Genomic DNA, 113,535 nt, shown 5'->3' on the forward strand with positions numbered 1-113,535 from the left:
TCGGAGAAGTACCAGCTCAGGCCCCGCGACTGGGACACCGCCGAACGCGAGGGCCGCACCATCACCCCCCTGCTCACCCGGCTCAACACCATCCGGCGGGAGAACCCGGCCCTGCAGCAGCTGCGCGACCTCCACTTCCACCACGCGGACAAGGAAGCGGTGATCGTGTATTCGAAGAGGAAGGGTTCGAACACGGTTCTGGTGGTCGCCAACCTCGACCCCCACCACACCCAGGAGGCCACGGTCTCGTTGGACATGCCGCAACTCGGCCTGGACTGGCACGAGTCGGTGCCGGTGCGCGACGAGCTCACCGGCGAGACCTACCACTGGGGCAGGGCCAACTATGTGCGCCTCGAACCGGGCCACCGTCCCGCGCACGTCTTCTCGGTTCTGCGACCGTCCCACCCGCAGATCGGAGGGTCACCCACAACATGATCGTCAACGAACCCGTGCAGGACACCTTCGAGGACACACCCGCCAGGGACCGCGACCCGGAGTGGTTCAAGCGCGCCGTCTTCTACGAGGTGCTCGTCCGCTCCTTCCAGGACAGCAACGGCGACGGCGTCGGTGACCTGAAGGGCCTGACCGCCAAGCTCGACTACCTGCAGTGGCTCGGCGTCGACTGCCTGTGGCTGCCGCCCTTCTTCAAATCGCCCCTGCGCGACGGCGGCTACGACGTCTCCGACTACACGGCCGTGCTGCCGGAGTTCGGCGACCTCGCGGACTTCGTGGAGTTCGTCGACGCCGCCCACCAGCGCGGCATGCGCGTGATCATCGACTTCGTCATGAACCACACCAGCGACCAGCACCCCTGGTTCCAGGAGTCGCGCAAGGACCCCGACGGCCCCTACGGCGACTACTACGTGTGGGCCGACGACGACAAGCAGTTCCCGGACGCGCGCATCATCTTCGTCGACACCGAGGCCTCCAACTGGACGTTCGACCCGGTCCGCAAGCAGTACTACTGGCATCGTTTCTTCTCCCACCAGCCGGACCTCAACTACGAGAACCCGGCCGTGCAGGAGGAGATGATCTCCGCCCTGAAGTTCTGGCTGGACCTGGGCATCGACGGGTTCCGGCTGGACGCGGTGCCGTACCTGTACCAGGAGGAGGGCACCAACTGCGAGAACCTCCCGGCCACGCACGACTTCCTCAAGCGGGTGCGCAAGGAGATCGACGCGCAGTACCCGGACACGGTGCTGCTGGCGGAGGCGAACCAGTGGCCCGAGGACGTCGTCGACTACTTCGGCGACTATCCGAGCGGCGGCGACGAGTGCCACATGGCGTTCCACTTCCCGGTCATGCCGCGCATCTTCATGGCCGTGCGGCGGGAATCGCGCTACCCGGTCTCCGAGATCCTGGCCAAGACCCCGGCCATCCCCTCGGGCTGCCAGTGGGGCATCTTCCTGCGCAACCACGACGAGCTCACGCTCGAGATGGTCACCGACGAAGAGCGCGACTACATGTGGGCCGAGTACGCCAAGGACCCGCGGATGCGCGCCAACATCGGCATCCGGCGCAGGCTCGCCCCGCTGCTGGACAACGACCGCAACCAGATCGAGCTGTTCACGGCCCTGCTGCTGTCCCTGCCGGGCTCGCCGATCCTGTACTACGGCGACGAGATCGGCATGGGCGACAACATCTGGCTCGGCGACCGCGACGCGGTGCGCACGCCCATGCAGTGGACGCCCGACCGCAACGCGGGCTTCTCCTCGTCCGATCCGGGGCGGCTGTTCCTGCCCACGATCATGGACCCGGTCTACGGCTACCAGGTGACCAACGTCGAGGCGTCCATGGCCTCGCCGTCGTCGCTGCTGCACTGGACCCGCCGCATGATCGAGATCCGCAAGCAGAACCCGGCCTTCGGACTCGGCTCCTACACCGAGCTGCCGTCGACGAACCCGGCGGTGCTGGCGTTCCTGCGGGAGTACGAGGACGACCTGGTGCTGTGCGTGAACAACTTCTCGCGTTTCGCACAGCCCACGGAGCTGGATCTGAGCGCGTTCGAGGGCCGGCACCCGGTGGAGCTGTTCGGCGGGGTGCGCTTCCCGGCGATCGGCGAGCTGCCGTACCTGCTGACGCTGGCGGGTCACGGCTTCTACTGGTTCCGGCTCCGCAAGGACGCCGTATGAGGCCGGTTGCGGCCTGATCAGGCCTGTTGCGCGGGGCAGGCCGCAAACCCCCGCGGCGGGGCGTTTCCTCCGCCCCGCCCGGGGCACGCATCAGTAACACCCCGCCACCCGCGTGAGCCGGAAGGGGCGCCGTCCGGGGCCGGCCGCAGGCGCCCGGAGGCGCACCAGAAATGGGTGAAAGGACGCGACGCCATGTCGGAAGCCGTCACACGCACCGTCACCACCCCGCCCGGCCTTCTTGCCTCCCTCGATCCACTGCTGCGGGAATGGCTGCCGCGGCAGCGCTGGTTCGCGGGCAAGGGGCGGCCGGTCACCGGGTTCACGCTCGTCGAGGCCACCGAGCTGCTGCCGCCCACGGCCAAGCTCGGCCTGTACCACCTGCTCGTCCGCGCCCACCAGCCGCTCCTGCGGTCCCACGGGGCGCCCGGCCACCCCGGTGACTGCTACCAGCTGCTCATAGGCGTGCGCGAGGCGCTGCCACCTCGGCTGGCGCCCGCGCTCATCGGTCATGTGCCGGAGGGTCCGCTGGCCGGCCGGACGGTCTACGACGCCCTGCACGACACCCGGCCCGCCGAGCTGCTCCTGGAGGCGCTGCACACCCGCGCCCGCATCGGCGCGCTCCGCTTCGAGCGGGACCTCGGTCAGGACATCCGGTCCGGGCTGGTGCCGCGCGTGGTGACCGCGGAGCAGTCCAACTCGTCGATCGTGTACGGAGATACGTTCATCCTGAAGCTGCTGCGGCGGATCGTGCCCGGGGTCAACCCGGACCTGGAGCTGCCGCTGGCCCTGGCCCGTGAGAGCTGCCCCCGGGTGCCCGCGCCGACGGCCTGGATGGTGGCGGACGTGGACCCCGGGGCGGACCCGGTCGTCTCGACGGGCCCGGTGGACCCGGCCGGCCAGCCGTATGTGCTGGGGGTGCTCCAGCCCTTCGTGCAGGGCGCCTCCGACGGCTGGGAGCTGGCGCTGCGCGAGCTGGCCAAGGGCGAGGACTTCGCCGCGGAGGCGCGGGCGCTGGGACGGGCCACCGCCGAGGTGCACACCGCGCTGGCCCGTGCGCTGCCGACGGTCACACTCGGTCATGCGCAGCTGCGGCTCATGGTGGACGGCATGATCGAGCGCCTGGACGCGGCCGTCCAGGCGGTGCCCGCGCTGCGCCCGTACGCCGGCGGCCTGCGGTCGGCGTTCACGGCACTGGGCGATCTGGCCGCCGAGGGCCGCACCTGGACCGCACAGCGGGTGCACGGCGACCTGCACCTCGGGCAGTGCCTGCGCTCGCCCGCCGGCACGTGGAAACTGATCGACTTCGAGGGCGAGCCGGCCCGGCCGCTGGCCGAGCGGCGCATGCCGCAGCCGGTGGTGCGGGACGTCGCCGGCATGCTGCGGTCCTTCGACTACGCGGCGCGCTCGGCCGACCCGCCCCAGCCGGACTGGGCCGAGACCTGCCGTTCCGCGTACTGCTCCGGCTACGCGGACGCCTCCGGCCGCGATCCGCGCACCGACCCGGTGCTGCTGCGCGCCTACGAGACGGACAAGGCGATCTACGAGGTGGTCTACGAGGCCCGGCACCGCCCCGACTGGCTGCCGGTGCCGCTGGCCGCCATAGACCGGCTCGCCGCGTCCGGCCACCTGACCTGACTGACCCACCTTCGCCCAGGAGGCTCCGCCCGTGACCCCCCGCCCTGAGTCCAGCGGTCCGCGTCCCAAGGGGACGGCCGGGGAGAAGATCCCCGAGCAGCCCACGGCCGCGCAGAAGAAGAGTGCCGCGAAGAAGACGGCGGTGCCGAAACAGGCGGCGGCCCGGAAGGGCACGGCCGCCGCGAAGAAGGCCGCCGCCAAGAAGACGGCCCCGGCGAAGACGACCGCGAAGAAGGCCACCGCGAAGAAGACGGCGGCCGGGGAGACGACGGTCAAGGCGACGGCCGCGAAGAAGGCGGTCGCCAAGAAGGCCGCCACGACGAAGGCGGCCACCGCGAAGGCCCCCGCGAAGGCCCCCGCGAAGAAGGCGGCCACCGCCAAGACCGCTGCCACCAAGGCCGCCGCGGCCAAGGCGACCACCACCAAGGCCGCCGCGAGCAAGGCGAGCGCCACCAAGGCCGTCGCCAAGAAGTCCTCGGCGGTCACGGGGGCGAAGAAGACGGTCGCGAAGAAGGCGGTCGCGAAGAAGAGCGCGCCCGCGAAGAAGGCGGTCGCGAAGAAGGCGCCCGCCGGCAAGGCCGCCGCCGCCGGGACCGCCCCGGGTCAGGTCGTGCCGCCGGAGGTGGAGGTCGCCGTCTCGCCCGCCCTGGACGCCGGGGACCGTGAGCGGCTGCTGAGCGGCACGCACCACGCCCCGCACTCCGTGCTCGGCGCCCACCCCGTGCCCGGCGGCATCGCCTTCCGGGCGTTCCGTCCGTACGCCCTGTCGGTGACGGTCGTCGCCGGGGAGGTGCGGGCGGAGCTGCACGCCGACGGGGAGGGCTTCTTCTCGGGGCTGCTGCCGCTGCGGGAGGTCCCGGAGTACCGGCTGCTCGTGCAGTACGAGGGCACGCTCCTGGACACCGAGGACGCCTACCGCTTCCTGCCCACGCTCGGCGACCTCGACCTGCACCTGATCGGCGAGGGCCGGCACGAGGAGCTGTGGACGGCGCTGGGCGCGCACCCGATGACCCACCAGGGCGTGACCGGCACCCGCTTCGCGGTCTGGGCGCCGAACGCGCGCGGCGTGCGCGTGGCCGGCACGTTCAACTTCTGGGACGGCACCGGGCACGCCATGCGCTCGCTCGGCTCGTCGGGCGTGTGGGAGCTGTTCCTGCCGGACGTCGGCGAGGGCGAGCTGTACAAGTTCGAGATCACCCGGCCCGACGGTTCGAAGACGATGCGGGCGGACCCGATGGCCCGCCGCACCGAGGTGCCGCCCGCGACCTCGTCGGTCATCACCTCCTCGCGCTACGAGTGGGAGGACGCCGAGTGGCTCGCCCGGCGCGCCGAGGCACCGGCGCACGAGTCGCCGTTCTCGGTGTACGAGGTCCATCTGCCGTCCTGGCGACCGGGACTGACGTATCGCCAGCTGGCCGAGCAGCTCCCCGGCTATGTGAAGAACCTGGGCTTCACGCACGTCGAGCTGATGCCCGTCGCGGAGCACCCCTTCGGCGGGTCCTGGGGCTACCAGGTCACCGGCTTCTACGCGCCGACGGCACGCCTGGGCACGCCGGACGACTTCCGGTACCTGGTCGACAAGCTGCACCAGGCCGGCATCGGCGTGATCATGGACTGGGTCCCGGCGCACTTCCCGCGTGACGACTGGGCGCTGGCCGAGTTCGACGGCCGGCCCCTGTACGAGCACGCGGACCCGCTGCGGGCCGCGCACCCCGACTGGGGCACGCTGGAGTTCGACTTCGGGCGCAACGAGGTGCGCAACTTCCTCGTCGCCAACGCCGTGTACTGGTGCGAGGAGTTCCACATCGACGGGCTGCGCGTGGACGCGGTCGCCTCGATGCTCTACCTCGACTACTCGCGCGAGCCGGGCCAGTGGACGCCCAACGAGCACGGCGGCCGGGAGAACCTGGACGCGGTGGCGTTCCTCCAGGAGATGAACGCGACGGTGTACCGCAGGGTGCCCGGCGTGGTGACGGTCGCGGAGGAGTCCACCGCGTGGGACGGCGTCACCCGCGCCACCCACCACAAGGGTCCGAGCGGCTTCGGCGGGCTCGGGTTCGGCCTGAAGTGGAACATGGGCTGGATGCACGACTCGCTGCAGTACATGAGCCACGAGCCGGTGCACCGCAAGTACCACCACCACGAGATGACGTTCTCCATGGTGTACGCCTACAGCGAGAACTACGTCCTGCCGATCTCGCACGACGAGGTCGTGCACGGCAAGGGGTCCCTGGTGTCGAAGATGCCGGGCGACTGGTGGCAGCAGCGCGCCGGGGTCCGCTCCTACCTCGGCTTCATGTGGGCCCACCCGGGCAAGCAACTGCTGTTCATGGGCCAGGAGTTCGCGCAGGGCGCGGAGTGGTCCGAGGCGCACGGACCGGACTGGTGGCTGCTGGATCCGGGCTACGGGGCCGAGGCCGACCACCGGGGCGTGCGCGACCTGGTCCGCGACCTCAACGCCGTGTACCGCACCACCCCGGCGCTGTGGCGGCTGGACACGGACCCGGCCGGGTTCGAGTGGATCGCCGGCGACGCGGCCGACGACAACGTGCTCGCGTTCCTGCGCCTGGACCCGGAGGGCAATCCCCTGCTGGCGGTGTCGAACTTCGCGCCGGTCGTCCGCCCGGACTACCGGCTGGGCGTGCCGGAGGACGTCTCCGCCTGGCACGAGGCCGTCAACACCGACGCGGCCCGCTACGGCGGCAGCGACGTCACCAACCCCGACCCGGTCAAGCCCGAGGCCCAGCCCTGGCACGGGCGCCCGGCGAGCATCCGCCTGACCCTGCCGCCGCTGGCGACGGTCTGGCTGCGCCCGGCGTAGGCCCCCTGTGACAGGGGTGTGACCGGAGAAGTGGCCTGCGTCACAGCCCGTCCGGTCCGGGAGTGGTGGGGTGACCGCATGCGTGTCCCCCCACTCCCCCGCCGCTCCGCAAAGGGCTGAGGCCCGTGCTGGTGGGCCTCGGTCTCTCGGCGGTCTGCGCCGTCGCCGCGCTGATCGCCGCCGCGGGTGCCGTCGCCGTGGCGCTGCCCGGGCGGCCCGAGCCGTGGCCGGTGCATCTGCTGCGCCGGGCGGCGGCGACGGCCGCGTGGGCGGCCGCCGCCGTGTACTCCCTCGGCCTCTTCGCCGTGCTGGGCTCGGAGGCGGCCTTCGACGACGGGGCGAACTCGGTCCCGGCCCCGGCCTGCCGCGACGGTTTCGACCCGGCCACGATCGAGGGGCTGAGCCACCACCGGTCCTCGTACCTGCCGCTGCGCTTCGACTGCGTCCGCGGCGACGGCTCCGTCTACACCAGCGACCCGGACTACGGATGGATGAACGGGGCGACGGCGGTCCTCGCCCTGACCGCAGCCCTGCTCGCCATCACCGCCGGCTACACAACCGAACTACGCGCCCGCAAGGCGCCCGCCGCGCCATGACGGCCGGAGCAGGCGCCTCACGGGCTACATGAGTGCCTTTGCCAGGGCCGTGGGGAGTTCTCCGGTGTGCAGGACGCCCAGGTGCTGGGTGGCGCGGGTCAGGGCCACGTACAGGTCGCTGGTGCCGTACCGGGCGGGTTCGACCACGAGGACCGAGTCGAACTCCAGGCCCTTGGCCTGGCGCGGGTCGAGCAGGACCACCGTCTGTGTGAGGTCGGGTTCGGCGCCCGCCGTGACGCCGTCCAGCCGGGCCGCGAGGGAGCGGTGGAGGTCGCGCGGGGCGATCACCGCGAGCCGCCCCTCGGCCGGGGTGAGCTCCCCGACCGCCTTGGCGACGGCGCCCGGCAGGTCGTCGGTGGCCCGGGCCCAGGGCCGTACGCCCGTGGAGCGGACGGAGCTGGGCGGCTCGAACTCCGGGTTCTCGGCCCGGACCACGGCCGCCGCGACGTCCATGATCTCGGCCGGGGTGCGGTAGTTGACGCCCAGGCGGGTGTGCTCCCAGCGGTCCTCGACGTACGGGGCGAGGATGCCCGACCAGGAGCCCACCCCGGCGGCCTCCGCGGTCTGCGCCGGGTCGCCGACCAGGGTCATCGAGCGGGTCGGGCTGCGCCGCATCAGCAGCCGCCACGCCATCGGCGACAGCTCCTGCGCCTCGTCGACGATGATGTGCCCGAACGCCCAGGTGCGGTCGGCGGCCGCCCGCTCGGCGGCGCTGCGGTGGTCGTCCTCCTCGTGCCGCTCGGCGAACCGCTCGGCGTCGATGATGTCGTGCGCGGACAGCACCTCGGAGCTCTCGGGGTCGTCCTCCTCCTTGTCCTCGAACTCGTAGGTCCGGGACGCGTACGACACGTCCAGCACGCCCTGCGCGTAGGCGATCTGCCGCTCGCGCTCCCGCTCGGCGCGCTCCCGGGCGAGCCGGTCGTCCTCGCCGAGGAGTTCGGCGGCCTCGTCGAGCAGCGGCACGTCGGCGACGGTCCAGCGCCGGGTCACCGGGCGGCGTACGGCGTCGGCGTCCTCGGCCGGCAGGAACTCCTCGGGCGCCGCGAGGAAGTCGGCGACGAGCCGCTGCGGGGTCAGCACCGGCCACAACCGGTCGATCGCGGCCCACACTTCGGGGTTCTCGGCGAGGTCGTCGCGGATCTGGGTGACGTCGCTGGGGTCGAGCAGGCTGGACCCGTCGAAGGGGTCGGTGCCGATGCGCTCGGCGTACAGCTCGGTGAGGGTGTTGAGGATGTGCCCCTCGAAGTGCTCGCGGGCGGCGTTGTGCGGCAGCTTGGCGGCGCGGGTGCGCTCGCGTGCGACGTTGACCAGGCCGTCGTCGAGCATCAGCACCTCGCGGTCGTGCTCGATGGCGATCACCGGGTCGGGCAGCGCCTGCCGGGCGCGGACGACCTCGGCGAGCACGTCGGCCATGGCGGCGCGGCCCTTCACGGCGGCCGCCTCGGGCGTGTCGGTGGCGGTCGCCTTCACACCGGGGTACAGCTCGCCGACGGTCGCGAGGAGCACGCCGGTCTCGCCCAGGGACGGCAGCACCTCGCCGATGTAGCCGAGGAACGCCGGGTTGGGCCCGACGATCAGCACGGCCCGCTTGGCGAGCAGCTCGCGGTGCTCGTAGAGCAGGTAGGCGGCGCGGTGCAGGGCGACGGCCGTCTTGCCGGTGCCCGGGCCGCCCTCCACCACGAGGACGCCGCGGTGCGGGGCGCGGATGATGCGGTCCTGGTCGGCCTGGATGGTCTGCACGATGTCGCTCATGCGGCCGGTGCGCGCGGAGTTCAGCGCGGCGAGCAGCACGGCGTCGCCCGTCGGGTCCTCGTGGCCGGTGCGGGTCTCGTCGCCGAGGTCGAGGATCTCGTCGTGCAGGTGGGTGACCCTGCGGCCCTCGGTGGCGATGTGCCGCCGGCGCCTGAGGCCCATCGGGGTGTGGCCGGTGGCCAGGTAGAAGGGGCGGGCGACGTCGGCGCGCCAGTCGATCAGGACGGGCGTGCGCTCCGCGTCGTCGGTGCGCAGGCCGATGCGGCCGATGTGGTGGGTGACGCCCGAGGTGAGGTCGATCCGGCCGAAGCACAGACAGCCGTCCACCGCGTTCAGCGCGGCGAGCAGCCCGGAGCGCTCGGCGACGAGGATGTCCCGTTCGAGTCGGGCCTGCATGGGCGTGTTGCCCTGCGCGAGCGCGTCCGTGACGGAGGTCTCGGCGTCGCCGCGCAGCGCGTCCACGCGCGCGTACAACCCGTCGATGAATTCCTGTTCCTGCCGCAATTCATCGTCCGGAAATTCGGTGTTTGACAATTCCGCTCCCGCCCGGATATACTGTGCTCACTGAACTCCTCCGCGACTTCAATCGACTTGAAGTCGCGAATGAATCAATATACGCGAGAAAAGCCCCCGAGCCAATTGCTCGGGGGCTTTTCCGTGCCCCGGGCCGGTCGCTCACAGCACGTCGGACAGCTCCTGCAGCAGCCGGCGCTTGGCCCGCGCGCCGACCATGGACTTCACGGGCTCGCCGTCGCGGAACACCAGGAACGTCGGCATGGACAGCACCTTGTAGGCGTTGGTGGTCAGCGGATTGTGGTCCACGTCCAGCTGCACCACCTTCAGCCGGTCGCCCTCCTCGGCGGCGAGGGCCTTGAGCACCGGCGCCATCTGCCGGCAGGGCGGGCACCAGTCGGCGGTGAACTCCACCAGGACCGGCAGATCCGCGCCGATCACCTCGGCCTCGAAGTCCGCGTCCGTCACGTCGGTCACCACGGGTGCCTCCCCAGTTCGCAGCGGGGCTCCGGACCGCCCGGAGCCTCGGCCTCGGCGTTCAGCTCGGCCCGCGCCAGCTGCCGCGCCACCGTGTCCCGCACGGCGCTCAACTCGCCGATCAGCGCGTCGAGTTCGTCCAGCTTGCGCCGGTAGACCGCGAGGGACGCCGGACAGGAGTCGCCCTCGGGGTGCCCGGCGCGCAGGCACTCCACGAAGGGCCGTGTCTCCTCCAGGCCGAACCCGAAGTCCTGCAGCGTCCGGATCTGCTCCAGCAGCTTCAGATCGCACTCGTCGTACGTCCGGTATCCGTTGTCCGCACGCCGCGCGGGCAGCAGCCCTCGTGCCTCGTAGTACCGCAGCGTCCGCGTGGTGGTCCCGGCGCGTGCGGCCAGCTCGCCGATTCGCATGGGGTCGAACGTAATCCTTGACGCCGAGGTCAAGGCAACACCTCAGCGCGCCCCGGCGTTCTCCGGCTCCCGCTCCTCGACGGCCTGCTCGGGCTCCGGCTCGCCCCGGCCGGGCAGCAGCAGCGCCACGAGCACCGTGCCGACGCCCAGGACCGCCGCCCCGACCAGGCTGGTGTGGGCGACCGCGTCGGCAAAGGACGAGCCCACCGCGTCGGCCATCTGCCGTGCGCCGCCGGCGAGTTGCTCGGCCTGCGCCCTGAGCCGCTCCGCCTGCTGCGGATCGCTCGTGCCGGCCGCCTGCTCGGCGAGCTGCCGGGCCCGGTCGCCGATGCCCTGCGCGACGGCGTACCCGGCCCCGACGGAGTCCTGGGCCGTCTCCAGGGAGGACGCGGGCAGCTTGCTGCCGGCCGTCGCGTCCGAGAGGTGACCGGAGTACGACGTCGCCAGCAGCGAACCGAGGAGGGCGATGCCGATCGATCCGCCCAGCTCCAGCGACGTGTCGTTGACCGCGCCGCCGACGCCGAGCTCCGACTCCGGGAAGGCCCCCATGATCGCGTCCGTGCAGGGCGAGAGGGCGAGCCCGATCGCCAGGCCCAGGACGACCAGGGGCACGACGAAGTCGCCGTACGCCGAGCCGGAGTCGATCCGGGTGAGCAGGGCCAGTGCCGCCGTGCCGCCGACCATGCCGGCCGTGACGGTCCACTTCATGCCGACCCGGGGCGTGAGGTACCCGGTGAGGGCCGAGCCGGCGAACACCGCGCCCGCCAGCGGCAGCATCCGCACGCCGGTGTCCAGGGCGTCGTAGCCGAGGACGAACTGCAGGTGCTGCGTCAGGTAGTAGAAGGCCCCGAACACGGCCAGGAAGAACAGCGCGACGGCGAGGTTGGAGCCCGCGAACCGCCGGTCGGCGAAGCGGCGCACGTCGAGCAGCGGGCGGGGATGGCGCAGCTCCCACACCACGAAGGCGGCGAGCCCGGCCCCCGCGACGACCGCGGCCGTGACCGCCTGGGCGTCCCAGCCGAAGTGCGGTCCCTGGATGATCGCGTAGACCAGTGCCGCGATCCACACCACGGACAGCAGCCCGCCGCCGTAGTCGATCCGCCCGCGGTCGGCGGCCTTGGACGGCGGGACCAGGACGAACGCGCCGACGAGTGCCAGCGCGGCGACGGGCACGTTGATCAGGAACGTCGACGACCAGCCGTGGTGCTCCAGCAGCGCCCCGGCGACCAGCGGCCCGGCCGCGATGGCGAGTCCGGCCGTGGCGGTCCACAGGGTGATGGCGCGGGCGCGCTCGCCCCGCGGGAAGGTCGCGGCGAGCAGGGACAGTGTGGCGGGCATGATCATCGCGGCTCCGGCGCCCATCACGGCACGGGCGGCGATGACCGCCGTTGCGCTGTCGGCGAGGTAGCCGAAGACGGCCCCGCCGCCGAACACGAGGAGCCCGAGCACCAGCGCGCCCCGGCGGCTGTACTTGTCGCCGATCGCGCCGAGCAGCAGCATCAGCGCGGCGTAGGGGACGGTGTAGCCGTCGATGACCCACTGCAGGTCGGCGCTGGACAGTCCGAGGTCCTCGGTCATGGCGGGTGCCGCCACGGTGAGGGCGGTGTTCGCCATCACGATGATCAGCAGGCTCAGGCAGAGCACGAGCAGCGCCCACCAGCGGCGCGGGTAGGGGCGGTCCGTCCTCTCGGCCGGTTCGGTCACGACGAGTCGCATGGCAGGGGCGCCTTCCTCGCTGATTTGCACATGGCTGTGCATTTACACAACGATGTGCAATCTACGCCGTTGCACAGCACTGTGCAACTCGGCTCCGGAGGGGCACAATGACGTCCATGACCACGGGCACCACCAGCCGCGCCGACGCCAACCGCCGCCGCATCCTCGATGTCGCCCTCGCGGAACTGCTGCGGGACCCCGACGCGTCCATGGACCAGATCGCCCGCGCGGCGGGCGTCGTCCGGCGCACGGTGTACGGGCATTTCCCGAACCGCGAGGCCCTCATCAGCACGCTCGTCGACGAGGCGGTGGAGGCCCTGTCGGCCGCGCACGCCGCCGGCCGCGCGGGGGTGGGGGATCCGGCGGAGGCCGTGGCCCGCTCGGTGCTGGCCGTGTGGGAGATCGCCGACCGCTACCGGCTGCTGGTCGCGCTCGCCCAGCGCACGGTGACCATGCAGGGCATCCGCGAACGCCTCGCCCCGGTCCGGGAGACCGCCGCCGGCATGCTGCGGCGCGGCCTGGACGAGGGTGTCTTCAGCTCACCGCTGCCCGCCCCGGCCCTGGCCTACGTGCACGAGCAGATGCTGGTGGCGCTGATGGAGGCGGTGAACGACGGGCTGGTGGCAGCGGAAGAGGCGGGCCGCTGCGCCGCGGTCACCATCCTGACCGCGGCGGGCGTGCCCGCCTCGACCGCCACGGGGCTGGTGGCGGAGCTGAACGACTGACTTCTTCTGCTGGGACTGCGAAGTGGGACCGGGCGGCTGGGCGACGGGGGGACACCAAGCCGCCCGGAGTCCTGGGCAGCGCGGCCGTCAGGCCTTCGCCAGCTCCTTCTCGCCGCCCGGCTCGGGCACCTCGACGTGGCCGCCGGAGGCCGGGGCGCCGTGCCCGTCGTCGAGCAGGGTCTTCTCGTCGAAGGGCAGCTGCCCGGCGAGGACCTGGTTGACCCGGTCCTTGTCGATCTCCTTCGTCCAGGTGCCGATCAGCACGGTGGCCACGGCGTTGCCCGCGAAGTTGGTCAGGGCGCGGGCCTCGCTCATGAAGCGGTCGATGCCCACGATCAGGCCGATGCCGTCCACCAGGGCCGGCTTGTGCGACTGCAGACCACCGGCCAGGGTCGCGAGACCGGCACCGGTGACACCGGCGGCGCCCTTGGAGGCGACCAGCAGGAAGAGCAGCAGCGGGATCTGCTCGCCGATCGACATCGGGGTGCCCATGGCGTCGGCGATGAACAGCGAGGCCATGGTCATGTAGATCATGGTGCCGTCGAGGTTGAAGGAGTAGCCGGTCGGGACGGTGATGCCGACCACCGGCTTGCTGACGCCCAGGTGCTCCATCTTCGCGATGAGCCGCGGCAGCGCGGACTCGGACGAGGAGGTGGACAGGATCAGCAGGAACTCACGGCCGAGGTACTTGAACAGCGTGAGGATGTTCAGGCCGGAGATCACGCGCAGCAGGGCGCCGAGCACGATGAAGACGAAGAGGAAGCAGGTGACGTAGAAGCCGAGCATCAGCACCGCGAGGCTCTTGAGCGCGTCCAGGCCGGCGGAGCCGGTGACGGCGGCGATGGCGCCGAAGGCACCGATCGGGGCCGCCCACATCACCATGGCGAGGATGCGGAAGACGAGCCGCTGGATGTGCTCGATGCCGCGCAGGATCGGCTGCCCGGCCGCGCCCATGCCCTGCAGCGCGAAGCCGGCGAGCAGGGCGATCAGCAGGGTCTGCAGCACCGACTCGCTGGTGAAGGCGGAGACGATCGTGGTCGGGATGATGCCGAGCAGGAACTCGGTGGTGTCCTTGGCCTCGGCGTCGACCTGCGCGTGTCCGGCGTCCTTGACCGCGTCGGTCACGGCCAGGCCCGTGCCCGGCTCCAGAATGTTGCCGACGACCAGGCCGATGCTCAGGGCGACCAGCGACATCACCATGAAGTAGCCGAGGGCGATACCGCCGACGGCGCCGACCTTGGCGGCCTTGCGCACCGAGCCGATGCCCAGCACGATCGTGCAGAAGATGATCGGCGAGATCATCATCTTGATCAGGTTCACGAAGCCCGTGCCGATGGGCTTCAGCTCGACAGCGAAGTCCGGTGCGGCCAGGCCCACCGCGATACCGGCGGCGACCGCGATGATCACCGCGATGTAGAGATAGTGCGTGCGGTCCCGCTTGGCCTTGGGTGCGGCAGGTGCCGTATCGGCTGCGCTGGTCACGGCGGCCCTCCTTGACGACGTCGTCGGCATCACCGGCGTGCGGCTCACGTCCGGGAAATCTCCGGAAGCTCCGGGCAACTGCGGGAAACAGGGAGCGGGGCTCCCGGAGATGCGTTATGGGGAATGCCGTGACTATGTCGTGCGCTGTGAGCGCGGTCACCCTTCCGTTCATTTAGTTCACAATCGGCCACGGTGCAGACTGACGGCATGCGCCTCACCGTCCCCGGCCCCCGCAGTCTGGCGGGCCAGCTCTTCGCCATGCAGGCCGTGCTGATAGCGGTCGTCGTGGCCGGATACGCGCTGTTCACCTATGTCAGCGACCGCAGCCAGGCCGAGGAGGCGGCGGCGCGCCAGGCCCGGGCGGTGGCCCGGTCGGTCGCCGACTCCCCGTCCGTGACGGCGGCGATCCGCACCCCCGATCCGACGGCCGAGCTCCAGCCGTACGCGCTGCGGGTGATGCGGGACACCGAGGTCGACTTCATCACGATCATGGATCCGCGGGGCATCCGCTGGACGCACCCGGACCCGAAGCAGATCGGCCAGACCTTCCAGGGCCACACCGACAAGGCGCTGCGCGGCCGGACCTTCACCGAGACCTACACCGGCACGCTCGGCCCGTCGGTCCGGGCGGTCACCCCGATCAAGGACGGCCCGCGGGTGGTCGGCCTGGTCAGCGCGGGCATCCGGGTCGAGGAGATCACCCAGCGCGTCCAGGAGCAGCTCACGGCCCTGCTCGGCGTCGCGGCCGGCGCGCTGGTACTGGGCGCGGTCGGCACGTACGTCATCAACGCCCGGCTGCGCCGCCACACCCACGGGATGAACGCGGCCGAGCTGAGCCGGATGCACGACTACCACCAGGCCGCCCTGCACGCGGTACGCGAGGGGCTGCTGATGCTGGACGGGCAGTACCGTGTGGCGTTGATCAACGACGGAGGGCGGGAGCTGCTGGGCGTGGCCGGGAACGTGGTGGGCAGGTCGGTGGCCCAGCTGGGGCTGCCCGCTCCGCTGACGGGCGCGCTGCTGGCCTCGGAGCCGCGGGTGGACGAGGTGCATCTCACGGCCTCCCGGGTGCTGGTGATCAACACCTCGCCGGTGTCGGGCGGCGAGCGGCGCGGTACGGTCGTGACCCTCCGCGATGTCACCGAACTCCAGTCGCTCATGGGCGAGTTGGACTCCGAGCGGGGTTTCACCCAGGCGCTGCGCTCGCAGGCGCACGAGGCGGCGAACCGGCTGCACACGGTCGTCTCGCTGATCGAGCTGGGCCGGGCGGAGGAAGCGGTGGAGTTCGCGACGGCCGAGCTGGAGCTGGCCCAGGCGCTGACCGACCAGGTCGTGGCGGCGGTGAGCGAGCCGGTGCTGGCGGCGCTGCTGCTGGGCAAGACCGCCCAGGCGAACGAGCGGGGCGTGGAGCTGGTGGTGTCGGAGGACAGCAGCCTCGACGACGGCCTGCTGCCCGCGTCCCTGCCGGCGCGGGATCTGGTGACGATCCTCGGCAACCTCATCGACAACGCCGTGGACGCGGCGCAGGGCAGCGTGCGGGCCCGGGTGACGGTGGCCGCGTACACCGAGGCCGCGGGCGGCTGCCCGGAGCTGGTGATGCGGGTGTCGGACACGGGCCCGGGCGTGGATCCCGAGCACGCCGAGGCCGTCTTCCAGCGGGGCTTCACGACCAAGCCGGCCGGACCGGGCGGCCGGGGGCTGGGCCTGGCGCTGGTCCGGCAGGCGGCGCACCGGCACGGCGGGACGCTGTCGGTGACGGGCGCCGACGGGGGCGGGGCACAGTTCGAGGTGCGGCTGCCGCTGAGCCGGGCGGCGGATGCGGCGCCCGGCGACCTCGCCCGGGACGGCGGCGCGGCACCGTCGGATCCGGCCGCCGCGCTCCCGCTGCCCGCGGGGCCCGCGCCCGGGACCTCCGGGGGCCCGCTGTCCAAGGCCGGTGGAGGCGACGCATGACGAGCGACCCGACGAGACAGCAGGCCATCCGCGTCCTGGTGGTGGAGGACGACCCGGTCGCCGCCGACGCGCACGTCCTCTACGTCGGCCGGGTGCCCGGCTTCGTGGCCGTGGGCAAGGCCCACACGGGTGCGGAGGCCCGCCGGGCCCTGGAGCGCACCCCCGTCGACCTGCTGCTGCTGGATCTGCACCTGCCCGATGTGCACGGCCTGCAACTGGCCCGTTCCCTGCGCGCGGCCGGCCACCACGCCGACGTGATAGCGGTGACGTCGGCCCGCGACCTGGCCGTGGTGCGCGAGGGCGTCTCGCTCGGTGTCGTGCAGTACGTCCTGAAGCCGTTCACCTTCGCGACCCTGCGCGACCGGCTGGTGCGGTACGCGGAGTTCCACGCGGCGGTCGGCGAGGCCAGCGGCCAGGACGAGGTGGACCGGGCGCTCGCCGCGCTGCGCGCACCGGGCCCGGCCGCGCTGCCCAAGGGCCTGAGCGCGCCGACCCTGGAGCGCGTCACGCTCGCCCTGCGCGACAGCGCGGAGGGCCTGACGGCCGCGGGCGTGGCGGAGACGGTGGGCATCTCCCGCATCACCGCCCGCCGTTACCTGGAGCACCTCGTCGACGCGGGCCGCGCGGCCCGCCGCCCGCAGTACGGCACCGTCGGGCGGCCGGAGTTGCAGTACCGCTGGGTCACCGGTCAGTGACGGTCCATCAGCCGCCGATCAAACCCCCGCACACGCATTGACCTGACTAGACCATTCAACTTAGGTTCACGACGCAGCCGTCCCGGCCACAACGAAGTGCGCCCGTAGGAGGTCGTGCCCGTGCGCCCCACCGCCGCCCTCACCCCCCTCGCCGCCCTGCTCCTCGCCGCCACGGCCCTCACCGCCTGCGGTGGGGGATCCGGCAGCGACCCGGACACCGTGAAGGTCTCCTTCAAGCAGTCCACGGACAACTCCGTGAAGGTGATGGACACCTATCTCGCGGACATCACGAAGCAGTTCGAGAAGGCCCACCCGGGCAAGAAGGTCGAGCTCGTCCCGATCAAGGCCCCGGACGCGGAGTACTACACCAAGCTCCAGCAGATGCTCCGCTCCCCCAAGACCGCCCCCGACCTGGTCTACGAGGACACGTTCCTCATCAACTCGGACATCACCAGCGGGTACTTGAAGCCCCTCGACGCCTACCTCGCCAAGTGGCCGGACTGGAACCGGTTCATCGACACGGCCAAGGCGGCGGCCAAGGGCGAGGACGGCAAGACCTACGGCGTCCCCGACGGCACCGACACCCGCGGCCTCTGGTTCGACAAGGACGTCTTCGCCAAGGCCGGACTGCCTGCCGACTGGCAGCCGAAGACCTGGGACGACATCCTCACCGCCGCCCGTGCCGTCAAGAAGAAGGTCCCCGGCGTCATCCCCCTCAACGTGTACACGGGCAAGCCGGTCGGCGAGGCCGCCACCATGCAGACCTTCGAGATGCTGCTCTACGGCACGAACGACGGCTCCGCCGACCCCCTGTACGACAAGTCGAGCAAGAAGTGGATCGCCGGCGGGCAGGGTTTCGAGGACGCGCTCGCCTTCGTCGAGACGGTCTACCGCGAGAAGCTCGGCCCGGACGTCTCCGACGCGCTCGACCCGAACGTCGGGACGCGGGTGCGCGGCGAGTGGCTCCCGCAGGGCAAGCTCGGCATCGCCCTCGACGGCTCCTGGCTGCCGCAGGACTGGCTGCCGGGCAGCGGCCACGAGTGGCCCGAGTGGTCGCGGGAGCTGGGTCTTGCCGCCATGCCGACCCAGCACGGCCAGGCGCCCGGCAAGGTGAGCATGTCCGGCGGCTGGACCTGGTCGATCCCGGCCAAGGCCGGCAACCCGGACCTGGCGTTCGAGTTCATCAAGACGATGCAGACCAAGGCCAACGCGCAGAAGTGGTACATCGCCAACTCGGGCATCGCGGTCCGCGAGGACGTCGCCGAGGACCCGGCGTACGTCGACGCGCAGCCCGGCATCAAGTTCTTCACCGACCTGGTGTCCTCGACCCACTACCGGCCCGCCTACCCGGCGTACCCCAAGGTCTCCACGGCCATCCAGGAGGCGATGGAGAGCGTCACCACGGGCGACGCCTCGGCGGAAGAGGCGACGCGCGCCTACACGGACGCGCTGAAGGACGCCACCGGCGACCAGGTGGCCGAGCGGTGATCCCGGGCCGCCGCGCATGACCGCCACCGCGCCCCGCCCGTCCCTCGCCAGGACACCCGGGGCCCCGCGCCCGGCCCGCGGTCCCCGCCTGCCGGTGCGGGTCCTGCCCCTCACCCCCGCGGTCGTCCTCCTGCTGCTGTTCCTGGCCGGCCCGATCGCGTACTGCGTCCTCATCGCCTTCACCGACCTCCAGCTCACCGGCCAGGCCGAGTCGTCGTTCGTCGGCTTCGACAACTTCACCCGGGCCTTCGGCGACGAGGCGTTCCTCAACGCCGTATGGCTGACGCTGGTGTTCACGGTCCTGTCGTCGCTGATCGGGCAGAACACCCTCGGACTCGCCCTCGCCGCGCTGATGCGGCGCGCCTCGAAACCGGTGCGCACCCTGACCGGCGGCATCGTGGTCACCGCCTGGGTCCTGCCGGAGGTGGTGGCGGGCTTCCTGCTGTACGCCTTCTTCCGCCGCGAGGGCACCCTGAACGCCGTCCTGGACTGGCTGCACCTGCCGTCCCAGAACTGGCTCTACACCCTGCCCATCCTGGCGGTGTCCTTCGCCAACGTCTGGCGGGGCACGGCCTTCTCGATGCTGGTCTACTCGGCCGCGCTGAACGAGATCCCGCAGGAGATCACCGAGGCGGCGGAGGTCGACGGAGCGGGCGGCTGGCGCCGCATGTGGCACATCACGCTGCCCATGATCCGCCGTTCCATCGGCACGAACCTGATGCTCAACACCCTGCAGACCCTCTCGGTCTTCGGCCTGATCTGGGTGATGACGCGCGGCGGCCCGGGCGGCCGGAGCCAGACGCTGCCGCTGTTCATGTACGAACAGGCCTTCCAGAACAGCCTGATCGGCTACGGCACCGCGGTCGCCCTGCTCCTGCTGCTGGTCGGCTCCCTCTTCTCCCTTCTCTACCTGCGCCTGCTGCGGACGGAGGTCTGACCCGCATGGCCACGCTCACCTCCCGCCGTACGACCCGCCGCCTCGCCGCCGACGCCGGCCTGCTGGCCGTCGCCGCCGCGTTCGTCCTGCCCCTGGCCTGGGTCGTCCTCTCGGCCCTCGACCCCGGCGCCACCCTCCGGGTGAAGGCGCCCGACGGCCTGACCCTGGACCACTTCGACGCGGTCCTGACCCCCGAGATCACCTTCACGCCCCTGCTCAACAGCCTCCTGCTGTGCGGCGGCGCGACACTGCTGACGGTGGTCTGCGCGGCCCTGGCCGCCTACCCCCTGTCCCGCTTCCGCTCCCGCTTCAACCGGCCGTTCCTGCTGGCGATCCTCTTCGCCACCAGCCTGCCCATCACGGCGATCATGGTCCCGGTCTACGCGCTCTTCGTGCGGGTGGACCTGATCGACACCATGCACGGCACGATCCTCTTCTTCGCCGCGTCCCAACTGCCGTTCGCCATCTGGCTGATGAAGAACTTCATGGACGGCGTCCCGAAGGAACTGGAGGAGGCGGCCTGGACGGACGGCGCCTCCTCCCTGCAGTCCCTCGTCCGCATCGTGCTGCCCCTGATGGGCCCGGGCGTGGCCGTGGTGACGGTCTTCTCCTTCGTCATGATGTGGGGCAACTTCTTCGTCCCCTTCATGCTCCTGCTCACCCCCGACCAGATGCCGGCGTCGGTCAGCATCAACGACTTCTTCGGCAACCGGGGCATGGTGGCCTACGGCCAGCTGGCCGCGTTCTCCCTCGTCTACTCGACGCCAGTGATCCTCCTGTACGTGCTGATCTCCCGGCGCCTGGGCGGGGGCTTCGCGCTGGGCGGGGCGGTGAAGGGCTGACGGGGGCGGACGGGAAGCAACCGCGCGCGCCCGCTGTTGGACGTCGTGACCGCGGAGATCACCGCGCTCGGCACAAGGGGGAGACATGTCGGTTCGTGCTCTGCTCGTCGATCCGTCCGCGCCCGTCGCCGTCCGGCTCGGCGAGGTCGCCGAGCCGGAGCCCGGGCCGGGTCAGGTCCTCGTCGAGGTCTCGCACGTCTCGTTGAACCACGGCGACCTCAACGACGCCCGCTCCGGGCGCGTCCCGGTGGGAGCGGTGCTCGGCTCGGACGCCGCCGGCGTGGTCGTCCGGGCCGCGGCCGACGGAACCGGGCCGGCGGTGGGCACGCGGGTGGTGGCCCTGACCTCGGGAGCCTTCGCCGAGCGGGTGGCGATCGGCGTGGGCGAGCTGGCCGAGGTGCCCGAGGGCCTGGACCCGGCGAAGGCGGTGGGGCTCCCGGTCGCCGGGGTGGCGGCGCTGCGCTCGCTGCGGGCCGCCGGACTCGGGCCCGGCAGGAGGGTGCTGGTCACCGGGGCGTCCGGCGGGGTCGGCCGGTTCGCCGTCCAGCTGGCGGCCCGGGCCGGGGCCCAGGTGATCGCGTCCGTCGGCTCGGCCGCCCGGGCCGGGGGACTGGCCGGGGCCGGTGCCGACGAGGTGCTGGTCGGGCTGGAGGGGCTCAAGGAGCCGGTGGACATCGTCATCGACAGCGTCGGCGGCCCCCAACTGGTCGCCGCCTGGGACCTGCTCGCCCCCGGCGGCAGCGTGCAGAGCGTCGGCTGGACGTCCGGGGAACCCGCCGTCTTCCCGCCGTACGCGACCGTCGGCCCGGCCAAGTCGCTGTCCTCCTTCGTCATCGACTCGGAGGCGGGCGCCGACCTGGCCGTCCTCACCGAGCTGGCCGCCGAGGGGTCCCTGACCGTGGAGACAGGCTGGCAGGGCCCGTGGAACCGATTCGACGAGGCGGCCGAGGCCCTGCACGCACGCCGAGTCCAAGGCAAGGCGATCCTGGAGATAACGCCCCACTAGGGGCGCTCGAACCCTGACGTCCCCCGGCGTCCCGCCCGCACTCGTCGGCCCGGGCGGTGGTCACCGCACCAGACTCGGACGCTTCGGGTCGAAGGACCACCCCGGCACGAGGTACCGCATCGCCACCGCGTCGTCCCGTGCCCCCGCCGTGCCCGCCGCCTTCTCGCGGTACAGCTCGTGTGCCGCCAGCAACCGGTCCATGTCGAGCGTGATTCCCAGACCCGGCGCGGCCGGCACCGCGATCTCCCCGTCCACGATCCGCGGCGGATCCGTCGTCAGCCGCTCCAGCCCCTCCTGCCAGATCCAGTGCGTGTCCAGCGCGTTGTACTCCCCCGGCGCCGCCGCCCCGCAGTGCGTCACCATCGCCAGCGAGATGTCGAAGTGGTTGTTGGAGTGGCACCCCCACGTCAGCCCCGTCGCCCGGCACAACTGCGCCACCCGCACCGACCCCTGCATCGTCCAGAAGTGCGGATCGGCCAGCGGGATGGACACCGACTGCAGAGCCAGCGCGTGCGCCAGCTGCCGCCAGTCCGTCGCGATCATGTTGGTCGCCGTCGGCAGCCCCGTCGCCCGCCGGAACTCCGCGAGGATCTCCCGCCCCGAGTAGCCCCCTTCCGCCCCGCACGGATCCTCGGCGTACGCCAGCGTGCCCACCAGCGGCCGGCACAGCTCGACCGCCTCCCGCAGCGACCAGGCCCCGTTGGGGTCGAGGGTGATCCGGGCGTCGGGGAACCGCCGCTTGAGCGCCCGCACGGCGGCGACCTCCTCGGCCCCCTCCAGCACACCCCCCTTGAGCTTGAAGTCCCGGAACCCGTACCGCTCGTACGCCGCCTCGGCCTGCCGCACGATCGCCTCCGGCGACAGCGCCTCCTCGTGCCGCACCCGGTACCACGCGACCGGGGAGCCGGGCTCGCGCACGTACTCCAGGTCGGTGCGGTCCGCGTCGCCCACGTAGAACAGATAGCCCAGCACCCGCACGGACTCCCGCTGCTGCCCGTCCCCCAGCAGCGCGGCGACCGGCAGGTCCAGGTGCTGCCCGAGCAGGTCCAGCAGGGCCGACTCGACCGCCGTGACGGTGTGGACGGTGGTCCGCTGGTCGAAGGTCTGCGCACCGCGCCCGCCCGCGTCCCGGTCGGCGAACCGCTCCCCGATCTCCCGCAGCACCCGCTTGTAGTCGCCGACCTTCACCCCGACGACCAGCGACGCGGCGTCCCGCAGGGTCCGCGTGATCGCCTCCCCGCCGGGCACCTCCCCGAGCCCGGTCCGGCCCTCGGAGTCGGTGAGGACGACGACGTTGCGGGTGAAGTACGGCCCGTGCGCGCCGGAGAGGTTCAGTTCCATGCTGTCCCGGCCGGCGACGGGGTGGACGGCGAACGCCGTGACGACCGGCTGCTGCCCGATGCCCATCAGGTGCCTCATCTCTGTATGCAGACGACGTCTACGTAGGCAGATGGAGGCTAGATGGGTGGACGACCGGGGTCAATGGGCCGACGATCATCAATGGCCGGAAGGAAACGCCCTCGCGCGACGCGGACCGTACGGATTGCGCCGCCGGCCCACGCCTTCGCCCGCCCTCGGGAGACGCCGGCGGCGAGGCACACCGCTTCGATGCCCGGCCCTGTGCACGACGCCCGGGCCGCCCCGCCCGTCCCCGCCGCCGTGCGGTCGATGCGCGAATATGCCCACTGAGCTTGCCGTTCGCCGGGGCCGTGGTCCCCACGGGACTGCCGGCGCCGCTCCGGACCCCGCCCGCGCCCGCACATCCGTCCGCCGGACAGACGCCCCCGGCCCCGGCGAACCCGCCGGTAGCCGTAGCTTCCTACAATCCGTGATCCTGGCCGAACTGACCGTAGTCGCCGCAGCCCCACGCCCCTAGCTTGTGGCCCGTGCGCCGACCTTCACCCAGCCCGAGCGAGCCCTCCCCGACGACGACTCCGCCCTTCAACGCCCCCGCCGCCCGCCGGCTGCGCGCGGCCCTCGGCATGGCCCCCGAGCACGTCGCCCACGGCATGCGCGTCTCGTACGGGCACCCGCACGTCTCCCCGGACCACGTGATCGCCTGGGAGCGCGGGATCATGGCCCCGAGCAACTCCGAACTCACCGCCCTCGCGGGCGTGCTGTGGTGCTCGCCGGCCGAGCTCATCGGCAGACCGCGCACCCTGCGCGAACACCGCATCGCCCGCTGCCTCGCCCCCGAGGACGTGGCCCGGGCCGTCGGGCACGACGTCCACGCGTATCTGCGCATGGAGGAGACGGACAGCTGGCGCGGCACCGAGCGCCAGTCCGCCGCGCTCGCCGAACTGCTCGGCCTCGGCCTGCCCGACTTCGTCACCGTCACGGGCCGCGACGCCCGGCTCGGCGATCTGCTGCGCAGCGCGGCCATCACCCGCTGGCAGGCCTATGTGCGCCCGGTGGCCCGGCTCGTCCCGCTGGACCGGCGGTTCCTGGAGGGTGCTCTGCAGAGCCTGCACGAGGACTACCAGGGCCACATGGCCGCCACCCTGAGCTGGGGCGGCGGCAGCGGTGACGCGGGCGGCGCCGGCCAGGACTTCCTCGACCGGATCGTCGAGCACTTCTGGGCGAAGCTCCAGGACGACACCGGACGGGAGGCTGTCTAGAAGACCGACTCGGCCTCGTCCATACGGTCCTTGGGCACGGTCTTCAGCTCGGTCACGGCCTCGGCGAGCGGCACCATCACGATGTCCGTCCCGCGCAGCGCGGTCATCCGGCCGAACTCGCCCCGGTGCGCGGCCTCCACCGCGTGCCAGCCGAACCGGGTGGCCAGGACCCGGTCGTAGGCGGTGGGCACACCGCCGCGCTGGACGTGGCCGAGGATGACCGGCTTGGCCTCCTTGCCCAGCCGCCGCTCCAGCTCGTGGGCGAGGGCCGTGCCGATGCCCTGGAAGCGCTCGTGGCCGAACTTGTCTATGGCGCCCTTGCCGTAGTCCATGCTGCCGTCGACCGGGTGGGCGCCCTCGGCGACGCAGACCACCGCGAACTTCTTGCCGCGGGCGAAGCGCTCCTCGACCATCTTCACGAGGTCCGCCGGGTCGAAGGGGCGCTCCGGCAGGCAGATCCCGTGCGCGCCGGCGGCCATGCCGGACTCCAGCGCGATCCAGCCCGCGTGCCGGCCCATGACCTCCACGACCATCACGCGCTGGTGGGACTCGGCGGTGGTCTTCAGGCGGTCCATCGCCTCGGTGGCGACGCCGACCGCGGTGTCGAAGCCGAAGGTGCGGTCCGTGGAGGAGATGTCGTTGTCGATCGTCTTCGGCACGCCGACGACGGGCAGGCCCGCGTCGGAGAGCATCCGGGCCGCCGTCAGCGTGCCCTCGCCGCCGATCGGGATGAGCGCGTCGATGCCGAACTCGTGGATCATGTCGGAGGCGTTCTCACAGGCCTCGCGGAGCCGGTCGCGCTCCAGCCGGGACGAGCCGAGGATGGTGCCGCCACGGGCCAGGATGCCGCTGACGGACTCCAGGTCGAGGTTGCGGAAGCGGCCGTCCAGCAGGCCCGCGTAGCCGTCCTCGAAGCCGATGACCTCGTCGCCGTAGTTGTCGACCGCCCGGTGCACGACCGACCGGATCACGGCGTTCAGGCCGGGGCAGTCGCCGCCTGCGGTGAGAACTCCGATACGCATCGTGCTGTGTCTCCTGCTCGCTGTTGACGCCGGTGAGCCACTGCCGATTGTTTCACGCTCCACAGCCCGCCGTGGCACCCCGGTCTGACGGGCGCCTTATATAGCGGCAGAGGTATTGTCAAGAGGGTTCTGCTCACCTTGGTGGGCGATTTTTCTGCCCTCGTTCGCGATGAAACGGAGAGCTCGCGTGACCCGCAGCGTGTACGTGACCGGCATCGACCGCGGTGACGGCCGCCAGGTCGTCGAACTGGGGGTCATGGAACTCCTCACCCGGCAGGTCGACCGGGTCGGCGTCTTCCGTCCACTGGTGCACGACGGACCCGACCGCCTCTTCGAGCTGCTGCGCGCCCGCTACCGGCTCGCCCAGGACCCGGCGACCGTCTACGGCATGGACTACCACGAGGCGTCCGCCCTCCAGGCCGAGGCCGGCACCGACGAGCTGGTCTCCACGCTCGTCGACCGCTTCCACCGGGTCGCCCGCGACTTCGACGTCGTCCTGGTCCTCGGCACCGACTACGCCGGCACCCAGCTCCCGGACGAGCTGTCGCTCAACGCCCGGCTGGCGAACGAGTTCGGCGCCTCCGTGCTCCCGGTCGTCGGCGGCCGCAAGCAGCCCGTGGAGTCCGTGCTCGCCGAGACGCGCAACGCCTACCGCGCCTACGACACCCTCGGCTGCGACGTCCTGGCCATGGTCGCCAACCGGGTGGCCCGCGAGGACCGCGACGAGATCGCCCGCCAGCTGGACTCCCGGCTCCCGGTGCCCTGTTACGTGCTGCCCGACGAGCCGGCCCTGTCCGCCCCGACCGTCTCGCAGATCAGCCACGCCCTCGGCGCCGAGGTGGTGCTCGGCGACGACTCCGGGCTCGCCCGGGACGTGCTCGGCTTCGTCTTCGGCGGCGCGATGCTGCCGAACTTCCTCGGCGCCCTGACCCCGGGCTGCCTCGTCGTCACCCCGGGCGACCGCGCGGACCTGGTCGTGGGCGCGCTCGCCGCGCACAGCGCCGGCACCCCGCCGATCGCCGGTGTCCTGCTCACCCTGAACGAGGTGCCCGGGCAGGACATCCTCACCCTCGCCGACCGCCTCGCCCCCGGCACCCCGGTGCTGTCGGTGACCGGCAACAGCTTCCCCACCGCCGAGCAGTTGTTCTCCCTGGAGGGCAAGCTCAACGCGGCCACCCCGCGCAAGGCGGAGCGGGCCCTCGGCCTGTTCGAGCGCTACGCCGACACCGGCGACCTCGCGCGCCGCGTCTCCGCGCCGAGCAGCGACCGCGTCACGCCGATGATGTTCGAGCACAAGCTGCTGGAGCAGGCCCGCAGCGACCTGCGCCGGGTCGTGCTGCCCGAGGGCACCGAGGAGCGCGTGCTGCACGCGGCCGAGGTGCTGCTGCGCCGGGGCGTGTGCGAACTGACCCTGCTCGGCCCGGTCGACCAGATCCGCAAGAAGGCCGCCGACCTCGGCGTGGACCTGGGCGAGACCCAGCTGATCGACCCGGCCACCTCCGAACTGCGGGACGCTTTCGCCGAGAAGTACGCGGCCCTGCGCGCCCACCGGGGCGTCACGGTGGAGCTGGCGTACGACGTCGTCTCGGACGTGAACTACTTCGGCACGCTGATGGTCCAGGAGGGCCTCGCCGACGGCATGGTGTCCGGCTCGGTGCACTCCACGGCCGCGACGATCCGCCCGGCCTTCGAGATCATCAAGACCAAGCCGGACGCGGACATCGTCTCGTCGGTGTTCTTCATGTGCCTGGCCGACAAGGTCCTGGTCTACGGCGACTGCGCGGTCAACCCGGACCCGGACGCCGAGCAGCTCGCCGACATCGCCGTGCAGTCGGCGACCACGGCCGCGCGGTTCGGGGTGGAGCCGCGGATCGCCATGCTGTCGTACTCGACCGGCACGTCCGGCTCGGGCGCCGACGTCGACAAGGTGCGCGAGGCCACCGAACTGGTCCGCGCGCGCCGCCCGGATCTGAAGATCGAGGGCCCGATCCAGTACGACGCCGCCGTGGAGCCGTCGGTCGCGGCGACCAAGCTGCCCGGATCCGAGGTCGCCGGGCAGGCGAGCGTGCTGATCTTCCCCGACCTGAACACGGGCAACAACACCTACAAGGCGGTGCAGCGCTCGGCCGGCGCCATCGCCGTCGGACCGGTGCTGCAGGGCCTGCGCAAGCCGGTCAACGACCTGTCCCGGGGCGCCCTGGTCCAGGACATCGTCAACACCGTCGCCATCACGGCGATCCAGGCCCAGATCCCGTCCCCGAGCGAGAAGGCAGCCGCCCAGTGAGCCCGACCCGTGTCCTCGTCCTCAACTCCGGTTCCTCGTCGGTGAAGTACCAGCTGCTCGACATGCGCGACAGCAGCCGGCTGGCGGTGGGTCTGGTCGAGCGGATCGGGGAGCAGACCTCCCGGCTGAAGCACACCCCGGCCGGCGGCGAGAGCCGGGAGCGCGGCGGGGCGATCGCCGACCACGACGCGGCCCTGAAGGCCGTGGCCGAGGAGCTCGCCAAGGACGGCCTCGGCCTGGACTCGCCGGAACTGGCCGCGATCGGGCACCGGGTGGTGCACGGCGGCAAGCACTTCACCGAGCCGACCGTGATCGACGACAGGGTGCTCGCCGAGATCGAGCGGCTCATCCCGGTGGCCCCGCTGCACAACCCGGCCAACCTCACCGGCATCCGCACGGCGCAGACGCTGCGGCCGGACCTGCCGCAGGTCGCCGTCTTCGACACCGCCTTCCACACGACGATGCCGGAGTCGGCCGCCCGTTACGCGATCGACGTCGAGACGGCCGACGCGCACCGCATCCGCCGCTACGGCTTCCACGGCACCTCGCACGCCTATGTCTCCCGGGCCACGGCGGACCTGCTGGGCAAGGACCCGTCCGAGGTGAACGTGATCGTGCTGCACCTGGGCAACGGGGCGTCGGCGTCGGCCGTGCGGGGCGGCCGCTGTGTCGACACTTCCATGGGGCTGACGCCTTTGGAGGGGCTCGTGATGGGTACGCGCTCCGGAGACATGGACCCGGCCGTCATCTTCCATTTGATGCGTGTTGGTGGAATGTCCGCCGACGAGATCGACACTCTCCTCAACAAGAAGAGCGGTCTGATCGGTCTGTGCGGCGACAACGACATGAGGGAGATCCGCCGCCGGGTCGACGCGGGCGACGCGCGGGCGGAGCTGGCGTTCGACATCTACATTCACCGGCTGAAGAAGTACATCGGCGCCTATTACGCCGTTCTCGGGCGGGTGGACGCGATCGCCTTCACCGCGGGTGTCGGGGAGAACGCGGCACCGGTGCGCGAGGCCGCCCTGGCGGGCCTGGAGGAGCTCGGCATCGCGGTGGACGGCGAGCGCAACGCCGTGCGCGGCGACGAGGCGCGGCTGATCTCGCCCGACGGCGCCCGGGTGGCGGTGGCGGTGGTCCCTACTGACGAGGAATTGGAGATCGCGACACAGACCTACGCGCTGGTAAATGGTTCGGGGAATCACACCTGAGCGGCATCCCGCCCTTTTGTATTTTCCGCCAGACGGAATATTCCGCTGGGAAACAAACCGATAGGATCGCCCCCATGCGCCGTTCGAAAATCGTCTGTACTCTCGGCCCCGCGGTCGACTCCCACGATCAGCTTGTCGCGTTGATCGAAGCCGGCATGAACGTGGCCCGCTTCAACTTCAGCCACGGCTCGCACGCCGAGCACCAGGGCCGCTACGACCGGGTCCGCGCCGCCGCCAAGGAGACCGGCCGGGCCATCGGTGTCCTCGCCGACCTCCAGGGCCCGAAGATCCGTCTGGAGACCTTCGCCGAGGGTCCCGTGGAGCTGGTGCGCGGTGACGAGTTCACCATCACCACCGAGGACGTCCCCGGGGACAAGACGATCTGCGGGACGACCTACAAGGGCCTGCCCGGCGACGTGAACAAGGGCGACCAGATCCTCATCAACGACGGCAACGTCGAGCTGAAGGTCACCGAGGTCGAGGGCCACCGGGTCAAGACGATCGTCATCGAGGGCGGCGTCATCTCCGACCACAAGGGCATCAACCTGCCCGGCGCGGCCGTCAACGTGCCCGCCCTGTCGGAGAAGGACATCGAGGACCTCCGCTTCGCCCTCCGCATGGGCTGCGACCTGGTCGCGCTGTCGTTCGTCCGGGACGCCAAGGACGTCGCCGACGTGCACCGCGTGATGGACGAGGAGGGCCGCCGGGTCCCGGTCATCGCCAAGGTGGAGAAGCCGCAGGCGGTGCAGAACATGGAGGACGTCGTGATGGCGTTCGACGGTGTGATGGTCGCCCGCGGTGACCTCGCCGTCGAGTACCCGCTCGAGAAGGTCCCCATGGTGCAGAAGCGCCTGATCGAGCTGTGCCGGCGCAACGCCAAGCCGGTGATCGTGGCGACCCAGATGATGGAGTCGATGATCACCAACTCCCGTCCGACCCGCGCCGAGGCCTCCGACGTGGCCAACGCGATCCTGGACGGCGCCGACGCGGTCATGCTGTCCGCCGAGTCGAGCGTGGGCGCGTACCCGATCGAGACCGTCAAGACGATGTCGAAGATCGTCACCGCGGCCGAGCAGGAGCTGATGTCCAAGGGCCTGCAGCCGCTCGTCCCGGGCAAGAAGCCGCGCACGCAGGGCGGTTCGGTGGCCCGCGCGGCCTGCGAGATCGCCGACTTCCTCGGCGGCCGCGGCCTGGTGGCCTTCACGCAGTCCGGCGACACCGCGCGCCGCCTGTCCCGCTACCGCGCCCAGCAGCCGATCATCGCCTTCACCACCGACGAGGGCACCCGCAACCAGATGGCGCTGAGCTGGGGCGTGGAGCCGTACGTGGTGCCGTTCGTGAACAGCACCGACGAGATGGTCGACCTGGTGGACCAGGAGCTGGTCAAGCTCAACCGCTTCAACGCGGGCGACATCGTGGTGATCACGGCCGGTTCGCCCCCCGGCGTCCCCGGCACCACCAACATGGTGCGGGTCCACCACCTGGGCACCGAGAGCTGATTTCCGCCCGGTCCCCTCGGGGCCGTGCACGACGCCGAGGGCGCCCCCTGGATTCCAGGGGGCGCCCTCGGTGTGTGCGGCTCCCGAACGGGCTCTGGGGGGGCGCTCAGTCGATGTAGTTGTGCAGCCCGGGCACGTGCAGGGTCCCGCCGAACTGGCCCGCCTGCGTGACCTTCACGTTGGTGAAGTAGATCAGCGGGATGTTCAGCGGCGGCGGGTGCTCCGGGTCGAAGGTGATCGGGATCAGCCCGAGCAGGTTGCCCGAGATGCTCTCGGTGTACATCACCGTGTCGCCGTCGCGGATCGTGGACGTCGAGCCCTTGGCCGCCTGCACGTGGTAGGTCTTGCCGGACTGCTTGTCCTTGACCGTCTGGTGGAGGTCACCGATGTCGGTGCCGCCGGAGATGACGTACTTCAGGACCTTCTTGACCGAGCCGTTGGCGGTGCGCACCTCGACGACGCCCTTGTAATCGGCGCCCTTCAGCGTGAGCGAGCTGGCGTTGAGGTACCAGGGGTCGTCCGGCAGCGGCACCTTGTTGTCGACGCCGCCCTCGGCGTCGGTGGCCGCCGGGCAGTCGTCGGGGTCCGTGGTGGCGCTCGCGCTGGGGGTGGGGCTGGGCGAGGCGGTGGCCTCCGCGGCCTTCTCCGCAGCCTTGTCCGCGCCCGCCTTCCCGGCGGCCTCGGCGGTGTCCCCGGCGGGCTCCTCGGCCTTCCCGGCGCTGTCCTCGACGGTGTCCTCGGCCGAGCCGGCCGCCTTCTCGGTCGTCTCCCGGGCGGTGCCGGTGGCGTCCTCGGCGGGCTCGTCGGCGGTCTCGGACGCCGGGGCGGACGGGGTCGGGCTCGGGCTCGCCTCCGCCTTGCCGCCGCCCAGGATGCCGTCGATGGCGTCGCCGATGCCCTCCAGCAGGCCACCGCCGCTCTGGGACGGCGAGGGGGACGGCGTGGCCGTCGCGTCGTCGCCGCCCGTGGCGGGCTCGCTCGCGGACGGGGCGGGCGCGGGCTCGTCCTTGTCGTCGGAACCTGAATCCGGCGAAGAGGAACCGCCCTCGCTGTCGTCCGTGTCGCCCGTGCCCGAGGAGGGCGACGGCTTCGGGGCCGTGCCGCTCTGGTCGTCCTTGTCGTCCGTCGCGCCGTCACTGGCCGAGGGGGACGGCGTGGGCGAGGCCGAGGCGTCGTCCTCGGCGGTCTTCCCCTCGTCCTCCAGGGCCGCCACGCAGTCCTTGTACTCGTCCACCGTCAGGCTCTTGGACGTCGGCGTCGCCGGGTTGGTGCTGTCGGCGATGGCGAGCGTCGACGTGAAGCCCATCCCCATGAGCACCGCCGTCGGCATCGCCGCCATGGCTATCGCCTTGCCGGCCGGCCTGTTGAACCTGGTGAACAGCGGCTTCTTGGGTGCCGCGTGGCGCGGCCCGGTTCTCACACGGGACGCCTCCACATCAGCCCCGTGGGTCACCTCGTCAGCCGGCACTGTGCCTCCCGTTCGCCCCGTTGGCCGGGTTCGTTCCTGACAGATCGTTCGGCGCGTCCACCGCGTCCACGGGCTCGATCACCGTGGTGTCGTGGTCCGTCGCCTCGGGAGCCCCGCCCGTGCCTTCGGCGGCGTGGGTGGCGAGCTGCCCGGCGGGCGGTGCGCCCGGCGCCCAGGCCACGGCCATCGCGCCGCCCACGAGGGCAAGCAGGAAGCCGATGAGGAAACCGCCGAGGTTGGACACGGGGATGGACACCAGCGCCAGCAGGATGGCCGCGACTCCCGCGAAGACGCGGACGTGCTTCTGGAACCAGAGGCTGACGCCCAGTACGACGAGCAGCACGCCGATGATCAGGGACCCGGCGCCCGCGGTGGTCGCCATCGCCAGCGTCAGATGACCGATCTGGAGGTTCGCGTACGGGAAGTAGGCGATGGGCAGCCCGCTGAGCAGGACGAACAGCCCGGCCCAGAACGGCCGCGTACCCCGCCAGGCGCGGAACTGCTGCCTCCGGAGAGTGAACTGGCCGCCTGCGGCAGGAGTCTCGGCGCTCATGGAAAAACAGCTCCCTGGTACGGCGTTGCTGTGGTGGTGATGTGGGCCGCGCGTGAAGGCGCGGCCGGAAGGTGGACGGGCGGGGGCGCCACCGGCTCCCCCGCCCGTCATCGAGTGCTTAGTAGCACTCCTTGACACCCGTCGACAGCGACATCTTCAGGCCGCTGAGCTTGAAGGTTCCGGCGGTGGTCGCCCACGCCGTCTGCTTCACGTCGGTCAGGGTCGCCCGGTCGGCCTGCTGGGCGAAGCCGTACGGGTTCGCCGTCTCGCCCTTCCTCATGGCCGGACCCTTGGTGGCGTCCTTGGCGGCCACACCGATGTCGATGTTCTCGAACGTCGCGTCCGCGCTGAGGTCGGCGACGTCGATGTAGAGGTTCTGCGCCTCCACCGGCTTCGCACCCTGACCCGCACGCAGGATCAGGCTGACGTTCCCGAGCACCGGAATGTTCGGGGTGACGACCGACTGGCACAGGTTCTTGATCGTCGCCGACTTGAACGACGAGACCGCGACCGGGTGCACCGACTTCTTGCCGTCGAGCGTGTATCCCTCGTCGAGGGCGCCGTACTGCGAGAAGCCCTCACCGACGAGCTGGTCGGTCGTGACCTTGAACGACTGGCCGGAGACGCTGAACGACGCGGCGAGAGCGCCCTGCGCGAGGGCGACACCTATCGCAGCCGTGGCGGCGACGCTGGGCACCATGACCACAGCGAACCGCTTCCATCTGGTCCCGCCACGCACCTGGGACTCCATATTTCCTCCTTCTCGGACGTACATCTCCTGTCCTGGCTCGCCCCGAGTCGCGGCTCAGCCGGGCAGGGATGGGAGAAGTGCTACGTCCTCGGGAAGGAGAGCGCCTGCACTCGGCGGCGCAACTAGCGCCCGAATCACCGGCGATCACCCCCGAGCGACAACCACTGGTCGCGCCTGACACGCATCACGCACAACCCTGCTGGACAGGCTTCACCGAGTGGGCGAAGACCCCCCTGTCCAAGAGCCGGCGCCACTGCCGCCGGCTCTGCTCGGTGGGGACCCAGGACGTCCCGCGACCCAACCGGCTGCCGGGGTACGGGATTGGACCGAGCGTGGCCGATCGTGGTGCATTCTCGCCGCCCGCACAAGGGGGTTCGTTACTCGCTAGTAACGGGGGGATAACCGAACAACGACCCATCGGTCTCGGTCGGCGACACAGGGTGGCTCGGAGTGGCGGTACAAAGCTGTTGATCGCTGGACAGAATCCGACAGATCAACGCCGATGACTTACTCGCAGTAACAGCGGCCGCGATTACCAAGTTTTGGTAAAGCGCGGCCGCAGTGACACTCTTCGGGCGAACTTTTCACGCGGACCCCACGGGCCCGCGCGTTTAACGACTGGTCAGAACAGGGCGCGCGCCAGGGCCCGGCGCGCCGCGATCACCCGCGGATCCTCGGGTCCGACCACCTCGAACAGCTCCAGCAGCCGCATCCGCACGGTGTCCCGGTCGTCACCCACCGTGCGCTGCACGGTCTCGATGAGCCGGCCGAAGGCGTCCTCGACGTGGCCGCCCACCAGGTCCAGGTCGGCGGCGGCGATCTGCGCCTGCACGTCCGCCGGCTTCTCGGCCGCCTCCTTGCGCACCCGCTGCGGGTCGACACCCTGCACGCGCTGCAGCAACTCGGCCTGCGCGAGGCCCAGTTTGGCCTCCTCGTTGCCCGGGTCCTCGTTCAGCACGTTCCGGTACGCCTGGACGGCACCGCCCAGGTCACCCGAGTCCAGCGCCTGCACGGCGGCTTCGAGGAGTCCGTCGTGCGGGCCGGCCGGCCGCTCGGGGGCTGCCGGGGCGCCGCCGGGCTCGGCTTCGGGGTCTACGGTGAGGCCGGTCAGGCCGAAGCGCTGCTCGGCGACCTGCACCAGCTGGTCCAGGGTCTGCCGGATCTGCGCCTCGCCCGCGGCACCCTGGAAGAGCGGCAGCGCCTGACCCGCGACGACCGCGAAGACCGCCGGGATCCCCTGGATGCCGAACTGCTGCATCAGCATCTGGTTGGCGTCGACGTCGATCTTGGCGAGCAGGATGCGGCCGTTGTACTCGACGGCCAGCCGCTCCAGGACCGGGCTCAGCTGCTTGCAGGGCTGACACCACTCGGCCCAGAAGTCGATGACGACCGGTACCTCGGCGGACCGCTGCAGGACGTCCCGCTCGAACCCCGCCTCGTCGACGTCGATGACGAGATCGGCCGGGGAGATCGCCCCCGCCCCGCCCTCACGGGCTGCTTGGGCGCGCGCCTGCTCCGCCTTCGCCTTGGCCTCCTGGGCCGCCTTCACCGCGGCGAGGTCGACGACTCCGCTCATGGACATGTTCCGTGGCTGCATGCGTCTATCCTCCCCCGTACTGCGCGCGCGTGTGAAAAACGGTGTGAAAGCAAGGCCGGTCGGGTGCCCATGGCGCCGGGTCCCCACCCCACGCCGTGCGTGCGAGGCCCGTGTACGTCCCTCACGGGCTTTCGCTACGAGTCGTAGCGTAATGCCATGCCGCGCTCCCTGGACACCACCCCTCGGTGATCTCCCTCACGGGGCCGCACGGGAACCGCCGGTTTATGGTCGGGACATGCACAGCCGCAGCCCAGCCAGCCGCACCGGGCGCCCGCGCAGCGCCGCGGCGGACGCCGCGATCCTGGCCGCCACCCGGGAGGCGCTCGTGGACCTGGGCTGGTCCAAGCTCACGCTGGGGGACGTCGCGACGCGCGCGGGGGTGGCGAAGACGACGCTCTACCGCCGCTGGGCGGGCAAGAACGAACTGGTCGTCGACGCGGTGGCGGAACTCTTCGACGCCCTGGAACTCCCCGACCGCGGCTCCCTGGCGGCGGACATCGAGGGCGTGGTCCTGCAGTTCGCCGCGATCCTGGCCCTCCCCGAGGCGAAGAGCGGCCTGATGGCGGTGGTGGCGGAGGCCACCCGGGACGACGCCCTGCGCGAACGCGTCCGCGCCTCGGTCGTCGACCGCCAGAAACGCCTGGTCCTGGAGGGCCGCGCCCGGGCCCAGGCGAGAGGCGAACTCCCGCCGGAACCGGATCCCGGGGCGGCCGCCCGCACGGCGGACCTGATCTTCGACATGGTGGCGGGCGCGGTGGTGCACCGCACCCTGGTGAGCGGACAGCCGGTCGACGAGGAGTGGGTCCGCGGCTTCACCCAGGTGCTGCTGCGGGGACTGACGGCGCAGTCCACGCGCCCGGTGGCCGGCTGAGCCGTGCCCGCCCGCCTCCGGGCGCGCGGTGTGCGGCCTCGCTCAGGAGGAACCGGCGCCGAAGGTGAAGTCGCCGTGGAAGTCCCGGCCCTGGATCACCGTCTGCTGCCTGCCGCCGGTGATGCTGTTGGTGACGTCCCCGGGCCGTGCGGCGGTCACCTCCGCGTCCGCCCGCCGCCGCCAGATCTCCAGCGCGGCGGCGAAGTCGGCGTCCTGCGCGGCGCGTTCATTGAGCAGCGCCGCAAGCCGCCCGGCCCGCTCCGACCCGGTGTGGGTGCAGGCGCTGAACCCGAGGAGCGACGGCGGACGTGTTCAGAACCCGGCGGGCTCCGTGTAGACGCCCCACTCGTCCCGCAGCACGCCGCAGATCTCGCCGAGGGTGGCCTCCGCGCGGACGGCGTCCAGCATCGGCTCGATCATGTTGGAGCCGTCGCGCGCGGCGGCCAGCATCGCGTCCAGCGCGGCGCGCACCGCCGCGTCGTCGCGGGCCGCCTTCCGCTCGGCCAGGACCCGCACCTGCTCGCGCTCCACCTCGTGGCTGACCCGCAGGATCTCCAGGTCGCCGGTCACCGAGCCGGTGTGGACGTTGACGCCGACGACCTTCTTGTCGCCCTTCTCCAGCGCCTGCTGGTAGCGGAACGCCGACTCGGCGATCTCGCCGGTGAACCAGCCGTCCTCGATGCCGCGCAGGATGCCGGAGGTGATCGGGCCGATGGGGTGCTGCCCGTCGGGGTGCGCCCGCAGACCGCGCTCCTTGATCTGGTCGAAGATCTTCTCGGCGTCGGCCTCGATGCGGTCGGTGAGCTGCTCGATGTACCAGGAACCGCCCAGCGGGTCGGCGACGTTGGCGACGCCGGTCTCCTCCATCAGCACCTGCTGCGTGCGCAGCGCGATCTCGGCGGCCTGCTCGCTCGGCAGGGCGAGGGTCTCGTCGAGCGCGTTGGTGTGCAGCGAGTTCGTCCCGCCGAGCACGGCCGCCAGGGCCTCCACGGCCGTGCGCACGACGTTGTTGTACGGCTGCTGCGCGGTGAGCGAGACACCGGCGGTCTGCGTGTGGAAGCGCAGCCACTGGGCCTTCTCGGAGGTGGCGCCGTAGACGTCCCGCATCCAGCGGGCCCAGATCCGGCGGGCCGCGCGGAACTTGGCGATCTCCTCGAAGAAGTCGACGTGCGCGTCGAAGAAGAAGGACAGGCCGGGTGCGAAGACGTCGACGTCCAGGCCGCGCGACAGGCCCAGCTCCACGTACCCGAAGCCGTCCGCCAGGGTGTAGGCGAGTTCCTGCGCGGCCGTCGCCCCGGCCTCGCGGATGTGGTAGCCGGAGACGGACAGCGGCTTGTACGCGGGGATGCCGGCCGCGCAGTGCTCCATCAGGTCGCCGATGAGCCGCAGGTGCGGCTCGGGCTGGAAGAGCCACTCCTTCTGCGCGATGTACTCCTTGAAGATGTCCGTCTGGAGCGTGCCGTTCAGGACGGACGGGTCGACGCCCTGCCGCTCGGCGGCGACCAGGTACATGCAGAAGACCGGGACGGCCGGGCCGCTGATGGTCATGGACGTCGTGACGTCACCGAGCGGGATGTCCTTGAACAGGACCTCCATGTCGGCGGCCGAGTCGATGGCGACACCGCAGTGCCCGACCTCGCCCAGCGAGCGCGGGTCGTCGGAGTCGCGGCCCATCAGCGTGGGCATGTCGAAGGCGACCGAGAGCCCGCCCCCGCCGTTGCGGAGGATCATCTTGTAGCGCTCGTTGGTCTGCTCGGCGTTGCCGAACCCGGCGAACTGCCGGATCGTCCACGTCCGCCCCCGGTAGCCGGTGGCGTACAGGCCGCGGGTGAAGGGGTACTCCCCCGGCCAGCCGATCCGTTCGAAGCCCTCGTACGTGTCCCCGGGCCGGGGCCCGTACACCGGCTCCACGGCATCGCCGGAGAGCGTCGTGAAGTCGGCCTCGCGCTTGCGCGCGGCGTCGTAGCGGGCCTGCCAGCGACGGCGGCCTTCCTCTATGGCGTGAGCGTCCATACCCTCGAATTTACTAGGACGTCCTAGTAAATGTCGATGGCAGACCGCCGTACGTTCGCCCGTACGGCGGTGCGGTTACGCCTTGGCGGTCGCGGGCGCGTCCTCGGCGACCCGCCCCTGCAGCTCGTGGCTGATCCTGCGCTCCACGAAGAAGGCGGCCGTGGGGATGGTGCCGGCGAGCAGCACCCACAGCTGCTTGGCGACCGGCCACTTCGCCTTGGAGCCCAGGTCGAAGGCGAAGACCAGGTACACGACGTAGAGCCAGCCGTGCGCGATGCTGACGACGCGCGTGAAGTCGGCCGCGCCGTCCAGGTCGAGCACATACTTGCCGATCATGCCCAGGGTCAGCAGGACCAGCAGTACGCCGGTGACGTACGCCATCACGCGGTAGCGGGTCAGCACGCTCTTTTTCATGCCGTCGAGCGTAACCACCCGTTCCGGGTGATCTTGCCCCGGGTCACTGCTCCTCGAAGTCCCCCGCGGCGATCCGCAGCGGGCGCAGCATCGCGAAGATCTCCGCGCACTCCTCGGCGTCGTACGCGCCGAGCCCGAAGTCCATCGCCATCAGGTCGCGGGTGGCCGACTCGACGACCTCACGGCCCTTGTCGGTGATGCTGGCCAGGGTGCCGCGGCCGTCGTTCGGATTGGGCCGCTTGGCGACCAGACCGGACCGCACCAGGCGGTCCACGGTGTTGGTCACGGAGGTGGGGTGGACCATGAGCCGCTCGCCGATCTTGGACATGGGCAGCTCGCCCGACTTGGAGAAGGTGAGCAGCACCAGCGCCTCGTAGCGGGCGAACGTCAGCCCGTACGGCTTGACCACCGCGTCGACCTCGGCGAGGAGGATCTGCTGCGCGCGCATGATCGAGGTGATCGCGGCCATGGACGGCACGTTTCCCCAGCGCTGCTTCCAGCGTTCGTCGGCGCGCGCGATCGGGTCGAAGGAGAGACTGAGCGGCTTCGGCACGGACCAGACCTTACCGGCCGGTCACATGGTGGTCAGCCCTGTCTCGCCCTTCGGTCGGGACCTCCGGCCGGTGCGGTCGGCTCATGTCCTTTCCGCAGCGGTTCATTGCCCTGTGTCACGATTGCTTCCACTTCGTCACCCACCGTCACCATCCTTTCAGGGAGCGGCATGACTCGGCTGATCCACACCCTCGCGGCCCTCGCGGTGCTCGGTCTCGCCGCGGGCTGCACGTCCGAACACCGCGACGATGCCGCCGACGTCGACACCACGCAGGCCGGCTACGCGGCCTCCCCCTTCTGGATCGACCCCGACAGCCCCGCCGCCCGGCAGGCACGCCTGTGGGAGAAGCAGGGCCGGGAAAAGGACGCCGAGCTGATCAAGCGGATCGCCGACCAGCCGGTCGCGCTGTGGCCGGCCGGTGAGCTCGACCCGGCCCCGATGGTCCGGGAGGCCGCCTCGGCCGCGGGCCGGGAGGGGAAGACGGCGGTCTTCGTCGCGTACAACATCCCGCACCGCGACTGCGGGCAGCACTCGGCGGGCGGGGCGGCGGACGCGAACGCCTACCGGGACTGGATCGGCAAGTTCGCCGACGCCCTCGGCGAGGCCGACGCCCTGGTCGTGCTGGAGCCCGACGCGATCGCGCACATCGTGGACGGGTGCACCCCCGGCCAGTACCACGCCGAGCGCGAGCAGCTGCTCGGCGAGGCCATCACCCGGCTGAAGCAGCAGCCGAACACCAAGGTCTACCTCGACGCGGGCAACGCGGACTGGATCCGGGACTCGCAGAAGCTGGTCGAGCCGCTGAAGCGGGCCGGGATCGAGCAGGCCGACGGCTTCGCCCTCAACGTCTCCAACTTCCAGACCGACGAGGTCACCACCGAGTACGGGGGCCGGCTCGCCGAGGCCCTCGGCGGCAAGCACTTCGTCGTCGACACCAGCCGCAACGGCAACGGCCCCCTGCCCGGCGTCTGGTGCAACCCGCCCGGCCGGGCGCTCGGCACCCCGCCCACCACCGCCACCGGCCGGCCCGTCGTCGACGCCTACCTGTGGATCAAGCGGCCCGGGGAGTCGGACGGGACGTGCGAGGGCGGGCCGGCCGCCGGGCGCTGGTGGCCGGAGTACGCCCTGGAGCTGGCGCGCAACGCCAAGGGCTGACCCGGCCGCCGCTCACCGCACGTGGACCCACTTGGCCTTCGAGGGCGTGCCCTCGGCGTCCGTGACGAACAGCATGTACCAGCCGGGCGGCACGAGCGCCGGGTCGCGCGGCACGTCGAACGTCACGGAGCCGCCCTTCCTGGTGATGTCCAGCTCGATCGAGCGCTGCTCGACGTCCGTGGTGTGCGTGACCGCGCTGGGCCGCATCAGCCGGGCCGCGGCCACGCGCTCCGGGTGGTCCGTGCGGAACGTGATGCGGTGGTCGTCGTCCAGCGTGCTCGGGCCCTCCTTCAGTACGGGGCGGCTGCGGGCGTTCTTGTGCAGCGCGGGCGGGGTGAAGACCTCCATGCGCTGCTCGAAGTGGCCCAGCTTGGTGTTCTGCTGGTCGTCGAAGAGGGGGTCGGAGCCGAAGGTGGCGATCCGGCCGTCGGGCAGCAGCAGCGCCTCGGAGTGGTAGTTGCGGCCCACCTTGGGCGCGGCGGCCTCCCGGAAGGCGTTGGCCTTCGGGTCGTAGAACTGCGCCCGCAGGATGTTGCTGGCGCTGCGGCCCCGGTAGTCCTTCGAGCCGTTGGACGTGAACACCGTGTCGTCCGGCATGATCACGCTGTTCAGATAGCGGGTGCCCTGCGGCAGGTCGGGGCCGGTCTCGAAGGCCGGGTTGTCCTTCTTCAGATCGACCACGGCCGTGCGCGGCGTGGACTTCCTGGACTCCCCGACACCGCCCCCGCCGAGGATCATCACCTTCTGGTCCTGGGCCGGCGGCAGCAGGACGGAGGCCGAGGTCTCGGTCTGGTCGACGTCCTCCAGGCCCGGCACCTTGCGGAACGTGTTGGTCTCCAGATCCCACAGGCCCGGCGCGCGCCCCTGGTCGGCGGGTCCGTACCCGGCGTTGGAGGCCGAGTAGAACAGCTTGCCGCCCTTGGTGAGGAACAGCGCCGGGTAGGTCGGGAAGTAGCGCTTGGGGCCGGGTGACCACTTCTTGGTCTCCGGGTCGTAGATCTCGTTGTCGCCCGGGTCGATCATGCCGACGTCGTCGAGGCCGGACACCGCGAGCACCCGCCCGTCGTCCAGGCCGACCAGCGTCGGGTACCAGCGGGCCTTGTCCATCGGGTCGACCGGGACGTACTTCTCGGCCTTCGGGTCGAACTCGTAGGCGGCGCGGATGCCCTGGAAGTCCTGCTTGTCGAGGGTGATCTTCTCCGACAGGCCGTAGACGTTGTCGGCGGCCCTGCCCTTGAGGCCGACGACCGCGTACTGCGCCTGCTTGTCGGTGACCGACCGCTTGCCCTTCTTGACGGCCTCCACGAAGACGCGGGCCTCACTGGCGGTGACCTTGGTCTGCCAGGGCTGCATCACCCCGCGGCTGTTGTACGTGACCTTGAAGGTGCGCTTGGCCTTGGGGACGGTGACGTCGAACCGGGTGACGTACTCGACGCCCGAGGGGGAACGGAAGCGGGTGCCCTTCTTCAGGAACACCGCCTTGTCGGGGCTCTCGTTCTTCACGCGCATGCCGCCGCCGGCCCGGGTCACCTCACCGTCAAGGAGCTCGTAGCGCGCGGTGCCGCCGGCCACCAGCAGGCGTCCGTCGGGCAGTTGGGCGTGGCCGGCGCAGAAGAAGTCCTCCGGGGTGGGGACCTTCTTGAAGGTGTTCTTCTCCGGGTCCCACAGGACCGTGTCGAACTCGCCCTTGTCGAACTTGCGCTGCTCGTTGCCCGACCCGGCGACGATCAGCACCTTGCCGGTGTGCAGCAGGGCGGCGTGGATGGCGTTGGTCCGGTACTCCTCGGGGATGGCGACCTGGTCCCAGGAGCCGTACTTCGCCTTGTACGCGGGCTGGGCGATCTTGTACTCGTGGTACTGCGCGGAGACGAAGTCCAGTGCGGCCGGGGCGTTCAGGCCCGCCAGGACCGCGATGCCGCCGATGCCCAGGACGGTCTTCTTGGTCTTCTGCGAGGGCTGGTACGCCATGGGCTAGTTGCCTCCTGTCGTGGTGCCGGTGACCGGAGCCGCCGCCGGGGACACGGTGGCGAGCGCCTGGGCGGGCTCCTTGGATTCGGGCACGCGCGCGTGCCCGGGGGTGGGAGTGGCCGCCGCTGCGGGCTGCGGAGCCCGCACGGACCGCGGCCGGCGCTCCCGGGAGTCCCTGAGCAGGGTCGCGGCCCACACCCCGGCCGGAGCCAGCGAGATGGCCATGGCGAGGACGGCCCAGGTGCGCATCGCCGCGTGGGTGTGGTCCAGGGCGGTCGAGGCGGCCAGGGACGTGGCCAGCAGGGCGGCCCAGAACAGGTGGATCCGGAAGGTGGCCGGCCGGTCGGGGCTGGCGTCGCCGCCCTTGGGCGTGACGACGAACCGGCTGGGGCGGCGCAGCAGGGCCTCGCCGAGGGACTTGAGGTAGATCGGCGCCGACAGGGCCGACATCGCCATGCCGGCCAGGCCGCCGGAGCCCTCCGGCTCGTGCGGGGAGACGTTGTGCCGGCGGTTCCACAGGTACAGGCCGACCTGGAGGGCGGCCGCGTCGCTGTACAGCATCATCCACACCGAGGCGGAGACCTGGGTGCCCGAGGCGCCGAACCAGAGGAACAACACGCAGCTGAGGATGCCGAGCAGCCAGTTGACGGCCGTCATGGGGTAGTAGACGAGCATCAGCGTGTAGGACAGCAGGCGGCCCGGGGGCATGCTGAAGGGCGCCTTCCAGTACTGCTTCAGGAGCGTCTCGTAGGTCCCGCGCGACCAGCGCATCTGCTGGGTGAAGAAGTCGGTCCAGGAGGCGGGGCCCTCGCCGACGGCGAGCACGTCCGGGGTGTAGACGGACCGCCAGTGGCGGCGCGTGGCCGGGTTGCGGTGGCGGTGGATCTCGAAGCCGGTGGCCATGTCCTCGGTGATGGAGTCGTACAGGCCGCCGATCTGCTTGACGACGGAGATGCGGACGACGTTGTTGGTGCCGACGAACATGGGGGCGCGGTAGCGGTTGCCGGCGCGCTGGATCAGGGCGTGGAAGAGGAACTGCTGCGACTCGGCGGCCTTGGTGACGGGGTTGTGGTAGTTGCCGTACACCTGGGGGCCGACCACGAAGGCGACGTCCGGGTCGCGGAAGTAACCCATCATCCGCTCCAGGAAGTTCGGGAGCGGGACGTGGTCGGTGTCGACGGACGCGAAGAAGTCGTAGGAGTCGCCGTGCATGGCGATCCAGGCGTTGTAGTTCCCGTGCTTGGTGCGCGCCTTGTGGACGCCCTCGGAGCGGTTCCACTCGGGGACGCCGAGCCGGGTGAAGTGCCGGACGCCGAGCTCCGCGCACAGGGCCTTGGCCTCGGCGTCGTCGCCCTCGTCGAGGAGCCAGACGTCGACGGGGCCGGTGTGGTGGATGCGGACGGCGCCCTCCAGGGTCGCCCGGACCATGGAGAGGGGCTCCTTGCCGGGGACGTAGGTGGTGAGGAAGGCGACGCGGGTGCCGGGTTCGGGGACGACGGGGACGGGGTCGCGGGCGACCATCGTGGCGTGGGCGACCGAGGCGACGTTGACGAGCATGAAGAGTTCGATGAGGCCGATCGAGACCAGCATGGTGATGTCGAGGCCGACGAGCCAGCGTTCGCCGCCCTCGCGTTCCACCCAGTGGGTGGGCCAGACGAGGTAGACCAGCAGGGCGCCGGTCAGCAGCGGGGCGAGGCTCATCAGGAGGACGGCTCGTGTTCGGCGGGGCTCGCGGGCGAGGAGCGAGGCGTACTGCACCTGGTACGCCTCACCGGACGGCTCCGTGAGCGGTCCGGCGAGGCGGCTGTGGGAGTCGTAGTCGTAGCCCTCCGGCCGCACAGCGCCCTCCAGATGGTTGAGACCTGATCGAAGCGCAATACCCCGATACCCATACGTAAGTGGACCTCTGGGGCGGTGTCGATCTGGGGGCGTCCAGGCGGGTGGAGGGCCGGGAGGGCGCCTGCGACGGCCCGCGGGGGCGGCGCCGGGCACACGAAAACCCCGGCTCTCCGAGGAACCGGGGTTTCCGTCGCGTCAGGACCGGGTGCCGTCACTCGGCGAGATGCCGCTCCACCGTCTCCACCTTGGACGTGAGGCCGTCGGTCACGCCGGGGCGGATGTCCGCCTTCAAAACGAGGGAGACGCGGGGCGCGCGGCGCTCGACCGCGGCGACCGCCCGGCGGACGACGTCCATCACCTCGTCCCACTCCCCTTCGACGGACGTGAACATCGCGTCCGTCCGGTTCGGCAGTCCGGACTCCCGCACCACCCGCACGGCGTCGGCGACGTACTCCCCCACGTCCTCACCGACCCCCAGCGGCGTCACGGAGAAGGCGACGATCACGCGTTCACCACGCCCTCGTTGCGCGCGCGGGACGCGATGACCGCGTCCTCGGCCTCACGCCGCAGCTTGCGCTCCGCGAAGAACCCGCCGGCCGGCAGCACCGAGAGCACGAAGTACACGGCGGCCGTCCGCAGCGACCACTTCGCCCGGTTCCACGCGTCCGCCCAGAAGATCACGTACAGCACGAACAGCGCGCCGTGCACCGCTCCCATCACCGGCACGGCGTTGAACTCGGTGGTCCGCTTCAGCACCGAGCAGACCAGCAGGAGCAGGAACGAGATCGCCTCGGGGGCCGAGACCAGGCGGAGGCGGCGGAGGGCGGTGGCGGTCTTGAGGTCCACGGGTCACCTTCGGTGGGAGAGAAACGGTTTGTGAACGCACGCACAAGCGTCCCGCCCATTGTGGCAAACCGCCGGGGGCCCCGGTCCCCAGGGGTGCGTCAGGGTCGTTCTCCACCCTGGGGACCTGTCGGCGGGGCCGGGCCTGCGGCTACCTTCCCGTATGTGGCGATGTTCCGACTTCAAGGCAGCAAGGTGCTCGCCGTCGACATGACCGGAGATGCCGTCAAGGCGAAGAACGGCTCGATGGTCGCGTACGACGGCGAGATGGCCTTCAAGAAGCTCAGCGGCGGCGGCGAGGGCATACGGGGGATGGTGACCCGGCGGCTCACCGGCGAGCAGATGACGTTGATGGAGGTGAAGGGGCGGGGGACCTGCTGGTTCGCCGACCGCGCCTCCGAGATCAACCTGGTCGGCCTCCAGGGCGACAAGCTCTACGTCGAGTCGAGCAACCTGCTCGCGACCGACGGCGGGCTGCGCACGGGGACCGAGTTCACGGGCCTGCGCGGAGCCTCGCAGGGCAACGGGCTGTTCACGACGACCGTCGAGGGCCACGGCCAGGCGGCGATCATGTCGGACGGCCCGGCCGTGGTGCTGCGGGTCAGCCCGCAGTACCCGCTGACGGTGGACCCGGGGGCGTACGTGGCCCACCAGGGCAACCTCCGGCAGTCCTTCCAGTCGGGTGTGACGTTCCGCACGCTGCTCGGGGAGGGCGGCGGCGAGGCCTTCCAGATGCGGTTCGAGGGGGACGGCCTGGTGTACGTGCAGCCGAGCGAGCGGAACACGATCGCGGGAGACGTGTGAGATGGCCTTCCGGGAGATCAACGCGAAGATGATCGAGGCGACCGTGACGCCCGGCCAGCGGCTGTTCAGTCAGCGCGGCGCGATGCTCGCCTACCGGGGCGAGGTGTCCTTCACGCCCAACACGGCGGGCGGCCAGGGCGGGGTCATGTCGATGATCGGCCGCCGGGTCGCCGACGAGGACACGCCCCTGATGACGGTCGAGGGCAGCGGCACGGTCCTGTTCGGGCACGGAGGGCATCACATCCAGGTGATCCGGCTCACCGGCGACACCCTGTACGTCGAGGCGGACCGGCTGCTGGCCTTCGAGGGCACGCTCCAGCAGGGCACGATGTTCCTGGGCTCGCAGGGCGGCGTGATGGGCATGGTGCGCGGGCAGGTCAGCGGCCAGGGGCTGTTCACGACCACGCTGAAGGGGCACGGGGCCGTCGCGGTCATGGCGCACGGCGGCGTCATCGAGATCCCGGTCACCCCGCAGCGCCCGGTGCACGTCGACCCGCAGGCCTACGTCGCCCACCACGGCGAGGTCCGCAACAAGCTGTCCACGGCCCTGGGCTGGCGGGACATGGTGGGCCGCGGCTCGGGCGAGGCGTTCCAGCTGGAGCTCAGCGGCAGCGGTGCGGTGTACGTCCAGGCGTCGGAGGAGAAGCTGTGAGCACCTACGGAACCCCGGGCGCCGGCCCCGCGGTCTTCGACCCGGCGACCCTGCCGCCCGACGACAACGTCAATCCCTACACCTTCTGCGTGGAGCTCAAGGGGAGCCAGTGGTTCCTGCAGAAGGGGAAGATGATCGCCTACTACGGCTCGATCGACTTCAACGGCGTCGGACACGGCCGGCTGGACCGTCTCGTCCGCACCTCGTTCCATTCGCCACTGCACGCGAGCGACTGGGTCGTGGCGGAGGGCTCGGGCAAGATGCTCCTCGCCGACCGGGCCTTCGACGTCAATTCGTACGACCTCGAAGACGGCAACCTGACCATTCGCTCGGGCAACTTGCTTGCTTTTCAGCCAACTCTTTCGCTGAAGCAGTCGATCGTGCCCGGTTTCCTGACCCTCATCGGAACCGGAAAGTTCGTGGCCGCGTCCAACGGTCCGGTGGTCTTCATGGAACCCCCGATCCGGGTCGACCCCCAGGCCCTGGTCGGCTGGGCGGACTGCCCCTCCCCCTGCCACCACTACGACCACGGGTACATGACCGGCGTGATGGGCGGCCTACGTGCGCTGACAGGCCTGGGCGGGGCCTCCGGCGAGGAGCACCAGTTCGAGTTCGTCGGCGCGGGCACGGTCCTGCTCCAGTCGTCCGAGACCTTGATGGCCGAGCAGGCCACGGGGGCCGTTCCGCACCAGGCGGGCGTACCCGGAGGCGGGCCGTCCGCTCCTCAGCACGGCCAGTCCGGGGTACCGCGCCTTCCCGGACAGCTGGGGGACCTCCAGCGTCGCTTCGGGCTGTGAGCGGTAGTCTGCGGAGTGTGACATCGAACGCCTGCGCACAGCTGTTCGCCAGGTGTGCGCCGTCACACGCCACCCCTCACTAGTTCGCCTTTCAACCTTTTAGGTAGACTTCATTCATGGAGACCGAGACGGCCACTCGCTGGCTGACCGATGCGGAGCAGTGCGCCTGGCGCACCCACCTGGAGGTCAACAGGCTGTTGACGTACCAGCTCGAAAAGGACCTGCAGCCGTTCGGCCTGACAATGAACGACTACGAGATCCTGGTGAATCTCTCCGAGTCCGAGGACCTGCGGATGCGGATGAGCGACCTCGCCTCCGCCACCCTCCAGTCCAAGAGCCGCCTCTCGCACCAGATCACGCGCATGGAGAACGCGCACCTGGTCCGGCGGGAGAACTGTGAGTCGGACCGCCGGGGGCTCTACGCGGTCCTGACCGACCACGGCATGGCGACGATGCAGAAGGTCGCGCCGCACCACGTGGAGTCCGTGCGCAGGCACTTCATCGACCTGCTGTCCCCCGAGGCCCTGACGGAGCTGGACAAGGCCCTCAAGCCCATCGCGGAGCACCTGCGCGGACAGCGCGGGCGCCCCTGACCCCCGCGGCCGGCTAGACGAGCGGCAGGCGGAGTTCGAACAGGGCTCCGCCTGCGGGTCCCCGCCCGGCCGTGAGCGTGCCGCCGTGCCGTACGGCGACGTCCCGGGCGATGGCCAGTCCCAGCCCGGCACCGCCGTCGTCACGGCTGCGGGCGGCGTCCAGCCGGACGAACCGTTCGAAGATCCGCTCGCGGTCGGCCTCCGGCACCCCGTCCCCGTCGTCGGCCACCCCGACCACGGCCCGGTCGCCCTCCCGCCGCACGCTCACCGTCACGGCCGACCGGGCGTGCCGCTGGGCGTTGTCCAGCAGATTGGCGAGCACCCGCCCGAGCTGCCCCCGCGATCCGGTCACCTCGACCGGTTCCGCCTCCACGCTCACCCCGGTCCGCCCCTCGGCCTCCTCCCGGGCGAGCCCGGCGAGGTCGACGCGTGTGTCGTTCGGCCGCTCCCCCGCGTCCAGCCGGGCGAGCAGCAGCAGGTCGGCGGCGAGCCGCTGGAGCCGGACGGTGTCCTCCACGGCCCCGTCGAGGTCGAGCAGTTCGGGATGGGCGGCGGCCACCTCCAGCTGCGTGCGCAGCGAGGCGATCGGGCTGCGCAGCTCGTGGGAGGCGTCGGCGACGAACCGCCGCTGCCGCTCCACGGAGGTCTCCAGCGCCGCCAGCGTCTCGTTGGTGGTGCTGGCGAGCCGGGCGATCTCGTCATGGGTGTCCGGCTCCGGGACACGCCGCGCGAGGTCCTCGGACCGGGTGATCGCGGCCATCTCGCGCCGGATGCCCTCCACCGGCCGCAGGGCCCGCCGGGTGACCAGCCAGGTCACGCCCGCGACGACGCCGAGCAGCAGCGGGAAGCCGATCAGCATCACCGTCAGCGCGGTCCGCACGGCCCCGTGTTCGGCGGCCAGCGGCGCACCGGCGTAGACCCGGAGGGTGCCCCGGTCGGGGGTCTCCACCTCCACGGCGGCGTACCGGTAGTCCTCGGTGTCGCCGTCGACGGTCGCGGACCCGTTGCTGAAGACGGTCTCCGCGGAGATCTCCCCCGGTTCGAGCGCCTGGTCCGAGCCCTCGGAGTCGTCCTCGTCGTCCCCGGCCGGCCGTCCGGCGCCCTGCGCCTTCACGCGGTCACTGTCCGTGCCGCCGATCCGCTCCAGGTCCTCGCTGACCGCGACCAGCCGCCCGTCCTCGTCGAGGACCTGCACCGGCCCGATGTCCCCGTCCAGCCCCGAGAGCTTGTCGTACGGCGTCCCGGCCGCGAGCTCGGCGGCGACGGCCCGCGCGGAGCGCTCCGCCTGCGTACCGGCCTCGCCCATCAGGTTCGACCGCAGGGACAGCAGCACGGCGGCCCCGGCCGCGACGAGCGCCACCGCGACGACCAGCGTGGCACCGAGCGTGGCCCGCGCCCGCACCGACCCGAACAGCCGCCTCACGGCGAGGTCTCCAGCCGGTACCCGGCCCCGCGCACGGTCCGGATCAGCCCCGCGCGCAGCTTGCGCCGCAGGGTGCTGACGTACACCTCGACGATGTTCGGATCGCCCTCGTAGGCGAAGTCCCAGACGTGCTCCAGGATCTCCGGCTTGGACACCACCTCGCCGGCCCGCAGCACGAGCTGCTCCAGCACGGAGAACTCCTTGGCGGTCAGCGCGATCTCGTCCTCGCCGAGGAACACCCGGCGCGCGGCCGTGTCCACCCTCAGGTCGCCGTGCACATGCACGGGCGAGGCCCCCGCGCCCTGCCCGCGCCGCCGCAGCAGGGCCTTGACCCGGGCGACGAGCACGACGTACGAGAACGGCTTGGTCAGGTAGTCGTCCGCGCCCGTGTCCAGGCCCTCGGCCTCGTCGTACTCGCCGTCCTTGGCGGTCAGCATCAGGATCGGCACCTCGTGCCCGGCGGCGCGCAGGGCGGCGCAGACCCGGTAGCCGTTGAGGCCGGGCAGCATGATGTCGAGGATGACCAGGTCGTACGTCCCCTCCGAGGCCTGGTGCAGCCCCTCGCGGCCGTCGTGGACGACGTCCACGGCGTACCCCTCGGCCGTCAGGCCCCGGGCCAGCGACAGGGCCAGCCGCTTCTCGTCCTCCACGATCAACAGGCGCATGCGTAAAGAGTGGCAAAGGGAACCTGAAGATCCCTTCAGGGGCCTTCAGGTTCCTCTCAGCCTGGGTCGGCCAGAGTCGAAGACGTCGAAAACCAAACGACTCGGGAGGAATCCGCATGAAGCGCAACATCGTGATCGCCGCCGTGACCGCTGCCGCTCTGATCGGAGGCGGTACGGCGACGGCGCTCGCGACCACGGGCGACGACGAGGGCTCGGCGCGTCAGGCGGCCACCCCGCGGTCGGCGGGCGACGACGCCCGGGACGACCAGGACGACGCGGACGACCGCGACGACCGCGACGACGACGCCGCGCGGGCCGCCTCCTCCGGCATCTCGGCGCCCGAGGCGATCGCCGCCGCGCTGAAGCACACGCCGGGTACGGCCGTCTCCGCCGAGCTGGACGACGAGGACGACGGCGGCAAGGTGGTCTGGAAGGTGGACGTGCTGTCCGGCGACAGCACCTGGCGCAGTGTGAGCGTCGACCCGGCCGGCGGCAAGGTGCTGGGTGCGCAGAGCGACGACGAGGACGACACCGCGCGGGTCCGGGCGGCGCTGAAGGGTTTCTCGGTGACGGCCGAGGAGGCGGCGAAGGCCGTGGCCGGCAAGGGTGTGGTGACCTCCGTCGACCTGGACGAGGACGGCGAGGACCGGTCCTGGGAGGCCGAGACCCGTACGCCCGGCGGCGCCGAGCAGGACTGGAAGATCGACCTCAAGACGGGCAAGATCACGCAGGACCGCTCGGACGCCCAGGACGACGACACCGACGACCAGGACTGACCGCCCCTGCCATACGGCCATCGCCCCGGCGTTCCTGCTGACGCCGGGGCATCACACACCCCCGGCGTCACGGGCTCCCGCCGCGCCCACCCTCCCCCAAGCTCTCGGCTTCGCTCGGGGGCCGCAGCTCAGCGGGAACGCGCCCGCACCCGCGTACGGCGAGAAGGGGACGTGTCGGGGGGGGTCCGCCCGCAGCGGTTGGCGCGTCGACGGACAGCGAGTCGGTTCGCAACCCCATCGCGCCGTTCCGAGGACGGACACCCCCCGGCGCGGCCCCGACCCACACCCGGCCATGGGCGAAACCGCCCACCGGCCGGCCACCTTCCGGCCGGGCTCAGCCCTTCGTCAACCCCGTCACCAGTTCGTCCGCCGCCCGGTAGGGGTCCAGTTCGCCCGCCACGATCCGCTCCGCCAGCGCGCCCAGGCGCCGGTCGCCGTGCAGGTCGCCGATCCGCTCCCGCAGGGCCGTCACCGCGATCGTCTCGACCTCGCGCGCGGCCCGGGACGTCCGCCGCTCCGCGAGGACTCCCCGCTCCTCCATCCAGGCCCGGTGCTTCTCCAGCGCCTCGACGACCTCGTCCACGCCCTCGCCCCGCGCGGCGACCGTCTTCACGATCGGGGGACGCCAGTCCCCCGGCCCCCGCGCCTCGCCCAGACCCAGCATGTGGTTCAGCTCGCGGGCCGTCGCGTCGGCCCCGTCCCGGTCGGCCTTGTTGACGACGTACACGTCCCCGATCTCCAGGATCCCGGCCTTGGCCGCCTGGATCCCGTCCCCCATCCCCGGCGCCAGCAGCACCACGGACGTGTCGGCCTGCGAGGCGATCTCCACCTCCGACTGCCCGACCCCCACCGTCTCGACGAGGATCACGTCGCAGCCGGCCGCGTCCAGCACCCGGATCGCCTGCGGAGCCGCCCACGCCAGCCCGCCCAGATGCCCCCGCGTCGCCATCGAGCGGATGTACACGCCCGGGTCGGACGCGTGCTCCGACATCCGCACCCGGTCCCCGAGCAGCGCACCGCCGGAGAACGGGGACGACGGGTCGACGGCGAGCACGCCGACCCGCTTGCCCTGCTTGCGGTAGGCGCTGACCAGCGCCGAGGTCGACGTCGACTTGCCGACCCCGGGCGACCCGGTCAGCCCCACCACGTACGCCCCACCGGTCAGCGGCGCCAGCGCCGCCATGACCTCACGCAGCTGCGGGGACGCCCCCTCCACCAGCGAGATCAGCCGGGCGACGGCCCGCGGCCGTCCCTCCCTGGCCTGGGCCACCAGCGTGGAGACGTCCTGCATCACAGCTCCGTTCTTGAGAAGTGGGTTCAGAAAGCCGCCGTCAGGCCTTCGGCACCCGGACGATCAGCGCGTCACCCTGACCACCGCCACCGCACAGCGCGGCCGCGCCGACGCCACCGCCCCGCCGCTTCAGCTCCAGCGCCAGATGCAGCACGAGACGCGCACCGGACATCCCGATCGGGTGACCCAGGGCAATGGCACCACCGTTGACATTCACCTTTTCGGTGGACACGCCGAGGTCCTTCATGGACTGCACGGCCACCGCCGCGAACGCCTCGTTGATCTCGATGAGGTCGAGGTCCTCGACGCCCAGCCCCTCCTTCTTCAGCGCGTGCTGGATCGCGTTGGACGGCTGCGACTGCAGCGAGTTGTCCGGCCCGGCCACGTTCCCGTGGGCCCCGATCTCGGCGATCCACTCCAGGCCGAGCTCCTGCGCCTTGGCCTTGCTCATCACGACCACGGCGGCGGCGCCGTCGGAGATCTGCGAGGCGGAACCGGCCGTGATCGTGCCGTCCTTGGAGAACGCGGGGCGCAGCTTGCCGAGCGACTCCGCGGTCGTGTCGCCGCGAATGCCCTCGTCCTTGCTGAACAGCACCGGGTCGCCCTTGCGCTGCGGGATCTCCACCGGCGTGATCTCGGCCTCGAACAGGCCGTTCTTCTGCGCGGCGGCGGCCCGCTGGTGCGACAGCGCGGCGATCTCGTCCTGCTCGGCCCGGCCGATGCCCAGGCGCGTGTTGTGCTTCTCCGTCGACTCGCCCATGGCGACGCCGTCGAAGGAGTCGGTCAGACCGTCGTAGGCCATGGCGTCGAGCATCTGCACCGCGCCGTACTTGAAGCCCTCGCGGGACTTGGGCAGCAGGTGCGGGGCGTTGGTCATGGACTCCTGGCCGCCGGCCACGATCACGTCGAACTCGCCCGCGCGGATGAGCTGGTCGGCGAGCGCGATGGCGTCGAGGCCGGAGAGGCAGACCTTGTTGATGGTGAGCGCCGGCACGTTCATCGGGATGCCGGCCTTGACTGCGGCCTGGCGCGCCGGGATCTGCCCGGCCCCGGCCTGGAGCACCTGGCCCATGATCACGTACTGCACCTGGTCGCCGCCGATCCCCGCACGGTCGAGGGCGGCCTTGATCGCGAAGCCGCCGAGGTCGGCTCCGGAGAAGGACTTGAGCGAACCGAGCAGCCGTCCCATGGGCGTACGCGCGCCCGCGACGATCACCGAGCTGTTCGCTTCAGAGGTTCCAGAAGTCATGAGCTGCGATCCCCTTACCGGCTGCACAGCCGAGGAGTGAACGAGGGTTTACTTCGAATGTACTGAGTGGCACTCCGTGCCGTCATCGGGCTGTCGGTGTGATCGCGCGCACGTTGCGTAACCACCTCGGGGGCGCTGCACTGAAACCATGCTGACGCGAATCGACCACATCGGAATCGCCTGTTTCGACCTCGACAAGACCGTCGAGTTCTACCGTGCCACCTACGGCTTCGAGGTGTTCCACTCCGAGGTCAACGAGGAGCAGGGCGTGCGCGAGGCCATGCTCAAGATCAACGAGACGTCCGACGGCGGCGCCTCCTACCTGCAGCTTCTGGAGCCGACCCGGGAGGACTCCACCGTCGCGAAGTGGCTGGCGAAGAACGGGGAGGGCGTCCACCACATCGCTTTCGGTACGGCGGATGTGGACGCCGAGTCCGCGGACATCCGCGACAAGGGCGTACGCGTGCTGTACGAAGAGCCGCGACGCGGTTCCATGGGGTCACGGATCACCTTCCTGCACCCCAAGGACTGTCATGGCGTACTGACAGAACTGGTCACTTCGGCGCCCGTTGAGTCACCTGAGCACTGACCCTCGTACATAGGGGCCGGTAGGGTTGGGTGCGGTCGCCGCTCAACCAGGGTGACCGCGGTCCCGCCGTGCGACGGCAGGACCACCGGGGTCCGGGTTTCGGGGGACGAGCGACGGGGCGGCAGCCTCTGCTCCGCCGATGATCTGACACCATTCCCCGGGGGCCCCGTTCGGCGGATGGACGGAGCTCGTTCGGAAAGAGTTGCGACCAGGGGACGGATGGGACCGCGCAGTGCGGGGCTACGAGAGCCAGGAGCGAGAGCCGGCGGCTGACGTCGACCACCTCTCTCGGTTCGAAGCCGAGATGAAGCGGCTGAAGACCGAACGGGAAAAGGCGATCCAGCACGCCGAGGACCTCGGCTACCAGGTCGAGGTGCTGCGCGCCAAGCTGCACGAGGCGCGGCGCACCATCATGTCCCGGCCCTCCTTCGAGGGGGGCGACATCGGCTGGCAGGCCGAGCAGTTGCTGCGCAACGCGCAGATGCAGGCCGACCAGATCCGCGCGGACGCCGACCGGGAGCTGAGCGAGGCCCGGGCCCAGACCCAGCGGATCCTCCAGGAGCACGCCGAGCAGGCGGCCCGCCTCCAGGCGGAGCTGCACCAGGAGGCGGTGACCCGCCGCCAGCAGCTGGACCAGGAGCTGGCCGAGCGCCGCCAGACGGTCGAGTCGCACGTCAACGAGAACGTGGCGTGGGCGGAGCAGCTGCGCGCCCGTACCGAGCAGCAGGCCCGCCGGCTGCTGGAGGAGTCCCGCGCCGAGGCCGAGCAGGCCCTGGCCTCCGCGCGCGCGGAGGCCGAGCGGCTGGCGACCGAGGCCCGGCAGCGGCTGACGAGCGCGGCCGAGGAGGCCCGGGCCGAGGCCGAGCAGATCCTGCGGCGTGCCCGCACGGACGCCGAGCGGCTCCTCAACGCCGCCTCCACGCAGGCCCAGGAGGCCACCGACCACGCCGAGCAGCTGCGCACCTCCACCGTCTCGGAGTCCGAGTCGGCGCGCCGCCGGGCCCAGGAGCTCAGCAAGGCCGCCGAGCAGCGGATGGCCGAGGCCGAGGAGGCGCTGCGCAAGGCGCAGGCCGAGTCGGAGAAGCTGGTCGCGGAGGCCAAGGAGGCCGCCGCCAAGGCCCTGGCGAGCGCCGAGTCCGCCAACGAGACGCGCACGCGCACGGCCAAGGAGCAGGTCGCCCGGCTGGTCGAGGAGGCCACCAAGGAGGCCGAGAACACCAAGTCCGAGGCGGAGCAGATCGTCGCGGACGCCCGGGCCGAGGCCGAGAAGATCGTCGCGGAGGCCTCCGAGAAGGCCCGCACGCTCACGGCCGAGGAGACCGCCACCCAGCTGTCCAAGGCGGCCCGGACGGCCGAGGAGGTCCTCAACAAGGCCTCGGAGGACGCCAAGAAGACCACCAAGGCCGCCGCCGAGGAGGCCGAGCGGATCCGCAAGGAGGCCGAGGCCGAGGCGGACCGGCTGCGCGCCGAGGCGCACGACATCGCCGAGCAGCTCAAGGGCGCGGCCAAGGACGACACCAAGGAGTACCGCGCCAAGACGGTCGAGCTGCAGGAGGAGGCCCGCCGGCTGCGCGGCGAGGCCGAACAGCTGCGGGCGGACGCCGTCGAGGAGGGCGAGAAGATCCGCGCCGAGGCCCGCAAGGAGGCCGTGGCGCAGATCGAGGAGGCGGCGCGGTCCGCCGAGGAGCTGCTCGCCAAGGCCAAGGCGGACGCGGACGAGCTGCGCACGACGGCCCAGACGGACAGCGAGAAGGTCCGCACGGAGGCCATCGAGCGGGCGACGACCCTGCGCCGGCAGGCGGAGGAGACCCTCCAGCGCACCCGGCAGGAGGCCGAGCGGCACCGCCAGGAGGTCGTCGAGCAGGCCGAGGCCCTCAAGGCGGACGCCGAGCGCGCCGCGCGCGAGCTGCACGAGGAGACCGAGCGGGCCATGGAGGCCCGGCGCGCGGAGGCCGCCGAGGAGCTGACGCGGCTCCAGCGGGAGGCCGAGGAGCGGCTGACGGCGGCCGAGCAGGCGCTGTCGGACGCCCGGGAGGAGGCCGCGCGGATCCGCCGCGAGGCCGCCGAGGAGAACGAGCGGCTGCGGGCCGAGGCCGCCGAGCGGATCCGTTCGCTCCAGCAGCAGGCCGAGGCCGAGGCCGAGCGGCTGCGCGACGAGGCCGCCTCGGACGCGTCCGCCGCGCGCGCCGAGGGCGAGGCCGTCGCCGTCCGGCTGCGCACGGAGGCCGCGAGCGAGGCGGAGCGGCTGAAGTCCGAGGCGCAGGAGAGCGCCGACCGGATGCGCGCGGAGGCGCAGGCCGCCGCCGAGCGGCTCGCCGCGGAGGCGTCCGAGACGCTGGCCGCCGCCCAGGAGGAGGCCAACCGGCGCCGCCGCGAGGCCGAGGAACTCCTCGGCAGCGCCCGGCAGGAGGCCGACCAGGAGCGCGAGCGCGCCCGCGAGCAGAGCGAGGAGCTGCTGGCCTCGGCGCGCAAGCGCGTGGAGGAGGCGCAGACCGAGGCCGTCCGGCTGGTCGAGGAGGCGGACCGGCGCGCCACGGAGATGGTGTCGGCGGCCGAGCAGCACGCGCAGCAGGTCCGCGACTCCGTCGCGGGGCTGCACGAGCAGGCGCAGGAGGAGATCACCGGGCTGCGCTCCGCCGCCGAGCACGCGGCGGACCGTACGCGGCGGGAGGCCCAGGAGGAGGCGGACCGGGTCCGCTCCGACGCCTACGCCGAGCGGGAGCGGGCGAGCGAGGACGCGGGCCGGCTGCGCCGCGAGGCCCACGAGGAGTCCGAGGCCGCCAAGGCGCTCGCCGAGCGGACGATGTCCGAGGCGATCGCGGAGGCGGAGCGGATCCGCACGGAGGTCGCCGAGCACGCCCAGCGGGTGCGCACGGAGGCGTCGGACGCGATCGCCGAGGCCGAGCAGAGCGCCTCGCGCACCCGGGCGGACGCCCGCGAGGACGCCAACCGCATCCGGTCGGACGCGGCGGCGCAGGCGGACGCCCTCATCAGCGAGGCGCGCAGCGAGGCGGAGCGGCTCACCACCGAGACGGTCCAGGAGACCGACCGGCTGCGCATGGAGACGGTCACCGAGGCGGAGCGGGTGCGCACCGAGGCCCTCTCCGCGGCCGAGCGCGTGCGTTCCGAGGCGGCGGCGGAGGCCGAGCGGCTGCGGGCCGAGTCGGTCGCCACGGCCGACCAGCTGGTCGGGGAGGCCACCGGCGAGGCGGAGCGGCTGCGGGCCGAGGCCGCCGAGACGGTCGGCTCGGCGCAGCAGCACGCGGAGCGGGTCCGCTCCGAGGCCGAGCGGGTCAAGGCCGACGCGGAGGCGGAGGCGGAGCGGCTCGTCGCCACCGCGCGCGAGGAGGCCGACCGCACCCTGGACGAGGCGCGCAAGGACGCCAACAAGCGGCGTTCCGAGGCGGCCGAGCAGGTCGACAAGCTCATCACCGAGACCACCGCCGAGGCGGACAAGCTGCTCAACGAGGCGCAGCAGCAGGCGCACAAGACCACCGCGGAGGCCGAGGCACAGGCCGACACGATGGTGGGCGCGGCCCGCACCGAGGCCGACCGGATCGTCTCCGAGGCGACGGTCGAGGGCAACTCCCTGGTGGAGAAGGCCCGCACGGACGCGGACGAGCTGCTGGTCGGCGCGCGCCGGGACGCCACGCAGATAAGGGAGCGCGCCGAGGAGCTGCGCGACCGCATCACCTCGGAGATCGAGGAGCTGCACGAGCGGGCCCGCCGGGAGTCGGCCGAGGCCATGAAGACGGCGGGCGACCGCTGCGACGCGCTGGTCAAGGCGGCCGAGGAGCAGCTCGCGAAGGCGCAGGCGAAGGCCAAGGAGATCGTCTCGGAGGCCAACTCCGAGGCGGGCAAGGTCCGCATCGCCGCGGTGAAGAAGGCGGAGGGCCTGCTCAAGGAGGCCGAGCAGAAGAAGAACACGCTCGTCCGGGAGGCCGAGGAGCTGAAGGCCGAGGCGATCCGCGAGGCCAAGCGCACGGTCGAGGAGGGCAAGCGCGAGCTGGAGGTGCTGGTCCGGCGCCGCGAGGACATCAACGCCGAGATCTCCCGTGTCCAGGACGTGCTGGAGGCGTTGGAGTCCTTCGAGGCCCCGGCCGCGGCCAAGGACAACGGGGTCAAGGCCGGCGCGACGGTCGGCGCACCCCGTTCGGGTGGCAAGAGCTCGGAAAGCTAGCGAAGCGGGGCGAATCCGGTGTGTGCTGAGGGGCTTTGACCAAGACTTTGGCAAGCAGTCCGACGGTTAGCCACTCAAAAGGGGTGTCATTTTCCAGATCAAACGCGCATCCGCTCGATGACACACCGTTTCGGCCCCTAGGATTCCACCTATCACCTCACCGGTCTCATTCGACAGGAACCCCATGAGCGACACTTCCCCCTACGGCTTCGAGCTTGTGCGGCGTGGGTACGACCGCGCTCAGGTGGACGAACGTATCTCCAAGCTCGTCTCCGACCGTGACAGCGCTCTCGCCCGCATCACCGCTCTGGAAAAGCGCATCGAAGAGCTCCACCTCGAGACGCAGAACGCCCAGGCCCAGATCACCGACGCCGAGCCGTCGTACGCGGGTCTCGGCGCGCGCGTGGAGAAGATCCTCCGCCTCGCCGAGGAAGAGGCGAAGGACCTGCGCGAGGAGGCCCGGCGCGCGGCGGAGCAGCACCGCGAGCTCGCCGAGTCGGCGGCGCAGCAGGTGCGCAACGACGCCGAGTCGTACTCCGCGGAGCGCAAGGCGAAGGCCGAGGACGAGGGCCTGCGGATCGTCGAGAAGGCCAAGAGTGACGCCGCTCAGCTGCGTGCCGAGGCGCAGAAGGACGCGCAGTCCAAGCGCGAGGAGGCGGACGCCCTCTTCGAGGAGACCCGCGCCAAGGCCGCTCAGGCCGCCGCCGACTTCGAGACGAACCTCGCCAAGCGCCGCGAGCAGTCCGAGCGCGACCTGGCCTCCCGTCAGGCCAAGGCCGAGAAGCGCCTGGCCGAGATCGAGCACCGCGCCGAGCAGCTGCGCCTGGAGGCCGAGAAGCTGCGCACGGACGCCGAGCGCCGCGCCCGCCAGACGGTGGAGACGGCCCAGCGCCAGGCCGAGGACATCGTGGCCGACGCCAACGCCAAGGCCGACCGCATCCGTTCGGAATCCGAGCGCGAGCTGGCCGCCCTCACCAACCGCCGCGACAGCATCAACGCCCAGCTGACGAACGTCCGCGAGATGCTCGCGACGCTCACGGGCGCCGCGGTGGCCGCCGCCGGCACGCCGGCCGAGGACGAGCCGATCTCCCGCGGGGTCCCGGCCCAGCAGTCCCGGTAACAGCCCGGCATACGGAGTCTGAACCTCCGCAAAGCCCTCTGCCGCTCGGGTGGCAGAGGGCTTTGTCCCGTTCTAGCGTGGCGGGCATGATTGAGCTGGAGGGGCTGACCAAGCGGTACGGCGAGAAGGTGGCGGTCAACAACCTGTCCTTCACCGTCAGACCGGGCATCGTCACCGGCTTCCTCGGGCCGAACGGCGCGGGCAAGTCCACCACCATGCGGATGATCCTGGGTCTCGACCACCCGACCGCCGGCGACGTCCGGATCGACGGCAAGCACTACCACCAGCTCAAGGACCCGCTGACGTACATCGGCGCCCTGCTGGAGGCCAAGGCCTGGCACGGCGGGCGCAGCGCCTACAACCACCTGCTGTGCCTCGCGCAGAGCAACGGCATCCCGCGCCGCCGGGTGGGCGAGGTGCTGGAGACGGTCGGGCTGACGGCGGTCGCGAAGAAGAAGACCAAGGGCTTCTCGATGGGCATGGGGCAGCGGCTCGGCATCGCGGCCGCGCTGCTGGGCGACCCGCGGATCCTGATGTTCGACGAGCCGGTCAACGGCCTGGACCCCGAGGGCATCCACTGGATCCGCACCCTGATGAAGTCGCTGGCCGCGCAGGGCCGGACCGTCTTCGTCTCCTCCCATCTGATGAGCGAGATGGCCCTGACGGCCGAGCACCTGGTCGTCATCGGGCAGGGGCGGCTGCTGGCGGACACCTCCATGGCCGATTTCATCGCGCGCAACTCGCGCTCGTACGTCAGGGTGCGCAGCCCGCACCGGGAGCGGCTGCTGGATGTGCTGCACCAGGCGGGCGTCGTCGCCGTCGAGAGCGGCGAGGGCGTACTGGAGGTGGACGGCGGCAAGGCCGAGCACGTCGGCGAACTGGCCGCGCAGCACGGGCTCACGCTGCACGAGCTGAGCCCGCAACAGGCCTCGCTGGAAGAGGCGTTCATGCGGCTGACGGCGGAGTCGGTGGAGTACCACGCCCACAGCGGGACGAGCGCCGCACCGCCACCACCACAGCAGCAGCAGTGGGGCGACGGCTGGAAGAGGGGCTGAGCATGGCGGTGCCCCAGGTCGTACGGTCGGAGTGGACCAAGATCCGGTCGGTGGCGTCCACGGTGTGGACCCTGTCGCTGGTGGTGGTCGTGACGGTCGCGCTCGGCATGCTGATCTCGGCCCTGTCGAAGAACGAGTTCGACTCGATGAACGCGCAGGACCGGGCGGAGTTCGACCCGACGTTCATCAGCTTCGCGGGGATGAGTCTCGGGCAGCTCGCCATGATCGTGTTCGGGGTGCTGGTCGTGTCGAACGAGTACAGCACCGGCATGATCCGCACCTCGCTGGCCGCCGTGCCGCAGCGGGGCTCCTTCCTGTTCAGCAAGATCGCCGTCGCCACCGCGCTCGCCCTGCTGGTCGGGCTCGTCACCAGCTTCGCCGCCTTCTTCCTGGGGCAGGCGATGCTGGGAGACCACCGGGCGGAGATCGGCGACCCGGGCGTGCTGCGGGCGGTGCTCGGCGGCGGGCTCTACATGACGCTGATCGCGATGTTCTCCATGGGCGTCGCCGCCATGCTGCGCTCGCCGATGCTCTCGCTGGGCATCCTGATGCCGTTCTTCTTCCTGATCTCCAACATCCTGGGGAACGTCGACGCCACGAAGAAGGTCGGCCGCTTCCTGCCCGACCAGGCCGGCAGCAGGATCATGCAGGTGGTCCCGCCCCTCGACGACGACACACCGTACGGACCGTGGGGCGGCCTGGGGATCATGGGGCTGTGGGTGCTCGCGGCACTGATCGGCGGATACGTGCTGCTGAGGAAGCGCGACGCCTAGCAGGGGGCAGGGCTCGGCCGACGTTTTACCTCCTCTTGGCTGGAACCGTCAGCGCCTCGATATCCTCCTAACCCTTACGGGGGCGTGTGCCCCGCTGTCCTGAACCTTGCGATGGGTGCGGAGCATGATCGAAGCAGTCGGCCTGACGAAGCGCTACGGCGACAAGACCGCTGTGTACAACCTTTCCTTCCAGGTGCGGCCGGGCGCCGTCACGGGCTTCCTCGGGCCGAACGGTTCGGGCAAGTCGACGACGATGCGGATGATCCTCGGGCTCGACAACCCGACGGCCGGGCAGGTGACGATCGGCGGCTACCCCTACCGCAAGCTGCCCAACGCCGCCCGCCAGGTCGGCGCCCTGCTGGACGCCAAGGCCGTGCACGGCGGCCGCTCCGCCCGCAACCACCTGCTCTCCCTGGCCCAGCTGTCGGGCATCCCGGCCCGGCGGGTGGACGAGGTGCTCGGGGTGGTCGGTCTGCAGGACGTGGCCAAGCGGCGGTCCAAGGGCTTCTCGCTCGGCATGGGGCAGCGGCTCGGCATCGCCGCGGCGCTGCTCGGGGACCCGCAGGTGCTGCTGTTCGACGAGCCGGTCAACGGCCTCGACCCCGAGGGCATCCTCTGGGTGCGGAACCTGATGAAGGCGCTCGCCGCGGAGGGCCGGACGGTCTTCGTCTCCTCCCACTTGATGAGCGAGATGGCCCTGACGGCCGACCACCTCATCGTCATCGGGCGCGGGCAGCTGCTCGCCGACATGAGCGTCACCGACTTCATCTCGGCGAACTCCGCGGACTTCGCGCGGGTGCGGACGCCCGACACCGAGCCGCAGCAGCGGGAGAAGCTGTCGTCGGCGCTCACCGAGGCGGGCGGGCACGTGCTGCCCGAGCAGGACGGCGCGCTGCGCGTCACGGGCCTGCCGCTGCCCCGCATCAGCGACATCGCGCACGACGCCGACGTCCGGCTGTGGGAGCTGTCGCCGCACCAGGCCTCGCTGGAGGAGGCGTACATGCGGATGACGCAGGGCGCGGTCGACTACCGCTCGACCATCGACCAGAAGGAAGGCCTGCAGCAGCCGCTGCCGCCCGGCGTACAGCCGCCGATGCCGGTTCCGGGCCAGGGCCAGCCGGGCTGGTACGCCCCGCCGCCGCCCCAGCAGGGCGGGCAGCCCTTCTCGATGCCGCCGCAGGGCGCCCCGGGGCCGTACGGCGCCGCCCAGGGCGCTCCCGGCCCCGGCACCCCCAACCCGTACGCCCAGCCCGTGCCGCAGACGCCCCCGGCCCCGCAGGGCGCCCCGCAGGGCCAGGCGCCCGCACCCCAGCCCCCGCAGCCCTCGCAGCCCCCCGCCACCCCGACCTCCGACCTGACCAAGCCCGAGGACGCCCGATGAGCAGCCCCCAGTCCCAGATGCCGCAGGCCGCGCCCACCTGGCAGGCGGCGCCCGGCACCTCGTTCCCGTCCGGCTACACCTCGCCGATCCCGGTCGTGCGCACGCACCTCGGGAACGCCATCGCCTCCGAGTGGACGAAGATCAAGTCGGTGCGCTCCACGATGTGGACGCTCGGTGTGTTCGTGCTGCTCGTCATCGGCATCGGCACCCTGACCGGCGTGGTGGTGGCCGAGTCCGACCCGGCCCTGGACGGCGAGAGCCCGCTGGGCCTGGGCTTCTTCGGGCTGCTGCTGGGCAGCATGTGCATCATCACGCTGGGCGTGCTGACCACGGCGTCGGAGTACGGCACCGGCATGATCCGCACCACGATGGTCGCCTGCCCGAGCCGCGGCCGGGTGCTGGCGGCGAAGGGCGTGGTGTTCTTCCTGGTGGCGTTCGTGGTGACGCTGGTGTCCGCCTGCCTCGTCGCCTTCCTGCACGTGGCGATGCTGGAGGGCGACGGCGCCAAGTCCCCCACCGGCGGGGAGTGGCTGAAGGGCACGGTCGGCATCGCGGCCTACGTCGCGCTGCTGGGTCTGCTCTCGCTCGCCGTCGGCTCGATCATCCGGCACTCGGCGGGCGCCATCACCATCATGATCGGCGCGGTCCTGGCCCCGCTGGTGATCGCGCTGTTCATGTTCTCGGAGTCGCTGCAGGGCGTCCGTGACGCGCTGTTCGAGTACTCGATCCCGAACCAGCTCAGCGTCTTCTACTCCAACTCCCTCAGCCAGTCCGGCCCCTCGGGCTGGGACCCGCTGTGGATCATGCTGGGCGCCACGGCGGTCGCCTTCGCCGCCGCCTTCGCGCTGCTGGAGAAGCGGGACGTCTGAGCCCGGTCAGAACCTCGGCGCGTTACGGGACCGCTGCACCCCCGGGGTGCGGCGGTCCCGCGCGTTCCAGCAGGCCTTGTGCCAGTGCCGTCTGTCGTCGACGCCCGCGTGCTCGGCCCAGGCCACCACGTGCGGCACCCCGTCGGGGATCATCTGGTCGCACCCGGGACAGCGGTAGGACTTGCCCTGCGCGCTGGCGCCGGCCACGTGCCGCACGCTCCAGTTCTCGCCCTGCCAGTGCTCCGAGGACTGCCAGCCGCCGTAGCGGCCGCGGTCGTCCTCGGAAGTCCGGCCGGACGATCCGGCGCCCTTGGGTCGGTTGCGACGCGGGGACACGGGACACCTCTCGGGGCTATACAGGAAGCGGGCCGTGTCCAGCCTACGCGGCGCCCGGCGGGGTACGCGTACGGCACCAATCGTCACAAGTCCCTCCCGGGCGAGGCGGGCTCTCCCCCGGGCCCGCCCGCCGGTCTCCCCCCGGCCCCTCGCGGAGCGCGGGACGCCCATTCTGCAGACAATCCGCAAATTACCCCGACCGGCCGTGTCCTCGGCACGTGTCAGACGGTTATGCCCTGTGGGGGAGCTCCGTGTCGGAGCCAAGGAAGCAGGAAAGCAATGCGCGTTGGAAGTTTCGTGTTGGCAGCCCAGTTCCCCGGTCAGGGCGAGGGAGAGGCGCTGCACCGCGCGGTCCGCTCGGCCGAGGTGGCCGAGGAGTCCGGGCTCGACACGGTCTGGCTGGCCGAACACCACTTCGTGCCGTACGGCACATGTCCGTCCGCCGTCACCCTGGCCGCCTTTCTGCTCGGCCGCACGAGCCGCATCCGGGTCGGCACGGCGGTCAGCGTGCTGCCCACCGTCCATCCCGTGGCCCTCGGCGAGCAGGCGGCGCTGCTGCACCACACGAGCGGCGGCCGGTTCACGCTCGGCGTCGGGCGCGGGGGCCCCTGGGTCGACCTGGAGGTGTTCGGCGCGGGCCTGGAGGCCTACGAGAAGGGGTTCCCGGAGTCCCTGGACGTCCTGCGGCGGTGGCTGCGCGAGCCGTCCGTGGCGGCCGACGGGGAGCGCTACGCGTTCCGCGAAGTCCCGGTGGTGCCCCGGCCGTCGGAGGCGCTCACGGAGGCCGCGGGGCCCGAGCTCGTCGTCGCGTGCACGTCCCCGGCGAGCGTCCGGCTGGCGGCCGAGCGCGGGCTGTCGATGCTGCTCGGGATGCACGTGGGGGACGAGGAGAAGGCGGAGATGGTCGCCCTGTGGCGGCAGCACGCGCGGGCGTGCGGCCGGTCGCCGGAGGAGGTCCTCGGGGCGTCCCATGTCTCGGCCGGCGTCTGCCAGATCGCGGACAAGAGGGTCGACGCGGCGGAGACGCTGATGAAGGCGATGCCGGGCTGGCTGAAGCAGGGCCTGGAGGCCCATGTCACGGTCGACGGGCGCACGCGCCGGATGCGCGACCCGCTGGCGTACACCGAACTGCTCTGCGGGCTGCACCCGGTGGGTACGCCGCGGCTGTGCGCCGACCGGCTGGCGGCGACCAGCGAGCGGACCGGCATCTCCCGCTTCGCCCTGCTCGTCGAAGGCTCCGGCGACCTGGCGGCGACCGAGGAGAACGTACGGCGGCTGGGCGCCGAGGTACTGCCCCAACTCGTCTGAGGGCGCCGTGACTTCCTGGGGGCTTGCCGCTCCGGTACAGAACTGCACCTCCCGCGTACGGAGCGGCAAGCAAGCGGCGCCGCGTCAGCAGTCCCGGAACTCGGGCGACTGGTTCAGCACCTGACTGCGGACCGAGGTGAAGCGGGTCAGCGACTCGTCGACCGAGGAGTCAAGCGGGAACACGGCCACCCGGTGGCAGTTCTGGAAGGCCAGGCGCACACCGAAGTGCCGTTGCAGCGCGCCGCGTATCGCGTCACTCGCAAGCGCACGCAGCAACTGACCGCGTGCCTGCTCGTCCGGCGGAGGCGTCTGGTTGTCGGCGAACGCACCGCCGTCCACCTTCAGCTGGGCCACCAGGGAGCTGATCATCTCCCACGCATAGGGCAGGGAGGTCCGGACGCAGTCGACGAATTCCGCTTCGTCGACCTCGCCTCGCTCGGCCTGTTCGAGTAGGGCCGGTGAGACGTCGAGCGACATGAGTTCTCCTCTCGCACCCCCAAGGAGCAGGGGTTGCCTGACAGATGAGGGAGAGCGCGATACCGGACACGCTGCGTACACGCACCGCGACCTCCCGTTCATACCGTAAGCAACGGCCGGGGGCGGCACCAGGAAAATGCGCAGATGAGACACTCCCAGTGAGCACACCATGCACACAATCGGCCATTACCGAACACGTGTTTTCCAGGGCGAATCGCGTGGACAGGTGCCCGTCGAGTAGCGTTGCCGACCATGCGTCTCGTCATTGCCCGCTGCTCCGTGGACTACGCCGGGCGGCTCACCGCCCACCTTCCCTCGGCCCCGCGCCTGATCCTGGTGAAGGCGGACGGCAGCGTCTCGATCCACGCCGACGACCGGGCCTACAAGCCCCTGAACTGGATGTCGCCGCCCTGCACGCTGAAAGAGGGCGCCGGCGAGGATGAGGGTGTCTGGACCGTCGTCAACAAGGCGGGCGAGAAGCTCATCATCACGATGGAGGAAGTCCTCCACGACTCCTCGCACGAACTGGGCGTCGATCCGGGCCTGATCAAGGACGGCGTGGAAGCGCACCTTCAGGAGCTGCTCGCCGACCGCATCGAGACACTCGGCGAGGGCTACACGCTCATCCGCCGCGAGTACCCGACGGCCATCGGCCCGGTGGACATCCTGTGCCGGGACGCCGACGGCAAGACCGTCGCGGTGGAGATCAAGCGGCGGGGTGAGATCGACGGCGTGGAGCAGCTGACGCGCTATCTGGAGCTGCTGAACCGCGACCCCCATCTCGCCCCGGTGCGCGGCATCTTCGCGGCCCAGGAGATCAAGCCCCAGGCGCGCGTCCTCGCGACCGACCGGGGCATCGGCTGCCAGGTCCTCGACTACGACGCCCTGCGCGGCATCGAGGACGACAAGCTGCGCCTTTTCTGACCGCTTCCCCCTGCGCACGAAGGGGCCGCGTCCGCCGAGCGGACACGGCCCCTTCGTCGTGCGGGCGTCAGATCACCGACGGGGAGCTGCTCGGCGCCCCCGAGCCGCCGCTCTCCGGTGCGCTCGCCGTGGTGCTGGCGGGGGCGCTGGAGGCCGGGCCGCTCGCCGAGTCCGACGTGGACGGCGAGGACGGCGGGTCGGAGGTCGGCGGCTCCGAGGTGGGCGGCTCGCTGGTCGGCGGCTGAGACGTAGGCGGCTTGGACGTCGTCGGGGGCTTGGACGTCGTGGGCGGCTTGGAGGTCGTCGGGGGCTTGGACGTCGTGGGCGGCTTGGAGGAGGACGGCGGCTTCGACGACGACGCGGAGTCGCTGGGGTCCGCCGAGCCGCTCGGGGAGCCGGTCGGGGTCGGGTCGTCCGAGGTGCCCAGCGTGCCGTCCGGGCCCGGGTCGGTCGGCCGGCTGGTCGCGCCGGGACCGCCGTCGCCCTCGTTGGCCGCCGGGTCGGCGCCCAGGCTGCCGTCGCCCAGGCCCTGGCTGGCCGAGGGGTTGACGCCGACCTGGTCGGACGGCGAGTTCGGCTCGTTGTCGGAGGTGGCGCCGAGCGTCACCACCGTGCCGAGCACGGCGACGAGCAGGGCGCCCGCGCCGGCGGCCACGAGGTTGCGCCGGGCCAGCCCCTTGAGCCCGCCCCCGGCCTTGCGCGAGGGCGCGGGCGAGCTGCGGTGGGTGACCAGGGCCGGGGTCGTGGGGGGCTGGAGCGTGGGGAAGGCCGCGGGGACACCGCCGGCCGGGGAGGCCGATTCCTCGTACCGGGCGTCGGGCACCTCCTCCGCCGCGGTCGGCCCGAGCCCGATCGGCGTGCCCGAGCGGTCGGCGACCAGGGCGAGGGCGCGCCGGCCCGCGACGGTGCCGCGCTTGTCGGACAGGGCGCCGCGCAGGCCGATGGAGGTTTCCAGTTCGCTGCGGGCCCGGTCCAGCGAGCCCCCGCACAGGGCGAGGACGCCGAGCTCGTGGTGGAAGTAGGCCTGTTCGGCGACGTCGCCGGCGAGCCGGGCGGCCTCGGCGCCGGCCCGCAGGGTCCGCTCCCAGGCACTCCAGTGCAGCCCGGCGGCGAACGCGGGTGCGGCGGTGCGGGCCAGGTGCACGGCCGCGCTCTCCTCGCCCTCGGCGGGCGGGGTGGTGAGCGGCCCCAGCACGGTGAGGGCGGCGAGGAGCGCGTCGGCCTCGGCGCAGACGCGCTCGGGGGTGACCGAGGGGTGCCCGGCCCACCAGGAGTAGTGCTGGGCGGCGCTGCGGGCGCCGGCCTCGGCCTCGTCGGCGTATCCGGCGGCCTCCAGCTGCGCGGGGACGCCGGCGGCGAGCCGGTAGCGGGAGCCGACCGCGGAGACCAGTCCGCAGGCGGCCAGTTCGCCGAGCGCGGCGTCCGCGTGGGTGTCGCCGACCAGGGCCGGCAGATGCGCCTGGTGCGGGATCTCGCCGTCGAGGGCGACGGCGAACCGCAGGGTGGCCCGCGCCGAGGCGCTCAGCCGCGAGGCGAGCAGCGGCGCGGGCGCGGCGGCCTCGCCGAGCGCGGGCAGCGGGACGTCGTCGCCCAGGTCGTAGGTCTCGGCGGCGTCGGCCGGAGGGGCGTCCTCGAAGACGCCGAACTCGTCGACGGCCCCGGCGCCGGCGCGCAGCCGGTCGCGCTGCCGCAGCAGGGCACCGGCCTGGACGAAGCGCAGCGGCAGGCCCTCGGACTCGAACCAGAGGTCGCCCGCCCAGTTGGACTCCTCCTCGGTGAGGGGCCGGCCGACGGCGTGCTCCAGCAGGTCGAGTCCGTCGGCGCGCTCCAGGCCGCCGAGGGTGACCTCCTCCACGGCGGACTCGGCGGACGGGGCGGGCACGTCCGGGGTGGCGCTCAGCAGGAAGGCGCACTCGGGGGTGGCGTCCAGCAGCTCGTCGAGGGCGGCGCCGCCGAACTGCAGGTCGTCGAGGACGACGACGGCGCCGATCTCCCGGAGATGGGTGAGCAGTTCGTCCCGGTCCGGGCGGTGCAGGGGGGCGTTGTACACCGCGTAGAACAGGTCGTGGAGCAGATCGCCCGAGGTGCGGCCGAAGCCGTTGAGGCGGACCACCCCGTCGGGGGCGAGGTCCGCGCAGTCCTCGGCGACGAGGTCGAGCAGCCGGGTGCGGCCGGAGCCGCCCGGGCCGGTGAGGCGGACGGAGCGGCCACGGGCGAGCAGGCGCACCAGTTGCTCGCGTTCGTCCTGGCGGGCCAGCAGCGGCAGGGCCGGCTGCGCGGGCCCGGGCGGGACGGGCGGCCGGGCCGCGCGCTCGGCCTCGGCACGCTCGGCCGTGGTGAGCTTCACGGGCCGGGCGGGCCGTTCGGCGGGCGGGCAGACTTCTATCTCGCTGCCGTCGACGGGGTTGACCGTCAGCAGGAAGTCGCCGGAGACGAGCTGCACCGTGCGGGCGAGCGCGGGCGCGTGCTGTCCGAAGTCGGGTGCGAGGGATTCCCGGGGCGGGCGCTGGCGCGGCCCCTGGCCGTCGCCTTCGTGGCCGTACTCCTCGGGTCCCCGGGTGTTCGGGTCCATAGGTCAAGCCCCCCAAAAGCGGGTGTGTGCTGTGAAAGCCCCTCCCGGCCTTGCTGCACACCGCGCTGTCGCTTCTGGTCCGGGCCCGCTTGAAGGGTGTCAAGGCAGCGGGCAGCCGAACCCTAAACCTTCGCACAGTATCTACGACAGTCCGGGGTACCGCGCCGTCCATAACGTCACGGTCTCGTGAGGATTGTGCGCGTCGCACGGTTCGACGACGTCCGTCCGGGTCTCCCCGGTCGCCCGGTTCACACCCGTACGCGGGGTCACACGCGGGGCAGTGTCTCCACCCCGATGCCGCCCTCGATCGCCAGGATCCGGTGCAGGCGTGTGGCCACGAGCAGGCGCTGCATCTGCGGCGGTACACCGCGCAGCACCAGGCGCCGGCCGCAGCGGCCGGCCCGCCGGTGGGCGCCCATGATCACGCCCAGGCCGGTGGCGTCCCAGGAGTCCAGTTCGGACAGGTCGAGCACGAGGTCGCCGACTCCGTCGTCGACGGCCGAGTGCAGGACCGTACGGGCGTCCGCCGCGCTCCGGACGTCGAGGCGGCCCCCGACGACCAGCTCGGCGTGGTCGCCCCTGATGTGCATATGCGCTCCCCGTGCGTGCGAATCGTGCTCCGCGTTCTGGTTTTGGGTGATGCAACCTCTGACTGTGTGGAGGAGCCAGAGGTTGCTTCTTGTAAGCGAACCGATACCGAATTCACCCCGGGGTGTGATGGCACCGGGGCATGTGCGGTTTCAGTGCTTGTAGAAGCCCTGCCCGCTCTTGCGTCCGATGTCACCGGCGTCAACCATCCGGCGCATCGACTCGGGAGCCGCGAACTTCTCGTCCTGGGACTCGGTGTAGATGTTGCTCGTGGCGTGCAGCAGGATGTCGACGCCCGTCAGGTCCGCCGTCGCCAGCGGGCCCATCGCGTGGCCGAAGCCGAGCTTGCAGGCGAGGTCGATGTCCTCGGCGCTCGCCACGCCCGACTCGTGCAGCTTGGCGGCCTCGACGACCAGGGCGCAGATGAGACGGGTCGTCACGAAGCCGGCCACGTCGCGGTTGACGACGATGCAGGTCTTGCCGACCGACTCGGCGAACTCCCGGGCCGTGGCGAGGGTTTCGTCGCTGGTCTTGTAGCCGCGGACGAGTTCGCACAGCTGCATCATCGGCACCGGCGAGAAGAAGTGCGTGCCGACGACCCGCTCGGGACGCTCCGTCGCGGCCGCGATCTTGGTGATCGGGATGGCGGAGGTGTTGGAGGCGAGGATCGCCTCGTCCTTCACGATCTTGTCGAGCGCGCGGAAGATCTCGTGCTTGACCTCGAGCTTCTCGAAGACGGCCTCGACGACCACGTCCGCGTCGGCCGCGGCGTCCAGGTCGGTGGTCGCGGTGATGCGGCCGAGGGCGGCGTCGGCGTCGTGCGCCTCCAGCTTGCCCTTGGCGACGAACTTGTCGTACGACGCCTTGATGCCGTCGGTGCCCCGCTTCAGCGCCTCGTCGGTGACGTCGCGCAGGACGACGTCCCAGCCCGCCTGTGCGGAGACCTGGGCGATGCCGGATCCCATGAGGCCGGCTCCGATGACGGCGAGCTTCCGTGCCACTGTGCGACTCCCCTGACGCGCTGCTTATGTCTGCCTCTCCGGCGGACACTAGCGCCCGTGAGGGCCCGTGTGACCAGTAAGTAATGCGCGTCACGTCTCACATGACGGACATCACACCGGCAGGGGTCATTCCACGCCACGGACGGCGTAGTTGAGCACCTGCTCGCTCAACAGGCCCTCGATGTCGTCGAGGAGCCCGAGCATCTCCCGGGACACTTCGCCCGGATTGCGCCCCCGGGCCATCTCGCGGCCGATCGAGACGAAGAGGGTGCCGTGGACCCAGCAGATCTGACCCGCGATCAGCCCCGGCAGCGGGTCGCCGGCCGTGGCGCGGGTCTCCTCGCGGAGGGCCGCCTCCAGGTTCTCCTGGACCTCCTGCTGGATGCGCCACAGCCGGGAGCGCAGCGGCGGCGCCTCGTCGATGCAGCGCATGAAGCGGTCGTAGCCCTCGATGAGGCCCATCCGGGGTGAGACGGCCTCGAGCTCGGCGCGCAGCTCGCGCAGCACCGCCCGGGCCGCCGACTCCCCCGGGTCCCGGGCGCGCACCCAGCGGGAGAGCCGGTCGACGACCCCCTCGGAGCGGTCGAAGAAGAGGTCCTCCTTGGCCGGGAAGTAGTTGTAGACGGTGTTCACCGAGACGTCGGCCGCCTCCGCCACGTCCGCCATGGTCACGGTCACGAAGCCGTGCTCCAGGAACAGCCCGGTGGCGATGTCGGAGATGCGCTGCCTGGTCTCGCGCTTCTTCCGTTCCCTGAGCCCCTCAGCCATGTCCGAATCCTAGCGTTCCCCGGGGGCCTACCAAATTTTGGGGCCATTGCAAAATTTAAGGGACTCTGTTTTTCTGGGCGGCATGGCAATCATCAGTACGGCCGGCCTGGCCCGTACCTTCCGGACCAAGCACGGCCCCGTCCAGGCCGTGCGCGGCATCGACCTGACCGTCCGCGAGGGCGAGATCCTCGGCTTCCTCGGCCCGAACGGCGCCGGCAAGACGACGACCCTGCGGATGCTGACGACCCTGCTGGAGCCGACCGGCGGCGCCGCCACCGTCGCGGGCCACGACCTGGCGGCCGACCCGGCCGGGGTGCGGCGGGCCTGTGGCTACGTGGCACAGTCCGGCGGGGTCGACCCGCAGATCAGCGTGCGCGAGGAGCTGGTCACGCAGGGGCGTCTGTACCGGCTGACCAGGGCGCGGGCCGCCGAGCGCGCCGAGGAGCTGGCCCGCGAGCTGGGCCTGGCCGAGCTGCTCGACCGCAAGTGCGGCGCGCTCTCCGGCGGGCAGCGGCGGCGGCTGGACATCGCGATGGCGCTCACCCACCGCCCGAAGGTGCTGTTCCTGGACGAGCCGACGACCGGGCTCGACCCGGGCAGCCGCGCCGACCTGTGGGACCTGGTGCGGCGGCTGCGCGACGAGCACGGCACGACCGTCTTCCTGACCACCCACTACCTCGACGAGGCCGACGCGCTCTCCGACCGGCTGGTGATCGTCGACGGGGGCGTGGTGGTCGCCGAGGGCACCCCGAGCGCGCTGAAGCTGCGCTACGGCGGCTCGCTCGACGCCTCGCTCCAGGACACGTTCCTCGCCATCACCGGCCGCAGCGCCACCCCGGCCGACGCCGCCCCCGTGGCCGTATAGGCCGTCCCCGTCTCCGTACAGGAAGTCCCCGATGCTGCTCCACGACACGGCCCTCGTCTACGGCCGCTATCTCCGCCAGTCCCTGCGCTCGCGCTTCGCGCTGCTGTTCGGCGTGCTGATGCCGCTGCTGTACCTGCTGTTCTTCGGCCCGCTGCTGACCGGTCTGCCGCTCGGCGAGCGGAGCAGCTCCTGGCAGGTGCTGGTCCCCGGGCTGCTGCTCCAACTGGGGCTGTTCGGGGCGTCCTTCGCCGGTTTCACGATCATCATGGAGAAGGGGCAGGGGGTGGTCGAGCGGATGCGGGTCACCCCGGTCAGCCGGCTGGCCCTGCTGCTCGGCCGGGTGCTGCGGGAGGCGACGGTCTTCGTCTTCCAGGCGGTGCTGCTGGTGCTGGCGGCGGTGGCGATGGGCCTGCGGGCGCCGCTCGCCGGCGTGCTGATCGGCTTCGGCTTCGTCGCGCTGCTCACCGTGTCGCTGTCCGCGCTGTCGTACGCGCTGGCGATGAAACTGAGCACCCCGCAGGGCTTCGGCCCCACGGTCAACGCGCTCACGATGCCGTCGATGCTGCTGTCCGGCCTGATGCTGCCGATGTCCCTGGGCCCGGCGTGGCTGGACTTTCTGTCGCACCTCATGCCGTTCCGCTACCTGGTGGACGCGGTGCGGGACGCCTACGTCGGCAGCTACGCCACGGCCGACATGCTGTACGGCGTGCTGGTGGCCCTCGGTCTCGCCGCGCTGGCCGTGACGGTGGGCACACGCGTGTTCCGATCGGCCGGAGCGTAACTACGCTGGCCGCATGGTCAATCTGACGCGCATCTACACCAGGACCGGTGACCAGGGCACGACCGCCCTCGGCGACATGAGCCGGGTCGCCAAAACGGACCTGCGGATCTCGGCGTACGCCGACGCCAACGAGGCGAACGCCGTGATCGGCACGGCGATCGCGCTGGGCGGCCTCGACGAGGAAGTCGTCAAGGTCCTCACCCGCGTGCAGAACGACCTGTTCGACGTGGGTGCGGACCTGTCGACGCCGGTGGTGGAGAACCCGGAGTTCCCGCCGCTGCGGGTCGAGCAGTTCTACATCGACCGGCTGGAGGCGGACTGCGACCGCTTCAACGAGCGGCTGGACAAGCTCCGCTCCTTCATCCTCCCGGGCGGTACGGCGGGCGCGGCCCTGCTGCACCAGGCCTGCACGGTGGTCCGCCGCGCGGAACGCTCGACCTGGGCGGCCCTGGAGGCCCACGCCGACACGATGAACCCCCTGACGGCCACCTACCTCAACCGCCTCTCCGACCTCCTGTTCATCCTGGCGAGGACGGCGAACAAGGAGGCCGGGGACGTGCTGTGGGTGCCGGGCGGCGAACGCTGACACCCCGGGCGGACGTGTCGTGGGTGCCGGGTGGGGAGCGTCAGGTTCTGCCTCGCGCGGCGTGCCAGAGGCCGTTGGCGGAGAGGACTCCGCCGACGACCATCAGCACGACGCCCGCCTTGGTCAGGGTGACGACGGGGACGTCCACGTCGCCGGTGAACCGCCACAGCGCCAGGCCGATCAGGAACGTGATGACACCTTCTGCCGCGTACTGCTTGGCCTTGCTCATCGGTGGAGCCTCTCCTTCGGGTCGGTGACCGCCTCCGGCGCGCCCGCGGGGGCCTTCCGCGGCCAGATGAGATAACTCAGCGCGACCAGCCCGTGGATCCCGGCCGCACGCCAGGCCACATGGCGCCAGCTCTCCAGGGAGGTCACGCGGCTCGGGTCGTCCACGTACCAGATGGCGAGCTGCAGGAGCGCGGTCGCGACGGCGGCGCCCAGCACCGTGCCCAGCCAGACCCTGCCCTCGTGCCGGGCCCGGGCCATGCCGTACCGCGGCGGCTTCGCGGGCGGCGGGGCCCCGCCGAAGCGGTGGGCCGCGTGCCCGTCGAGCCACTTCACGGTCCGGTGTCCGTGGCCGACGGTGTAGCCGATGTACAGCGCGGCCAGCCCGTGCGTCCAGTCGGGTTCCGCGCCGTTCTTCAGATCCAGCGCGGTGGCGACCAGCAGCACGACCTCCAGCAGCGGCTCGCACAGCAGCAGCGCCAGCCCCGTACGCGGCATGCGCAGCACGTAACGGAAGGCCAGTCCGGCCGCCAGCAGCACCCAGAAGCCGATCTCACAGGCGGCGATCAAGGCGACGATCACGGTTCGCTCCTCTCGGTCACCCTTCCAGGCTCCCGGGCGGCGCGGCCGGAGTCGTCGTCGCGACTGACGAACCCTCGGTACATCGAAAGATGCAGTCCAGGACCCTTCGCGGGGATCAGGCGCGGGGCCCGGCGGCCGTGTTGGATGGTGCCATGGCCGTACGACTCCCCCGCCCCCGCCGCTTCGACGCCCACGTCGCGCTGGGCGGTCTGCTCGGCGGGCTGCTGCTGTGGGGCGTCGGCCTGGCCACCCGCCCGCACACCGAGCCGTACGTGCTGCTGCCCGGGCGCTGGCCCCTGCTGCTGCCGCTCGTCGTGATGGCCGGCTGCGAGCTGCTGCGCCGCGGCGCCCCGCGCGTCGCCCTGCTGATCGGCACGCCCGCGATCGTGCTGGATCTGCTCACCCAGGGCAACCTGGTCACGCTCCTGATGTACACCGACCTGATGTACGCGGCCGTCCTGTACGGGCCGCCCGCCTCGGCCCACCGCATCCCGCGCATCACGGGGCTGCTCACGGTGGCCGCGGCCGTGGTGCCGTTCGCGATCTGGCGCGAGCCGGAGGCGCTGCTCATCGGCGTGCTCACCGGCCTGGTCACCTTCGGGCCCGCCGCCACCGGCCTGATCGTCCGCAACCACCGCGACGCGGCCGAGGCGGCCCGGCTGCGCGCCGAGCAGACCGCGCTGCTCGCCGAGATGGACCGCACGCAGGCCGTCACCGCCGAGCGCGCCCGGATGGCCCGCGAACTGCACGACATGGTCGCCAACCACCTCTCCGCGATCGCCATCCACTCCACGGCCGCCCTCTCCCTCCAGGACCCCAGGACCTCGCAGGAGGCGCTGGTGGTGATCCGCGAGAACAGCGTCGAGGGGCTCGCGGAGATGCGGCGGCTCATCGGGATCCTGCGCGACTCCAGCGGCGACACCGAGCCGGTCGCCGCCCCCACCCTCGACGGCCTCGGCGCCCTGGTGGACAACGCGCGCACCAACGGTCTCGACGTCACCCTCGACGCCGCCTTGGACGCGGCGCGGGGCCCGGTGCCGGCGCCGGTGGAGCTCGCCGCCTACCGCATCGTCCAGGAGTCGCTCACCAACGCCCTCAAGCACGCCGGCGCCGGCCGGGTCGCCGTGTCCCTCGCCCGGTGCGACGGCGTTCTGCGGGTGGCGGTGACCAGCCCTTACGGCGACCGCGACGGGCCCACGGCCCCCGGCTCGGGTGCCGGACTGGTCGGCATGCGCGAGCGCGCCGCGCTGCTGGACGGCACCTTCGAGGCCGGTCCCGAGGACTCGCCGGACGGCAAGATCTGGGCCGTCCGCGCCACCCTGCCCGTCAGCGACACCGTCGAAGGAGACACCGCATGATCCGCGTCCTGGTCGCCGAGGACCAGTCGGCCGTCCGCGCGGGCCTGGTCCTGATCCTGCGCAGCGCGCCCGACATCGAGGTCGTCGGCGAGGCGGCGGACGGCGAGCAGGCGGTGGCGCTGGCCCGCGAGCTGCGGCCCGACCTGGTGCTGATGGACGTTCAGATGCCGCGTCTGGACGGGGTGTCGGCCACTCGGCAGGTCGTGGCGGAAGGGCTCGCGGACGTGCTGGTGCTGACCACCTTCGACCTCGACGCGTACGTGTTCGGGGCGCTGCGCGCGGGCGCGTCCGGGTTCCTGCTGAAGAACACCGAGGCGCGGGACCTGCTGGAGGCGGTACGGACGGTGGCGCGCGGCGAGGGCCTGATCGCCCCGGCCGTCACCCGTCGGCTGATCGCGGAGTTCGCCGCGAAGCCCGCCCGGGAGCCCGCGGCCGATCCGGCGGTGCTGGATCGGCTGACGCGCCGTGAGCGCGAGGTGCTGTCCTGTCTGGGCGAGGGCCTGTCGAACGCGGGCATCGCCGAGCGGCTCGACATGGCGGAGGCGACGGTGAAGACGCACGTCAGCCGCCTGCTGGCCAAGCTGGAGCTGCGCAGCCGGGTGCAAGCGGCGGTGCTCGCGCAGGAGTTGGGGATCTGATCCGGCGCGGATCACACCGGGTCACGGTGGTCCAGACCTATTGACCGGTGGTCCAGACCTTTCTATTCTCACCGCACCATGTGTGGCGTGAGGCTCAGTCACGCCCCCCACAACTCCATCAAGGAGGCGCAGCATGCGCTTCAGACACAGAGCCGCGGCAGGGTTCGCGACCCTGTTGCTCCCCTTCGCCGGCCTCGTCGGCCTGGCGAGCCCGGCCCAGGCAGCGGCGTCCGCCACCGCGACCTACGCCAAGACCCAGGACTGGGGCTCCGGCTTCGAGGGCAAGTGGACGGTCAAGAACACGGGCACCACGACCCTCAGCTCCTGGACCGTCGAGTGGGACTTCCCCTCCGGTACCTCCGTCACCTCCGCCTGGGACGCCGACGTCACCTCCTCCGGCACCCACTGGACCGCGAAGAACAAGTCCTGGAACGGCACCCTCGCCCCCGGGGCCTCCGTCACCTTCGGTTTCAACGGTTCCGGCTCCGGCTCCCCCGCCAACTGCAAGCTCAACGGCGGCAGCTGTGACGGCGGCACCACCGAGCCCGGCGACAGCGCGCCGAGCGCCCCCGGCACCCCGACCGCGTCCGGCATCACCGACACCTCGGTGAAGCTGACCTGGTCCGCCGCCACCGACGACAAGGGCGTCAAGAACTACGACGTCCTGCGCGACGGCGCCAAGGTCGCCACCGTGACGACGACCTCGTACACGGACACCGGCCTGACCAAGGGCACGGACTACTCCTACGCCGTGCAGGCGCGGGACACCGCCGACCAGACCGGCCCGGTCAGCGGCTCCGTCCGCGTCCGCACCACCGGCGGCACCACCGAGCCCCCGCCCACCGGCGACAAGGTCAAGCTCGGCTACTTCACCGAGTGGGGCGTCTACGGCCGCAACTACCACGTCAAGAACCTGGTGACGTCGGGCACCGCGTCGAAGATCACCCACATCAACTACGCGTTCGGCAACGTCAAGAACGGTCAGTGCACCGTCGACGACACCTACGCCGCCTACGACAAGGCCTACACGGCCGACCAGTCCGTCAGCGGCACCGCCGACACCTGGGACCAGCCGCTGCGCGGCAACTTCAACCAGCTGCGCCAGCTGAAGGCCAAGTACCCGCACATCAAGGTGCTGTACTCCTTCGGCGGCTGGACCTACTCCGGCGGCTTCGGCCAGGCGGCACAGAACGCGGCCGCGTTCGCCAAGTCCTGCAAGGCCGTCGTGGAGGACCCGCGCTGGGCCGACGTCTTCGACGGCATCGACATCGACTGGGAGTACCCGAACGCCTGCGGTCTGACCTGCGACACGTCCGGTCCGGCGGCCTTCAAGAACCTCTCCCAGGCCCTGCGCAACGAGTTCGGCCAGAACTACCTGATCACGGCCGCCATCACCGCGGACGGCTCCTCCGGCGGCAAGATCGACGCGGCCGACTACGGCGGCGCCGCGCAGTACCTCGACTGGTACAACGTGATGACGTACGACTACTTCGGCGCCTGGGACAAGACCGGTCCGACGGCCCCGCACTCCCCGCTGACCTCGTACAGCGGCATCCCGAAGGACGGCTTCAACTCCGCGGCCGCCATCGCCAAGCTCAAGGCCAAGGGCGTTCCGGCGAGCAAGCTCCTGCTCGGCATCGGCTTCTACGGCCGCGGCTGGACCGGTGTCACCCAGGCCGCCCCCGGCGGCACCGCGACCGGCCCCGCGCCCGGCACCTACGAGGCGGGCATCGAGGACTACAAGATCCTCAAGAGCTCCTGCCCCGCCACCGGCACCATCGGCGGCACGGCGTACGCCCACTGCGGCAGCAACTGGTGGTCCTACGACACCCCGGCGACCATCGCGGGCAAGATGACCTGGGCCAAGAACCAGGGCCTCGGCGGCGCGTTCTTCTGGGAGTTCAGCGGCGACACCGCGAACGGAGAACTGGCGGCCGCCATCGACAGCGGCCTGAAGTAGACCGCTTCAAAGAAAGGTTCTAAGGGCCAAAGGCCCTAAGCGACATTGACGCTCCCCCAGACTTCGTCTGGGGGGACCCCCACCCAGCGGGTGAACGTGGCTACGCCACGTTCACCCGCTGTCCGGGCGGGGCTGCCTCAAGCCACGCGAGGAAACCGGTCAGCGCGTCTTCGCTCATGGCGAGCTCCAGGCGCGTGCCCCGGTGCAGACAGGCCAGGATCACATGGTCGGAGAGGAGCGCCAGCTCCTCCTCGCCCTCCGGGACCCGGCGGCCGGCCACCTCGATCGCGGACCGCTCCAGAACACGGCGCGGACGCGGCGAGTACGAGAAGACACGGAACCACTCGACGCGGTCGCCGTTGTACCGGGCCACCCCGTACGCCCAGCCCTTGCCGTTCGCGTCGCCCTGCTCGGGGACGTCCCAGCGCAGGCTGGCGTCGAACGTGCCGCCCGAACGCTGGATCAGCCGGCGGCGCAGCCCGAAGACGAACAGGCCCACCACCACGAGGGCCACCACGATTCCGCACACAGTCAGAGCGAGGACCATCGACACCGACCTCCTCGTCTCCTAGGTAACGGAACGTAAAAAACACCCACATCCACCTCAGCCGCGGCCGGGTCCGGATCTCTCCGGTACCCAGCCGCGGCTGAGTGACGACTTCACACGGCGGGCAGTGTCAGCGCGCCGCCGTCGCAGCCCGCAGACGGACGTCCGCGCGGCGCTGGGCCTCCGCGTCGTCCTCCGCCTTCGCGCGCTCCAGCTCCCGCTCCGCGCGCTGGACGTCGATCTCGTCCGACAGCTCGGCGACTTCCGCCAGCAGCGAGAGCTTGTCGTCGGCGAACGAGATGAAACCGCCGTGCACCGCGGCGACGACCGTCCCGCCGTCGCTCGTGCGGATGGTCACCGGGCCCGACTCCAGCACACCGAGCAGCGGCTGGTGACCGGGCATGACGCCGATGTCGCCGGACGTGGTGCGCGCGACGACCAGGGTGGCCTGGCCGGACCAGACCTCACGGTCGGCCGCGACCAGCGCGACGTGCAGCTCAGCAGCCAAGGTGGCTCCTCGGGTCACCACCCGGCGGGAGTGCCGGGTGTTGGTTACAAGTCTAAGGGGCGTGACGAAGGGGGCGGGACGTTCCCCGCCCCCTCCGCCGTGAGCACGAGGCTCACGATGAGCACGAGGCTCAGGAGACGCCGAGCTCCTTCGCGTTCTTCTTCAGGTCCTCGAGACCACCGCACATGAAGAACGCCTGCTCCGGGAAGTGGTCGTACTCGCCGTCGCAGATCGCGTTGAACGCGGCGATCGACTCGTCCAGCGGCACGTCCGAACCGTCCACGCCGGTGAACTGCTTGGCGGCGTGGGTGTTCTGGGACAGGAAGCGCTCCACGCGACGGGCACGGTGGACGACGAGCTTGTCCTCCTCGCCGAGCTCGTCGATACCGAGGATCGCGATGATGTCCTGCAGGTCCTTGTACTTCTGCAGGATGTTCTTCACGCGCATCGCGGCGTTGTAGTGGTCCGCCGAGATGTACCGCGGGTCGAGGATGCGGGACGTCGAGTCCAGCGGGTCCACGGCCGGGTAGATGCCCTTCTCGGAGATCGGACGGGACAGCACCGTCGTCGCGTCGAGGTGGGCGAAGGTGGTGGCCGGGGCCGGGTCGGTCAGGTCGTCCGCGGGGACGTAGATCGCCTGCATCGAGGTGATCGAGTGACCACGGGTCGAGGTGATGCGCTCCTGGAGGATGCCCATCTCGTCGGCCAGGTTCGGCTGGTAGCCCACCGCGGAGGGCATACGGCCGAGCAGGGTCGACACCTCGGAACCGGCCTGGGTGAAGCGGAAGATGTTGTCGATGAAGAACAGCACGTCCTGCTTCTGGACGTCACGGAAGTACTCCGCCATCGTCAGGCCGGCCAGGGCCACGCGCAGACGGGTGCCCGGGGGCTCGTCCATCTGGCCGAAGACCAGGGCGGTCTTGTCCAGAACGCCGGACTCTTCCATCTCCGCGATGAGGTCGTTGCCCTCCCGGGTGCGCTCGCCGACGCCCGCGAAGACGGAGACGCCCTCGTGGAGGTTGGCGACACGCATGATCATTTCCTGGATCAGCACGGTCTTGCCGACACCGGCGCCACCGAACAGACCGATCTTGCCGCCCTTGACGTACGGGGTGAGCAGGTCGACGACCTTCAGGCCCGTCTCGAACATCTCGGTCTTCGACTCGAGCTGGTCGAACGCGGGGGCCTTGCGGTGGATGGGCCAGCGCTCGCCCGTGTGGACCTCGTCGCTGTTCAGCACCTCACCGAGGGTGTTGAACACCTTGCCCTTGGTGAAGTCGCCGACGGGGACGGAGATACCCGCGCCGGTGTCGGTCACCGGGGCCTGGCGGACCAGGCCGTCGGTGGGCTGCATCGAGATCGCGCGGACCAGGCCGTCGCCCAGGTGCTGCGCGACCTCCAGGGTCAGCGTCTTCTTCTCGCCCGCGAGCGCCGGGTCGGCGACCTCGACGTGCAGGGCGTTGTAGATCTCCGGCATCGCGTCGACGGGGAACTCCACGTCGACGACCGGGCCGATGACCCGCGCGACGCGGCCAGTGGCCACGCCAGCAGGAGCGGTCGGCTCAACAGTGGTGGTCATTTGTCAGTCACTCCCCGCGGTCGCGTCGGCCAGGGCACTGGCGCCACCGACGATCTCGCTGATTTCCTGGGTGATTTCGGCCTGGCGGGCCTGGTTGGCAAGCCGGGTGAGCGTCTCGATGAGCTCGCCGGCGTTGTCGGTGGCCGACTTCATCGCGCGCCGCGTGGCGGCGTGCTTGGAGGCGGCCGACTGGAGCAGCGCGTTGTAGATGCGGCTCTCCACGTAACGCGGCAGCAGGGCGTCCAGGACGTCCTCCGCCGAGGGCTCGAAGTCGAACAGCGGGAGGATCTCGCCCTTGGGCTTGGCCTCCGCCTCGACCTCTTCGAGGCTGAGCGGCAGCAGCCGCGCCTCGATCGCCGTCTGCGTCATCATCGACACGAACTCGGTGTAGACGATGTGGAGCTCGTCCACGCCGCCCTCGGCCGTCTCCGTCTCGATGGCCTCGATCAGCGGTGCCGCGACCTTCTTGGCGTCCGCGTACGACGGGTCGTCGGTGAAGCCCGTGAACGACTCCGCGATCTTGCGCTCGCGGAAGTTGTAGTGGGCGACACCACGGCGGCCGACGATGAAGTTGACGACCTCCTTGCCCTCGGCCTCCAGCTTCGCCGTGAGCTTCTCCGCGGCCTTGATGGCGTTGGAGTTGAAGGCGCCGGCCAGACCGCGGTCGCTCGTGAGGAGCAGGACCGCGGCGCGGGTCGGGTTCTCCGGCTCGGTCGTCAGCGGGTGCTTGGTGTTGCTACCGGTGGCGACCGCCGTGACCGCCCGGGTGAGCTCGGTCGCGTACGGGGTGGAGGCCGCCACCTTGCGCTGCGCCTTGACGACGCGCGAGGCGGCGATCATCTCCATCGCCTTGGTGATCTTCTTGGTCGCGGTGACGGATCGGATGCGACGCTTGTAGACCCGGAGCTGGGCTCCCATGAGTCAGGTCCCTTCCGTCGTCACTTGCCGGCAGCCGGGGCGTCCTCGCCGAGCAGCTTGCCGTCGGAGGTCTCGAACTGCTTCTTGAACTCCGTGATGGCATCGGCGACGGCCTGCAGGGTGTCGTCGGACATCTTGCCGCCCTCACGGATGGAGGTCATCAGGCCCTGCTCCTTGCGGTGCAGGTAGTCCAGCAGCTCCTTCTCGAAGCGGCGGATGTCGGCGACGGGGACGTCGTCCATCTTGCCGGTGGTGCCGGCCCAGACGGAGACGACCTGGTCCTCGGTGGCCATCGGCTGGTACTGCGGCTGCTTCAGCAGCTCGACCATGCGCTGACCACGCTCCAGCTGCGCCTTCGACGCGGCGTCCAGGTCGGAACCGAAGGCGGCGAACGCCTCCAGCTCACGGAACTGGGCGAGGTCCACGCGCAGACGGCCGGAGACCTGCTTCATCGCCTTGTGCTGCGCGGAACCACCGACTCGGGAGACGGAGATACCGACGTTCAGCGCGGGGCGCTGACCGGCGTTGAACAGGTCCGACTCCAGGAAGCACTGGCCGTCGGTGATGGAGATGACGTTGGTCGGGATGAACGCCGAGACGTCGTTGGCCTTGGTCTCGACGATCGGCAGACCGGTCATCGAACCCGCGCCCATCTCGTCGGAGAGCTTGGCGCAGCGCTCCAGCAGACGGGAGTGCAGGTAGAAGACGTCACCCGGGTAGGCCTCACGGCCCGGCGGGCGGCGCAGCAGCAGCGACACGGCGCGGTAGGCGTCGGCCTGCTTCGACAGGTCGTCGAAGATGATCAGGACGTGCTTGCCCTGGTACATCCAGTGCTGGCCGATGGCCGAACCGGTGTAGGGCGCCAGGTACTTGAAGCCGGCCGGGTCGGACGCCGGGGCGGCGACGATGGTCGTGTACTCCAGCGCGCCGGCCTCCTCCAGAGCGCCGCGCACACCGGCGATCGTGGAGCCCTTCTGGCCGATGGCGACGTAGATGCAGCGGACCTGCTTGTTCGGGTCGCCCGTGCGCCAGTTGTCGCGCTGGTTGATGATCGTGTCGACGGCCAGGGCGGTCTTGCCGGTCTGGCGGTCACCGATGATCAGCTGGCGCTGGCCGCGGCCGATCGGGGTCATCGCGTCGACGGCCTTGTAGCCCGTCTCCATCGGCTCGTGCACCGACTTGCGGACCATGACGCCCGGGGCCTGCAGCTCCAGGGCGCGACGGTCTTCGGTCGCGATCTCGCCGAGGCCGTCGATCGGGTTGCCGAGGGGGTCCACCACGCGGCCGAGGTAGCCCTCGCCCACCGCGACGGAGAGAACCTCACCGGTGCGGGAGACCGGCTGTCCCTCCTCGACGCCGCTGAACTCGCCGAGGACGATGGCACCGATCTCGCGCTCCTCGAGGTTGAGGGCGAGGCCGAGGGTGCCGTCCTCGAACTTCAGCAGCTCGTTGGCCATGGTCGAGGGCAGGCCCTCGACCTTCGCGATGCCGTCGCCGGCAAAGGTGACCGTACCGACCTCCTCGCGCGAGGCCGCGTCCGGCTTGTACGCCTGGACGAAGTTCTCCAGCGCGTCCCGGATCTCCTCCGGCCGGATCGTGAGCTCCGCCATCTGGGTTCCCTGCTCTCCTTGTTGGGCCCGAAGTTTCTTAGGGGGTCTGGGGGCGACCCCCAGGATTCTTCTGCACGGCCCAACCAGGGCCGTCGTAAGTACGTTGTGCCTATTGAGTTGCTGCTCAGCCGGCGAGCCGGCGGCTGGCGTCCTCGATGCGGTCCGCGAGGGAGCCGTTGATGACCTCGTCGCCGACCTGCACCCGGATTCCGCCGAGGACCTCGGGGTCCACGTCCAGGTTGAGGTGCATCGTGCGGCCGTAGAGCTTCGCGAGGGCGGCACCCAGGCGCTGCTTCTGCGGGTCGCTCAGCGGCACCGCCGAGGTCACGGTGGCGACCATGCGGTCCCGCCGGTCGGCGGCGAGCTTGGACAGGGACTCCAGTCCCGCCTCCAGGCTACGTCCCCGCGGCGCGGTCACAAGGCGCGTCACCAGACGCTCGGTGGCCGGCTGGGCCCGGCCGCCCAGCAGGCTGCGCAGCAGCCCGCCCTTGGCGGAGGCCGTGGCCTTGCGGTCGGTCAGCGCGGCACGCAGCTCGGTGCTGCCGGAGACGATCCGGCCGAACCGGAACAGCTCGTCCTCGACGTCGTCGAGCTTGCCGGCCTGCTGCGCGGCGGTGAGGTCGGCGGTGTTGGCCAGCTCCTCCAGCGCGTCCACCAGGTCGCGCGACTGCGACCAGCGGGAGCGCACCATGCCGGCCACCAGGTCCGCGGCCGGGCCGCTGACCTGGGTGCCGAGCAGACGCCGGGCCAGCTCGGCCTTGGCCTCGCCGGCCTGCGCCGGGTCGGTGAGGACCCGACGCAGCGACACCTCGCGGTCGAGCAGCGCGGTGACGGCGGCCAGCTCGTCGGCGAGCGAGCCCGCGTCGACGGACGTGGAGTCCGTCAGCGCGTCGAGACGCTCTCGTGCGGCTGCCAGGGCCTCGCGGCTCGCTCCGTTCATCGGCCGGCCTCGGCCTTCTCCTCGAGCTCGTCGAGGAAGCGGTCGATCACGCGGCTCTGGCGGGCGTGGTCCTCGAGGGACTCGCCGACGAGCTTGCCGGCCAGGTCGGTGGCGAGCTTGCCCACGTCCTGGCGCAGCGCGGACGCGGCGGCCTTGCGGTCGGCCTCGATCTGGGCGTGACCGGCGGCGACGATCTCCTCGCGCTGCCGCTGGCCCTCGGCCCGCATCTCGGCGATGAGGGCGGCACCCTGCTCCTGCGCCTCCTGGCGCAGACGCGCGGCCTCGTGCCGGGCCTCGGCGAGCTGTGCCTTGTACTGCTCAAGGACGCTCTGGGCCTCGACCTTCATGGTCTCGGCCTCTTCGATACCGCCTTCGATCGCCGCGCGGCGCTCCTCCAGAACCTTGTTGATGTTCGGAAGCAGCTTCTTCCAGAAGAAGAAGAACACGATGGCGAAGGCGATGGTGCCGACGAGCAGCTCGGGGCCCGGAGGAACGAGCGGGTTCTGCTCTTCCTCGGCCGCCAGCTGCACCAGGTTGGCGATCACATCAGTGCCTTTCGTCGAAACGTGTCGGTGAGCAGGAAATTACTGACCGAACACGAACGGCATAACGATGCCGATGAGGGCGAGCGCCTCGCAGAAGGCGAAGCCCAGGATCTGGTTGGCACGGATCAGGCCGGCGGCCTCGGGCTGACGGGCCAGGGCCTGGGTGCCGTTGCCGAAGATGATGCCGACGCCGATGCCGGGGCCGATGGCGGAGAGGCCGTAGCCGATGGAGCCGAGCGAACCGGAGACAGCGGCGAGGGTCTCAGTGGCAGCCATGCTGAATCTTCCTTCTCTTTCACGGACCGGCGGGGGTTGGCCACCGGACGTATCTGGGATTTGCGGGGGCGGAGGGGCTCAGTGGTGCTCGGCCAGAGCGCCCTGGATGTACGTGCAGGCGAGGAGTACGAAGACGTACGCCTGGACGGCCTGCACGAAAAGCTCGAAGACGATCATGGCCATGGTCATCACGAAGGAGATACCGGCCGCCGGGATCATCCAGCTGTTGAGCAGGTACCAGGAGGCGACGGTGAACATGACCAGCATCAGGTGACCGGCGAACATGTTCGCGAACAGCCGGACGGCGTGGGTGAACGGCCGGACGAGCAGGTTCGAGAAGAACTCGATGATCATCACGAGCGGCAGCACCGGGCCGAGCGACTTGTCGTAGCCGGTGATGTTCTTGAAGAACCCGACGAAGCCGTGCCGCTTGAAGGTCAGCGAGACCCAGGTCACGTAGACGACCGCGGCGAGGACCGCCGGGTAGGCGATGACCGACGACACCGGGAACTGCGCCAGCGGGATCACGGACCAGATGTTCATGATCCAGATGAAGAAGAACAGCGAGACCATCAGGGGGACGTACTTCTCGCCCTCCTTCTTGCCGAGGGTCTCGTAGACGATGCCGCGGCGGACGAAGTCGTATCCGGCCTCACCGACCATCTGCAGCTTGCCGGGCACCACCTTGGCCTTGCCGAAGGCCGCCCAGAAGAAGCCGATGACGAGGATCGTGGTGATGATGGCGAGCAGCATCACCTTGTTGAACTCGTACCCCCCGACCGTGGCGATCGGCTTGAAGAGGAACGAGTGCAGGCCCGGTGCCGGAAAACCACACCCGTCGGACATGATCCGACAGCTCCAGTCGAAGGCGAGCTGGGTCTGGTCAGCACTCACCGCGGGCTCCTTCGGTGTGACGCATAGGTACGGCAACCTCGTTGTGTCGGCGCGGCGCGCAGCCGCGGATCGGCACCGGACTGGTGTTACGGATGTGAGGGCGGCTGGGGGGCATCGAGCCTCGCGTTCGAGCAGGCGTCAGCTCAGATGCCCGCGCCCGCGATGCCGCAGTTGGCACCGGACGATAGCAGGAGTTCCTACTGCCCTTTATCGCGCCCCTACTCGTCACGACGACGACCCGGTCTTCTCGGGCTTCTCGCTCTTCTCGGAGTCCGGGTCGATGTAGAAGATCTTGGCCTTCATGTGCGCACGAGCCTGCGCAGCCATCCACACGACGGTCGCGACGACGAGCCCGATGGCGAACGCCTTCGCGTTGAAGAGAGAGGTGTCCTTGAAGAGGGCGACGAAGATCAGAAGAAGCAGCAGCTGGGCGACATAGAGCATCAGCCCCATGGCCTGGAACAACTGCGGGAGCGTTTTTGCCGTCCACTGGAGAACGTAGAGACCGATCCCCATGAAGAGGATGGCCAGCAGCGCGCCGACGGCGGCGCCGACGGCTCCCTTGCCTCCGGCCACCACGCCACTGACGGCGGCCGCGACCACACCGGCAGCGGCTGTGGGCACAGCGCACTGCAGAAGGTTCCGGGCGTCATTGGACGGCATGGCGGCAACTCCGCTTTCGCAGGGGGCAGGGGTGTCGTCATGGACGAGCGTAGTCCCGGGCTGAGTGGAGACCTCACACCGCTGGACCGTCGCACTGCGGTCCTTCGGCTCTATCCGGGGGGTTCTCGTGAACCGTATCACAAACTATTTGATGCAGTCTTTACCTGGAGGTGTGCGGACAGTCACACATGAGAGTGAATGTGCGCGTCTGAGCGTGAACACCGCCGAGATGTCTGGTATTGGGGCGCTTCGCACCCCCATCAGCACCCCACGACTTGGCAATGCTCTCGTCAGATTCTTACCTTGTCCCCGCCTTGCGCCGGTCGGCCGGGTGCGACCGGGTGCCCAGGGCGGTCGCCCCGTTGACACCGGCCACGCCGGACGCCACGGGGGTGCGGCTCTCGGCCCCGGCCGGGACGGGGTGCTCCCCCGCGGACGCCGGGGCCGAGGCCTCCGGCGCCACCGCGGCGACCGCCCCGCGGCGCCGGTAGCGCGGCGGCACGAACCGCTCCATCCAGCGCGGGGTGCGCGGCGTGAAGCGCGGCAACAGCAGCAGGACCAGGCCGATCGCGCTGAGGAACACCACGCCGAGGACGATCCACATGGACGCCGAGTTGACGGAGTAGGCGAGCGCTCCGAAGGCGATGAGCGCGGACCAGAAGTACATGATCAGCACCGCGCGGCTGTGCGAGTGGCCGATCTCCAGCAGCCGGTGGTGCAGATGCCCGCGGTCGGCGGCGAACGGCGACTGACCGCGCCAGGTGCGGCGCACGATCGCCAGGATCAGGTCGGCGGCCGGCACCGCGATGATCGTCAGCGGCAGCAGCAGCGGGATGTAGACGGGCACCGTCTGGTGCACGGCCTCCTTCTCGGAGCCGACGTACAGGTTGAGCGCGTCCGGGTCGACCTGGCCGGTGACGGAGATCGCACCGGCGGCCAGGACCAGGCCGATCAGCATCGAGCCCGAGTCGCCCATGAAGATCCGCGCCGGGTGCATGTTGTGCGGCAGGAAGCCCAGGCACATGCCCATCAGGATCGCCGAGAACAGCGTGGCCGGGGCGGCCGCCTCGATGCCGTACGAGTACCAGATGCGGTAGGCGTACAGGAAGAACGCGGTGGCCGCGATGCAGACCATGCCGGCCGCGAGACCGTCCAGGCCGTCGACGAAGTTGACCGCGTTGATGGTGATGACGACCAGCGCGACCGTGAGCAGGGTGCCCTGCCACTGGGTGAGCGCCACCGAGCCGACGCCCGGGATCGGCAGCCACAGGATCGTCAGACCCTGCACGACCATCACGCCCGCGGCGATCATCTGGCCGCCCAGCTTGATCAGGGCGTCGATCTCGAACTTGTCGTCCAGGACGCCGATCAGCCAGATCAGGGCCGCCCCGGAGAGCAGCGCCCGGGGTTCGTTCGACGTCTCGAAGACCTGGTTGAGGTTCGTCAGGTGGTCGGCGACCAGCAGGCCCGCGCACAGGCCGAAGAACATGGCGATCCCGCCGAGCCGCGGAGTGGGTTCCCGGTGCACGTCACGGGCCCGGATCTCCGGCATCGCCCCGGCCACGATCGCGAACTTCCGCACCGGCCCTGTCAGCAGATACGTCACCGCGGCCGTGATGCAGAGCGTCAGCAGGTATTCACGCACGGGCTTCCCCACAGGTCTCGCTGGCCATCTCAGCTCCACACCCTAGCGATGCGCGCATATGGGTGGGGACTTCCGGGTAGCGACGATGGTTGCACGCCTGGCTGTGCACCCTGGTGCGCTTACCCGGGCTCAGCGGGGATACGGCGGAAATGCGCCGGCCAGCTCCCGCACTTCCTCACGGGCTCGCGAGGGCTCCGTCACACCCCGCAGGACCCCGGCGAGCAGCTTGGCGATCCGGGCCATCTCCGCCTCGCCCATGCCCTGCGTGGTGATCGCGGCCGTGCCGAGCCGCAGGCCCCGGACGTCGCCGTGCGGCAGGGCGCAGCAGTCCAGGACCAGGCCGGCGGCGGCGAGCCGGCCCCGGCCGGTGCGCCCGTCGACGCCGAGCGGGGCCGGGTCGGCGGTGATCAGGTGGGTGTCCGTCCCCCCGGTGGTGACGGTCAGGCCCTCGGCGGCCAGCCGGGCCGCCAGCACCCGCGCATTCGCCACCACCTGATGGGCGTACGCGGCGAACGCCGGTGTTGCCGCCTCGCCGAACGCGACGGCCTTGGCGGCGATGGTGTGCATCTGGGCGCCGCCCTGTGTGAAAGGGAACACGGCCCGGTCGACCCGCTCGGCCAGTTCCGCCCGGCACAGGATCAGGCCGCCGCGCGGGCCCCGCAGCACCTTGTGGGTGGTCCCGCAGACGATGTCCGCGTACGGCACCGGGCTGGGCGCGGCTCCCCCGGCCACCAGACCCATGGGGTGCGCGGCGTCCGCGATGAGGTAGGCGCCCACCTCGTCGGCGACCTCGCGAAAGAACGCGTAGTCGAAGTGGCGGGGGTAGGCGATGGAGCCGCACACGATCGCCTTGGGCCGGCGCGTGCGGGCCAGGGTGCGCACCTGCTCGTGGTCGACGAGCCCGGACTCGGCCTCCACGCCGTAGCCGACGAAGTCGAACCAGCGGCCGGAGAAGTTCGCCGGGGAGCCGTGCGTGAGGTGGCCGCCGTGCGGCAGGCCCAGGGCGAGGACGGTGTCCCCGGGACGCAGCAGGGCGGCGTAGGCGGCCAGCACGGCCGAAGAGCCCGAGTGGGACTGGACGTTGGCGTGATCGGCGCCGAACAGGGCCCTGGCGCGGTCCACGGCCAGACGCTCGGCGATGTCCACGATCTCGCAGCCGCCGTGGTGGCGTGCGCCCGGGTAGCCCTCGGCGTACTTGTTGGCCAGCGGTGAGCCGAGGGCGGCCAGCACGGCCGGGGAGGTGAAGTTCTCGGCCGCGATCAGCTGCAGCGTCGTCGCCTGCCGCTCCCGCTCGCCGAGCAGGACGTCGGCGAGCTCGGGGTCCTGGCGGCGCAGGACGTCGGCCTCGATGGCAGGGGTGACCGTCATGGTGGGCTCCGGGCGTCGACGGTGACGTACGACCAATGTAGGCCCGGGGCCCCCGGGGCGCTCGGCCGCTACGTCCGTGCGGGGACGCCGGTGAGCGCCGTGACGACCGGGTCGAGCGCCTGGTGTATCTCGTCCCCGATGGAACGGAAGAACGTCAGGGGCGCCCCGTACGGGTCGTAGACCTCGTCCGCCTCGGCGTTCGGGGCCAGCAGCCACCCGCGTAGAGCCGCCGCGGCACGGACCAGGGCACGGGCGCGGACGACCACGCCCTCCTCCAGGGGCGGCAGGGTCGCCGGGTCGATGGCCTTGACCAGGCGGGTGAACTCCTTGAGCGTGAAGGTCCGCAGGCCCGCCGAGTGGCCCATGGAGATGACCTGCGCGCGGTGGTCCCGGGTGGCGGTCAGCACCAGGTCGGCGCGGATCACGTGCTCGTCGAGGAGCTCACGCCCGGTGAAGCCGGAGGCGTCCGCGCCGAAGTCGGCCAGGACGGTCTCCGCGTGGGCCTCCATGGGCGCGCCCTCGTGGCCCCAGGTGCCCGCGCTCTCCACGATCAGGCCGCCGCCCAGGATGCCCAGCCGCTCCTGCACGAAATGGCGGGTCAGCCGCTCGGTGATGGGCGAGCGGCACACGTTGCCGGTGCTGACGTGGAGGATGCGGAAGCTGTCGCGCGGAAGTCCCACGAAGGTCGTCGTGATCTCCGCCGCGCTGTCCCCGTTGCCTATGCCACGCCCCTCAGGGGCCGTCAATTCGCCACCTCGAGGTCGGGTACGACCTTCCTCAGCTCGTCCGCCGAGAGCGCGCCGGCGCGCAGCAGCAGCGGCACCTCACGGGTCACGTCGACGATCGACGAGGGCACGTTGCCGGGGGTCGGGCCGCCGTCGAGGTAGACGGAGACGGAGTCGCCGAGCATCTCCTGCGCCGCGTCGCAGTTCTCCGGCGCCGGGTGGCCGGTGAGGTTGGCGGAGGACACGGCCATGGGACCGACCTCGGTGAGCAGCTCGATGGCGACGGGGTGCAGCGGCATGCGCACCGCGACCGTGCCCCGGGTGTCGCCGAGGTCCCACTGCAGGGACGGCTGGTGCTTGGCGACCAGGGTCAGGGCGCCCGGCCAGAAGGCGTCGACGAGCTCCCAGGCCAGCTCCGAGAAGTCCGTGACGAGCCCGTGCAGCGTGTTCGGGGAGCCGATGAGGACGGGGGTGGGCATGTTGCGCCCCCGGCCCTTGGCCTGCAGCAGGTCGGAGACCGCCTCCGAGGAGAACGCGTCGGCGCCGATGCCGTACACCGTGTCCGTCGGCAGCACCACGAGTTCGCCACGGCGGACGGCGGACGCTGCCTCACGCAGACCGGTCACTCGGTCGGTCGCGTCGTTGGTGTCGTATCGCCGTGCCATCTTTAGCTGGCCTCCTCGTACACGTGCTGCTGGGATGAAGTCCGTGAAGTCCGCGAGATCCGCGTGGTCAGCGGGATCCGCGCGGACCGCGGGGTGCCCCGGGTGCTCACGGCAGTGCCTTGCGGGCCGTGGCGAAGCGGGGGCGGTTGTTCAGGTCCGGGTGGTCGGCCGCGTCGGTCCAGCCGCGGTCCTCGGCGAAGATCCACGGCACCTGGCCGCCCTGGGTGTCGGCGTGCTCCACGACCACCACGCCGCCGGGGCGCAGCAGCCGGTGCGCGGTCCGCTCCAGTCCCCGGATGAGGTCCAGGCCGTCCTCACCGGAGAAGAGGGCCAGGTCCGGGTCGTAGTCCCGCGCCTCGGGGGCGACGTACTCCCACTCCGTGAGCGGGATGTACGGCGGGTTGGAGATGACCAGGTCGACCTGGCCGTCGAGGTCCGGGAAGGCCGTCAGGGCGTCGCCCTGGCGCAGCTCGACCCTGGACCCCTCCACGTTCTTGCGGGTCCACCGCAGGGCGTCCTCGGACAGCTCCACGGCGTACACGCGCGAGCGCGGGACCTCCTGGGCGAGGGCGAGCGCGATGGCGCCGGAGCCGGTGCACAGGTCGACGATGCAGGGCTCGACGACGTCCATGGCCCGTACGGCGTCTATGGCCCAGCCGACCACGGACTCGGTCTCCGGCCGCGGCACGAACACCCCCGGACCGACCTGGAGTTCCAGGTACCGGAAGTACGCGTGTCCGGTGATGTGCTGGAGCGGTTCGCGGGCCTCGCGGCGGGCGATGACCTCCCAGTACCGGGCGTCGAAGTCGGAGTCCTTGACGGTGTGCAGCTCGCCGCGCTTGACGCCGTGCACGAACGCGGCGAGTTCCTCCGCGTCGGTACGCGGCGAGGGCACGCCGGCGTCGGCGAGCCGCTGGGTGGCCTGGGCCACCTCCGCGAGCAGCAGATTCACGCAAGTCCTCCGAGTGTGCTCGTTCGTGCCTTACGCAGCCGCCAGCTTCGCCGCCGAGTCCGCGTCGACGCAGGCCTGGATCACCGCGTCGAGGTCGCCGTCCAGGACCTGGTCCAGGTTGTACGCCTTGAAGCCGACGCGGTGGTCCGAGATGCGGTTCTCCGGGAAGTTGTACGTGCGGACCTTCTCGGAGCGGTCGACGGTGCGGACCTGGCTGCGGCGGGCGTCGGCGGCCTCCCGCTCCGCCTCCTCCTGCGCCGCTGCGAGCAGCCTGGAGCGCAGGATACGCAGTGCCTGCTCCTTGTTCTGCAGCTGGCTCTTCTCGTTCTGGCAGGAGGCGACGACTCCGGTCGGCAGGTGCGTGATGCGCACGGCGGAGTCGGTGGTGTTGACGGACTGCCCGCCGGGACCGGAGGACCGGTAGACGTCGATGCGCAGATCGTTGGGGTTGATCTCGACGTCGACCTCCTCCGCCTCGGGCGTGACGAGCACACCGGCCGCGGAGGTGTGGATGCGGCCCTGGGACTCGGTCGCGGGCACGCGCTGCACGCGGTGCACGCCGCCCTCGTACTTCAGCCGGGCCCACACGCCCTGTCCGGGCTCGGTGGCGCCCTGGCCGCCCTTGGTCTTCACGGCGACCTGGACGTCCTTGTAGCCGCCCAGCTCGGACTCGGTGGCGTCGATGATCTCGGTCTTCCAGCCGACGCGCTCGGCGTAGCGCAGGTACATGCGCAGCAGGTCGCCCGCGAACAGCGCGGACTCGTCGCCGCCGGCGCCGGCCTTGATCTCCAGGATGACGTCCTTGTCGTCGCTGGGGTCGCGCGGGACGAGGAGGAGACGCAGCTTCTCCGTCAGCTCCTCCTGCTGCTTCTCCAGCTCCTTGACCTCGGCCGCGAAATCGGGATCGTCGGCGGCGAATTCGCGCGCGGTCTCGATGTCGTCGCCCGTCTGCTTCCAGGAGCGGTACGTCGCGACGATCGGGGTGAGCTCGGCGTAACGCTTGTTCAGCTTGCGCGCGTTGGCCTGGTCGGCGTGGACCGACGGGTCGGCGAGCTTCTTCTCCAGGTCGGCGTGCTCGGCGACGAGTTCCTCGACGGCCTCGAACATCTTGGGGCTCCTGTGTACGGACGGGGGTGAAGGGCGGGCGACCAAAAACGCCGGTCCCGGCGCGCCCCTCGGTGGGGGCACTGCCGTGGACCGGCGAAATGGGGCTCGCTACTTCTTGGAGCCGGCGGCCTTGCCGAAGCGGGCCTCGAAGCGGGCCACACGGCCACCGGTGTCGAGGATCTTCTGCTTGCCCGTGTAGAACGGGTGGCACTCGGAGCACACGTCGGCCCGGATGGTGCCGGACTCGATGGTGCTGCGCGTGGTGAACGACGCGCCGCAGGTGCAGCTGACCTGCGTCTCGACGTACTCGGGGTGGATGTCGCGCTTCAAGGTGTCTCCTAGGTTTCGGGAGGGCGCCGGGTCGCCGCCGCGGGGTGCGGGAGCGTGAACCGGAGCCGACGTACCAGTCTGCCAGGACTGGGGCCATCCCCCAAAACCGGGGGTTGCGGTGATCTATTCCCCGCGGGCCGGTGGGGGTCGTTCGCGCAGTTCCCCGCGCCCTTTGGGGACGTCTCCCTCAGGGGGCGTTCACGACGCCCTTGGCCTCGCCGGTCGCCGTGTCCTTCGTCGCGCTCTTCGGGATCGGCTGGTCGTTCGCCAGGGCCTTCCAGATCTGGTCGGCCTTCTTCTCCTGGAGGAGGACGCGGTTGGGGTCGGCGGGGTCGTAGACGACCGGCATCGTCACCATGTGCATGTGCGAGGGGCTGATGCCCCGCAGGCCGCCGGCGAAGGACGCGAGCTTGTTGACCGAGCCGAGGTCGGAGTCGGTCGTCACCGTCTTGGTCGCGGTCTCCGCGAGGTCGAGCAGCTTCTTGGGGCTGGTGAAGACGCCGACGTCCTTGACCTGGCCGACCAGGGCCTTGATGAAGGCCTGCTGGAGCTGGATGCGGCCGAGGTCGGAGCCGTCGCCCACGCCGTGCCGGGTGCGGACCAGGCCGAGGGCCTGCTCGCCGTCGAGTCTGTGGGTGCCGGCCTTCAGCTTCAGGTGGCTGTCGGGGTCGTCGATGCTCCTGGTCGTGGTGATCTCGACGCCGCCGAGGTCGTCGATCAGCTTCTGGAAGCCGGCGAAGTCGACCTCCAGGTAGTGGTCCATGCGCAGGTCGGTGATGGACTCGACGGTCTTCACGGCGCAGGCGGCGCCGCCGGTGGAGTACGCGGAGTTGAACATCGTGTTGCGCGCGGCCGGGTGCTCGTTGCCCTGGGTGTCCGTGCAGGCGGGCCGGTCGATGAGGGTGTCGCGCGGGATGGAGACCACGCTGGCCTTCTTGTGGCCCTTGTAGAGGTGGACGATCATCGCCGTGTCGGAGCGGGCGCTGCCGTCGTCGGTGCCGCCGCCGAGCTTCTTGTTGCCGCCGGAGCGGGTGTCCGAGCCGAGGACCAGGATGTTCTCGGAGCCGTTGTCGGCCGCCTCGGGGCGGTCGGTGCCGAGGGCCTGGTCGATGTCGACGCTCTTGAGGTTGCCGTTGAGCTTGAAGTACACGTAGCCCATGCCGGCGCCGCCCAGGACGACGATGCCGGCGGCGGTCCACGCCGTGATGATCAGGCCCTTGTGGCGCTTGCGGGGGGCGCGGCGGCGGCCCCTGCCGCGGTGACGCGCTCCCGTGGTGCCGTTCTCGCCCGGTATACCCGGATCCGGTGTGCTCTCGGCAGCCATGTGCTCCTCAGCTCGTCTACGGTCGGTTACCCCCTGCCGTCAGTGCCAGGCGTGGCCGGCCGGAACCCTTCCTCGCACCATCGTCGCTCCGCCTGGTCAGACGGGGAAACTCGGGAAAGGGTTGCACAACGGACTGTGCCCACCGCGTGGGGCGGTGGGCACAGTGTGTGGCCGGTGGGGCCGGAGGGAACCGGCTCACCTGCTGTTTCAGCCGAAGATGTCGTACTGCTTGAAGTCGGTGGCGACGGACTTCCTTGTGGCGAAGATCTCGCTGGTCGCCTTGCCGGTGCCGGCGTACAGGTAGAGCGTGCCGCCGGGGGTGCGGGCCAGGAAGTCGGCCTTGCCGTCGCCGGTCATGTCGCCGACCGCGTCGAAGGCGTTGTACGTGGTGCTGCTCCAGGTGCGCACCTTGATGCGGCCGGAGAACGCCCCGGTGCCGGACTTGCCGGTGCCCTTGTACAGGTAGATCGTGCCGCCCGTCTTGCTGCGGGCGATCAGGTCGGTCTTGCCGTCGCCGGTGAAGTCGCCCTTGCCGCGCACGGAGTTGTACTGGTTCCAGCCGGTGCCGACCTTCACGCGCGAGGCGAAGGTGCCGTTGCCCTTGCCGGGGTAGATCCACATGGCGCCGGCGGAGTCGACCGAGAGCAGGTCGGGCAGGTAGTCGCCGGTGACGTCACCGGGGGTGATGATGCGGGTGCGGCTCGCCCAGTTGTCGGCGATCTGCTTGGTGGCCCAGGTGCCGCTGGAGATCACGTAGTGGGTCCAGTAGACGTCGCCGGTGGAGCTGACCCGGTAGACCAGGTCCTGGTAGCCGTCGCGGTCGAGGTCGGTCTGCAGGACGACGTTGACGCCGTTCCAGTCGCCCCAGGACTCGCGGGCGGCCAGGGAGGTGCCGTTGGAGTTCTTGGAGTAGCCGGTCTTGGTGGAGGCGTTGCGCACCCACACGTCGGCCCGGTGGTCGCCGTTGATGTTGGTGTCGTCGAGCCGCGGGTAGGCGGCGCCCACGTAACTACTGACCTTGCTGAAGACGCTGTAGGCGCCCTTGGCGACGCAGTCGGTCACGCCCCAGGAGACGACACCGACGATGCGGTTGTTGACGACCAGGGGGCCGCCGGAGTCGCCGTTGCAGGCGGTGGTGGTGCCGGTGTCGCTGCCGGTGGCGGGCTTGCCCGCGCAGACCATGTGGCCCTTGACGAAGTCCGCGCCGTAGGCGGCGGAGCAGGTCGCGTCGGACTGGATGGGCAGCGTGGCCGTCTTCAGCGTCTCGGAGATGTCGTCGCTGGTGGAGCTGGTGCGGCCCCAGCCGTAGACCTTGGCGCTGGTGCCGGTCGCGTACGAGGCGGTGTCACCGGACGTCGTCATGCGGATCGGCGTGGCCTTGACCGGGACGGGCAGGGTGAGCACCGCGATGTCGTTGTCGATGGTCGTCGCGCTGTACGACGGGTGGCTCCACTGCCGCCAGACACCGGTGACGGTGCCGCCGTGCAGATCGGTGCCGTCGGCCGAGGGGAGCTGGGAGGTGCCGGTGACGATGGCGCCGTTGCCGTGCCAGTCGTAGCCCTTGACGCAGTGCGCGGCGGTGAGGATCTTCGTGGGCGCGACGACGGCGCCGCCGCAGAAGAAGCCGATGTCGTCGCCGGTGCTGGAGGTGCCCCGGTCGTCGTAGTAGTGGAGCTGGGCCATCCACGGCGCCGAGGTGATGGTGGTCTGGCTGCCACCGATGATCTTCGCGTCGACGCTGCCGGTGACGGTGCCCGCGCTGAGCGAGGCCTTGCTCGTCTTGCCTGCGACGTCGTCGCCGGCCATGGCACCGGCGACGCGCTGCTCCAGCTCGGCGAGGGACGGCGAGCCGGCCACGGCGGGCTTGACGGCGGGCTGCGGCAGCGGGGTGGCCGCGCCGGCCGACGTCGTCAGCAGCGCGGCGGCCACGGCTGCGGCCACGCCGGCCGCGGCCACGGGCAGTGCGATACGTATCCGGCGTCTGTGCCGGCCGCCCCCGGGCATGGATGTACCCACGAATGTCCCCCCTCGGGATCACAGGTTCGAAGAGAGCGTGATCCTACCTGTACATGGACACCACAAAGGGCCGCCCCCCTCTCGGGGAACGGCCCTGTGCGCGGTGCCTGCCTCAGTCGCCGTTGCCCGGCGCCGGGGTGGTCTTCTGGATCTGCATCAGGAACTCGACGTTCGACTTCGTCTGCTTCATCTTGTCGAGGAGCAGCTCGATGGCCTGCTGCTGGTCGAGCGCGTGCAGCACCCGGCGCAGCTTCCACACGATGCCCAGCTCCTCGCTGCCGAGCAGGATCTCCTCCTTGCGGGTGCCGGACGCGTCGACGTCCACCGCCGGGAAGATGCGCTTGTCGGCGAGCTTCCGGTCGAGCTTGAGCTCCATGTTGCCGGTGCCCTTGAACTCCTCGAAGATCACCTCGTCCATGCGGGACCCGGTGTCCACCAGGGCGGTGGCGAGGATGGTCAGCGAGCCGCCGTCCTCGATGTTGCGGGCCGCACCGAAGAAGCGCTTCGGCGGGTACAGGGCGGTCGAGTCGACACCACCGGACAGGATGCGGCCGGAGGCGGGCGCGGCGAGGTTGTACGCACGGCCCAGACGGGTGATCGAGTCGAGCAGGACGACCACGTCGTGACCCAGCTCCACCAGGCGCTTGGCGCGCTCGATGGCGAGCTCGGCGACCGTGGTGTGGTCCTCGGCGGGGCGGTCGAAGGTCGAGGAGATGACCTCGCCCTTCACCGACCGCTGCATGTCGGTGACCTCTTCCGGACGCTCGTCGACGAGGACGACCATCAGGTGGCACTCGGGGTTGTTGTGCGTGATCGCGTTGGCGATCGCCTGCATGATCATGGTCTTGCCGGTCTTCGGCGGGGCCACGATCAGACCGCGCTGGCCCTTACCGATCGGCGACACGAGGTCGATGATGCGAGTGGTGAGCACGCCCGGGTCCGTCTCCAGGCGGAGGCGGTCCTGCGGGTACAGCGGGGTGAGCTTGTTGAACTCCGGGCGGCCGCGGCCGTGTTCGGGCGCCATGCCGTTGACGGAGTCCAGGCGCACCAGCGCGTTGAACTTCTCGCGCCGCTCGCCTTCCTTCGGCTGGCGGACCGCGCCGGTGATGTGGTCGCCCTTGCGCAGGCCGTTCTTGCGGACCTGGGCGAGGGAGACGTACACGTCGTTCGGACCGGGCAGGTAGCCCGACGTGCGGATGAACGCGTAGTTGTCGAGGATGTCCAGGATGCCCGCGACGGGGATCAGGACGTCGTCCTCGTTGATCTGCGGCTCGGAGGCGATGTCGTCGCGGCCACGACGGCCCCGGCGGTCGCGGTAGCGCCCGCGACGGCCGCGCCGGCCGCCCTCGAAGTCGTCGTCGTCCTGCTGGCCGCGGTCCGGACGGCCGCCGCCCTGCTGGTTCTGCTGCTGGCCGCGGTCCTGACGAGCGCCGCCCTGCTGGTCGTCGCCCTTGCCGCCGCGGCGGTCGCGGTCGCGGTCCCGCCCGCGGTCACGGTCCCGGTCCCGGTCGCGGTCACGGCGGTCGCGACGACGGCCCTCGCCGCCGTCGGCGTCGGACTTGGCGTCGTTGCCCTGGTTGCCCTGGGACTGCTGCGCCGGCGTCTCGGCCTTGGGCTCGTTCTTCGCCTCGGCGGCGACCGTCTCCGGAGCGGAAGCGGGGGATCCGGCCTCGGCGGTGGCGCGGCGACGGCGGCGCTCGGGAGCGTCGTCGGACGCCGGCTGGCCGGGGATCTCGATCTGCTGCTGGGCCGTGGCCTGCTCCGCGGGGGCCTCGGGGGCCTCCTTCGCGTCGGCCTTCTTCTCGGCCTTGTCGCCGTTGTCGCCCGTACGGGCCCGCGAGGTGGCGCGGCGCTTGGGCTTGGTCTCGGCGGTGGCGTCGGCCTTCGCGGCCGGAGCGGCGCCGCCGGACGCCTGCGCCTCCTTGATGACCTCGATCAGCTGGCTCTTGCGCATACGCGCGGTGCCCCTGATGCCAAGGCCGGATGCGACCTGCTGCAGCTCGGCCAGCACCATGCCCTCGAGGCCGGTACCGCGGCGCCGCCGGGAGCCGGCACCGGTGGCAGGCGCGGAGGCGTCCGTGGCGGGCGCGGCAGCGGTCTCCTCGACACGTGCGCCCATCAGATCGGTGGTGTCGCTCACGAAGGGTCCTTCCCTGGAGCGGACGTCGGCCTGTCTGGCTCGGCGACCGGTTGTGCTGTCCGGCTTCGGTCCGTGTGGTGTGAACCGTGCCGGGGCGGTGGTCCGCCTAAGCGGCGGAGGAATCTGGTGATGGCGCTTCCTTGAGCCGTGGCACCCAGTGTCAGTGTCACGTGGCGTGGTCGCACCGGTTCCGGAGCATGCCCTGCGCCCCGCTCAATGTCCTTGTACGGCGTACGGTCCGACGTACGGAACACAGTGCGGCTTGGGGGGCTCCCGGAAGAATGTCTGTCCCGGACGGGGACACGAGGCACCTCGCCATGGTGGGGTCGGGTGCAGACTTGAGGTTAACACTACCGGATCCAACAAACATTCCCCCTCTCGAAATCCGGCAACCGCGCGCTGTCAGATGTCACCGGCGGCCGCCAGCGGCAGCACGCTCGCGCCGTGCGCGTCGAGGCTCAGCCGGTTGGCGGCCCAGTCCGCGCCCGCCAGGGCCTCGACCTTGTCGGCGGTGTCCGCGTCGGCCAGCGCCATGACCGTCGGCCCGGCGCCGGAGATGACCGCGGGGATGCCGTCGCCCCGCAGCCGCTCCACCAGTGCGGCGCTCTCCGGCATGGCCGGGGCGCGGTACTCCTGGTGCAGACGGTCCTCGGTGGCGGGCAGCAGCAGCTCGGGGCGCCGGGTCAGGGCCTCGACGAGCAGGGCGGCCCGGCCCGCGTTGGTGGCGGCGTCGACGTGCGGGACGGTACGCGGGAGCAGGCCGCGCGCCGTCTCGGTCAGTACCGGCTTTCCGGGAACGAAAACCACCGGAACGATGGAATCGGCGGGGTCCATCCTGATCGCGCGGGCGGCACCGCCCTCCATCCAGGACAGCGTGAATCCGCCCAGCAGACACGCGGCGACGTTGTCCGGGTGGCCCTCGATCTCCGTGGCGAGTTCGAGCAGTGCCGTGTCGTCGAGCCGGGCCTCGGCGCCTATGGTCACGGCGCGGGCGGCGACGATCCCGGCGCAGATGGCGGCCGAGGAGGAGCCCAGGCCCCGGCCGTGCGGGATGCGGTTGGCGCAGACGATCTCCAGGCCGCGGGGCTGCCCGCCCAGCAGGTCGAAGGCGGTGCGCAGGGACCGCACGAGAAGGTGCTGCTCGTCGCGCGGGAGCGTCTCGCTGCCCTCACCCGCGATGTCGATGTGCAGCCCGGAGTCGGCCACCCGGACGACCACGTCGTCGTACAAGCCCAGCGCGAGACCGAGGGCGTCGAAGCCCGGGCCGAGGTTGGCGCTGGTGGCGGGGACGCGCACCCGGACGGCGGCGGCGCGGAACGCTGGACCGGCCATCGCTCGATGACTCTCCTTGAGCTGCGTGATTGTCGAATGACGTTCGATGGACATTCGATGGCGTACGAGAACCCGGGGGGCCGCTGCCGGCCGGTGGGGGCCGGCCGCTGTCCCGGCCGCGGAGACGGCGCGGCACCACGCTCCGTGCGGAGGCATATGCGGCGGGCGGGTTCAGTACAGCCTATCGAAACAAGGTTCTGTGGCGACATAGGGCGCACAGGAGGCGCACGATGCGTGTCGTAAGCCCCCTGTGCACCCCCCGTAGGGAATCTCCCCGGGACGGCGCCGTCTTACGCCGGAACGTGTCGGGCGTAACACCGGCGCTCGGAGCGTCGGCGCACGTCAGCCCCGGTTCGAGCGCCCTCAGGCGAGACCCAGGCGCTCCGCTGCGGCCGCCGCGTCGACGGGGACGGTGACCGGCTGCGGGGCACCGGCGACGGCCCAGTCGGGGTCCTTCAGCCCGTTGCCCGTGACGGTGCAGACGATGCGCTGCCCCGGGTCGACCTTGCCCTGCTCGGCGGCCTTGAGCAGACCGGCGACGGACGCGGCCGACGCCGGCTCGACGAAGACGCCCTCCTGCGCGGCCAACAGCCGGTAGGCGCGCAGGATCTCACGGTCCGTCACCTCGTCGATGGCGCCGCCCGACTCGTCCCGCGCGGCAAGCGCGTACTGCCACGAGGCCGGGTTGCCGATGCGGATCGCGGTGGCGATGGTCGAGGGGTCCTTGACGACCTCGCCGCGCACGATGGGCGCGGAACCGGAGGCCTGGAAGCCCCACATGCGCGGGGTCCTCGTGGCGACACCGTCGGCGGCGTACTCCGTGTAGCCCTTCCAATAGGCCGTGATGTTGCCCGCGTTGCCCACCGGCAGGACGTGGATGTCGGGCGCGTCGCCGAGCATGTCCACGATCTCGAAGGCGGCCGTCTTCTGGCCCTCGATGCGCACCGGGTTGACGGAGTTGACCAGCGCCACGGGGTAGTTGTCGCTGAGGCCGCGCGCGAGCGTGAGGCAGTCGTCGAAGTTGCCGTCGACCTGCAGGATCTTCGCGCCGTGGACCAGGGCCTGGCCCATCTTGCCGAGCGCGATCTTGCCCTGCGGCACCAGCACGGCGCAGACCATCCCGGCGCGCACGGCGTAGGCGGCGGCGGAGGCCGAGGTGTTGCCGGTGGAGGCGCAGATGACGGCCTGCGCGCCCTCCTCCTTGGCCCGCGTGATGGCCATGGTCATGCCGCGGTCCTTGAAGGAACCGGTGGGGTTCGCGCCCTCCACCTTGAGGTGGACCTCGCAGCCCGTGCGCTCGGAGAGCACCTGCGCGGGCACGAGCGGCGTGCCGCCCTCGCGGAGCGTCACGACCGGCGTGCTGTCAGATACCGGCAGCCGGTCCCGGTACTCCTCGATGATTCCGCGCCACTGGTGGGTCATTGCTGGTTACTCTCCTTCAACCCGCATGATGCTGGCGACACCACGCACGGTGTCGAGCTTGCGCAGCGCCTCGACGGTCCCGGTGAGGGCGGCGTCGGACGCGCGGTGCGTGACGACGACGAGGGACGCCTCGCCGTCCTTCCCCTGCTGGCGAACCGTATCGATCGAGACTCCGTGCTCGGCGAAGACGGTCGCGACCTGGGCGAGAACACCCGGTTTGTCGGCCACGTCGAGGCTGATGTGGTAGCGCGTGACGACGTCGCCCATCGGGGACACGGGGAGGGCGGCGTACGCGGACTCACCCGGTCCGGTCGCGCCGCCGATGCGGTTGCGGCAGACGGCGACGAGGTCGCCGAGCACGGCGGAGGCCGTGGGGGCACCGCCCGCTCCGGGGCCGTAGAACATGAGCTGCCCGGCGGCGTCGGACTCGACGAACACGGCGTTGTACGCGCCGCGCACGGAGGCCAGCGGGTGGCTCAGCGGAATCATCGCCGGGTGCACGCGCGCGGTGACCGACGCCCCGTCCGCGGCCCGCTCGCAGATGGCGAGCAGCTTGATGGTGCAGCCCATCTCCTTCGCCGAGGCGAAGTCCGCGGCGGTCACCTCGGTCATGCCCTCGCGGTAGACGTCGTCGAGGCGCACGCGCGTGTGGAAGGCGATGCCGGCGAGGATGGCGGCCTTGGCGGCGGCGTCGAAACCCTCGACGTCGGCGGTCGGGTCGGCCTCGGCGTACCCCAGGGCGGTGGCCTCGTCGAGGGCCTCCTGGTACCCGGCGCCGGTCGAGTCCATCTTGTCGAGGATGAAGTTGGTCGTGCCGTTGACGATGCCCATCACCCGGTTGATCTTGTCGCCGGCGAGGGACTCGCGCAGCGGCCGGATCAGCGGGATGGCGCCGGCGACGGCGGCCTCGTAGTAGAGGTCCTTGCCGTGCTCCCCGGCGGCGGCGTGCAGCGCGGCGCCGTCCTGGGCGAGCAGCGCCTTGTTGGCGGAGACGACGGAGGCGCCGTGCTCGAAGGCGGTGGTGATGAGGGAGCGGGCCGGCTCGATGCCGCCGATCACCTCCACCACCACGTCGATGTCACCGCGTTTGACCAGGGCGGTGGCGTCCGTGGTGATGAGCGCGGGGTCGATGCCCTCGCGTACGCGGTCGGGCCGGCGGACGGCGACACCGGCCAGCTCCACCGGGGCCCCGATCCGGGCCGTGAGGTCGTCGGCGTGCGTCGTCATGATGCGCGCCACCTCTGAGCCGACCACTCCACAGCCCAGCAGCGCCACCTTCAGCGGACGCGTACGCATCATCCGACCTCGTTTCCTCATTACCGTCTGCGGTGCAACCAGTCTCACCCACCGAACGGGACTTTCTGCCCATGGTCCGGATCGTGAGACGTCTATTTCATTTGTACGGGGGTGGAAGACAGGAGATCTTCCACCCCGCGTCATGCGGCTCGTGCGGCTCGTGGAGCGTGTAGGGCCGCCGTGGGGATCAGCCGACGTCCAGGCGCAGCAGGTCCTCCTCCGTCTCGCGGCGGACGATCACCCGGGCCTCACCGTCGCGCACGGCGACGACGGGCGGCCGCAGCACGTGGTTGTAGTTGCTGGCCATGGACCGGCAGTAGGCGCCCGTGGCCGGTACCGCGACCAGGTCACCGGGCGCCAGGTCGGCCGGCAGGAACGCGTCCTTCACCACGATGTCCCCGCTCTCGCAGTGCTTGCCGACGACCCGGGCGAGCATCGGCTCGGCGTCGGAGGTGCGCGAGACCAGGGCGACGCTGTACTCGGCGTCGTACAGCGCGGTGCGGATGTTGTCCGACATGCCGCCGTCGACGGAGACGTACGTGCGCAGCCCGTCGAGCGGCTTGATCGTGCCGACCTCGTAGAGCGTGAAGGCGGTCGGCCCGACGATGGCCCGCCCCGGCTCGACGGAGATGCGGGGCGTGCGCAGCCTGGCGGACTCGCACTCCCGCGTGACGATCTCGGTGAGCGCCTTGGCGATCTCGTGCGGCTCGCGCGGGTCGTCGTCGCTGGTGTACGCGATCCCGAGCCCGCCGCCGAGGTCGATCTCGGGCAGTTCGACGCCGTGCTCGTCGCGGATGTCCTTCAGCAGCCCGACCACCCGGTGGGCGGCGACCTCGAACCCGGACATGTCGAAGATCTGCGAGCCGATGTGGCTGTGGATGCCGACGAGCTCCAGACCGTCGAGCTGCAGCGCCCGCCGTACGGCCTCGGCGGCCTGCCCGCCGGCCAGCGGGATGCCGAACTTCTGGTCCTCGTGGGCCGTCGCGATGAACTCGTGGGTGTGCGCCTCGACGCCGACGGTGATGCGGATGAGCACCTTCTGCCGCTTGCCCAGACCCTGCGCGATGTGGGCGACGCGCACGATCTCCTGGAACGAGTCGAGCACGATGTGGCCCACGCCGGCCTCGACGGCCCGGGTGATCTCGTCGACGGACTTGTTGTTGCCGTGGAAGGCGATGCGCTCGGCCGGCATGCCGGCGGACAGGGCGGTGGCCAGCTCACCGCCGGAGCAGACGTCGACGTTCAGCCCCTCCTCGTGCAGCCAGCGCACCACGGCCCGGGACAGGAACGCCTTGCCGGCGTAGAACACGTCGGCGCCGGTCCCGAAGGCGGTGCGCCAGGCCCGCGCACGAGCCCGGAAGTCGGCCTCGTCGAGGACGTACGCCGGGGTCCCGATCTCCTCGGCCAGCCGCGTCACGGGGATCCCGCCGACGGTGACGACACCGTCCTCGTCGCGGGTGACGGTCTCGGCCCACACCTTGGGGTCGAGCGCGTTGAGGTCGGCGGGCGGGGCGGAGTAGTGGCCCTCGGGAAGGACATCGGCGTGACGGGGCCCGGCGGGGTGGGCGGAACGGCTCATGATTCGTGTGCCTCTTCTTGGCTCTCAGAGGTGTTCGGGTGCGTCGATGCCGAGCAGGGACAGGCCGCCGGCCAGCACCGTCCCGGCGGCTTCGGCGAGAGCGAGCCGGGCACGGTGGGCGGCCGAGGGTTTCTCCTCACCGAGCGGCAGCACGGCGGGGAGCAGGGGCAGCGTGGCATCGGCAACGGCGACGAGGTGCCGGGCCAGACGGTCGGGGGCGTCCTGGGCGGCGACGAGGACGCGGGGGTGGTCGCCGAGGAGGGCGAGCAGGGTGGGGGCGGTGGATTCGCGGAGGGGGGCGGGGTCGGGCACGGGCCGGATGGTTGGGTCGGCGGCGTTGCGCGGGAGGGCAATGGGGCCGGGCTCAGGACGAAAGCCCAGGTCGGCGGCGTTGCGCAGCAGGGCCCGGGTGCGGGCGTGGGCGTACCGGACGCGGAAGAGGGGGTTGGTCTCCCGCTGGACGAGATGCTCCCGGGTGATGCGGGGGCGGTCGTGGAGGGCGGGGTGCAACAGGGCCCAGCGAGCGGCGTCCCGGCCGAGGGGAAGAGGGTCGGCGGGGGCGGGCAGGGGCCGGACGGTCTCGGAGCCATCGAGCTCGACGTCGACGAGACGGCTTGGCTCGGACAGGTCGTCGGCGTCGCCGAGACCGCTTGGCTCGTACAGGTCGTCGGGGTCGACACCGAGTACGGACGTCCACTCCGGGTCGAGCGGCCCGTCGTGGTGGACGCGAACGAAGTGGCCCTGGCTACGCCGCACCCGCGCGACGACGTCCGCGACCACGACGGCACGCACCTCGGCCGGACACCGCAGCCGGACGAGTGTCCCGCTGGGCGACACGGCGTGCCCGTACCGTCGCCCGCGGCTGAGGATCTCTACGACGAGGTCGGCGGAGGCGGTGCCATCCAGGCTGAGGTTGAGGAACCCGGGCCCGGTGACGGCGACGTCGCTGACGCCGTGCTGTTCGAGCAGACGCGCGCGGAGGATCTCGGCGACGCGCCGCGGGGGCTGCCCCGCCGCACGGGCCAGCTGAAGGGCGATGTTCGTGGCGTAGTCACCACACCCTCCGGGCCCGGGCGGAGCGACCACGGCCCGCTCGGGCACGGTCACGCTCAGCTCACCCTCGTCGACAGCACGACGCACGGCGTGCAGCACGGTGCGGGAGAGCTCGACGGGGGTCACGGGGACCAGCGTATGGGAGGAGGGGGGTGGGTATGCGACCCGGTTTGGCGGACGGTCCGGCATGTGGACGCGGAGTGCGCCCGTCCGGGGCGGCCACGCACAGGACCTCGCACGCGGCCGGCGTCCGCGTCTACGGCACGGCCGACTGATCCACGACGGCGGTTGAGGCGCTGTCGGCCCCGAGGACACCCGGTCCGAGGCCACCCTGCTCACGGGTGTCGCTGTCCAGTCCGCCGGGACCGACGCCGTCACCGGCGTCGACGTCGGGACCGTCCCCGCCCTGCCGCCCTCCCTGACCCCGACTCCGACTGCGGGCTCGCTCGACCAACTGCCGCACCATGGCGACAAGTTCGGCCGGCTCGAAGGGCTTGGCGAGGAAGGCGTCGACGCCGACGTCGAGTCCGGCCTCGACCTCGTATTGCGTACAAGCACTGACGATGGCGAGGGGCACGTCCCGAGTGCGCGGATCGGCCCGCAGCCGACTGGCGGTCCTGAGCCCGTCCAGCCGCGGCATGGCCACGTCGAGGGTCACTGCATCGGGCCGCACCTGATGAACGACATCAAGACACTCGGCACCGTCGGCCGCGGTCACGACCTCCAGCCCCTCCAGCTCGAGGTTGACCCTGATCAGCTGCCGGATGACCTTGTTGTCGTCCACAACAAGCACCCGGCCCCACGCGCCTGGCACAACTCGAGAGTAGGTCGCCGTCGGCCATCGCGTCCGGGTTTTCCCCACTTCCACCCCGCACGAGCGACCCGCACCACCGCCCCCGACAGCGGAAACCCGTTCATGACCACCCCGAGGGAGCTGGTAGTGTTCTACCCGTCGCCGCGAGCAACGCGACCGACACGCCCCCGTAGCTCAGGGGATAGAGCAACGGCCTCCGGAGCCGTGTGCGCAGGTTCGAATCCTGCCGGGGGCACTTCGCATGAGGTGCCCAAAGACCCCGCCATCAGCGCTTTCGCTGAGACGGGGTCTTCGCGTATGTGCAGGCGTGTGCCGCTCGGGGCGGCTGTATGTCGGGGGCTGTGGACTATGCGTGGACTGGCCGCAGGCCAGGAATCCGCAGGTCAGACCCGGAAAACGCCGAGGCCCCCGGACCGTAGTCCAGGGGCCATCATGCCGTAGGTGCGTGTGTCAGAGGTGTGCCGGGATCAGGTCCCGTCGCCGGGCTCGCCTTCCTGGCCGTCGTCCTCACCGAGAAGCTCGGCGATCCGGCGGTTGGCGATGTCCTGGCGGCCGTCGAGGCACTTCGCGTACCGGCTCAGCAGCACTTCGACGCTGTTGCCCGCGCGCTCCGCAACCTCGGTGGGATCGACGCCAGCGTTGAGCCAGGAGGAGAGCGCTGCGTGCCTCAGGTCGTAGGGCCGAGCGGCCAGCGGCGAGGCCACCTGTTCCGGCGTGAGCGCCAGGTGCCGAGCCTCGTCCCAGACGCGCCAGTACGTAGTGGAGGCGACCACTCCCCCACGTTCGTTGGCGAACAGGCGCCCATCCGTGGCAGTGCCGAACTCCTCGATGTGGGCAAGGAGCATGCGGACGAGACGAGGCGGGATCGGGACGATGCGGGTTTCGTTCGCGGGGCGATTCTTGAGCCCGCGGTTGTCGTGAACCTCCCCGGTCCCGGTCCAGCGCTTCCCCACCGTCGGACGGGTCTTCTCCAGGATCAGCGAACCCCACCCGGTCTCCGGCAGCGTGCAGTCCGGACGACGCAGCGCCACAGCTTCCGCCGGCCGAAGCCCACCGAAGTACATGCAGGCGAAGAGCGCGACCAGGCGCCGCCCACGGGCTCTGCGGTAGCCGCCGACATAAGAGACGGCGGCCAGGAGCTCGCGTGCCTGCCGAGGGTTCACCACGACCCGGCGGTCGACTTCCTTGGTCACCATCGGCGGCTTCCACTTCACGAGCGTGACCGGGTTCTCCGGGAGCTCCCCCAGTTCGACCGCGTAGGCAAGGGCGTTGAAGAGGACCGCGCGCTTGCGCCGTACCGTCTCTGCGGCCGCTGGAGCGCCCGACAGCTTGAGCTTGAGCGAGTCGAGGACGCGGCGGATGTCTGCCGGATTCTTAAGCATCGCCAACGGCAGCGAGGCCTTGGCCACCCAGCGAAGGGCATTCGCGATGTCAACCGGCGGAGTTTCGTCGTCCGAGGCTTCGACGACGAAGGCCCAGCCCCGCAGCGCACGGCGCAAGACGTCGTCAGCAGGCCGCCCAGGCCGATCACCCAGCAGCTGAGTCGTGACGAGCGTCATCGTCTCGTTCAAGCTGTCGCGGGAGTTCGGAGCCGCGTGCGGCCACTTCATGGCGACGTACGCCCGTGCGAAGTCGTACCAGGTACGGGACGCTTTGACGGGTGCCATCGAGTCCGGCAGACCAGTGTCCGTGTCGAAGGCCTCGCCCTTCTGCGCAGCCCGAAGAAGCTTGGCGCGGAAGTTGTCGGCGAGTGCCTTGGTCCGGAAAGTCTCGGAGAACGGCGGGGCGTCGGCAACCTTCCATCGCACGTCATAGGACGGCGTCTTGTAGGGCCGCTTGCGGATGCCCCACACCCTCACGTCATGCGACTTCACGCCGCCTCCGCGAGCCCGTGGAGCCAGGCGTCGAAGTCACTGCGCCAAACGCGGAGCTCACCATTCGGCAGCTTGATCGCTTCCGGAGCCTGCCCTAGCTCGCGCCAACGGTAGAAGGTTCGGCGGGACACTCCGCCCAGCTCGGCGAGGATCTGCGGGACAGTCATCAGTTCGTCCCGTCGGCGGTCCATGTCGGTTCTCCTTCCGTTCCGGGGGCGGGTTCGAGAGATGCGGCCAGCCAGGCTTCGGTGTCCGAGAGGCCGGTACCGGCGAAGACCCAGTGCGCGAGGACGTACGTCGTCTCAGGCTCGGCGCCGCTGGGTGCTGCGGCTTGGGCACGGCGCCACTCGGCGCGGGCGTCGCGGAGGGCGCCGAGGGTGGTGGAGTAGCGGCGGGACTTGGTGGAGAAGTGGCCGCGGAAGCCGAGCATGTGAGCCCAGGCGCGCAGGCGGAGGTCTTCGAGGTCCTTGCGTGCGCCGAGGAACCAGGCGGTGCGGATCAGGCGGCGGGCGTGGTCGCTGATGTCGAGCTGGGCGAGTTCGGCGGCGAACTTGAGCGGGCGGTCGAGAGCTCCTGTCGCCGTCTCGGCGCCTTTGGTGGCGTACTTGGCGATGTAGGCGGCGACAGCCCGTTCGGTCAGCTCCTGGCCGCCGTCGAAGTCGGCCGAGCGGATGGTGCGTACGTCGAGCTGGCGACCGAAGGTGAAGGTGTGGGCGCGGCCGTCGATGGTCGGGCCGTCCACGCGGACCTTGGCGGTGGCAGCACGGATGGCGTCCGTGAGCAGCTCGGCGGTTGCCCAAGTAGGGGGTGGAGTGTCGCCGCCGCTGGGGCCGTCGATGCGAATGACCGCGTGGAAGTGGACCGCGCCGCGCTTCTGGTACTCCGCGACCTTGGCGAAGGACACGCGGGCATGCTCGCGGAAGCGGCGCTGGGAGAGGCCGGCGCGCTTGGCGACCTCTCGGCGCAGGTAGGTCGAGAAGCGCCGCCAGAGAGGACCGGCGTGGGCGTTCCAGAGCACGGCGGCTTCGTAGTCGTAGGTGTCTGGGTCGAGCGGGGAGCCGAGTACCTCGTCGTCCTGGTCGTGGTGGATGCCGCAGCGGCAGGGGCGCCCGCTGGAGGGACGGTTGTGGACCGGGCCGAAGCTCGGCGCGGTGAAGGTGGCGAACACGCGCGGGTGGACGGCGACGTGTTCGGGGATGCCCTTGCCGCCACGCAGACCGGAGGTGATCAGGTGGAAGGTGTCGCGGCGGTAGACCTCGGCACAGGCGGCGCAGCGGGTCGTGCGGCGGTTGTTGCAGCGGACGAGGAGCTGACCGGCCGGAAGGCTGGTCGATTCGAGGCGGTGGAGGACGTTGCCGATCTCGCCGGTGCGGGTGTCGACGTCGTACTCGGTGCGGTGGCCGTCGAGGCGGATCGGGTTCGTGCAGCCGCCGAGCCCGGAGAGCTGGCGGAGGATACCCGGCAGCGTGCCCTGCGCGGCCAGGTTCGCGAGTTCCGGAAGTGGTGCCGGAGTGGTGCGGGTGAAGATGGCGTTTCCCCTTCTGACTGGCTCGGTCGGGAGGAACAGGCCCCGGGGCGGCGAAATGCTTGGTCGTGTGCCGCCGCCCCGGAGGCCAGCGCGGTTCAGCGGCGGTGGTCGCGGAGCATGGAGCGCAGGACGACGGCGGCCACGGCAACGGAGATGGCCGTGACGGCTACGGCGGCCAGGAGCGCGGTGAGGACGACTCCACCGACGACCAGGGCCGCGACGGTCTTCTGATCGATGGACACCGACGGGAGCGAGCGCCGTGCGGGTGTCGGCTCGGTCGGGGTGTGGGTGTGAGCGGGCGGCGGGGTCAGGCTGTCGGGGTACTTCGGGAGGAACACGGGTCAGGTCTCCTTATCTACTCGTCTAGTCGTGTGAGCCGTTTATGACGGTCACGCCTGAGCGCGTACCGGACTCGATGGCGGGTGCGAGGAAGGTTCGGGAGAGCCAGAAGCCGAAGAGGGCGATCAGGACGACGATCCAGACGCGGACGCCGAGGAACCTGACTGCTCCCCAGGCGAAGAAGCCGAGGACGACGACAAGCGGCAGGTTGACGGTCACGGGGTGAGAGTCCTTTCAGCGAACGGGGCAGCGGTGGGTGCGGGCGGCCAGCTCGGCGGCGGCGCGGCCGTCGTAGTCGGTGGAGAAGCCGCAGCGCGGGGCGGTGCAGGCGGCGGTGTGCTTCTCCTGGCCCCGGCCGTCGTAGTACGTGCCGACCTGGACAGGGCCGATGCGGACGACGTCGCGGAAGCGGCGGTTGGCGGTCACGCAGGTCTCCTTTCAGAGGTGGGTGGCGATGGCTTCGGCCATGGGTGCGGGGACGCCGAGGCGGGCGCGAAGGGTCGGGGTGTCGATGGGTGCTCCGGTGCGGGTGTGGTGTTCGGCGGCGACCTTGCGGGCGTGTGCGACGAGGGCGGCCGGAACGGGCGGGGCAGGACGCTCAGGCGGTTCCGGTTCGTTGACCGGACGCGGGGGCGGGGTTTGCTCGGGTGCCGGGTGGACGGGTGGCTCGGGGAGGAGTTCTAGTTCCTCCGCCTGGTCGTGGACCTCGTCGTCGTCCGTGTCGGGTTCTGCGGCGTGGTCGATCGTCTTCGGTGCCGAGTGCGCGAGCAGGGTGCCGCCGAGGAAGGCGACCGCAGGCCAGCCCGCCACGAGGATGCGCAGCCAGGCCGGGACGTGGTTCATGTCGAGCAGGCCGGCGGTGGCGACGTTGGCTCCGAGTGAGGCCGTGAGCGCGATGACGAACCAGCACCACCCGGCCGCTTTCGTTTCCCCTGACCGCAGTCGACGCCAGGCGGCGACGAGCAACAGGTCGACGCTGATCGGGTAGGCCCAGGCTTTCCATCCGTCCTGCCCGGCCGCCGAGGCGATGTCGTGCAGGTGGGCGAAGGACAGTGCGGCAGCGATGACGGCTTGGATGAGCACCGCGTCCACGCGGGCCAGTTGGGCGCGCATGATGCGGCTCCTTCCGGATTCAGGCATGCGAGGGGTAGGGACTTGGCGCGAGAGGGTCACGCCGACCGGGGTTGGTGGAGGAGGTCAGCCGATTGCCGGGCGCGGTTCGACGACCGGGGCCGCGGACTCAACCGGCCTTACCGTCACCTCGGGCTGGAAGGGCTTGAGCACGGGCAGGTCCGGCACCACGTGCGCGTACTCGCGGCAGGTCTCGGCGGCGTCACCGAGGGACAGGTACGGCGTCCGGATGCGCGACCAGCCGCCCGAGGTGTCACCTGCCACGGCGAGGCCGGGCCGTTCGGGGGCGATGGCACAGGCGGCCATGACCGCTTCGGGTGCGATGTCGCCGAGCGCCATCTTCGCGGAGGCTTCGTCGTTCACACGGTGGCAGACGCGGCCGGTCAACTGGGCCCGCAGCATAGTGGCACCCTTGCCCAACTCAGCACCGAAGCGCTGCCCGCAGACCTCCAAGTAGATGCCGGCCGCGCGGCCAAGTTGGGCGAGCCGGATGAGCTGGGTGACCATCTCGTCCCGGCGTTCCTCGTCCTTCCTGGTGGCGACGAGGAAGAGCTCGGCCACCTCGTCCACGAACAGCACGAGGGGGACGGGACGTCCGGACTCGGGCAGTCCCCAGATGTCGGAGGTGATCTCTTCGGCCGGGGTCTCCGGGGCGATGCCTTGCCGGGCCTTGATCAGGTCGTATCGGTCCTCCATTTCCTTCACGAGCACGGGCAGCAGCTCGGCTGCCTGCTCCGGTTCGGTCGCCAGCGCCGAGAGGCGGGCCGCGAACGGCGCCAGCTCCACACCGCGCTTGCAGTCGATCCCGACCAGGGCGACCGGCTGAGGGGCGAGTCCGGCGATCAGGTGCCGCAGATACATGGACTTACCCGACAGCGTGGCGCCGAGGGTGAGTTGGTGGGGCACGGTCCGGTAGTCGCGTATGAACGGCATGGCGTCCTCCCGCAGGGCCACCGGCACCTGAAGGAACCCGGCGTCCACCTTGCGCGGCATCCGCACTCGCCGCAGCACGTCGAAGCCGACCAGCCGCAGCTCAACCACACCCGGCTTGACCGTCGTCACGTACACGGCGTGAACGCCCCAGGCATGCCGCAGCCGTTCCGCCGAGGCGGCGACGTCGGCCGGTTCCTGCCCCGGAGCGAGCCGGAGACGGAGCCGCAGCCCGGTCGAGGTGGGCCGGATGATGCCCCGACGCGGCGGTACGGACCGGACCTCACGGCGAGTGGTGGCCTTGACCGCCAGCATCCGCAGCCGGGACGGAGCCACAGTCAGGCCGCAGGCCTTCATGACCGAGCCGTACGAGCTGAGGAGCCGAGCCGTGGATATCGGCAGGCCGACCGTGGACCAGTACACCCCGGGATGCTTGGCCCGGGCGTAGGCGGCCCCGCCGCCGAGTGCGGCAACAGGACCACCCACCTCCAGGAGCGTCGTCAGATCGGTCATCAGGCAGCGGCCCCGGTGGCGGCCGGGAACGCGGCCGGAGTCACGGCGGCGGCGCGGAACGCGATGCCGTGCCGCTGCTGCCCGTTGAAGACACTCTCCCACGGCCGGGCCACCAGACCCGGCAGCGAGACCGGAGCCCCGAGCGTCAGCCCCTCGGACACTCCGCTCTCCGGAACGGTGACCTTGATCAGCGACGACTCGCCGTCCTCCAGGTAGACGACGCCGATCGTCATCAGCGCCTCCCCGCTGGTGGCGTCCTTGGCGATCTCGCCCGTCTGCCGGTCACGGACCTTGGGCTCAGGGGCCTCGGTCAGCAGGATCGTTGCGGCCGAGGTCTCTACACGGATGGTGCGCAAGACTTCTTCCCATCTACTCGTCTATACAAGATGCAGGGTTCGTACCCGATCTCCCGGGAACGGCAACCACCTTGCCACATAACTTGCCCACTCGTCTATACGAGTAAGCGTGTTGGGGCGTACGAGTTCGGAGAAAGCGCCCCCGCGCACCACCACCGATCAGGCGCTCACGTCGCCGGGAGCTGGTACGACAGCACGTACGCGTCCGCCGCCATGACCGTGTCACAGACCTCCACGGCCCGCCCCTCCTGGTCGAACGCGGTCCGGATCAGGTGAATGACCGGCACACCGGAGGCCAGCCGCAGCGTCCGGACCTCATCGGGCGAGGGCATCCGGGCACGAATCTCTTCCTCGAAGTGGTCGAGGCGGTGGCCCAGCTCCTCAAGCCGGGCGTAGATGCCACCAGGCCCGGGGTTCGGCTCGGCGATCGGCGTACCGCGCGCGATGTCGAGCGGCAGATACGAGGTGGCGAACTCCACCGGCCGCCCGTCCAGCAGATACCGGCGACGCCGAGCCAGCACCCGCCGTACGGACCCGAGCCGGGTGGAGACGTCCTGACTGGCCTTCTCCTCCTTGACCTCCAGGCTGTCCACCTGCGGGTGACTGCCGGCGGCGTCGGCCTCCACGATGAACGCGGACTTCCCCTGCTCACGATGGCGCCGGGCGAACCGGTCGGAGGCGAGCCGCCTGACAGGCGGGCGTGGTCGCACGAAGACGCCCTTGCCGTGCTCGGCGTGCACCAGGCCCTCGCCCTGGAGGACGGAGAAGGAGTTTCGAACGGTCATACGGGAAACCCCGTAATGCTCGACAAGTTCGGCCTCGGAGGGCAGCTTTTCGCCCTCCTTGAATCGCCCACGGTCGATGGCCTCGCGCAGCTGGTCGGCGATCTGCCGAAAGACCGCACGATCGCTCGTGGGGTCGAGGTCGCCGAGAAGGCCGGAGGAAAGAGAAGGCACGTGTACTCCTTTAGGTATCTAGACGAGTGGGCGAGCTTTGTTGCTACGGTGGAGAGCCTAGCCATCCGAGAGGGCAGAGGAACGTGAGCACCGACCGTCCGCACTCCGTGAGCGTCGCCGGAGTCATCGTCGACGACCAGGACCGCGCCCTCCTGATCAAGCGCCGCGACAACGGCCACTGGGAACCCCCGGGCGGCATCCTCGAACGCGAGGAAACCATCCCCGAGGCCCTCCAGCGCGAAGTTCTCGAAGAAACCGGCATCAAGATCGCACTTCCCGCGACCCTGACCGGCATCTACAAGAACATGAAGGGCTTGATCGTCTCCATGGTCTTCCGCTGTGAGACCGCCGACGGCACGCCCACCACCGGAGACGAGACCCGCGCACTGCGCTGGGCCACCCGCGAAGAAGTCATCGAACTCGCCGACGAGGCATACGCGATCCGCGTCCTGGACGCATTGGACGCTGTAGCCCCGCCGGCCATCCGCGCCCACGACGGCGTGAAACTCGTCTAGCCCGAACCCGCTACACATGGCGGCCTACCAGCACGAAGGAACTTGTATGCACGAGTATACGAGCACCGCCCGGGTCTGGGGACTCACTTGCCCAGGTTTTCCGGAAGAGGTCAGCCGGGC

Annotated in this window: 107 protein-coding genes and 1 tRNA gene (1 of these 108 only partly in view); 42 read left to right on the forward strand and 66 right to left on the reverse strand. The window is 71.1% G+C overall.

What is annotated here, in order from left to right; translation table 11 throughout:
* The 5 genes from CHR28_RS24520 to CHR28_RS24540 form a co-directional block, all read left to right on the forward strand.
* A partial coding sequence (locus CHR28_RS24520; RefSeq protein ID WP_143655883.1) for a DUF3459 domain-containing protein occupies positions 1-435 on the forward strand: 435 nt, incomplete at its 5' end.
* A complete protein-coding gene (treS, locus tag CHR28_RS24525; protein WP_094055849.1) occupies positions 432-2,132 on the forward strand; it encodes a maltose alpha-D-glucosyltransferase in 1,701 nt (566 codons plus the stop codon). The genes CHR28_RS24520 and treS, both read left to right, overlap by 4 nt.
* 192 nt (positions 2,133-2,324) lie before the next feature.
* Complete coding sequence (locus CHR28_RS24530; RefSeq protein ID WP_094055850.1) at positions 2,325-3,767, forward strand: maltokinase N-terminal cap-like domain-containing protein; 1,443 nt, start codon at positions 2,325-2,327, stop codon at positions 3,765-3,767.
* Positions 3,768-3,798: 31 nt separating this feature from the next.
* The gene (gene glgB, locus CHR28_RS24535; RefSeq protein WP_094055851.1) at positions 3,799-6,588 is read left to right on the forward strand and encodes a 1,4-alpha-glucan branching enzyme; all 2,790 of its coding nucleotides are present in this window, start codon (positions 3,799-3,801) and stop codon (positions 6,586-6,588) included.
* A gap of 125 nt (positions 6,589-6,713) precedes the next feature.
* Entirely contained in the window at positions 6,714-7,184 is a 471-nt protein-coding gene (locus CHR28_RS24540) for a hypothetical protein (RefSeq protein WP_094055852.1), read from the forward strand.
* 24 nt (positions 7,185-7,208) lie between these two features.
* Here CHR28_RS24540 and CHR28_RS24545 read toward each other — a convergent pair whose 3' ends face one another.
* The 4 genes from CHR28_RS24545 to CHR28_RS24560 all read right to left on the reverse strand — a co-directional run bounded on the left by CHR28_RS24545 (position 7,209) and on the right by CHR28_RS24560 (position 12,052).
* Positions 7,209-9,440 carry a HelD family protein gene (locus CHR28_RS24545; RefSeq protein WP_179272549.1) on the reverse strand — a complete coding sequence of 744 codons (2,232 nt, stop codon included), beginning with the start codon at positions 9,438-9,440 and terminating at the stop codon, positions 7,209-7,211.
* Positions 9,441-9,611: 171 nt separating this feature from the next.
* Positions 9,612-9,926 (reverse strand): thioredoxin family protein, encoded by a 315-nt coding sequence (locus CHR28_RS24550; RefSeq protein ID WP_094055973.1) that lies wholly within the window; start codon positions 9,924-9,926, stop codon positions 9,612-9,614.
* Positions 9,923-10,336, reverse strand: a complete 414-nt coding sequence (locus CHR28_RS24555) for a MerR family transcriptional regulator (protein ID WP_094055854.1) — start codon at positions 10,334-10,336, stop codon at positions 9,923-9,925. Before CHR28_RS24555 ends, CHR28_RS24550 begins: the two co-directional genes overlap by 4 nt.
* Positions 10,337-10,378: 42 nt before the next feature.
* The gene (locus CHR28_RS24560; protein WP_094055855.1) at positions 10,379-12,052 is read right to left on the reverse strand and encodes a DHA2 family efflux MFS transporter permease subunit; all 1,674 of its coding nucleotides are present in this window, start codon (positions 12,050-12,052) and stop codon (positions 10,379-10,381) included.
* 107 nt (positions 12,053-12,159) lie between these two features.
* On the opposite strand from CHR28_RS24560, the gene CHR28_RS24565 reads away from it, so the two are divergent.
* The gene (locus CHR28_RS24565; protein WP_094055856.1) at positions 12,160-12,777 is read left to right on the forward strand and encodes a TetR/AcrR family transcriptional regulator; all 618 of its coding nucleotides are present in this window, start codon (positions 12,160-12,162) and stop codon (positions 12,775-12,777) included.
* Between the two features lie 87 nt (positions 12,778-12,864).
* On the opposite strand, the gene CHR28_RS24570 is transcribed toward CHR28_RS24565, so the two are convergent.
* Positions 12,865-14,259: a cation:dicarboxylate symporter family transporter gene (locus tag CHR28_RS24570; RefSeq protein ID WP_094055857.1), complete on the reverse strand. Its 1,395-nt coding sequence runs from the start codon at positions 14,257-14,259 to the stop codon at positions 12,865-12,867.
* Between the two features lie 207 nt (positions 14,260-14,466).
* On the opposite strand from CHR28_RS24570, the gene CHR28_RS24575 reads away from it, so the two are divergent.
* From CHR28_RS24575 to CHR28_RS24600, 6 genes are all read left to right on the forward strand, one after another.
* Positions 14,467-16,212 carry a sensor histidine kinase gene (locus tag CHR28_RS24575; RefSeq protein ID WP_094055858.1) on the forward strand — a complete coding sequence of 582 codons (1,746 nt, stop codon included), beginning with the start codon at positions 14,467-14,469 and terminating at the stop codon, positions 16,210-16,212.
* Complete coding sequence (locus CHR28_RS24580; RefSeq protein WP_094055859.1) at positions 16,209-16,907, forward strand: response regulator; 699 nt, start codon at positions 16,209-16,211, stop codon at positions 16,905-16,907. The genes CHR28_RS24575 and CHR28_RS24580 overlap by 4 nt, the downstream gene beginning before the upstream one ends.
* Positions 16,908-17,027: 120 nt before the next feature.
* On the forward strand, positions 17,028-18,395 hold the full coding sequence (locus tag CHR28_RS24585) for an extracellular solute-binding protein (RefSeq protein ID WP_094055860.1): 1,368 nt from the start codon (positions 17,028-17,030) through the stop codon (positions 18,393-18,395).
* Between the two features lie 16 nt (positions 18,396-18,411).
* Positions 18,412-19,332: a carbohydrate ABC transporter permease gene (locus CHR28_RS24590; RefSeq protein WP_094055861.1), complete on the forward strand. Its 921-nt coding sequence runs from the start codon at positions 18,412-18,414 to the stop codon at positions 19,330-19,332.
* Positions 19,333-19,337: 5 nt separating this feature from the next.
* Complete coding sequence (locus CHR28_RS24595) at positions 19,338-20,174, forward strand: carbohydrate ABC transporter permease (RefSeq protein ID WP_094055862.1); 837 nt, start codon at positions 19,338-19,340, stop codon at positions 20,172-20,174.
* An 85-nt stretch (positions 20,175-20,259) separates the two neighbouring features.
* On the forward strand, positions 20,260-21,180 hold the full coding sequence (locus CHR28_RS24600; protein ID WP_094055863.1) for a zinc-binding dehydrogenase: 921 nt from the start codon (positions 20,260-20,262) through the stop codon (positions 21,178-21,180).
* Between the two features lie 60 nt (positions 21,181-21,240).
* Here the strand turns inward: CHR28_RS24600 and CHR28_RS24605 are convergent, their stop codons facing one another.
* Positions 21,241-22,587 carry an enolase C-terminal domain-like protein gene (locus tag CHR28_RS24605; protein WP_094055864.1) on the reverse strand — a complete coding sequence of 449 codons (1,347 nt, stop codon included), beginning with the start codon at positions 22,585-22,587 and terminating at the stop codon, positions 21,241-21,243.
* A gap of 479 nt (positions 22,588-23,066) precedes the next feature.
* On the opposite strand from CHR28_RS24605, the gene CHR28_RS24610 reads away from it, so the two are divergent.
* A complete protein-coding gene (locus CHR28_RS24610; RefSeq protein ID WP_179272550.1) occupies positions 23,067-23,798 on the forward strand; it encodes a helix-turn-helix domain-containing protein in 732 nt (243 codons plus the stop codon).
* Here CHR28_RS24610 and CHR28_RS24615 read toward each other — a convergent pair.
* A complete protein-coding gene (locus CHR28_RS24615; RefSeq protein WP_094055866.1) occupies positions 23,795-24,820 on the reverse strand; it encodes an ATP-dependent 6-phosphofructokinase in 1,026 nt (341 codons plus the stop codon). The genes CHR28_RS24610 and CHR28_RS24615 overlap by 4 nt on opposite strands.
* A gap of 187 nt (positions 24,821-25,007) precedes the next feature.
* Here CHR28_RS24615 and pta point away from each other — a divergent pair, with 187 nt between their 5' ends.
* The 3 genes from pta (at position 25,008) to pyk (ending at position 29,814) form a co-directional block, all read left to right on the forward strand.
* Complete coding sequence (gene pta, locus CHR28_RS24620; RefSeq protein ID WP_094055867.1) at positions 25,008-27,104, forward strand: phosphate acetyltransferase; 2,097 nt, start codon at positions 25,008-25,010, stop codon at positions 27,102-27,104.
* The gene (locus tag CHR28_RS24625; protein WP_094055868.1) at positions 27,101-28,315 is read left to right on the forward strand and encodes an acetate kinase; all 1,215 of its coding nucleotides are present in this window, start codon (positions 27,101-27,103) and stop codon (positions 28,313-28,315) included. The genes pta and CHR28_RS24625 overlap by 4 nt, the downstream gene beginning before the upstream one ends.
* Positions 28,316-28,389: 74 nt before the next feature.
* A complete protein-coding gene (gene pyk / locus CHR28_RS24630; protein ID WP_094055869.1) occupies positions 28,390-29,814 on the forward strand; it encodes a pyruvate kinase in 1,425 nt (474 codons plus the stop codon).
* Positions 29,815-29,920: 106 nt separating this feature from the next.
* On the opposite strand, the gene CHR28_RS24635 is transcribed toward pyk, so the two are convergent.
* The 4 genes from CHR28_RS24635 to CHR28_RS24655 form a co-directional block, all read right to left on the reverse strand.
* Positions 29,921-31,282, reverse strand: coding sequence for a hypothetical protein (locus CHR28_RS24635; protein ID WP_094055870.1), 1,362 nt, complete (start codon positions 31,280-31,282; stop codon positions 29,921-29,923).
* Entirely contained in the window at positions 31,272-31,835 is a 564-nt protein-coding gene (locus CHR28_RS24640) for a DUF6114 domain-containing protein (protein ID WP_094055871.1), read from the reverse strand. Before CHR28_RS24640 ends, CHR28_RS24635 begins: the two co-directional genes overlap by 11 nt.
* A gap of 118 nt (positions 31,836-31,953) precedes the next feature.
* Entirely contained in the window at positions 31,954-32,586 is a 633-nt protein-coding gene (locus CHR28_RS24645; protein ID WP_094055872.1) for a DUF6230 family protein, read from the reverse strand.
* 622 nt (positions 32,587-33,208) lie between these two features.
* Complete coding sequence (locus CHR28_RS24655) at positions 33,209-34,183, reverse strand: tetratricopeptide repeat protein (protein WP_094055873.1); 975 nt, start codon at positions 34,181-34,183, stop codon at positions 33,209-33,211.
* 235 nt (positions 34,184-34,418) lie between these two features.
* Here CHR28_RS24655 and CHR28_RS24660 point away from each other — a divergent pair, with 235 nt between their 5' ends.
* A complete protein-coding gene (locus tag CHR28_RS24660; protein ID WP_094055874.1) occupies positions 34,419-35,054 on the forward strand; it encodes a TetR/AcrR family transcriptional regulator in 636 nt (211 codons plus the stop codon).
* A gap of 312 nt (positions 35,055-35,366) precedes the next feature.
* Here the strand turns inward: CHR28_RS24660 and CHR28_RS24670 are convergent, their stop codons facing one another.
* The 3 genes from CHR28_RS24670 to CHR28_RS24680 form a co-directional block, all read right to left on the reverse strand.
* A complete protein-coding gene (locus CHR28_RS24670) occupies positions 35,367-37,067 on the reverse strand; it encodes an acyl-CoA mutase large subunit family protein (protein WP_094055875.1) in 1,701 nt (566 codons plus the stop codon).
* A 75-nt stretch (positions 37,068-37,142) separates the two neighbouring features.
* Positions 37,143-37,481 (reverse strand): DUF3817 domain-containing protein, encoded by a 339-nt coding sequence (locus CHR28_RS24675; protein ID WP_094055974.1) that lies wholly within the window; start codon positions 37,479-37,481, stop codon positions 37,143-37,145.
* Positions 37,482-37,524: 43 nt separating this feature from the next.
* On the reverse strand, positions 37,525-38,034 hold the full coding sequence (locus CHR28_RS24680; protein ID WP_094055876.1) for a MarR family winged helix-turn-helix transcriptional regulator: 510 nt from the start codon (positions 38,032-38,034) through the stop codon (positions 37,525-37,527).
* 168 nt (positions 38,035-38,202) lie between these two features.
* Between CHR28_RS24680 and CHR28_RS24685 the strand changes: the two genes are divergently transcribed.
* Positions 38,203-39,189 carry a glycoside hydrolase family 6 protein gene (locus CHR28_RS24685; protein ID WP_094055877.1) on the forward strand — a complete coding sequence of 329 codons (987 nt, stop codon included), beginning with the start codon at positions 38,203-38,205 and terminating at the stop codon, positions 39,187-39,189.
* A 12-nt stretch (positions 39,190-39,201) separates the two neighbouring features.
* Here the strand turns inward: CHR28_RS24685 and CHR28_RS24690 are convergent, their stop codons facing one another.
* The 4 genes from CHR28_RS24690 to CHR28_RS24705 form a co-directional block, all read right to left on the reverse strand.
* Positions 39,202-41,157, reverse strand: coding sequence for a kelch motif-containing protein (locus CHR28_RS24690; protein WP_094055878.1), 1,956 nt, complete (start codon positions 41,155-41,157; stop codon positions 39,202-39,204).
* Between the two features lie 3 nt (positions 41,158-41,160).
* Entirely contained in the window at positions 41,161-42,996 is a 1,836-nt protein-coding gene (locus CHR28_RS24695) for a glycosyltransferase family 2 protein (RefSeq protein ID WP_094055879.1), read from the reverse strand.
* 211 nt (positions 42,997-43,207) lie between these two features.
* The gene (locus CHR28_RS24700; RefSeq protein WP_030854324.1) at positions 43,208-43,501 is read right to left on the reverse strand and encodes an MTH1187 family thiamine-binding protein; all 294 of its coding nucleotides are present in this window, start codon (positions 43,499-43,501) and stop codon (positions 43,208-43,210) included.
* Positions 43,498-43,842 (reverse strand): DUF3817 domain-containing protein, encoded by a 345-nt coding sequence (locus tag CHR28_RS24705; RefSeq protein ID WP_094055880.1) that lies wholly within the window; start codon positions 43,840-43,842, stop codon positions 43,498-43,500. The genes CHR28_RS24700 and CHR28_RS24705 overlap by 4 nt, the downstream gene beginning before the upstream one ends.
* A 168-nt stretch (positions 43,843-44,010) precedes the next feature.
* On the opposite strand from CHR28_RS24705, the gene CHR28_RS24710 reads away from it, so the two are divergent.
* The 4 genes from CHR28_RS24710 (at position 44,011) to CHR28_RS24725 (ending at position 46,685) form a co-directional block, all read left to right on the forward strand.
* Entirely contained in the window at positions 44,011-44,643 is a 633-nt protein-coding gene (locus CHR28_RS24710; RefSeq protein ID WP_094055881.1) for an AIM24 family protein, read from the forward strand.
* Between the two features lies 1 nt (position 44,644).
* Positions 44,645-45,295: an AIM24 family protein gene (locus CHR28_RS24715; RefSeq protein ID WP_094055882.1), complete on the forward strand. Its 651-nt coding sequence runs from the start codon at positions 44,645-44,647 to the stop codon at positions 45,293-45,295.
* Complete coding sequence (locus CHR28_RS24720) at positions 45,292-46,092, forward strand: AIM24 family protein (RefSeq protein WP_094055883.1); 801 nt, start codon at positions 45,292-45,294, stop codon at positions 46,090-46,092. Before CHR28_RS24715 ends, CHR28_RS24720 begins: the two co-directional genes overlap by 4 nt.
* A 116-nt stretch (positions 46,093-46,208) precedes the next feature.
* Positions 46,209-46,685: a MarR family winged helix-turn-helix transcriptional regulator gene (locus CHR28_RS24725; RefSeq protein ID WP_094055884.1), complete on the forward strand. Its 477-nt coding sequence runs from the start codon at positions 46,209-46,211 to the stop codon at positions 46,683-46,685.
* A 13-nt stretch (positions 46,686-46,698) separates the two neighbouring features.
* Here CHR28_RS24725 and CHR28_RS24730 read toward each other — a convergent pair whose 3' ends face one another.
* Both CHR28_RS24730 and CHR28_RS24735 read right to left on the reverse strand, forming a co-directional pair.
* Positions 46,699-48,108 carry a sensor histidine kinase gene (locus CHR28_RS24730; protein WP_094055885.1) on the reverse strand — a complete coding sequence of 470 codons (1,410 nt, stop codon included), beginning with the start codon at positions 48,106-48,108 and terminating at the stop codon, positions 46,699-46,701.
* Complete coding sequence (locus CHR28_RS24735) at positions 48,105-48,773, reverse strand: response regulator transcription factor (RefSeq protein ID WP_094055886.1); 669 nt, start codon at positions 48,771-48,773, stop codon at positions 48,105-48,107. Before CHR28_RS24735 ends, CHR28_RS24730 begins: the two co-directional genes overlap by 4 nt.
* 116 nt (positions 48,774-48,889) lie before the next feature.
* On the opposite strand from CHR28_RS24735, the gene CHR28_RS24740 reads away from it, so the two are divergent.
* On the forward strand, positions 48,890-49,549 hold the full coding sequence (locus CHR28_RS24740; RefSeq protein ID WP_094055887.1) for a PepSY domain-containing protein: 660 nt from the start codon (positions 48,890-48,892) through the stop codon (positions 49,547-49,549).
* A gap of 334 nt (positions 49,550-49,883) precedes the next feature.
* Here CHR28_RS24740 and meaB read toward each other — a convergent pair whose 3' ends face one another.
* Together meaB and CHR28_RS24750 are read right to left on the reverse strand one after the other, a co-directional pair.
* Positions 49,884-50,840 (reverse strand): methylmalonyl Co-A mutase-associated GTPase MeaB, encoded by a 957-nt coding sequence (gene meaB / locus CHR28_RS24745; protein ID WP_094055888.1) that lies wholly within the window; start codon positions 50,838-50,840, stop codon positions 49,884-49,886.
* Between the two features lie 40 nt (positions 50,841-50,880).
* The gene (locus CHR28_RS24750) at positions 50,881-52,089 is read right to left on the reverse strand and encodes an acetyl-CoA C-acetyltransferase (protein WP_179272551.1); all 1,209 of its coding nucleotides are present in this window, start codon (positions 52,087-52,089) and stop codon (positions 50,881-50,883) included.
* Positions 52,090-52,237: 148 nt separating this feature from the next.
* Between CHR28_RS24750 and mce the strand changes: the two genes are divergently transcribed.
* The 7 genes from mce (at position 52,238) to CHR28_RS24785 (ending at position 62,056) form a co-directional block, all read left to right on the forward strand.
* Positions 52,238-52,678, forward strand: coding sequence for a methylmalonyl-CoA epimerase (gene mce / locus CHR28_RS24755; protein ID WP_094055890.1), 441 nt, complete (start codon positions 52,238-52,240; stop codon positions 52,676-52,678).
* Positions 52,679-52,910: 232 nt separating this feature from the next.
* A complete protein-coding gene (gene scy / locus CHR28_RS24760; protein ID WP_094055891.1) occupies positions 52,911-56,858 on the forward strand; it encodes a polarized growth protein Scy in 3,948 nt (1,315 codons plus the stop codon).
* 184 nt (positions 56,859-57,042) lie between these two features.
* Positions 57,043-57,978: a cellulose-binding protein gene (locus CHR28_RS24765; RefSeq protein ID WP_094055892.1), complete on the forward strand. Its 936-nt coding sequence runs from the start codon at positions 57,043-57,045 to the stop codon at positions 57,976-57,978.
* 86 nt (positions 57,979-58,064) lie between these two features.
* On the forward strand, positions 58,065-59,033 hold the full coding sequence (locus CHR28_RS24770; RefSeq protein WP_179272552.1) for an ABC transporter ATP-binding protein: 969 nt from the start codon (positions 58,065-58,067) through the stop codon (positions 59,031-59,033).
* A gap of 2 nt (positions 59,034-59,035) precedes the next feature.
* Complete coding sequence (locus CHR28_RS24775) at positions 59,036-59,806, forward strand: ABC transporter permease (protein ID WP_094055894.1); 771 nt, start codon at positions 59,036-59,038, stop codon at positions 59,804-59,806.
* Positions 59,807-59,930: 124 nt separating this feature from the next.
* On the forward strand, positions 59,931-61,187 hold the full coding sequence (locus CHR28_RS24780; RefSeq protein ID WP_094055895.1) for an ABC transporter ATP-binding protein: 1,257 nt from the start codon (positions 59,931-59,933) through the stop codon (positions 61,185-61,187).
* Positions 61,184-62,056 (forward strand): ABC transporter permease subunit, encoded by an 873-nt coding sequence (locus CHR28_RS24785; protein WP_094055896.1) that lies wholly within the window; start codon positions 61,184-61,186, stop codon positions 62,054-62,056. Before CHR28_RS24780 ends, CHR28_RS24785 begins: the two co-directional genes overlap by 4 nt.
* 6 nt (positions 62,057-62,062) lie before the next feature.
* On the opposite strand, the gene CHR28_RS24790 is transcribed toward CHR28_RS24785, so the two are convergent.
* Entirely contained in the window at positions 62,063-62,392 is a 330-nt protein-coding gene (locus CHR28_RS24790) for an ATP/GTP-binding protein (RefSeq protein WP_094055897.1), read from the reverse strand.
* A gap of 279 nt (positions 62,393-62,671) precedes the next feature.
* Here CHR28_RS24790 and CHR28_RS24795 point away from each other — a divergent pair, with 279 nt between their 5' ends.
* Complete coding sequence (locus CHR28_RS24795) at positions 62,672-63,700, forward strand: LLM class flavin-dependent oxidoreductase (RefSeq protein ID WP_094055898.1); 1,029 nt, start codon at positions 62,672-62,674, stop codon at positions 63,698-63,700.
* An 84-nt stretch (positions 63,701-63,784) separates the two neighbouring features.
* Here the strand turns inward: CHR28_RS24795 and CHR28_RS24800 are convergent, their stop codons facing one another.
* Positions 63,785-64,177, reverse strand: coding sequence for an SCO5389 family protein (locus CHR28_RS24800; RefSeq protein ID WP_094055899.1), 393 nt, complete (start codon positions 64,175-64,177; stop codon positions 63,785-63,787).
* Between the two features lie 252 nt (positions 64,178-64,429).
* Between CHR28_RS24800 and nucS the strand changes: the two genes are divergently transcribed.
* On the forward strand, positions 64,430-65,101 hold the full coding sequence (nucS, locus tag CHR28_RS24805) for an endonuclease NucS (RefSeq protein WP_094055900.1): 672 nt from the start codon (positions 64,430-64,432) through the stop codon (positions 65,099-65,101).
* A 67-nt stretch (positions 65,102-65,168) separates the two neighbouring features.
* Here nucS and CHR28_RS24810 read toward each other — a convergent pair whose 3' ends face one another.
* From CHR28_RS24810 to CHR28_RS24825, 4 genes are all read right to left on the reverse strand, one after another.
* Positions 65,169-67,673 (reverse strand): ATP-binding protein, encoded by a 2,505-nt coding sequence (locus CHR28_RS24810; RefSeq protein WP_094055901.1) that lies wholly within the window; start codon positions 67,671-67,673, stop codon positions 65,169-65,171.
* 266 nt (positions 67,674-67,939) lie between these two features.
* Entirely contained in the window at positions 67,940-68,263 is a 324-nt protein-coding gene (locus CHR28_RS24815; RefSeq protein ID WP_003993003.1) for an STAS domain-containing protein, read from the reverse strand.
* Between the two features lie 150 nt (positions 68,264-68,413).
* Positions 68,414-69,262: a 3-hydroxyacyl-CoA dehydrogenase family protein gene (locus CHR28_RS24820; RefSeq protein ID WP_094055902.1), complete on the reverse strand. Its 849-nt coding sequence runs from the start codon at positions 69,260-69,262 to the stop codon at positions 68,414-68,416.
* A 126-nt stretch (positions 69,263-69,388) separates the two neighbouring features.
* The gene (locus tag CHR28_RS24825; RefSeq protein ID WP_094055903.1) at positions 69,389-70,030 is read right to left on the reverse strand and encodes a TetR/AcrR family transcriptional regulator; all 642 of its coding nucleotides are present in this window, start codon (positions 70,028-70,030) and stop codon (positions 69,389-69,391) included.
* An 82-nt stretch (positions 70,031-70,112) separates the two neighbouring features.
* Between CHR28_RS24825 and CHR28_RS24830 the strand changes: the two genes are divergently transcribed.
* The 3 genes from CHR28_RS24830 to CHR28_RS24840 are packed head-to-tail and all read left to right on the forward strand — an operon-like array spanning position 70,113 to position 72,262.
* Complete coding sequence (locus CHR28_RS24830) at positions 70,113-70,895, forward strand: ABC transporter ATP-binding protein (RefSeq protein WP_094055904.1); 783 nt, start codon at positions 70,113-70,115, stop codon at positions 70,893-70,895.
* A 31-nt stretch (positions 70,896-70,926) separates the two neighbouring features.
* On the forward strand, positions 70,927-71,676 hold the full coding sequence (locus tag CHR28_RS24835; RefSeq protein ID WP_094055905.1) for an ABC transporter permease: 750 nt from the start codon (positions 70,927-70,929) through the stop codon (positions 71,674-71,676).
* Between the two features lie 13 nt (positions 71,677-71,689).
* The gene (locus tag CHR28_RS24840) at positions 71,690-72,262 is read left to right on the forward strand and encodes a cob(I)yrinic acid a,c-diamide adenosyltransferase (RefSeq protein WP_094055906.1); all 573 of its coding nucleotides are present in this window, start codon (positions 71,690-71,692) and stop codon (positions 72,260-72,262) included.
* Between the two features lie 40 nt (positions 72,263-72,302).
* Here the strand turns inward: CHR28_RS24840 and CHR28_RS24845 are convergent, their stop codons facing one another.
* The gene (locus tag CHR28_RS24845) at positions 72,303-72,491 is read right to left on the reverse strand and encodes a DUF5708 family protein (protein ID WP_094055907.1); all 189 of its coding nucleotides are present in this window, start codon (positions 72,489-72,491) and stop codon (positions 72,303-72,305) included.
* Complete coding sequence (locus CHR28_RS24850; RefSeq protein WP_094055908.1) at positions 72,488-73,069, reverse strand: hypothetical protein; 582 nt, start codon at positions 73,067-73,069, stop codon at positions 72,488-72,490. The genes CHR28_RS24845 and CHR28_RS24850 overlap by 4 nt, the downstream gene beginning before the upstream one ends.
* Before the next feature lie 152 nt (positions 73,070-73,221).
* Between CHR28_RS24850 and CHR28_RS24855 the strand changes: the two genes are divergently transcribed.
* From CHR28_RS24855 to CHR28_RS24865, 3 genes are all read left to right on the forward strand, one after another.
* On the forward strand, positions 73,222-74,427 hold the full coding sequence (locus tag CHR28_RS24855; RefSeq protein WP_094055909.1) for a sensor histidine kinase: 1,206 nt from the start codon (positions 73,222-73,224) through the stop codon (positions 74,425-74,427).
* Positions 74,424-75,065, forward strand: coding sequence for a response regulator (locus CHR28_RS24860; protein ID WP_094055910.1), 642 nt, complete (start codon positions 74,424-74,426; stop codon positions 75,063-75,065). The genes CHR28_RS24855 and CHR28_RS24860 overlap by 4 nt, the downstream gene beginning before the upstream one ends.
* Before the next feature lie 133 nt (positions 75,066-75,198).
* Entirely contained in the window at positions 75,199-77,025 is a 1,827-nt protein-coding gene (locus CHR28_RS24865) for a glycoside hydrolase family 18 chitinase (protein ID WP_094055911.1), read from the forward strand.
* 100 nt (positions 77,026-77,125) lie between these two features.
* On the opposite strand, the gene CHR28_RS24870 is transcribed toward CHR28_RS24865, so the two are convergent.
* The 26 genes from CHR28_RS24870 to CHR28_RS24995 form a co-directional block, all read right to left on the reverse strand.
* Complete coding sequence (locus CHR28_RS24870) at positions 77,126-77,572, reverse strand: DUF2550 domain-containing protein (RefSeq protein ID WP_094055912.1); 447 nt, start codon at positions 77,570-77,572, stop codon at positions 77,126-77,128.
* Between the two features lie 130 nt (positions 77,573-77,702).
* Entirely contained in the window at positions 77,703-78,080 is a 378-nt protein-coding gene (locus tag CHR28_RS24875; RefSeq protein WP_094055913.1) for a F0F1 ATP synthase subunit epsilon, read from the reverse strand.
* A 130-nt stretch (positions 78,081-78,210) separates the two neighbouring features.
* Positions 78,211-79,659 (reverse strand): F0F1 ATP synthase subunit beta, encoded by a 1,449-nt coding sequence (gene atpD, locus CHR28_RS24880; protein ID WP_094055914.1) that lies wholly within the window; start codon positions 79,657-79,659, stop codon positions 78,211-78,213.
* Positions 79,660-79,662: 3 nt separating this feature from the next.
* Entirely contained in the window at positions 79,663-80,577 is a 915-nt protein-coding gene (locus CHR28_RS24885) for a F0F1 ATP synthase subunit gamma (protein WP_094055915.1), read from the reverse strand.
* A gap of 20 nt (positions 80,578-80,597) precedes the next feature.
* Positions 80,598-82,187, reverse strand: coding sequence for a F0F1 ATP synthase subunit alpha (gene atpA, locus CHR28_RS24890; protein ID WP_094055916.1), 1,590 nt, complete (start codon positions 82,185-82,187; stop codon positions 80,598-80,600).
* A gap of 124 nt (positions 82,188-82,311) precedes the next feature.
* Positions 82,312-83,127 (reverse strand): F0F1 ATP synthase subunit delta, encoded by an 816-nt coding sequence (locus tag CHR28_RS24895; protein ID WP_094055917.1) that lies wholly within the window; start codon positions 83,125-83,127, stop codon positions 82,312-82,314.
* A complete protein-coding gene (locus CHR28_RS24900) occupies positions 83,124-83,672 on the reverse strand; it encodes a F0F1 ATP synthase subunit B (RefSeq protein WP_031117488.1) in 549 nt (182 codons plus the stop codon). Before CHR28_RS24900 ends, CHR28_RS24895 begins: the two co-directional genes overlap by 4 nt.
* A gap of 39 nt (positions 83,673-83,711) precedes the next feature.
* Positions 83,712-83,948, reverse strand: a complete 237-nt coding sequence (locus CHR28_RS24905) for an ATP synthase subunit C (RefSeq protein ID WP_010040161.1) — start codon at positions 83,946-83,948, stop codon at positions 83,712-83,714.
* A 78-nt stretch (positions 83,949-84,026) separates the two neighbouring features.
* Positions 84,027-84,794 (reverse strand): F0F1 ATP synthase subunit A, encoded by a 768-nt coding sequence (atpB, locus tag CHR28_RS24910; protein WP_094055975.1) that lies wholly within the window; start codon positions 84,792-84,794, stop codon positions 84,027-84,029.
* Positions 84,795-85,067: 273 nt separating this feature from the next.
* Positions 85,068-85,505: a hypothetical protein gene (locus CHR28_RS24915; protein WP_086852631.1), complete on the reverse strand. Its 438-nt coding sequence runs from the start codon at positions 85,503-85,505 to the stop codon at positions 85,068-85,070.
* A 298-nt stretch (positions 85,506-85,803) separates the two neighbouring features.
* Complete coding sequence (locus CHR28_RS24920) at positions 85,804-87,150, reverse strand: MraY family glycosyltransferase (RefSeq protein WP_094055918.1); 1,347 nt, start codon at positions 87,148-87,150, stop codon at positions 85,804-85,806.
* A 129-nt stretch (positions 87,151-87,279) separates the two neighbouring features.
* Positions 87,280-88,518, reverse strand: a complete 1,239-nt coding sequence (glyA, locus tag CHR28_RS24925; protein WP_094055919.1) for a serine hydroxymethyltransferase — start codon at positions 88,516-88,518, stop codon at positions 87,280-87,282.
* Between the two features lie 68 nt (positions 88,519-88,586).
* On the reverse strand, positions 88,587-89,264 hold the full coding sequence (locus CHR28_RS24930; RefSeq protein ID WP_094055920.1) for an arsenate reductase/protein-tyrosine-phosphatase family protein: 678 nt from the start codon (positions 89,262-89,264) through the stop codon (positions 88,587-88,589).
* Positions 89,261-89,908, reverse strand: coding sequence for an L-threonylcarbamoyladenylate synthase (locus tag CHR28_RS24935; RefSeq protein WP_094055921.1), 648 nt, complete (start codon positions 89,906-89,908; stop codon positions 89,261-89,263). The genes CHR28_RS24930 and CHR28_RS24935 overlap by 4 nt, the downstream gene beginning before the upstream one ends.
* Positions 89,909-90,014: 106 nt before the next feature.
* Positions 90,015-90,860 (reverse strand): peptide chain release factor N(5)-glutamine methyltransferase, encoded by an 846-nt coding sequence (gene prmC / locus CHR28_RS24940; protein ID WP_094055922.1) that lies wholly within the window; start codon positions 90,858-90,860, stop codon positions 90,015-90,017.
* Positions 90,861-90,890: 30 nt separating this feature from the next.
* Positions 90,891-91,967, reverse strand: a complete 1,077-nt coding sequence (gene prfA / locus CHR28_RS24945; RefSeq protein WP_094055923.1) for a peptide chain release factor 1 — start codon at positions 91,965-91,967, stop codon at positions 90,891-90,893.
* A gap of 108 nt (positions 91,968-92,075) precedes the next feature.
* A complete protein-coding gene (rpmE, locus tag CHR28_RS24950) occupies positions 92,076-92,297 on the reverse strand; it encodes a 50S ribosomal protein L31 (RefSeq protein WP_003992975.1) in 222 nt (73 codons plus the stop codon).
* Positions 92,298-92,484: 187 nt separating this feature from the next.
* Positions 92,485-93,621, reverse strand: coding sequence for an LCP family protein (locus CHR28_RS24955; protein WP_094055924.1), 1,137 nt, complete (start codon positions 93,619-93,621; stop codon positions 92,485-92,487).
* A gap of 207 nt (positions 93,622-93,828) precedes the next feature.
* Entirely contained in the window at positions 93,829-95,625 is a 1,797-nt protein-coding gene (locus tag CHR28_RS24960; protein ID WP_094055925.1) for a trypsin-like serine protease, read from the reverse strand.
* A 124-nt stretch (positions 95,626-95,749) separates the two neighbouring features.
* Positions 95,750-97,777: a transcription termination factor Rho gene (gene rho, locus CHR28_RS24965; RefSeq protein WP_094055926.1), complete on the reverse strand. Its 2,028-nt coding sequence runs from the start codon at positions 97,775-97,777 to the stop codon at positions 95,750-95,752.
* A gap of 402 nt (positions 97,778-98,179) precedes the next feature.
* Positions 98,180-99,109: a homoserine kinase gene (thrB, locus tag CHR28_RS24970; RefSeq protein WP_094055927.1), complete on the reverse strand. Its 930-nt coding sequence runs from the start codon at positions 99,107-99,109 to the stop codon at positions 98,180-98,182.
* 363 nt (positions 99,110-99,472) lie between these two features.
* The gene (gene thrC / locus CHR28_RS24975) at positions 99,473-100,531 is read right to left on the reverse strand and encodes a threonine synthase (RefSeq protein WP_094055928.1); all 1,059 of its coding nucleotides are present in this window, start codon (positions 100,529-100,531) and stop codon (positions 99,473-99,475) included.
* Positions 100,532-100,537: 6 nt separating this feature from the next.
* Complete coding sequence (locus tag CHR28_RS24980) at positions 100,538-101,830, reverse strand: homoserine dehydrogenase (protein WP_094055929.1); 1,293 nt, start codon at positions 101,828-101,830, stop codon at positions 100,538-100,540.
* A gap of 184 nt (positions 101,831-102,014) precedes the next feature.
* On the reverse strand, positions 102,015-103,406 hold the full coding sequence (lysA, locus tag CHR28_RS24985; protein WP_094055930.1) for a diaminopimelate decarboxylase: 1,392 nt from the start codon (positions 103,404-103,406) through the stop codon (positions 102,015-102,017).
* Between the two features lie 24 nt (positions 103,407-103,430).
* Positions 103,431-104,585: an ArgS-related anticodon-binding protein NrtL gene (gene nrtL / locus CHR28_RS24990; protein ID WP_094055931.1), complete on the reverse strand. Its 1,155-nt coding sequence runs from the start codon at positions 104,583-104,585 to the stop codon at positions 103,431-103,433.
* Positions 104,586-104,715: 130 nt separating this feature from the next.
* Complete coding sequence (locus CHR28_RS24995) at positions 104,716-105,273, reverse strand: response regulator (protein ID WP_256984388.1); 558 nt, start codon at positions 105,271-105,273, stop codon at positions 104,716-104,718.
* Positions 105,274-105,436: 163 nt separating this feature from the next.
* Here CHR28_RS24995 and CHR28_RS25000 point away from each other — a divergent pair.
* Positions 105,437-105,508: transfer RNA gene (locus CHR28_RS25000), tRNA-Arg, on the forward strand.
* Between the two features lie 232 nt (positions 105,509-105,740).
* Here the strand turns inward: CHR28_RS25000 and CHR28_RS25005 are convergent.
* The 10 genes from CHR28_RS25005 to CHR28_RS25050 all read right to left on the reverse strand — a co-directional run bounded on the left by CHR28_RS25005 (position 105,741) and on the right by CHR28_RS25050 (position 112,831).
* Positions 105,741-107,147 carry a tyrosine-type recombinase/integrase gene (locus CHR28_RS25005; protein ID WP_094055932.1) on the reverse strand — a complete coding sequence of 469 codons (1,407 nt, stop codon included), beginning with the start codon at positions 107,145-107,147 and terminating at the stop codon, positions 105,741-105,743.
* Entirely contained in the window at positions 107,144-107,338 is a 195-nt protein-coding gene (locus CHR28_RS25010) for a helix-turn-helix transcriptional regulator (protein WP_033314625.1), read from the reverse strand. Before CHR28_RS25010 ends, CHR28_RS25005 begins: the two co-directional genes overlap by 4 nt.
* Positions 107,314-108,612: a replication initiator gene (locus tag CHR28_RS25015; RefSeq protein ID WP_373453387.1), complete on the reverse strand. Its 1,299-nt coding sequence runs from the start codon at positions 108,610-108,612 to the stop codon at positions 107,314-107,316. The genes CHR28_RS25010 and CHR28_RS25015 overlap by 25 nt, the downstream gene beginning before the upstream one ends.
* A gap of 158 nt (positions 108,613-108,770) precedes the next feature.
* A complete protein-coding gene (locus CHR28_RS25020; protein ID WP_094055934.1) occupies positions 108,771-109,013 on the reverse strand; it encodes a SpdD protein in 243 nt (80 codons plus the stop codon).
* Positions 109,014-109,038: 25 nt separating this feature from the next.
* Positions 109,039-109,233 (reverse strand): hypothetical protein, encoded by a 195-nt coding sequence (locus CHR28_RS25025; RefSeq protein WP_094055935.1) that lies wholly within the window; start codon positions 109,231-109,233, stop codon positions 109,039-109,041.
* Between the two features lie 15 nt (positions 109,234-109,248).
* The gene (locus tag CHR28_RS25030; RefSeq protein ID WP_094055936.1) at positions 109,249-109,440 is read right to left on the reverse strand and encodes a mobile element transfer protein; all 192 of its coding nucleotides are present in this window, start codon (positions 109,438-109,440) and stop codon (positions 109,249-109,251) included.
* A gap of 12 nt (positions 109,441-109,452) precedes the next feature.
* Positions 109,453-110,127: a DUF2637 domain-containing protein gene (locus CHR28_RS25035; protein WP_094055937.1), complete on the reverse strand. Its 675-nt coding sequence runs from the start codon at positions 110,125-110,127 to the stop codon at positions 109,453-109,455.
* 84 nt (positions 110,128-110,211) lie between these two features.
* On the reverse strand, positions 110,212-111,588 hold the full coding sequence (locus CHR28_RS25040; RefSeq protein ID WP_094055938.1) for an FtsK/SpoIIIE domain-containing protein: 1,377 nt from the start codon (positions 111,586-111,588) through the stop codon (positions 110,212-110,214).
* Positions 111,588-111,944 carry an SCO3933 family regulatory protein gene (locus tag CHR28_RS25045; RefSeq protein WP_094055939.1) on the reverse strand — a complete coding sequence of 119 codons (357 nt, stop codon included), beginning with the start codon at positions 111,942-111,944 and terminating at the stop codon, positions 111,588-111,590. The genes CHR28_RS25040 and CHR28_RS25045 overlap by 1 nt, the downstream gene beginning before the upstream one ends.
* A gap of 167 nt (positions 111,945-112,111) precedes the next feature.
* A complete protein-coding gene (locus CHR28_RS25050) occupies positions 112,112-112,831 on the reverse strand; it encodes a GntR family transcriptional regulator (RefSeq protein ID WP_233580483.1) in 720 nt (239 codons plus the stop codon).
* Here CHR28_RS25050 and CHR28_RS38510 point away from each other — a divergent pair.
* The 3 genes in view from CHR28_RS38510 to CHR28_RS25060 are tightly spaced (at most 46 nt apart) and all read left to right on the forward strand, a layout consistent with a single transcriptional unit that may run on beyond the window.
* Positions 112,745-112,987, forward strand: a complete 243-nt coding sequence (locus CHR28_RS38510) for a hypothetical protein (protein WP_256984392.1) — start codon at positions 112,745-112,747, stop codon at positions 112,985-112,987. The two genes, CHR28_RS25050 and CHR28_RS38510, sit on opposite strands and share 87 nt — an antisense overlap.
* 20 nt (positions 112,988-113,007) lie before the next feature.
* Positions 113,008-113,415: an NUDIX hydrolase gene (locus CHR28_RS25055; RefSeq protein ID WP_094055976.1), complete on the forward strand. Its 408-nt coding sequence runs from the start codon at positions 113,008-113,010 to the stop codon at positions 113,413-113,415.
* Between the two features lie 46 nt (positions 113,416-113,461).
* Positions 113,462-113,535: the 5' end (the start) of an ATP-binding protein gene (locus tag CHR28_RS25060; RefSeq protein WP_094055940.1), read on the forward strand. 352 nt of this gene lie beyond the right edge of the window; the window shows 74 of its 426 coding nt (coding positions 1-74); it begins with the start codon at positions 113,462-113,464; the stop codon falls past the right edge of the window.

This window comes from Streptomyces sp. XY006 (assembly GCF_002237655.1).
In the GTDB taxonomy this organism is placed as follows: Bacteria; Actinomycetota; Actinomycetes; order Streptomycetales; family Streptomycetaceae; genus Streptomyces; species Streptomyces levis.

Bases quoted from the DNA above. Each gene is read 5' to 3' on its own strand.
- treS (WP_094055849.1), top strand. From the start codon at position 432: ATGATCGTCAACGAACCCGTGCAGGACACCTTCGAGGACACACCCGCC.
- CHR28_RS24530 (WP_094055850.1), top strand. From the start codon at position 2,325: ATGTCGGAAGCCGTCACACGCACCGTCACCACCCCGCCCGGCCTTCTT.
- CHR28_RS24555 (WP_094055854.1), bottom strand. From the start codon at position 10,336: ATGCGAATCGGCGAGCTGGCCGCACGCGCCGGGACCACCACGCGGACG.
- CHR28_RS24560 (WP_094055855.1), bottom strand. From the start codon at position 12,052: ATGCGACTCGTCGTGACCGAACCGGCCGAGAGGACGGACCGCCCCTAC.
- CHR28_RS24565 (WP_094055856.1), top strand. From the start codon at position 12,160: ATGACGTCCATGACCACGGGCACCACCAGCCGCGCCGACGCCAACCGC.
- CHR28_RS24575 (WP_094055858.1), top strand. From the start codon at position 14,467: ATGCGCCTCACCGTCCCCGGCCCCCGCAGTCTGGCGGGCCAGCTCTTC.
- CHR28_RS24580 (WP_094055859.1), top strand. From the start codon at position 16,209: ATGACGAGCGACCCGACGAGACAGCAGGCCATCCGCGTCCTGGTGGTG.
- CHR28_RS24590 (WP_094055861.1), top strand. From the start codon at position 18,412: ATGACCGCCACCGCGCCCCGCCCGTCCCTCGCCAGGACACCCGGGGCC.
- CHR28_RS24595 (WP_094055862.1), top strand. From the start codon at position 19,338: ATGGCCACGCTCACCTCCCGCCGTACGACCCGCCGCCTCGCCGCCGAC.
- CHR28_RS24600 (WP_094055863.1), top strand. From the start codon at position 20,260: ATGTCGGTTCGTGCTCTGCTCGTCGATCCGTCCGCGCCCGTCGCCGTC.
- CHR28_RS24605 (WP_094055864.1), bottom strand. From the start codon at position 22,587: ATGGGCATCGGGCAGCAGCCGGTCGTCACGGCGTTCGCCGTCCACCCC.
- CHR28_RS24615 (WP_094055866.1), bottom strand. From the start codon at position 24,820: ATGCGTATCGGAGTTCTCACCGCAGGCGGCGACTGCCCCGGCCTGAAC.
- pyk (WP_094055869.1), top strand. From the start codon at position 28,390: ATGCGCCGTTCGAAAATCGTCTGTACTCTCGGCCCCGCGGTCGACTCC.
- CHR28_RS24640 (WP_094055871.1), bottom strand. From the start codon at position 31,835: ATGAGCGCCGAGACTCCTGCCGCAGGCGGCCAGTTCACTCTCCGGAGG.
- CHR28_RS24645 (WP_094055872.1), bottom strand. From the start codon at position 32,586: ATGGAGTCCCAGGTGCGTGGCGGGACCAGATGGAAGCGGTTCGCTGTG.
- CHR28_RS24655 (WP_094055873.1), bottom strand. From the start codon at position 34,183: ATGCAGCCACGGAACATGTCCATGAGCGGAGTCGTCGACCTCGCCGCG.
- CHR28_RS24660 (WP_094055874.1), top strand. From the start codon at position 34,419: ATGCACAGCCGCAGCCCAGCCAGCCGCACCGGGCGCCCGCGCAGCGCC.
- CHR28_RS24670 (WP_094055875.1), bottom strand. From the start codon at position 37,067: ATGGACGCTCACGCCATAGAGGAAGGCCGCCGTCGCTGGCAGGCCCGC.
- CHR28_RS24675 (WP_094055974.1), bottom strand. From the start codon at position 37,481: ATGAAAAAGAGCGTGCTGACCCGCTACCGCGTGATGGCGTACGTCACC.
- CHR28_RS24685 (WP_094055877.1), top strand. From the start codon at position 38,203: ATGACTCGGCTGATCCACACCCTCGCGGCCCTCGCGGTGCTCGGTCTC.
- CHR28_RS24690 (WP_094055878.1), bottom strand. From the start codon at position 41,157: ATGGCGTACCAGCCCTCGCAGAAGACCAAGAAGACCGTCCTGGGCATC.
- CHR28_RS24710 (WP_094055881.1), top strand. From the start codon at position 44,011: ATGTTCCGACTTCAAGGCAGCAAGGTGCTCGCCGTCGACATGACCGGA.
- CHR28_RS24715 (WP_094055882.1), top strand. From the start codon at position 44,645: ATGGCCTTCCGGGAGATCAACGCGAAGATGATCGAGGCGACCGTGACG.
- CHR28_RS24725 (WP_094055884.1), top strand. From the start codon at position 46,209: ATGGAGACCGAGACGGCCACTCGCTGGCTGACCGATGCGGAGCAGTGC.
- CHR28_RS24735 (WP_094055886.1), bottom strand. From the start codon at position 48,773: ATGCGCCTGTTGATCGTGGAGGACGAGAAGCGGCTGGCCCTGTCGCTG.
- CHR28_RS24740 (WP_094055887.1), top strand. From the start codon at position 48,890: ATGAAGCGCAACATCGTGATCGCCGCCGTGACCGCTGCCGCTCTGATC.
- meaB (WP_094055888.1), bottom strand. From the start codon at position 50,840: ATGCAGGACGTCTCCACGCTGGTGGCCCAGGCCAGGGAGGGACGGCCG.
- CHR28_RS24750 (WP_179272551.1), bottom strand. From the start codon at position 52,089: ATGACTTCTGGAACCTCTGAAGCGAACAGCTCGGTGATCGTCGCGGGC.
- mce (WP_094055890.1), top strand. From the start codon at position 52,238: ATGCTGACGCGAATCGACCACATCGGAATCGCCTGTTTCGACCTCGAC.
- CHR28_RS24765 (WP_094055892.1), top strand. From the start codon at position 57,043: ATGAGCGACACTTCCCCCTACGGCTTCGAGCTTGTGCGGCGTGGGTAC.
- CHR28_RS24770 (WP_179272552.1), top strand. From the start codon at position 58,065: ATGATTGAGCTGGAGGGGCTGACCAAGCGGTACGGCGAGAAGGTGGCG.
- CHR28_RS24775 (WP_094055894.1), top strand. From the start codon at position 59,036: ATGGCGGTGCCCCAGGTCGTACGGTCGGAGTGGACCAAGATCCGGTCG.
- CHR28_RS24780 (WP_094055895.1), top strand. From the start codon at position 59,931: ATGATCGAAGCAGTCGGCCTGACGAAGCGCTACGGCGACAAGACCGCT.
- CHR28_RS24785 (WP_094055896.1), top strand. From the start codon at position 61,184: ATGAGCAGCCCCCAGTCCCAGATGCCGCAGGCCGCGCCCACCTGGCAG.
- CHR28_RS24795 (WP_094055898.1), top strand. From the start codon at position 62,672: ATGCGCGTTGGAAGTTTCGTGTTGGCAGCCCAGTTCCCCGGTCAGGGC.
- CHR28_RS24800 (WP_094055899.1), bottom strand. From the start codon at position 64,177: ATGTCGCTCGACGTCTCACCGGCCCTACTCGAACAGGCCGAGCGAGGC.
- nucS (WP_094055900.1), top strand. From the start codon at position 64,430: ATGCGTCTCGTCATTGCCCGCTGCTCCGTGGACTACGCCGGGCGGCTC.
- CHR28_RS24810 (WP_094055901.1), bottom strand. From the start codon at position 67,673: ATGGACCCGAACACCCGGGGACCCGAGGAGTACGGCCACGAAGGCGAC.
- CHR28_RS24815 (WP_003993003.1), bottom strand. From the start codon at position 68,263: ATGCACATCAGGGGCGACCACGCCGAGCTGGTCGTCGGGGGCCGCCTC.
- CHR28_RS24825 (WP_094055903.1), bottom strand. From the start codon at position 70,030: ATGGCTGAGGGGCTCAGGGAACGGAAGAAGCGCGAGACCAGGCAGCGC.
- CHR28_RS24830 (WP_094055904.1), top strand. From the start codon at position 70,113: ATGGCAATCATCAGTACGGCCGGCCTGGCCCGTACCTTCCGGACCAAG.
- CHR28_RS24835 (WP_094055905.1), top strand. From the start codon at position 70,927: ATGCTGCTCCACGACACGGCCCTCGTCTACGGCCGCTATCTCCGCCAG.
- CHR28_RS24840 (WP_094055906.1), top strand. From the start codon at position 71,690: ATGGTCAATCTGACGCGCATCTACACCAGGACCGGTGACCAGGGCACG.
- CHR28_RS24845 (WP_094055907.1), bottom strand. From the start codon at position 72,491: ATGAGCAAGGCCAAGCAGTACGCGGCAGAAGGTGTCATCACGTTCCTG.
- CHR28_RS24855 (WP_094055909.1), top strand. From the start codon at position 73,222: ATGGCCGTACGACTCCCCCGCCCCCGCCGCTTCGACGCCCACGTCGCG.
- CHR28_RS24860 (WP_094055910.1), top strand. From the start codon at position 74,424: ATGATCCGCGTCCTGGTCGCCGAGGACCAGTCGGCCGTCCGCGCGGGC.
- CHR28_RS24865 (WP_094055911.1), top strand. From the start codon at position 75,199: ATGCGCTTCAGACACAGAGCCGCGGCAGGGTTCGCGACCCTGTTGCTC.
- CHR28_RS24870 (WP_094055912.1), bottom strand. From the start codon at position 77,572: ATGGTCCTCGCTCTGACTGTGTGCGGAATCGTGGTGGCCCTCGTGGTG.
- atpD (WP_094055914.1), bottom strand. From the start codon at position 79,659: ATGACCACCACTGTTGAGCCGACCGCTCCTGCTGGCGTGGCCACTGGC.
- CHR28_RS24885 (WP_094055915.1), bottom strand. From the start codon at position 80,577: ATGGGAGCCCAGCTCCGGGTCTACAAGCGTCGCATCCGATCCGTCACC.
- atpA (WP_094055916.1), bottom strand. From the start codon at position 82,187: ATGGCGGAGCTCACGATCCGGCCGGAGGAGATCCGGGACGCGCTGGAG.
- CHR28_RS24895 (WP_094055917.1), bottom strand. From the start codon at position 83,127: ATGAACGGAGCGAGCCGCGAGGCCCTGGCAGCCGCACGAGAGCGTCTC.
- CHR28_RS24905 (WP_010040161.1), bottom strand. From the start codon at position 83,948: ATGGCTGCCACTGAGACCCTCGCCGCTGTCTCCGGTTCGCTCGGCTCC.
- atpB (WP_094055975.1), bottom strand. From the start codon at position 84,794: ATGTCCGACGGGTGTGGTTTTCCGGCACCGGGCCTGCACTCGTTCCTC.
- CHR28_RS24915 (WP_086852631.1), bottom strand. From the start codon at position 85,505: ATGCCGTCCAATGACGCCCGGAACCTTCTGCAGTGCGCTGTGCCCACA.
- glyA (WP_094055919.1), bottom strand. From the start codon at position 88,518: ATGACGGTCACCCCTGCCATCGAGGCCGACGTCCTGCGCCGCCAGGAC.
- CHR28_RS24935 (WP_094055921.1), bottom strand. From the start codon at position 89,908: ATGGCACGGCGATACGACACCAACGACGCGACCGACCGAGTGACCGGT.
- prfA (WP_094055923.1), bottom strand. From the start codon at position 91,967: ATGTTCGAGGCCGTCGAGGAACTCGTCGCCGAGCACGCCGACCTGGAG.
- CHR28_RS24955 (WP_094055924.1), bottom strand. From the start codon at position 93,621: ATGGCTGCCGAGAGCACACCGGATCCGGGTATACCGGGCGAGAACGGC.
- CHR28_RS24960 (WP_094055925.1), bottom strand. From the start codon at position 95,625: ATGCCCGGGGGCGGCCGGCACAGACGCCGGATACGTATCGCACTGCCC.
- thrB (WP_094055927.1), bottom strand. From the start codon at position 99,109: ATGGCCGGTCCAGCGTTCCGCGCCGCCGCCGTCCGGGTGCGCGTCCCC.
- thrC (WP_094055928.1), bottom strand. From the start codon at position 100,531: ATGACCCACCAGTGGCGCGGAATCATCGAGGAGTACCGGGACCGGCTG.
- CHR28_RS24980 (WP_094055929.1), bottom strand. From the start codon at position 101,830: ATGATGCGTACGCGTCCGCTGAAGGTGGCGCTGCTGGGCTGTGGAGTG.
- lysA (WP_094055930.1), bottom strand. From the start codon at position 103,406: ATGAGCCGTTCCGCCCACCCCGCCGGGCCCCGTCACGCCGATGTCCTT.
- CHR28_RS25010 (WP_033314625.1), bottom strand. From the start codon at position 107,338: ATGGACCGCCGACGGGACGAACTGATGACTGTCCCGCAGATCCTCGCC.
- CHR28_RS25035 (WP_094055937.1), bottom strand. From the start codon at position 110,127: ATGCGCGCCCAACTGGCCCGCGTGGACGCGGTGCTCATCCAAGCCGTC.
- CHR28_RS25040 (WP_094055938.1), bottom strand. From the start codon at position 111,588: ATGACCGATCTGACGACGCTCCTGGAGGTGGGTGGTCCTGTTGCCGCA.
- CHR28_RS38510 (WP_256984392.1), top strand. From the start codon at position 112,745: ATGCTCGACAAGTTCGGCCTCGGAGGGCAGCTTTTCGCCCTCCTTGAA.